The organism is Pseudomonas sessilinigenes (genome assembly GCF_003850565.1).
GTDB classification, from domain to species: domain Bacteria; phylum Pseudomonadota; class Gammaproteobacteria; order Pseudomonadales; family Pseudomonadaceae; genus Aquipseudomonas; species Aquipseudomonas sessilinigenes.
The window spans coordinates 5,470,312-5,581,716 of sequence record NZ_CP027706.1 but is presented as its reverse complement, the minus strand read 5'-3'; the positions used below and the strand labels follow the sequence as shown (position 1 = coordinate 5,581,716).

Annotated in this window: 111 protein-coding genes and 2 pseudogenes (2 of these 113 cut by a window edge); 50 read left to right on the top strand and 63 right to left on the bottom strand. The window is 61.5% G+C overall.

What is annotated here, in order from left to right; all coding sequences use genetic code 11:
• Positions 1 to 1,266 carry the 5' portion of a methyl-accepting chemotaxis protein gene (locus tag C4K39_RS25665; RefSeq protein ID WP_124347734.1) on the bottom strand. The gene continues 729 nt to the left of window position 1, outside the view, so only the first 1,266 of its 1,995 coding nucleotides appear in the window; its start codon is at positions 1,264 to 1,266; its stop codon lies off the left edge, out of view.
• A gap of 449 nt (positions 1,267 to 1,715) precedes the next feature.
• Between C4K39_RS25665 and C4K39_RS25660 the strand changes: the two genes are divergently transcribed.
• Entirely contained in the window at positions 1,716 to 2,249 is a 534-nt protein-coding gene (locus C4K39_RS25660; protein WP_068587025.1) for a hypothetical protein, read from the top strand.
• 52 nt (positions 2,250 to 2,301) lie between these two features.
• On the opposite strand, the gene C4K39_RS25655 is transcribed toward C4K39_RS25660, so the two are convergent.
• Positions 2,302 to 3,297, bottom strand: coding sequence for an aldo/keto reductase (locus tag C4K39_RS25655; protein WP_068587026.1), 996 nt, complete (start codon positions 3,295 to 3,297; stop codon positions 2,302 to 2,304).
• A 115-nt stretch (positions 3,298 to 3,412) separates the two neighbouring features.
• On the opposite strand from C4K39_RS25655, the gene C4K39_RS25650 reads away from it, so the two are divergent.
• Complete coding sequence (locus C4K39_RS25650) at positions 3,413 to 4,327, top strand: LysR family transcriptional regulator (RefSeq protein WP_124347733.1); 915 nt, start codon at positions 3,413 to 3,415, stop codon at positions 4,325 to 4,327.
• 83 nt (positions 4,328 to 4,410) lie between these two features.
• Here C4K39_RS25650 and C4K39_RS32025 read toward each other — a convergent pair whose 3' ends face one another.
• Complete coding sequence (locus C4K39_RS32025) at positions 4,411 to 4,539, bottom strand: hypothetical protein (protein ID WP_263986919.1); 129 nt, start codon at positions 4,537 to 4,539, stop codon at positions 4,411 to 4,413.
• 171 nt (positions 4,540 to 4,710) lie between these two features.
• On the opposite strand from C4K39_RS32025, the gene C4K39_RS25645 reads away from it, so the two are divergent.
• Positions 4,711 to 4,899, top strand: a complete 189-nt coding sequence (locus C4K39_RS25645) for a hypothetical protein (protein ID WP_068587029.1) — start codon at positions 4,711 to 4,713, stop codon at positions 4,897 to 4,899.
• A gap of 17 nt (positions 4,900 to 4,916) precedes the next feature.
• Here the strand turns inward: C4K39_RS25645 and C4K39_RS25640 are convergent, their stop codons facing one another.
• A complete protein-coding gene (locus tag C4K39_RS25640) occupies positions 4,917 to 5,297 on the bottom strand; it encodes a fe2+ zn2+ uptake regulation protein (RefSeq protein ID WP_068587031.1) in 381 nt (126 codons plus the stop codon).
• 299 nt (positions 5,298 to 5,596) lie between these two features.
• On the opposite strand from C4K39_RS25640, the gene pvdQ reads away from it, so the two are divergent.
• Positions 5,597 to 7,933 (top strand): bifunctional acylase PvdQ, encoded by a 2,337-nt coding sequence (gene pvdQ, locus C4K39_RS25635; RefSeq protein ID WP_124347732.1) that lies wholly within the window; start codon positions 5,597 to 5,599, stop codon positions 7,931 to 7,933.
• A 43-nt stretch (positions 7,934 to 7,976) separates the two neighbouring features.
• On the opposite strand, the gene C4K39_RS25630 is transcribed toward pvdQ, so the two are convergent.
• Positions 7,977 to 8,984: a FecR family protein gene (locus C4K39_RS25630; RefSeq protein WP_068587034.1), complete on the bottom strand. Its 1,008-nt coding sequence runs from the start codon at positions 8,982 to 8,984 to the stop codon at positions 7,977 to 7,979.
• Between the two features lie 150 nt (positions 8,985 to 9,134).
• On the opposite strand from C4K39_RS25630, the gene C4K39_RS25625 reads away from it, so the two are divergent.
• Both C4K39_RS25625 and C4K39_RS25620 read left to right on the top strand, forming a co-directional pair.
• Positions 9,135 to 9,404 (top strand): PepSY domain-containing protein, encoded by a 270-nt coding sequence (locus C4K39_RS25625; protein WP_068587036.1) that lies wholly within the window; start codon positions 9,135 to 9,137, stop codon positions 9,402 to 9,404.
• Between the two features lie 203 nt (positions 9,405 to 9,607).
• Positions 9,608 to 10,645: an Ldh family oxidoreductase gene (locus tag C4K39_RS25620; protein ID WP_068587038.1), complete on the top strand. Its 1,038-nt coding sequence runs from the start codon at positions 9,608 to 9,610 to the stop codon at positions 10,643 to 10,645.
• A gap of 55 nt (positions 10,646 to 10,700) precedes the next feature.
• Here the strand turns inward: C4K39_RS25620 and C4K39_RS25615 are convergent, their stop codons facing one another.
• Positions 10,701 to 11,021 (bottom strand): ElaB/YgaM/YqjD family protein, encoded by a 321-nt coding sequence (locus C4K39_RS25615; RefSeq protein WP_068587040.1) that lies wholly within the window; start codon positions 11,019 to 11,021, stop codon positions 10,701 to 10,703.
• Between the two features lie 237 nt (positions 11,022 to 11,258).
• Between C4K39_RS25615 and C4K39_RS25610 the strand changes: the two genes are divergently transcribed.
• On the top strand, positions 11,259 to 11,513 hold the full coding sequence (locus C4K39_RS25610; protein ID WP_068587042.1) for a hypothetical protein: 255 nt from the start codon (positions 11,259 to 11,261) through the stop codon (positions 11,511 to 11,513).
• On the opposite strand, the gene C4K39_RS25605 is transcribed toward C4K39_RS25610, so the two are convergent.
• Entirely contained in the window at positions 11,485 to 12,420 is a 936-nt protein-coding gene (locus tag C4K39_RS25605; RefSeq protein WP_124347731.1) for a LysR family transcriptional regulator, read from the bottom strand. The genes C4K39_RS25610 and C4K39_RS25605 overlap by 29 nt on opposite strands.
• Before the next feature lie 84 nt (positions 12,421 to 12,504).
• On the opposite strand from C4K39_RS25605, the gene C4K39_RS25600 reads away from it, so the two are divergent.
• Positions 12,505 to 13,425: a carbon-nitrogen hydrolase family protein gene (locus tag C4K39_RS25600; protein ID WP_068587044.1), complete on the top strand. Its 921-nt coding sequence runs from the start codon at positions 12,505 to 12,507 to the stop codon at positions 13,423 to 13,425.
• Here C4K39_RS25600 and C4K39_RS25595 read toward each other — a convergent pair.
• Positions 13,418 to 13,987, bottom strand: coding sequence for a GNAT family N-acetyltransferase (locus C4K39_RS25595; RefSeq protein ID WP_416220660.1), 570 nt, complete (start codon positions 13,985 to 13,987; stop codon positions 13,418 to 13,420). The genes C4K39_RS25600 and C4K39_RS25595 overlap by 8 nt on opposite strands.
• 2 nt (positions 13,988 to 13,989) lie before the next feature.
• Complete coding sequence (locus C4K39_RS25590) at positions 13,990 to 14,898, bottom strand: LysR family transcriptional regulator (protein ID WP_124347730.1); 909 nt, start codon at positions 14,896 to 14,898, stop codon at positions 13,990 to 13,992.
• A 123-nt stretch (positions 14,899 to 15,021) separates the two neighbouring features.
• On the opposite strand from C4K39_RS25590, the gene C4K39_RS25585 reads away from it, so the two are divergent.
• Positions 15,022 to 16,572 (top strand): MFS transporter, encoded by a 1,551-nt coding sequence (locus C4K39_RS25585; protein ID WP_124347729.1) that lies wholly within the window; start codon positions 15,022 to 15,024, stop codon positions 16,570 to 16,572.
• On the opposite strand, the gene C4K39_RS25580 is transcribed toward C4K39_RS25585, so the two are convergent.
• Positions 16,548 to 17,801: a ferredoxin reductase family protein gene (locus C4K39_RS25580; protein WP_124347728.1), complete on the bottom strand. Its 1,254-nt coding sequence runs from the start codon at positions 17,799 to 17,801 to the stop codon at positions 16,548 to 16,550. The two genes, C4K39_RS25585 and C4K39_RS25580, sit on opposite strands and share 25 nt — an antisense overlap.
• Before the next feature lie 333 nt (positions 17,802 to 18,134).
• Between C4K39_RS25580 and glsB the strand changes: the two genes are divergently transcribed.
• Positions 18,135 to 19,043, top strand: a complete 909-nt coding sequence (gene glsB / locus C4K39_RS25575) for a glutaminase B (RefSeq protein ID WP_068587047.1) — start codon at positions 18,135 to 18,137, stop codon at positions 19,041 to 19,043.
• A gap of 6 nt (positions 19,044 to 19,049) precedes the next feature.
• On the opposite strand, the gene C4K39_RS25570 is transcribed toward glsB, so the two are convergent.
• Both C4K39_RS25570 and C4K39_RS25565 read right to left on the bottom strand, forming a co-directional pair.
• Positions 19,050 to 19,514 (bottom strand): LEA/WHy family protein, encoded by a 465-nt coding sequence (locus C4K39_RS25570; RefSeq protein WP_022644294.1) that lies wholly within the window; start codon positions 19,512 to 19,514, stop codon positions 19,050 to 19,052.
• Between the two features lie 138 nt (positions 19,515 to 19,652).
• Positions 19,653 to 21,092 (bottom strand): nucleobase:cation symporter-2 family protein, encoded by a 1,440-nt coding sequence (locus tag C4K39_RS25565; RefSeq protein ID WP_022644295.1) that lies wholly within the window; start codon positions 21,090 to 21,092, stop codon positions 19,653 to 19,655.
• A gap of 258 nt (positions 21,093 to 21,350) precedes the next feature.
• Between C4K39_RS25565 and C4K39_RS25560 the strand changes: the two genes are divergently transcribed.
• From C4K39_RS25560 to chrA, 8 genes are all read left to right on the top strand, one after another.
• On the top strand, positions 21,351 to 21,863 hold the full coding sequence (locus C4K39_RS25560) for an RNA polymerase sigma factor (RefSeq protein ID WP_068587049.1): 513 nt from the start codon (positions 21,351 to 21,353) through the stop codon (positions 21,861 to 21,863).
• Positions 21,856 to 22,824, top strand: coding sequence for a FecR family protein (locus C4K39_RS25555; RefSeq protein WP_164487326.1), 969 nt, complete (start codon positions 21,856 to 21,858; stop codon positions 22,822 to 22,824). The genes C4K39_RS25560 and C4K39_RS25555 overlap by 8 nt, the downstream gene beginning before the upstream one ends.
• A gap of 117 nt (positions 22,825 to 22,941) precedes the next feature.
• Positions 22,942 to 25,383 carry a TonB-dependent receptor gene (locus C4K39_RS25550; protein WP_124348397.1) on the top strand — a complete coding sequence of 814 codons (2,442 nt, stop codon included), beginning with the start codon at positions 22,942 to 22,944 and terminating at the stop codon, positions 25,381 to 25,383.
• Positions 25,384 to 25,624: 241 nt separating this feature from the next.
• On the top strand, positions 25,625 to 26,341 hold the full coding sequence (locus tag C4K39_RS25545; protein WP_124347727.1) for a helix-turn-helix transcriptional regulator: 717 nt from the start codon (positions 25,625 to 25,627) through the stop codon (positions 26,339 to 26,341).
• Between the two features lie 51 nt (positions 26,342 to 26,392).
• The gene (locus C4K39_RS25540) at positions 26,393 to 26,767 is read left to right on the top strand and encodes a nuclear transport factor 2 family protein (RefSeq protein WP_068586658.1); all 375 of its coding nucleotides are present in this window, start codon (positions 26,393 to 26,395) and stop codon (positions 26,765 to 26,767) included.
• A gap of 43 nt (positions 26,768 to 26,810) precedes the next feature.
• The gene (gene zapE / locus C4K39_RS25535; RefSeq protein ID WP_124347726.1) at positions 26,811 to 27,977 is read left to right on the top strand and encodes a cell division protein ZapE; all 1,167 of its coding nucleotides are present in this window, start codon (positions 26,811 to 26,813) and stop codon (positions 27,975 to 27,977) included.
• Between the two features lie 116 nt (positions 27,978 to 28,093).
• Entirely contained in the window at positions 28,094 to 28,585 is a 492-nt protein-coding gene (locus tag C4K39_RS25530) for a GNAT family N-acetyltransferase (protein WP_068586652.1), read from the top strand.
• On the top strand, positions 28,585 to 29,769 hold the full coding sequence (chrA, locus tag C4K39_RS25525; RefSeq protein ID WP_124347725.1) for a chromate efflux transporter: 1,185 nt from the start codon (positions 28,585 to 28,587) through the stop codon (positions 29,767 to 29,769). The genes C4K39_RS25530 and chrA overlap by 1 nt, the downstream gene beginning before the upstream one ends.
• A 10-nt stretch (positions 29,770 to 29,779) precedes the next feature.
• On the opposite strand, the gene C4K39_RS25520 is transcribed toward chrA, so the two are convergent.
• The 5 genes from C4K39_RS25520 to C4K39_RS31590 form a co-directional block, all read right to left on the bottom strand.
• Complete coding sequence (locus tag C4K39_RS25520; protein ID WP_124347724.1) at positions 29,780 to 31,207, bottom strand: heavy metal sensor histidine kinase; 1,428 nt, start codon at positions 31,205 to 31,207, stop codon at positions 29,780 to 29,782.
• A complete protein-coding gene (locus tag C4K39_RS25515) occupies positions 31,204 to 31,878 on the bottom strand; it encodes a heavy metal response regulator transcription factor (protein WP_068586640.1) in 675 nt (224 codons plus the stop codon). Before C4K39_RS25515 ends, C4K39_RS25520 begins: the two co-directional genes overlap by 4 nt.
• A gap of 408 nt (positions 31,879 to 32,286) precedes the next feature.
• Positions 32,287 to 32,526, bottom strand: coding sequence for a DUF2790 domain-containing protein (locus C4K39_RS25510; RefSeq protein WP_124347723.1), 240 nt, complete (start codon positions 32,524 to 32,526; stop codon positions 32,287 to 32,289).
• A 226-nt stretch (positions 32,527 to 32,752) separates the two neighbouring features.
• A complete protein-coding gene (locus C4K39_RS25505) occupies positions 32,753 to 34,501 on the bottom strand; it encodes a phosphoethanolamine transferase CptA (RefSeq protein WP_124347722.1) in 1,749 nt (582 codons plus the stop codon).
• A 215-nt stretch (positions 34,502 to 34,716) separates the two neighbouring features.
• Positions 34,717 to 34,875, bottom strand: a complete 159-nt coding sequence (locus tag C4K39_RS31590) for a DUF6026 family protein (RefSeq protein WP_164487325.1) — start codon at positions 34,873 to 34,875, stop codon at positions 34,717 to 34,719.
• 442 nt (positions 34,876 to 35,317) lie between these two features.
• Between C4K39_RS31590 and gnd the strand changes: the two genes are divergently transcribed.
• From gnd to C4K39_RS25490, 3 genes are read left to right on the top strand one after another with little or no spacing between them, the layout of a single operon-like run.
• Positions 35,318 to 36,298, top strand: coding sequence for a phosphogluconate dehydrogenase (NAD(+)-dependent, decarboxylating) (gnd, locus tag C4K39_RS25500; RefSeq protein WP_124347721.1), 981 nt, complete (start codon positions 35,318 to 35,320; stop codon positions 36,296 to 36,298).
• Entirely contained in the window at positions 36,295 to 37,812 is a 1,518-nt protein-coding gene (zwf, locus tag C4K39_RS25495) for a glucose-6-phosphate dehydrogenase (RefSeq protein ID WP_068586625.1), read from the top strand. The genes gnd and zwf overlap by 4 nt, the downstream gene beginning before the upstream one ends.
• Positions 37,809 to 38,630 (top strand): Cof-type HAD-IIB family hydrolase, encoded by an 822-nt coding sequence (locus tag C4K39_RS25490; RefSeq protein WP_124347720.1) that lies wholly within the window; start codon positions 37,809 to 37,811, stop codon positions 38,628 to 38,630. Before zwf ends, C4K39_RS25490 begins: the two co-directional genes overlap by 4 nt.
• Before the next feature lie 60 nt (positions 38,631 to 38,690).
• On the opposite strand, the gene nhaB is transcribed toward C4K39_RS25490, so the two are convergent.
• Positions 38,691 to 40,193: a sodium/proton antiporter NhaB gene (nhaB, locus tag C4K39_RS25485; protein WP_124347719.1), complete on the bottom strand. Its 1,503-nt coding sequence runs from the start codon at positions 40,191 to 40,193 to the stop codon at positions 38,691 to 38,693.
• 339 nt (positions 40,194 to 40,532) lie between these two features.
• Here nhaB and C4K39_RS25480 point away from each other — a divergent pair, with 339 nt between their 5' ends.
• Positions 40,533 to 41,543 (top strand): poly(ethylene terephthalate) hydrolase family protein, encoded by a 1,011-nt coding sequence (locus tag C4K39_RS25480; protein WP_068586616.1) that lies wholly within the window; start codon positions 40,533 to 40,535, stop codon positions 41,541 to 41,543.
• A 315-nt stretch (positions 41,544 to 41,858) separates the two neighbouring features.
• Entirely contained in the window at positions 41,859 to 44,006 is a 2,148-nt protein-coding gene (locus C4K39_RS25475; protein WP_124347718.1) for a phosphocholine-specific phospholipase C, read from the top strand.
• A 272-nt stretch (positions 44,007 to 44,278) separates the two neighbouring features.
• On the opposite strand, the gene C4K39_RS25470 is transcribed toward C4K39_RS25475, so the two are convergent.
• The gene (locus C4K39_RS25470) at positions 44,279 to 44,545 is read right to left on the bottom strand and encodes a DUF1652 domain-containing protein (RefSeq protein ID WP_068586606.1); all 267 of its coding nucleotides are present in this window, start codon (positions 44,543 to 44,545) and stop codon (positions 44,279 to 44,281) included.
• A 355-nt stretch (positions 44,546 to 44,900) separates the two neighbouring features.
• Between C4K39_RS25470 and C4K39_RS25465 the strand changes: the two genes are divergently transcribed.
• Positions 44,901 to 46,226 (top strand): sigma-54 dependent transcriptional regulator, encoded by a 1,326-nt coding sequence (locus C4K39_RS25465; RefSeq protein WP_124347717.1) that lies wholly within the window; start codon positions 44,901 to 44,903, stop codon positions 46,224 to 46,226.
• Positions 46,227 to 46,292: 66 nt separating this feature from the next.
• Here the strand turns inward: C4K39_RS25465 and fapF are convergent, their stop codons facing one another.
• The 9 genes from fapF to C4K39_RS25420 form a co-directional block, all read right to left on the bottom strand.
• On the bottom strand, positions 46,293 to 47,591 hold the full coding sequence (gene fapF / locus C4K39_RS25460; protein WP_124347716.1) for a fibril amyloid transporter FapF: 1,299 nt from the start codon (positions 47,589 to 47,591) through the stop codon (positions 46,293 to 46,295).
• Between the two features lie 47 nt (positions 47,592 to 47,638).
• Positions 47,639 to 48,379 (bottom strand): fibril amyloid subunit FapE, encoded by a 741-nt coding sequence (gene fapE, locus C4K39_RS25455; RefSeq protein WP_068586597.1) that lies wholly within the window; start codon positions 48,377 to 48,379, stop codon positions 47,639 to 47,641.
• 45 nt (positions 48,380 to 48,424) lie between these two features.
• A complete protein-coding gene (gene fapD / locus C4K39_RS25450) occupies positions 48,425 to 49,105 on the bottom strand; it encodes a fibril amyloid maturation endopeptidase FapD (protein ID WP_068586595.1) in 681 nt (226 codons plus the stop codon).
• A 63-nt stretch (positions 49,106 to 49,168) separates the two neighbouring features.
• Positions 49,169 to 50,137, bottom strand: a complete 969-nt coding sequence (gene fapC, locus C4K39_RS25445) for an amyloid-like fimbrin subunit FapC (RefSeq protein ID WP_124347715.1) — start codon at positions 50,135 to 50,137, stop codon at positions 49,169 to 49,171.
• Between the two features lie 63 nt (positions 50,138 to 50,200).
• A complete protein-coding gene (gene fapB, locus C4K39_RS25440; RefSeq protein WP_124347714.1) occupies positions 50,201 to 50,779 on the bottom strand; it encodes a fibril amyloid subunit FapB in 579 nt (192 codons plus the stop codon).
• Between the two features lies 1 nt (position 50,780).
• The gene (gene fapA / locus C4K39_RS25435; protein WP_068586583.1) at positions 50,781 to 51,224 is read right to left on the bottom strand and encodes a functional amyloid chaperone FapA; all 444 of its coding nucleotides are present in this window, start codon (positions 51,222 to 51,224) and stop codon (positions 50,781 to 50,783) included.
• 330 nt (positions 51,225 to 51,554) lie between these two features.
• Positions 51,555 to 52,079, bottom strand: a complete 525-nt coding sequence (locus C4K39_RS25430) for an AAA family ATPase (RefSeq protein ID WP_124347713.1) — start codon at positions 52,077 to 52,079, stop codon at positions 51,555 to 51,557.
• Entirely contained in the window at positions 52,076 to 52,639 is a 564-nt protein-coding gene (gene pnuC, locus C4K39_RS25425) for a nicotinamide riboside transporter PnuC (RefSeq protein ID WP_068586579.1), read from the bottom strand. Before pnuC ends, C4K39_RS25430 begins: the two co-directional genes overlap by 4 nt.
• Before the next feature lie 121 nt (positions 52,640 to 52,760).
• Positions 52,761 to 54,395: a methyl-accepting chemotaxis protein gene (locus tag C4K39_RS25420; protein ID WP_124348396.1), complete on the bottom strand. Its 1,635-nt coding sequence runs from the start codon at positions 54,393 to 54,395 to the stop codon at positions 52,761 to 52,763.
• Between the two features lie 294 nt (positions 54,396 to 54,689).
• On the opposite strand from C4K39_RS25420, the gene C4K39_RS25415 reads away from it, so the two are divergent.
• Positions 54,690 to 55,520: an undecaprenyl-diphosphate phosphatase gene (locus C4K39_RS25415; RefSeq protein ID WP_068586575.1), complete on the top strand. Its 831-nt coding sequence runs from the start codon at positions 54,690 to 54,692 to the stop codon at positions 55,518 to 55,520.
• Positions 55,517 to 55,939: a DUF1294 domain-containing protein gene (locus C4K39_RS25410; RefSeq protein ID WP_124347712.1), complete on the top strand. Its 423-nt coding sequence runs from the start codon at positions 55,517 to 55,519 to the stop codon at positions 55,937 to 55,939. The genes C4K39_RS25415 and C4K39_RS25410 overlap by 4 nt, the downstream gene beginning before the upstream one ends.
• Here the strand turns inward: C4K39_RS25410 and C4K39_RS25405 are convergent.
• Positions 55,936 to 56,280, bottom strand: a complete 345-nt coding sequence (locus C4K39_RS25405) for an MmcQ/YjbR family DNA-binding protein (protein WP_068586681.1) — start codon at positions 56,278 to 56,280, stop codon at positions 55,936 to 55,938. The genes C4K39_RS25410 and C4K39_RS25405 overlap by 4 nt on opposite strands.
• A gap of 11 nt (positions 56,281 to 56,291) precedes the next feature.
• A complete protein-coding gene (locus C4K39_RS25400; RefSeq protein ID WP_068586572.1) occupies positions 56,292 to 57,200 on the bottom strand; it encodes a LysR substrate-binding domain-containing protein in 909 nt (302 codons plus the stop codon).
• Between the two features lie 130 nt (positions 57,201 to 57,330).
• Here C4K39_RS25400 and C4K39_RS25395 point away from each other — a divergent pair, with 130 nt between their 5' ends.
• The gene (locus C4K39_RS25395) at positions 57,331 to 57,942 is read left to right on the top strand and encodes an FMN-dependent NADH-azoreductase (RefSeq protein WP_124347711.1); all 612 of its coding nucleotides are present in this window, start codon (positions 57,331 to 57,333) and stop codon (positions 57,940 to 57,942) included.
• 254 nt (positions 57,943 to 58,196) lie between these two features.
• On the top strand, positions 58,197 to 59,234 hold the full coding sequence (locus C4K39_RS25390; protein WP_068586566.1) for an alpha/beta hydrolase family protein: 1,038 nt from the start codon (positions 58,197 to 58,199) through the stop codon (positions 59,232 to 59,234).
• A gap of 1 nt (position 59,235) precedes the next feature.
• Here the strand turns inward: C4K39_RS25390 and C4K39_RS25385 are convergent, their stop codons facing one another.
• The 3 genes and pseudogenes from C4K39_RS25385 to C4K39_RS25375 all read right to left on the bottom strand — a co-directional run.
• Positions 59,236 to 60,423, bottom strand: coding sequence for an MFS transporter (locus tag C4K39_RS25385; RefSeq protein WP_124347710.1), 1,188 nt, complete (start codon positions 60,421 to 60,423; stop codon positions 59,236 to 59,238).
• 163 nt (positions 60,424 to 60,586) lie between these two features.
• Entirely contained in the window at positions 60,587 to 62,173 is a 1,587-nt protein-coding gene (locus tag C4K39_RS25380) for an ABC-F family ATPase (protein WP_068586558.1), read from the bottom strand.
• A 20-nt stretch (positions 62,174 to 62,193) separates the two neighbouring features.
• A pseudogene (locus C4K39_RS25375) lies at positions 62,194 to 62,469 on the bottom strand (site-specific integrase); the annotation flags it as partial.
• Between the two features lie 192 nt (positions 62,470 to 62,661).
• Here C4K39_RS25375 and C4K39_RS25370 point away from each other — a divergent pair.
• Positions 62,662 to 63,066 (top strand): DUF3224 domain-containing protein, encoded by a 405-nt coding sequence (locus C4K39_RS25370; RefSeq protein ID WP_068586679.1) that lies wholly within the window; start codon positions 62,662 to 62,664, stop codon positions 63,064 to 63,066.
• A 139-nt stretch (positions 63,067 to 63,205) separates the two neighbouring features.
• On the opposite strand, the gene C4K39_RS25365 is transcribed toward C4K39_RS25370, so the two are convergent.
• Positions 63,206 to 63,475 carry a hypothetical protein gene (locus C4K39_RS25365; protein WP_068586552.1) on the bottom strand — a complete coding sequence of 90 codons (270 nt, stop codon included), beginning with the start codon at positions 63,473 to 63,475 and terminating at the stop codon, positions 63,206 to 63,208.
• A 483-nt stretch (positions 63,476 to 63,958) separates the two neighbouring features.
• On the opposite strand from C4K39_RS25365, the gene C4K39_RS25360 reads away from it, so the two are divergent.
• A complete protein-coding gene (locus C4K39_RS25360; protein ID WP_225926529.1) occupies positions 63,959 to 64,318 on the top strand; it encodes a DUF2388 domain-containing protein in 360 nt (119 codons plus the stop codon).
• Positions 64,319 to 64,482: 164 nt separating this feature from the next.
• Positions 64,483 to 64,923 carry a hypothetical protein gene (locus C4K39_RS25355; RefSeq protein ID WP_124347709.1) on the top strand — a complete coding sequence of 147 codons (441 nt, stop codon included), beginning with the start codon at positions 64,483 to 64,485 and terminating at the stop codon, positions 64,921 to 64,923.
• 198 nt (positions 64,924 to 65,121) lie between these two features.
• Here C4K39_RS25355 and C4K39_RS25345 read toward each other — a convergent pair whose 3' ends face one another.
• Complete coding sequence (locus C4K39_RS25345; RefSeq protein ID WP_124347708.1) at positions 65,122 to 65,604, bottom strand: hypothetical protein; 483 nt, start codon at positions 65,602 to 65,604, stop codon at positions 65,122 to 65,124.
• Between the two features lie 350 nt (positions 65,605 to 65,954).
• On the opposite strand from C4K39_RS25345, the gene C4K39_RS25340 reads away from it, so the two are divergent.
• On the top strand, positions 65,955 to 66,359 hold the full coding sequence (locus C4K39_RS25340) for a hypothetical protein (RefSeq protein ID WP_124347707.1): 405 nt from the start codon (positions 65,955 to 65,957) through the stop codon (positions 66,357 to 66,359).
• A gap of 193 nt (positions 66,360 to 66,552) precedes the next feature.
• Here C4K39_RS25340 and C4K39_RS25335 read toward each other — a convergent pair whose 3' ends face one another.
• Together C4K39_RS25335 and C4K39_RS25330 are read right to left on the bottom strand one after the other, a co-directional pair.
• Complete coding sequence (locus C4K39_RS25335; protein ID WP_068586532.1) at positions 66,553 to 66,984, bottom strand: DUF1281 family ferredoxin-like fold protein; 432 nt, start codon at positions 66,982 to 66,984, stop codon at positions 66,553 to 66,555.
• A 174-nt stretch (positions 66,985 to 67,158) separates the two neighbouring features.
• The gene (locus C4K39_RS25330; RefSeq protein ID WP_068586529.1) at positions 67,159 to 67,542 is read right to left on the bottom strand and encodes a hypothetical protein; all 384 of its coding nucleotides are present in this window, start codon (positions 67,540 to 67,542) and stop codon (positions 67,159 to 67,161) included.
• Between the two features lie 229 nt (positions 67,543 to 67,771).
• Here C4K39_RS25330 and C4K39_RS25325 point away from each other — a divergent pair, with 229 nt between their 5' ends.
• Positions 67,772 to 67,951, top strand: coding sequence for a hypothetical protein (locus tag C4K39_RS25325; RefSeq protein WP_068595629.1), 180 nt, complete (start codon positions 67,772 to 67,774; stop codon positions 67,949 to 67,951).
• 63 nt (positions 67,952 to 68,014) lie between these two features.
• On the opposite strand, the gene C4K39_RS25320 is transcribed toward C4K39_RS25325, so the two are convergent.
• Entirely contained in the window at positions 68,015 to 68,500 is a 486-nt protein-coding gene (locus C4K39_RS25320; protein WP_068586526.1) for a hypothetical protein, read from the bottom strand.
• Between the two features lie 41 nt (positions 68,501 to 68,541).
• Positions 68,542 to 69,093 carry a GNAT family N-acetyltransferase gene (locus C4K39_RS25315; protein ID WP_068586523.1) on the bottom strand — a complete coding sequence of 184 codons (552 nt, stop codon included), beginning with the start codon at positions 69,091 to 69,093 and terminating at the stop codon, positions 68,542 to 68,544.
• Between the two features lie 141 nt (positions 69,094 to 69,234).
• On the opposite strand from C4K39_RS25315, the gene C4K39_RS25310 reads away from it, so the two are divergent.
• Positions 69,235 to 70,059, top strand: a complete 825-nt coding sequence (locus C4K39_RS25310; RefSeq protein ID WP_124347706.1) for a helix-turn-helix domain-containing protein — start codon at positions 69,235 to 69,237, stop codon at positions 70,057 to 70,059.
• 201 nt (positions 70,060 to 70,260) lie between these two features.
• Complete coding sequence (locus tag C4K39_RS25305) at positions 70,261 to 70,539, top strand: hypothetical protein (protein WP_124347705.1); 279 nt, start codon at positions 70,261 to 70,263, stop codon at positions 70,537 to 70,539.
• A gap of 78 nt (positions 70,540 to 70,617) precedes the next feature.
• On the opposite strand, the gene C4K39_RS25300 is transcribed toward C4K39_RS25305, so the two are convergent.
• The gene (locus tag C4K39_RS25300) at positions 70,618 to 71,409 is read right to left on the bottom strand and encodes an AraC family transcriptional regulator (protein WP_164487324.1); all 792 of its coding nucleotides are present in this window, start codon (positions 71,407 to 71,409) and stop codon (positions 70,618 to 70,620) included.
• A 198-nt stretch (positions 71,410 to 71,607) separates the two neighbouring features.
• Between C4K39_RS25300 and C4K39_RS25295 the strand changes: the two genes are divergently transcribed.
• Positions 71,608 to 72,714: an MFS transporter gene (locus tag C4K39_RS25295; protein WP_083236036.1), complete on the top strand. Its 1,107-nt coding sequence runs from the start codon at positions 71,608 to 71,610 to the stop codon at positions 72,712 to 72,714.
• Here the strand turns inward: C4K39_RS25295 and C4K39_RS25290 are convergent.
• A complete protein-coding gene (locus C4K39_RS25290) occupies positions 72,662 to 73,399 on the bottom strand; it encodes an alpha/beta fold hydrolase (RefSeq protein WP_124347704.1) in 738 nt (245 codons plus the stop codon). The genes C4K39_RS25295 and C4K39_RS25290 overlap by 53 nt on opposite strands.
• Positions 73,400 to 73,741: 342 nt before the next feature.
• On the opposite strand from C4K39_RS25290, the gene lpxO reads away from it, so the two are divergent.
• The 3 genes from lpxO (at position 73,742) to C4K39_RS25275 (ending at position 76,428) form a co-directional block, all read left to right on the top strand.
• A complete protein-coding gene (gene lpxO, locus C4K39_RS25285; RefSeq protein ID WP_068586509.1) occupies positions 73,742 to 74,641 on the top strand; it encodes a lipid A hydroxylase LpxO in 900 nt (299 codons plus the stop codon).
• Positions 74,642 to 74,836: 195 nt separating this feature from the next.
• On the top strand, positions 74,837 to 75,208 hold the full coding sequence (locus C4K39_RS25280; RefSeq protein WP_124347703.1) for a hypothetical protein: 372 nt from the start codon (positions 74,837 to 74,839) through the stop codon (positions 75,206 to 75,208).
• Between the two features lie 71 nt (positions 75,209 to 75,279).
• On the top strand, positions 75,280 to 76,428 hold the full coding sequence (locus C4K39_RS25275) for a PQQ-dependent sugar dehydrogenase (RefSeq protein ID WP_124347702.1): 1,149 nt from the start codon (positions 75,280 to 75,282) through the stop codon (positions 76,426 to 76,428).
• A gap of 6 nt (positions 76,429 to 76,434) precedes the next feature.
• Here C4K39_RS25275 and rimI read toward each other — a convergent pair whose 3' ends face one another.
• Positions 76,435 to 77,538: a ribosomal protein S18-alanine N-acetyltransferase gene (gene rimI, locus C4K39_RS25270; protein ID WP_124347701.1), complete on the bottom strand. Its 1,104-nt coding sequence runs from the start codon at positions 77,536 to 77,538 to the stop codon at positions 76,435 to 76,437.
• 94 nt (positions 77,539 to 77,632) lie between these two features.
• Between rimI and C4K39_RS25265 the strand changes: the two genes are divergently transcribed.
• Both C4K39_RS25265 and C4K39_RS25260 read left to right on the top strand, forming a co-directional pair.
• On the top strand, positions 77,633 to 79,219 hold the full coding sequence (locus C4K39_RS25265) for a RimK family ATP-grasp domain-containing protein (RefSeq protein ID WP_124347700.1): 1,587 nt from the start codon (positions 77,633 to 77,635) through the stop codon (positions 79,217 to 79,219).
• Between the two features lie 4 nt (positions 79,220 to 79,223).
• Positions 79,224 to 80,165: a magnesium transporter CorA family protein gene (locus tag C4K39_RS25260; RefSeq protein WP_124347699.1), complete on the top strand. Its 942-nt coding sequence runs from the start codon at positions 79,224 to 79,226 to the stop codon at positions 80,163 to 80,165.
• 3 nt (positions 80,166 to 80,168) lie between these two features.
• Here the strand turns inward: C4K39_RS25260 and map are convergent, their stop codons facing one another.
• Positions 80,169 to 80,933 (bottom strand): type I methionyl aminopeptidase, encoded by a 765-nt coding sequence (gene map, locus C4K39_RS25255; protein ID WP_068586493.1) that lies wholly within the window; start codon positions 80,931 to 80,933, stop codon positions 80,169 to 80,171.
• Entirely contained in the window at positions 80,930 to 81,130 is a 201-nt protein-coding gene (locus C4K39_RS25250; RefSeq protein WP_068586491.1) for a ParD-like family protein, read from the bottom strand. Before C4K39_RS25250 ends, map begins: the two co-directional genes overlap by 4 nt.
• 321 nt (positions 81,131 to 81,451) lie before the next feature.
• Here C4K39_RS25250 and ilvA point away from each other — a divergent pair.
• Positions 81,452 to 82,426, top strand: a pseudogene (ilvA, locus tag C4K39_RS25245) (threonine ammonia-lyase, biosynthetic); the annotation flags it as partial.
• A gap of 37 nt (positions 82,427 to 82,463) precedes the next feature.
• Here ilvA and C4K39_RS25240 read toward each other — a convergent pair.
• Positions 82,464 to 82,769 carry an NIPSNAP family protein gene (locus tag C4K39_RS25240; RefSeq protein ID WP_068586488.1) on the bottom strand — a complete coding sequence of 102 codons (306 nt, stop codon included), beginning with the start codon at positions 82,767 to 82,769 and terminating at the stop codon, positions 82,464 to 82,466.
• Positions 82,770 to 82,984: 215 nt separating this feature from the next.
• Here C4K39_RS25240 and C4K39_RS25235 point away from each other — a divergent pair, with 215 nt between their 5' ends.
• A complete protein-coding gene (locus tag C4K39_RS25235; protein ID WP_068586485.1) occupies positions 82,985 to 83,251 on the top strand; it encodes a DUF1652 domain-containing protein in 267 nt (88 codons plus the stop codon).
• 119 nt (positions 83,252 to 83,370) lie between these two features.
• Here C4K39_RS25235 and C4K39_RS25230 read toward each other — a convergent pair whose 3' ends face one another.
• From C4K39_RS25230 to C4K39_RS25155, 16 genes are all read right to left on the bottom strand, one after another.
• On the bottom strand, positions 83,371 to 84,138 hold the full coding sequence (locus C4K39_RS25230) for a carbohydrate deacetylase (protein WP_124347698.1): 768 nt from the start codon (positions 84,136 to 84,138) through the stop codon (positions 83,371 to 83,373).
• Positions 84,135 to 85,262 carry a GNAT family N-acetyltransferase gene (locus tag C4K39_RS25225; protein ID WP_124347697.1) on the bottom strand — a complete coding sequence of 376 codons (1,128 nt, stop codon included), beginning with the start codon at positions 85,260 to 85,262 and terminating at the stop codon, positions 84,135 to 84,137. The genes C4K39_RS25230 and C4K39_RS25225 overlap by 4 nt, the downstream gene beginning before the upstream one ends.
• Positions 85,259 to 85,963, bottom strand: a complete 705-nt coding sequence (locus tag C4K39_RS25220; protein ID WP_068586477.1) for an N-acetyltransferase — start codon at positions 85,961 to 85,963, stop codon at positions 85,259 to 85,261. Before C4K39_RS25220 ends, C4K39_RS25225 begins: the two co-directional genes overlap by 4 nt.
• Positions 85,960 to 87,885: a hypothetical protein gene (locus C4K39_RS25215; RefSeq protein WP_124347696.1), complete on the bottom strand. Its 1,926-nt coding sequence runs from the start codon at positions 87,883 to 87,885 to the stop codon at positions 85,960 to 85,962. Before C4K39_RS25215 ends, C4K39_RS25220 begins: the two co-directional genes overlap by 4 nt.
• Positions 87,885 to 89,192 carry a lipopolysaccharide biosynthesis protein gene (locus C4K39_RS25210; protein WP_124347695.1) on the bottom strand — a complete coding sequence of 436 codons (1,308 nt, stop codon included), beginning with the start codon at positions 89,190 to 89,192 and terminating at the stop codon, positions 87,885 to 87,887. Before C4K39_RS25210 ends, C4K39_RS25215 begins: the two co-directional genes overlap by 1 nt.
• Entirely contained in the window at positions 89,189 to 90,187 is a 999-nt protein-coding gene (locus C4K39_RS25205; RefSeq protein ID WP_124347694.1) for a polysaccharide deacetylase family protein, read from the bottom strand. Before C4K39_RS25205 ends, C4K39_RS25210 begins: the two co-directional genes overlap by 4 nt.
• Position 90,188: 1 nt before the next feature.
• The gene (locus C4K39_RS25200; protein WP_068586465.1) at positions 90,189 to 91,325 is read right to left on the bottom strand and encodes a glycosyltransferase; all 1,137 of its coding nucleotides are present in this window, start codon (positions 91,323 to 91,325) and stop codon (positions 90,189 to 90,191) included.
• Positions 91,318 to 92,277, bottom strand: coding sequence for a glycosyltransferase (locus tag C4K39_RS25195; protein ID WP_124348395.1), 960 nt, complete (start codon positions 92,275 to 92,277; stop codon positions 91,318 to 91,320). The genes C4K39_RS25200 and C4K39_RS25195 overlap by 8 nt, the downstream gene beginning before the upstream one ends.
• Before the next feature lie 104 nt (positions 92,278 to 92,381).
• Positions 92,382 to 93,728: an O-antigen ligase family protein gene (locus tag C4K39_RS25190; protein ID WP_124347693.1), complete on the bottom strand. Its 1,347-nt coding sequence runs from the start codon at positions 93,726 to 93,728 to the stop codon at positions 92,382 to 92,384.
• On the bottom strand, positions 93,725 to 94,825 hold the full coding sequence (locus C4K39_RS25185) for a glycosyltransferase family 4 protein (protein WP_164487322.1): 1,101 nt from the start codon (positions 94,823 to 94,825) through the stop codon (positions 93,725 to 93,727). Before C4K39_RS25185 ends, C4K39_RS25190 begins: the two co-directional genes overlap by 4 nt.
• Before the next feature lie 11 nt (positions 94,826 to 94,836).
• Positions 94,837 to 96,429, bottom strand: a complete 1,593-nt coding sequence (locus tag C4K39_RS25180; RefSeq protein ID WP_068586458.1) for a GumC family protein — start codon at positions 96,427 to 96,429, stop codon at positions 94,837 to 94,839.
• A gap of 10 nt (positions 96,430 to 96,439) precedes the next feature.
• Positions 96,440 to 97,462, bottom strand: coding sequence for a polysaccharide biosynthesis/export family protein (locus tag C4K39_RS25175; protein ID WP_124347691.1), 1,023 nt, complete (start codon positions 97,460 to 97,462; stop codon positions 96,440 to 96,442).
• A 22-nt stretch (positions 97,463 to 97,484) separates the two neighbouring features.
• Positions 97,485 to 98,129: a CpsD/CapB family tyrosine-protein kinase gene (locus C4K39_RS25170; protein ID WP_068586451.1), complete on the bottom strand. Its 645-nt coding sequence runs from the start codon at positions 98,127 to 98,129 to the stop codon at positions 97,485 to 97,487.
• A 1-nt stretch (position 98,130) separates the two neighbouring features.
• Positions 98,131 to 98,877 (bottom strand): sugar transferase, encoded by a 747-nt coding sequence (locus tag C4K39_RS25165; RefSeq protein ID WP_068586448.1) that lies wholly within the window; start codon positions 98,875 to 98,877, stop codon positions 98,131 to 98,133.
• A 61-nt stretch (positions 98,878 to 98,938) separates the two neighbouring features.
• Positions 98,939 to 99,958 (bottom strand): NAD-dependent epimerase, encoded by a 1,020-nt coding sequence (locus tag C4K39_RS25160; protein ID WP_068586445.1) that lies wholly within the window; start codon positions 99,956 to 99,958, stop codon positions 98,939 to 98,941.
• Entirely contained in the window at positions 99,955 to 101,307 is a 1,353-nt protein-coding gene (locus C4K39_RS25155) for a UDP-glucose dehydrogenase family protein (RefSeq protein ID WP_068586670.1), read from the bottom strand. The genes C4K39_RS25160 and C4K39_RS25155 overlap by 4 nt, the downstream gene beginning before the upstream one ends.
• A 622-nt stretch (positions 101,308 to 101,929) precedes the next feature.
• On the opposite strand from C4K39_RS25155, the gene C4K39_RS25150 reads away from it, so the two are divergent.
• Positions 101,930 to 103,231 carry an OprD family porin gene (locus tag C4K39_RS25150; protein ID WP_124347690.1) on the top strand — a complete coding sequence of 434 codons (1,302 nt, stop codon included), beginning with the start codon at positions 101,930 to 101,932 and terminating at the stop codon, positions 103,229 to 103,231.
• A 120-nt stretch (positions 103,232 to 103,351) separates the two neighbouring features.
• Here C4K39_RS25150 and C4K39_RS25145 read toward each other — a convergent pair whose 3' ends face one another.
• Positions 103,352 to 104,290 carry a carbohydrate kinase family protein gene (locus C4K39_RS25145; protein ID WP_124348394.1) on the bottom strand — a complete coding sequence of 313 codons (939 nt, stop codon included), beginning with the start codon at positions 104,288 to 104,290 and terminating at the stop codon, positions 103,352 to 103,354.
• Positions 104,291 to 104,539: 249 nt separating this feature from the next.
• On the opposite strand from C4K39_RS25145, the gene C4K39_RS25140 reads away from it, so the two are divergent.
• From C4K39_RS25140 to C4K39_RS25115, 6 genes are all read left to right on the top strand, one after another.
• The gene (locus tag C4K39_RS25140) at positions 104,540 to 105,556 is read left to right on the top strand and encodes an AraC family transcriptional regulator (RefSeq protein ID WP_124347689.1); all 1,017 of its coding nucleotides are present in this window, start codon (positions 104,540 to 104,542) and stop codon (positions 105,554 to 105,556) included.
• 120 nt (positions 105,557 to 105,676) lie between these two features.
• Positions 105,677 to 107,341 (top strand): AMP-binding protein, encoded by a 1,665-nt coding sequence (locus C4K39_RS25135; protein WP_068575908.1) that lies wholly within the window; start codon positions 105,677 to 105,679, stop codon positions 107,339 to 107,341.
• Between the two features lie 14 nt (positions 107,342 to 107,355).
• Positions 107,356 to 108,117, top strand: a complete 762-nt coding sequence (locus C4K39_RS25130; RefSeq protein WP_068575906.1) for an SDR family NAD(P)-dependent oxidoreductase — start codon at positions 107,356 to 107,358, stop codon at positions 108,115 to 108,117.
• Between the two features lie 12 nt (positions 108,118 to 108,129).
• Positions 108,130 to 109,320 (top strand): acetyl-CoA C-acyltransferase, encoded by a 1,191-nt coding sequence (locus tag C4K39_RS25125; RefSeq protein ID WP_068575904.1) that lies wholly within the window; start codon positions 108,130 to 108,132, stop codon positions 109,318 to 109,320.
• Positions 109,321 to 109,332: 12 nt separating this feature from the next.
• Positions 109,333 to 110,460 (top strand): acyl-CoA dehydrogenase, encoded by a 1,128-nt coding sequence (locus tag C4K39_RS25120; protein WP_068575902.1) that lies wholly within the window; start codon positions 109,333 to 109,335, stop codon positions 110,458 to 110,460.
• 20 nt (positions 110,461 to 110,480) lie between these two features.
• Positions 110,481 to 111,254 carry an enoyl-CoA hydratase gene (locus C4K39_RS25115; RefSeq protein WP_068575900.1) on the top strand — a complete coding sequence of 258 codons (774 nt, stop codon included), beginning with the start codon at positions 110,481 to 110,483 and terminating at the stop codon, positions 111,252 to 111,254.
• A gap of 140 nt (positions 111,255 to 111,394) precedes the next feature.
• On the opposite strand, the gene C4K39_RS25110 is transcribed toward C4K39_RS25115, so the two are convergent.
• Positions 111,395 to 111,405: the 3' portion of an acyl-CoA dehydrogenase family protein gene (locus C4K39_RS25110; RefSeq protein WP_124347688.1), read on the bottom strand. The gene runs 1,141 nt beyond the window's last position; only the last 11 of its 1,152 coding nucleotides appear in the window; its start codon lies beyond the right edge, outside the window — the gene reads right to left on this strand; its stop codon occupies positions 111,395 to 111,397.

Genomic DNA, 111,405 nt, shown 5'->3' with positions numbered 1-111,405 from the left:
CTGGTCGGTTTCCGAGGCATGTCGGGCCAGGATCTGTCCGGTCTGCTGCGAGGTCCGCTGCAACTGATGCAGGCTGTCGGCCATGGCATCAGTGGCCTGGGTCACTTCGCCGATCATGTCTTGCAGGTAGCTGATGAAGCGGTTGATCGAGTGACCAATGGCTCCCAGTTCATCCTCGGCACGGATGGTGATGCGCCGGGTCAGGTCGGCATCGCCAGTGGCCAGGGCATCGATATTGGCCTTGAGGGCTTTCATTCGTTGCACCAGTTGGCGGATGGCATAGATCTGCAGCAGTACCAGCAGCAGCACCATGGGTAATTGCAACAGGCTCAGGGTGCTCAGCACATCGTCGCGCTGGGCGGTGATCAAGCGGGTTGGCAGGGCGCTGGCAAGGAACCAGGGAGTGCCTTCGATGGGACGCATGAAGAAGGTGCTGGCCACGCCGCCGTTGTCGAACTCCAGGCGTTGCAAGCCACTATCGTGCTTGCCCAGGGCTTGCTGCACCTGGGCCGCGAAGGGCGAGGCGGGGGCCAGTTCGCTGATGTTCTTCAGGACAATCGGGCTATTGATCCGCGAGCTGTTGCTGATGATCTTGCCATCGGCCTCGACGATCAGCATCTGGGCGCCCAGGGCCTGTTCCTGGCGAGCGACCAGCTCGTTGAAAAAGCCCAGGGTCACATCGATGGTCGCCACGCCATAGGCGGCGCCGTCGCGGCTGATCGCCATGGCGCAGTTGGTGCGCGGTTCGGCACTGGCGTCATCCTTGTAGGCCGCAGCCCAGGCACAATGGCCCGCTGGGCTCTGCAGGCCGCCCTTGTACCAGGCCTGGTCGTAATAGTTGGGCGCGGCGTCACTGTTCCAGAAGGTATTGACCTTGAGCTTGCCCGAGCCATCGCGGTGCCAGAAGGTGCTGTGCTTGGCGCGCCCCGGAGTGCGCTGGCCGGGCAAGGGCCAGATGCCGCCACCGAAGACCTTCTGCTCGCCGTATTGGTCCACCAGTTCTGGCAAGACGCGGTCGATGCTGTCGCTGTCGAGCAGGGGGATGGTCTGGGTGATGCTGCGTTGCTGGGCCTGGACCTTGTTCAACTCACCCTGGATGCGTTCTGCCACCTCGGCGATGCGATCGAGGGCGACTTGTTCTTCGGTGTGGCGCAGCTTGGGGGCTACCAACTGGCCGATGCCCAGCACGGTGAGTACCAGCATCAAGACAATGAACAGGACCAGGAACAGCGTGTAGCGGGTTTGAATCGTGCGCAAAGCGGGCATGGGACCTGTCCTTACCGAGCGTTTCTTATTCTTTGGGGGCTGCACCTTGCTAGGGGCATTCATAAGTTGTCGGCACGAATCCAGGGCTCTTTAGGACGTTTGTCCAAAAAGTTTGAATTTATTAGCAAAGAGTCTGCCGGAATGCTGAGCAGGTGCTGGATTTTTCAGGCTTGATACCTTTCAGATAGCCAAAATCGATCCAGGGAAGGTTTTTTGAAGTGCTGAGACCCTTTAAATACGGGCCTTTGGGAGATCGTGTCGAAAATGTACGAAAATTGTAAATTGTGGAAATAAATCATTGGCGATGATTGTTTCGGCGTTGATACTTGCGTCCATTCAGATGTTTCAATACAGCAGTTACCCTGTTTGAGTAGCTTATCCAGGACTTTTCGCAGAGTCCGAAGATAGCCCGCAGGGGAATTGGAAAGCCGGACTACAGGAGTATCAGTATGGCAATCGGATACGTTGGGGGCTGGAGCAGCAAGGCCGGTCTATTGAACCAGAGCGGTGGCGACGTGAAGAAAGTCCCGCAAAGCGCCAAGGTCCGGCAGATCCTGGGCCAGGTGGGGCAGAACCCTACGGTGCTCGATGTCCGCAAGATGGATCAGCTCAAGCTGCACAAGCAAATCAAGGGTTTCGATCCGACCAACGTCACTATCAAGTCCTTGGGGAGCATGAGTACCTTCCTCAAGAACAACGGTTTGATCTCGGACGTGACGGCGTTGAACCTGATCAATGCCGGTGACAAGTTCGACCGTTTTGGCATCCCGAAAAATCCTGAGGAGTCGTTCAACGCCCTGGAGTATTTCGCGATGAAGCTCGACGACATCCAGAACAACAACCTCAAGGGCAACAAGTACGCCAACTACCTGATCCCTGAGTACAAGAAGGCCATCTACGTCCTGCAGAGCTTGCAGAACTACGGCAAGGGCAACGGCACTACGGTGCCCAACAAAGACGGCTCCACCTCCGCCAAGGCCTGAGTCGGGCTAAAAAAGGCCGGGGCGCTTTACCAGCGACCCCGGCCTTGTCGTTTCAGCGATTGAGCAGGGCCATCACCTCTTCGCTGTAGCGAGTGCCGGCGGTGGCTTGCGGGCTGAAGATGCGGCCCAGCGACGCCAGGTCGTCGGCGCTCAGGCGCACGTCCAGGGCCGCTACGTTCTCCTCCAGATAGCGCCGCTGCTTGGTACCGGGGATGGGTATCAGGTATTCACCCTGGGCCAGGACCCAGGCCAGGGCCAGTTGCCCAGCGCTGACCTCCTTCTGTATCGCCAACTGCTGCACCTGTTCCACCAGGCGCAGGTTGCTCTGGAAGTTCTCTCCCTGGAACCGCGGGTTGAAACGCCGGTAATCATCGGCAGCGAAGTCGTCCGGGCTCTTCAGGGCGCCGGTGAGAAAACCCCGGCCCAGCGGGCTGTAGGGAACGAAAGCGATGCCCAGGCGCTGGCAGGTGGCAAGGCAGTCGTTTTCCTCGGGGTCGCGGCTCCACAATGAGTACTCGCTTTGCAGGGCGCTGATGGGGTGGACCTTGTGCGCTCGTTCCAGGGTGCTCGCCGAGGCTTCGCTCAGCCCCAGGTAACGTACCTTGCCGGCTTTCACCAGTTCGGCCATGGCACCGACGGTTTCCTCGATGGGGACCTCGGGATCGATGCGGTGCTGGTAATACAGGTCCAGGGTATCGACTCCCAGGCGTCGCAGGCTGCCATCGATGGCGGCGCGCACATATTCCGGGCGGCCATCGACCTCGCGGGCAGAGGGTTTGCTGGGGTCGCGGACAATGCCGAACTTGCTGGCCAGGAACACGTGCTCGCGTTTGCCGCGAATCGCCTGGCCGATCAGCTCTTCGTTGCTGTGGGGACCGTACATGTCGGCGGTGTCCAGCAGGGTGATGCCCAGCTCCATGGCTCGATGCAAGGTGGCGATGGACTCCCGGGGATCGCTGCCGGTGGTGTAGAAGTCGCTCATGCCCATGCAGCCCAGGCCTATGGCGGAAACCTGCGGGCCGTTACGGCCCAATTGTCGAGTGTGCATTGTCGGATACTCCGATGGTGGGGGATGGCGCTATTGTGCTGCTCGACAAAATTCGGATAAACAGGCAAAAATCACTATCACTATTATTATTTTCTAAACAATTATCGGAGGAGTGATGGACCGTTTCAACGCCATGCGTGTCTTCACCCGGATCGTCGAACTCGGTGGTTTTGCCCGGGCTGCCGACAGCCTCCAGTTGCCCAGGGCTTCGGTGACCATCCTGATCAAGCAGCTGGAGGCCTACCTGGGGGTGCAGTTGCTGCACCGCACCACTCGCCAGGTCAGTCCGACCCTGGATGGCGTCGCCTATTACCAGCGTTGCGTGCGCCTGCTGGCGGACCTGGAGGAAACCGAGGCCGTGTTTTCCCAGGATCGTCGTAATCCGCGGGGTACGTTGCGGGTCGATATGCCGGCCGGAGTTGGTCGCCTGATCCTGATGCCGGCGCTGCCGGAGTTCTCCGCTCGCTATCCGTTGATCGAGTTGGAGATCGGCCTCAACGATCGCCCGGTGGACCTGATTCGCGAGGGGGTCGATTGCGCTTTGCGCGGTGGCCCGGTCCTGGATGACCGCCTGGTGGCAAGACCCTTGGCGCAGATGCCCCAGGTCACCTGCGCCAGCCCTGGCTACTTGCGGCAGTACGGTATTCCGCGGTCTCTCGAGGATCTGCAAGGGCACCGGATGGTGGAGTATTTTTCCAGCGTCTCCGGCAAGCGCTATGGCCTGGAGTTTGTCCAGGATGGGTTGTTGCGGGAGGTCGAGCTGCCCAGGCAGGTCTCGGTCAACAGTGCCGACGGTTACCTGGCGGCTTGCGAGGCTGGCTATGGATTGGTGCAGGCGCCGTACTACCATGCTGCCCACTCGTTGCAGGCGGGGGCCTTGCAAGAGGTGCTCCAGGCTTATGCGCCGCCGCCCTTGCCCTTGACCGCGCTCTATCCGCCGCAGCGCCAGCTCTCTACCCGGGTACGGGCATTCGTCGATTGGCTGGTGGAGCTGTTCGCCCGCCAGGGCCATTGCCCCGCCAGGCCTTGAGCCTGGCGCAGGCAGCAAAACGCCCGCAGCAGGGCGGGCGTTGGTCAAGTGGGCGGGGATGGCCGATGGCTTGGCCGGATGACTTAGCGGTGGTAGTAGCCGGGGCCACCACCGTAGTAACGGTGATGCCAGCCATCGCGGGGCATGATGATGCAACCCGACAAGGTCAGTATGGCCAGCAGGGGAATCAGCAGTGTGATTCGACGAAGCATTTCTCGATCCTCAAAGGCACAGGGAACATGACAAGGCGGGGAGGAAGAAAAATCTCCAGCGCGCCTGTACCATGTGACCCCGATTTGCCCCGCACATCCCCGTATCCGGGTATGTGCTTGGCATTGGCCTTGATACACAGCGGATACAATTTCAGCTTCAGGATTCCGGCAATGACCCAGTCACAACGTTTGAAATATTCGATTCTGATTTCCCTGGCAGTCCTGGGAATCATGTTTGGCCTTTCCTACCTACAGAACAGCGGCGTCATCAGCGAGAAGACCTTCCAGTACATCGCCATCGCCGTGGCCGTTATCGTGGTGGTGATCAATGGCGTGATGCGGCGCAAGGTCAAGCCTTGAGCCCGTGCCGGGCGGCCTCAGGCAAGGCCGTCCAACACCGCTGCCGCCTGCTGGTGCAGGCTGTAGCTCTTGTCTGCGTTGAGGGTGATGACGCCCTCGCTGCAGAGTCGCTTCAATACTTCCCGCACGCTTAGAAACGACAATGGAATATCCAGTTCCAGCAGTTGGCTGTGGATGCCGCGTACTCCCAGGGAGCGTTCGCTCTGGGCCGCAGTGAGCAGGGCATCGATGACTTTCAGGCGAATCAGGCTGGTTCGCAGGCCGAAGCTCTTGAGCATGTGCTTGATTCGTTCGTTGCTGTGGCGCTCGACGTTTTTGCCGAAGACACCAGCGCCGGCGTTCAGGGAGGGCGTTCTGGTCACGGTATTGCCGTCCATTGGCAGTTGCGGGTTGTACATGCAAAAACTCCTTAATCAGAGCCTGATCAGGAAAAGAATGATGGGTGCTCTAGTAACTAGACGAACGAGCAGGGCAAATCATGAGGCCCTGGATGTAGAAAAATTGTCAGTATCAGGTCGCTGACATGTCATGACCGCCTTGATAAAGGCGCGGTGCGGTTAATTTTTTTCCATCGGCTTCGTCTGTATGGCAGGCAGGCGCCGGGTTATCCGTGCCCGGCCGGATGCCCAGGCTGGCGGCCCTGCCCATTCTTCCTGCACCCCAGCCCTGGTTCTGTATTTCTGTATCAGGAGTCGGTGTGATCATTTCCAGGCAGTTCCCGAATTTTTGCCTTGCAGCCCTGGTTCTGGGCTTCAGTTGCGGCGTCCAGGCGCTGGCCCAGCCGGAACAGACGCGAGCCGAGATCCGTCGCACCAGCTTCGGCGTGCCGCACATCCGTGCCAGCGATGAGCGTGGCCTGGGATACGGCATCGGTTATGCCTATGCCCAGGACAACCTGTGCCTGCTGGCCAATGAAGTGTTGACGGTGAATGCCCAGCGTTCACGGTATTTCGGCCCTGAGGCGCAGACTCTGGAGCAGCGAGACAATCTCAGCAGCGATGTGTTCTTCAGCTGGCTCAATACTCCCCAGGCCGTCGAAGCATTCTGGCAGGCGCAGACTCCGGCGATGCGCGAGCGCATGCAGGGTTATGTCGAAGGGTATAACCGTCAATTGGCTGAGCGCCGCAAGCAGGGACTGCCAGAACAGTGCCAGGGCGAGTGGGTGCGGGCATTGACCACGGCGGACTTGGTGAAGTTGACCCGGCGCTTGTTAGTGGAGGGCGGGGCCGGGCAGTTCGCCGAGGCCCTGGCTGGGGCCGCGCCGCCAGGCGTTGTAGCGCAGGCCGGATTGTCGGCACAGGCCTGGCAGCTGGCCTCCGCGCGCCAGCAGCGCTTTGCCCTGGATCGAGGCAGCAACGCGGTGGCCATCGGCAGCGAGCGCTCGTTCAATGGCCGCGGATTGCTGTTGGCCAACCCGCACTTTCCCTGGGTTGGCGCCATGCGCTTTTACCAAATGCACCTGACCATTCCTGGTCAGCTGGATGTCATGGGTGCGGCCTTGCCCGGACTACCGCTGATCAATATCGGCTTCAACCAGCACCTGGCCTGGACGCATACGGTGGACGCCTCCAAGCATTTCACCCTGTACCGCCTGCAACTCGACCCCAAGGACCCGACCCGGTATTTGCTGGATGGCCGTTCGGTGCCTCTGGTGCGCCAGGTCGTGACGGTGCAGGTCAAGGGGGTGGATGGCCAGTTGCAGAGCCAATCGCGCACACTCTACAGCTCGGAGTTCGGCCCCGTGGTGCAATGGCCTGGTGAGCTGGACTGGAACCGGCAATACGCTTACAGCCTGCGTGACGCGAACCTGGACAACACTCGGGTGCTGACCCAGTGGCAAGCCATGAATCAGGCCTCCAGCATTGCTGGCCTGCAGGACAGCGTACATCGCTTGCAGGGCATTCCCTGGGTCAACACGCTGGCCGTGGATGACCAGGGGCGAGCCTTGTATATGAACCAATCGGTGGTACCCAACGTCACCCAGGCCAAGCTGGCGCTTTGCAGCGACCCGCGGGCCGGAACCCAGGTCATCGTCCTTGATGGTTCGCGGCGTGCGTGTGCCTGGGACATCGACCCGGCAGCGGCCCAGCCGGGTATCTTTGCCGCCAGCCAGCTGCCACAACTGGCCCGTAACGACTATCTGCAGCATTCCAATGACTCGGCCTGGATGGTCAATCCCGTTGCTCCGCTGGAGGGCTTCTCGCCGGTGATCAGCCAGCAGGACGTGCCCTTGAAGATGCGCGCACGCTTCGCCCTGGAGCGCCTGGGTCGCCTGCATACGGCCCAGGTCAGTGACTTGCAGCACATGGTCAATGACGAGCAGGTCTATCTGGCCGGGCAGGTCATGCCGGACTTGCTGCAGTTCTGCGAGCAGGACCTGGGAGCGGATGCCGAGCGCCTCGGACCGTTGTGCGCCAGCCTCAAGTCCTGGGATCGCAGTGCTGGTTTGCAGGCCGGGCTGGGCTTCGTGTATTTCCAGGGGATCATGCAGGAGTTGTTGCAGCGCCCGGACGTCTGGCGCGTAGCCTTCGATCCCAAGGATCCGCTGCATACCCCCAGAGGCTTGGCCATCAGCCGTGCGCCCGTCGCTCAGGCCATGCGTGAGGCGATGCTGGCTTCCTTGCAACAGGTGAAGGAGGCCGGGTTGGCCGATGATGTTCGTTGGGGCGATATCCAGCAGGTCAGCCAGGGTGGCCAGCCCACTCCGGTACCCGGTGGCCCCGAGAGCCTGGGTATCTACAACGCCATGCAGAGCGTGCCGGGTAGTGCTGGAAAGCGTGAGGTGGTGAGTGGTACCAGCTACCTGAGCGTGGTCAGCTTCGATGGGCAGGGGCCGCGAGCCCTGGGATTATTGGCATTTTCCTTGTCCAGCGACCCGAGTTCGGCCCATTTTCGCGACCAGACCCAGGCCTTTGCCCGTAACCAATGGAGCGAGCTGCCTTTCAGCGAGGCACAGATCCAGGCGGACCGGGGCTATCGATTGCAGTCGATCGAAGAGCCGCGCAAGGAGGCGCTGCCAGTATCCGGGCATTGAGCCAGTGAGATCGCTGAAGGCCGCCCCCGCAATGGGGCGGCCTTCAGCTTTTTGGCGGGAACTGCGGCAGCGAGTTGATGACCGGGTTGCCGTCGCGGTTGCGGGTCAGGTACACCGGCAGCACCTTGGGCAGCGAGCTCAACAGGCTCTTGATGTCCCGGGTGTTGTAGATACCGCCGACGCGAATCTGGCCGGTATGGCTGTCAGCTACCTGTGCCGGCAGGTCCAGGTAGCGATTGATCAGTGGCAGGGCATCGCTGAGCGCCAGGTTGTCGAGCACCAGCTTGCCATTGCGCCAGGCCAGGGAGCTGTCGTTGCTGTAGGTCTGGTTGATCTGCGGTGCATAGTCGCCAGCCTTGTAGTTGGCCTGCATGCCCGGTTCCAGGCGAAAGCCCTCGCCAGGTTGGGCAGTATTGCTGGACACCAGCACCGAACCTTGCAGCAGGGTGACTCGCACCTGGTCCTGATACATCCACACGTTGAACTGGGTGCCAGTGACCTTGACCTGGCCACTGGCAGCCTTGACCACGAACGGATGCTCGCTGTCGTGGCTGACCTTGAAGAACGCCTCGCCTTTTTTCAGGGTGACCCGGCGTTGATCCTTGTAGTTGCTGTAGACCAGGGCGCTGCCCAGGTTCAGCTCCACCTGGCTGCCGTCGGCCAGGACTACCGTGCGCAGGCTGTCGCCGGCTTCGAAGCGTTCGTAGGAGGAGGGCAGCCAGCCCAGTTCCCACCCGCTGTAGGCCGCCAGGGGCAATGCACACAAGGTGATCGCCGCCGCTACTCCATAGCGTTGCCAGGTGCGGCGAGGTGCGGGCCTGGCCGGGGCGGGGGGCTGGGTCAGCGCCGAGGCCGGCAGATGATCGGCCACCTCCCAGATCTCGCACATCGCGGCATATTCGAAGGCGTGCACGGGGTCGGCATCATGCCATTGCTGGAAGGCGAGGCGCTCGGCATCGCTGCAGTCAGGCTCATGCAGGCGCATGCACCATTGGGCGGCAGCTTGAGTGATGGCGTCGTATTCGGCTTCTGAAAGGATCTGTTCGGTCATTGACTCTTCCTGATTTCGCGCATTCTACCCTCCAGGGCAAGCGTTGTAGAACAGTCATCATGCTATTGGCCATCAAAGTGAACTTATTTTCATTCGTCTCGCCCTAAAAACACGTTGTGTAGAGAAATTATCGACAAATGGAGATGGAACATGATGAAGCACACACTGGCCGCATTGTTTGCCTGCACCACCCTGTTGGGTAGCTCTGTCGCCCTGGCGGATCATCCGCAGGCGGGCTGGATCACCATCGAGAAAGCCATCGAGACCGCCAAGACCAAGGCCGGTTATGTGGACATCTACAAGATCGAGGCGGACAACGACGGTTACTGGGAGGGTGAGGGGCGTAAATCCGACGGTAGTGTCTATGAGTTCCGGATTGACGGGACATCGGGGAACATCCTGCGTGATCAGAAGGACTGACCGTACTTGCCCACAGGCAGGATCTGCCGTTGCCTAGCCTGGGGCCTACCGCCTGCACACGGCTCGTATCGGGCCGTGCACAGGCTGCCACAACCGTTGTAGGCCGTGGCCCGGACTGGTGGTTGACAGGCCCGGGCCACGGCGTTGTTTAATCGTCGAGTCATGCGCTGTAGCCCCCTCCAATAACTATTCTGGAGCTTCAGATGTCTGCCTCGTCCCCGCTTGTTGAAACCCCCTGCGAATACCTGTCCTTGCCCGCTTTGGTGCAGTTGCTGCAGGCGATTCTCCAGCGCCATGGCTGCAGTGCCGAAGTGGCACGCTGTTTGGCGCAGAACTGTGCCGTAGCCGAACGTGACGGCTCCCACAGTCACGGCATATTCCGTATCCCCGGTTATATCTCGACCCTGGACAGTGGCTGGGTCGATGGTCGGGCCCTGCCGGTGGTGGAGGACGTGGCCCCGGCGTTCGTCCGGGTCGATGCCGCCAACGGCTTTGCCCAGCCGGCCTTGGCTGTCGGTCGCGAACTGTTGGTCCGCAAGGCCCGCGCCGCCGGGATCGCGGTGCTGGCTATCCGCAACTCGCATCATTTCGCCGCACTCTGGCCGGACGTCGAACCTTTCGCCGAAGAAGGGCTGGTGGCCCTGAGCGTGGTCAATAGCATGACCTGCGTGGTGCCCCATGGCGCCGACCGTCCGTTGTTCGGTACCAATCCCATCGCCTTTGCCGCGCCCCAAGCCAAGGGCCAGCCCATTGTTTTCGACCTGGCCACCAGCACCATCGCCCACGGTGATGTGCAGATTGCCGCAAGCAAGGGAGAGCGCTTGCCCCCTGGTATCGGGGTGGACAGCCTGGGACAGCCGACCCAGGACCCCAGGGCGATCCTCGAGGGTGGCGCCTTGCTGCCCTTTGGCGGCCACAAGGGGTCGGCGCTGTCGATGATGGTGGAGTTGCTGTGTGCGGGACTGACCGGAGGCCATTTTTCATTCGAGTTCGACTGGTCCAATCATCCGGGAGCCAAGACGCCCTGGACCGGCCAGTTGCTGATCGTCATCGATCCGAGCAAGGGCGGTGGGCAGGATTTTGCCGAGCGCAGCCAGGAGCTGGTGCGACAGATGCATGCAGTAGGCCTCAAGCGCCTGCCGGGAGAGCGCCGGCATTGGCAGCGTGCGCGTTCGCAGGAGAGGGGGATCGCCATTGCCTGTGAGCGGTTGGAGCAGCTAAGGGCGTTGGCGCAAGGTTGAAGTCAGTCGAACCAGGGCCAGGCACTTGGCGCCTGGCCCTGATGATGGGCTCACGTTAGGAGCGACGGCCCAGTAGCAGGCCGACCACCAGGCCGACGCCGGCGGAAATGGCCACGGTCTGCCATGGATGGCCACCGATGTACTGTTCGGTGGCATCGACCACCGGCTTGCTGCGTTCACGGACGCTGCTGACCGAGTCCAGGGCTTGCTTGAGTTTGAGGCTGACCTGGCGGCGCAGGCTTTCACCTTCTTCGCCCACCAGGGCGGCACTGCCCTTGAGCAGCTTTTCGGACTCCTCGATCAGCGCCTGCAGCTCGCTGAATGCCTGGTCCTTGATTTGATCGTTTTCCGCTTGCGCGGCAGATTTACGAGCCATGAAGTAGTTCCTTGTCGATGTGGCCTTGATGCAGTGTACATGCGCACCGTCGAGGCGCGCCTGTGCTCCGGTGTCGCCCATTGCCAGCAGCGGTGCCGGATCGATGGGATAGCAAGCAATGGAGTCGTGTGCCGAGACAAAAGTTGCAGCTGTTTTGCTCTCCACCCGCCAGCCCGAGATAAAACCGCAGCGCCTACAGTGTAAGATGTCGCCTATTTTACGCAGTAGGAATTTCCCATGAGCTTCAATCTGGCTAACAAGACCCTGGCCGAGCGCGCCGCCATCGAGGATGAGAAATCCCGCCTGTTCGAGTTATGGCAGAGCAACCTGGGCAAGGCCAAGGGCGAGGCCGCGCGCTTGTTCGGCGAACGTAGCAAGCGCAAGGGCAAGTGGGCCGAGTGGGTCCGCGCGGAGCTCGACGGCATGTCGCCGCCGGAGTTTTCCAACATGGTGCGCAGTGAAGTCAATCGCCTGATGGCGGCGAGCAAGTAAGCGCGAAGCTCTCGACGATCGCTTCGCGTACCTTCAGCAACAACGGGTCGATCTGCGGGCTGGTACGCCAACCCAGCTCGATCGGATAACGCGGCAGTGCCAGCGGGCACGGCAGCAGCTGCAGACCGGTGAACTGGGCAATGCTCCTGGCCGCATGGGCCGGAATGGTGGCTACCGCCTGGCTGCCCTTGAGCAGGAACGGCAGGGCGGCAAAGTGCGTGGTCGAGGCGCACACCTGGCGACTGAGCCCCAGATCGGCCAAACCCTCGTCGGTGATCCCGATGAACCCCTGTGACGACACCAACAAATGTTCGCGTGCGACGAACTCTTCGATCTCCATCCGCTCCTGCCCCGGGGCGAGGCTGGCCGGGTCCGCCAGGCATAGGTAATGACCCTCTCCCAGGACCTGGCGGCTGAGCATGCGCTGGGCGAAGCCCCCGGAACTGATGGCCAGGTCGACACTACGCTGCAGCAATGCCTCGGCGACGATCTGGCTGTGGGTCTGGCGAAAGATCAGCCGCAACTTGGGCGCTCGTCGCGCCACGGCCTCGATCAGGCGCCGGCCATAGGCGATCTCGAAATCATCCGACAGGCCAACCGTCACCGACCGCCCTCGATAGTCGGCGCTGTCCGGGGCGACCATGGCCAGGCTCTGGCGACACTTGTTCAAGGCATCGCTCACCACCGGCTTGAGTTGATTGGCCTTGAGGGTCGGTGCCAGGCCGCGCCCGGTACGCACGAACAACTGGTCGTCATACAACTCCCGCAGCCGGCGCAATGCTGCGCTCATGGCCGATTGGGTGACGCCCAGGCGCAGCGCGGCACGGCTGGCGCTGGATTCATCATGCAATGCCTCGAAGGCCTTGAGCAGGTTGAGATCGACACTGGCGATATTCATCTGGTTCATATCATTAAGCATTGGCTTGGGGTTTATCGATGATCAGCGGCCGCTGGAGAATGCGCAATACCTGATCGCCGAAGGAGTCACCCCATGCCCAAGTCCATAGTCGCCGCCCTGCAAATCGGAGCCCTGCCAGGGGGCAAGGGCGAAACCCTGGAACAGATCCTGTCCTATGAAGGCGCCATCATCGAAGCCGGTGCCCAGCTCGTGGTGATGCCCGAGGCCTTGCTTGGGGGTTACCCCAAAGGCGAAGGCTTCGGCACCCAGCTGGGCTATCGCCTGCCAGAGGGGCGTGAGGCCTTCGCCCGCTATTTCGCCAACGCCATCGACGTACCCGGCGTGGAGACCGAGGCCCTGGCCGGGCTATCGGCCCGCACCGGAGCCAACCTGGTGTTGGGGGTGATCGAGCGCAGTGGCAGCAGTCTGTACTGCACCGCACTGTACTTCGATCCCCAGCAAGGCTTGGTGGGCAAGCACCGCAAGCTGATGCCCACCGGTACCGAGCGGCTGATCTGGGGCAAGGGCGATGGCTCCACCTTGCCAGTACTGGACACCCAGGTCGGCAGGGTCGGTGCAGTGATCTGCTGGGAAAACATGATGCCGTTGCTGCGTACGGCCATGTATGCCCAGGGGATCGAGGTCTGGTGCGCACCGACGGTGGATGAGCGCGAAATGTGGCAAGTGAGCATGCGACATGTGGCTCACGAGGGGCGTTGCTTCGTGGTCAGCGCCTGCCAGGTGCAGGACTCGCCCGAAGCGCTGGGCCTTGAGGTGGCCAACTGGCCTGCACAACGGCCGTTGATCGCGGGAGGAAGTGTCATCGTCGGGCCCATGGGCGATGTCCTGGCCGGGCCGTTGGTCGGTCGTGCGGGCTTGATCAGCGCGCAAATAGACACCGATGACCTGGTCAAGGCCCGCTATGACTACGACGTGGTCGGCCACTATGCCCGCCCGGATGTGTTCGAGCTGAGCGTGGACCAGCGACCCCGTCCAGGGGTGCGCTTTACCTGAGAACGCTCGTCGGCGAGTTCAGTTGCCGCCATTCCTCGCGGGTGATTTCCCAGATGTGCTGGGGGAACCGCCCGCTGACGAATTCACCATTCGCACTGTGCACCAGGCGCATCCCGCCGCGCTCGGATATCCGCCGTGAGCCCTGGTTAGGCGCGGCTTTGGGCACGCGCATCAGCGGTTGCTCCAGCACTTCGAACCAATAGTGATCCACCGCCTGGCAGGCCTCGCTCATGTAACCGTGGCCCTGCCATTGCGGAGCCAGCCAGAAACCACGGTTGTTATCGGGCTCGCGCATCAGGCTGATGCTGCCGATCATTTGCCCCGGTTCCTCGCGCAGGCGAATGGTCCAGTGCCATTCCTCGCCCCGAGCCGTGGCCGGCAAGGCCATGTCACGGACAAAGCTCAAGGCGCCATCGACCGGGTAGGGCCAGGGCACGTTGGCATTGAGGTAGCGCACCACTTCCCACTGTGGAAACAGGTTCTGGATGGCACCGGCGTCTGCCAGTTCCAGGGGCCGCAGCAGCAAGCGCGGGGTGGTGAGCGGCGGTACGGGGTCGGTCATGATCATGGCTCCTTGTGGGTTTTGCCGAGCACCAGGTGTTCGCTGAGGAAGTCGACGAAGACTCGCAATTTTGGCAGTAGCTGTCGACTACCAGGCCAGAGGATCGAGAACTTGCCGCGCTCGCCCTGGTAGTCGTCCAGTACCGAGACCAGGCTGCCGTCGGCCAGGGCGCCGGCGACCACGAACTCCGGCACGTAGGCGATGCCCAGGCCCTGGGTCGCGGCGTGGATCAGCGCTTCGAGGTTGTTGCTGGTCAAGGCCTTGCCCAGCACCAATGGCGGTGCGCCTTCGGGCAAGCGCAGGCGCCAGACCTGCATCTGGGTGCCGGCGGGGAACCTGTAGCGCAGGCAGGCATGCTGCTCCAGGTCCTGCGGGGCCTGCGGCATGCCGCGTTGGGCGAAGTAGCCCGGGGCGCCAACCAGCACGAAACCGAACGGTCCGAGGCTGCGCGAGCGCAATTGCGAATCCGCCAGCTCGCCGCTGCGGATCACTGCGTCGAGGCCTTCGGCGATCACGTCGACCATCCGGTCGTTGAAATCCAGGTCCAGTTCGATGTCCGGGAAGCGTGCGGAGAACTCCGGGAGGATCGGCAGCAGCATGCGGTAGCCGATGGCTGGCAGGCTGACCCGCAACCGCCCCCGGGGCTTGTCGCTGATCCGCGCGAGCTCGGCTTCGGCTTCCTGCACCTCGTCGACGATGCGTTGGCCACGTTCGTAGAACAGCGTGCCTTCGTCGGTCAGGCTGATCCGCCGGGTGCTGCGGTTCAGCAGGCGCACGCCGAGCCGTTGTTCCAGGCGGGCCAGGGCCTTGCCCACCGCCGAGGCGGAGAGTCCCAGGCGTTCGCCGGCAGCTACCAGGCTGCCGCTCTGCACCACGCAGACAAACACTTGCAAGCCGTTCAGGTTATCCATGGCGACCTCGATTAGAGCCTTTTTGTCCGTAAAGACCGGAATACTGCCCTGTTTTTCGCCTATTACGGCACACCTACCATGAATTTTTTAGCTGACCCTGGTTGCCAGGAGGTAGAGGTGCCCGTGAATCCTGAACTTGAATTGACCCTGGGCTCGCCGGCCCGCAGTGGCGAACGCGCAGCCCAAGGCGTGCTTGCCGCGGTGTGCCTGGCAGCCTTGATGCTGCCCTTGACCTTTGTCGGGGTGGCGGTGGCGACCCCGGCCATCGGCCGTGAACTGGGTGGCAGCCCGCTGGAACTGAGCTGGACCACCAACGCCTTCATGCTCAGCTTTGGCAGCGTGCTGATGGCTGCCGGCACCCTGGCCGACGAATTTGGCCGCAAACGCCTGTTCAGCCTTGGCGTGGCGTTGTTTGCCCTGACTTCCCTGGCCCTGGTGTTCGCTCCGTCGTTGTTGTGGCTCAACTTGCTGCGCGGCGTCCAGGGGTTGGCCGGCGCGGCTGCCCTGGCCGGCGGTTCGGCGGCCCTGGCCCAGGCGTTCGATGGCCCGGGCCGGACCCGTGCCTTCAGTTTGTTGGGCACCACCTTCGGGGTCGGCCTGGCCTTCGGGCCGATCCTGGCCGGGGTGTTGATCGAGCATGCCGGCTGGCGCGGGATCTTCGTTTCCGGCGCCTTGATCGGGGTCCTGTCCCTGGGTTTTGGCGTGCCGCGCATGGTCGAGTCTCGCGATCCCGAGGCCAGGGGCGTGGATTGGCCCGGCACCTTGAGCTTCACCCTGGCCCTGGTGCTGCTGACCTGGGGCATCCTGCAAGCCCCGCAAAGCGGTTGGGACAGCCCGCTGGTCCTGGCGTTGCTGGCGGGGTCGGGTCTGGCACTGTGGGTGTTCGTGGCCGTGGAGCGTCGGGCGGTGCGACCGATGCTCGATCTGTCGCTGTTTCGCTACCCGCGTTTCGTCGGGGTCCAGGTGCTGCCTATCGCCACTTGCTACTGCTACGTGGTGCTGCTGATCCTGCTGCCGATCCGCTTTATCGGCGTGGAAGGCTACAGCGAGATCGAGGCGGGGCTGCTGATGATCGCCTTGTCTGCACCGATGCTGGTGGTGCCCTTCGCCGCGGGTTGGCTGAACCGTTGGTTCAGCGCCGGCAAGCTGGCGAGCCTGGGTCTGGTGGTGGCTGCTGGCGGGCTGTTCTGGCTCAGTTGCGGCAGCGTAGGGCAGGCCCCCATGGAACGGGCCTGGCCGTTGCTGGTGATCGGTCTGGGCACCGGGCTGCCCTGGGGCTTGATGGATGGGTTGTCGGTGAGCGTGGTGCCCAAGGAGCGGGCGGGCATGGCCAGCGGCATCTTCAGCACCACGCGAGTGGCGGGCGAGGGTATTGCCCTGGCCCTGGTGGTGGCTTTGCTGGCCGGCCTGTTGCAGCACGCCCTGGGCCAGGTGCAGGTCCGGGGCGATACCGCGTTGCTGGCGGCCCGGCAACTGGCCGGAGGCGACCTGGCGGCCAGCGCGGCCGCCTTGCCGGAGGTTGCCCGCGAACGCTTGCTGGCCTTGTATACCGGGGCTTTCAGCCAGTTACTGCAGGTGCTGGTGGTGATCACCTTGCTGTCGGCCCTGGTGGTGCGAGTGGCGCTGCATGAGCCGCGCCGCACGCCGGGTCAGCGGAACTCGAAGAACTCGTAGTGCAGGTTGGCCTCGGGAATCCGGCATTCGTGCATCAGTTCCCGGACTCGCCCCAGCAGGCCCTTGGGCCCGCAGAAGCTGATCTGGATCTGTGCCGGATCGGTTTCCGCCGCCGCGCGCTTGAGGGTCTGGGCCAGGGGTTCGACGCCGCCGCTGTTGGCGACGAAACCGACACCGCGGGCCTGGGCCATGCCCTGCAAGGCATCGACGCTGGGGAAGGCCCGGGACGGGTTGTAGCAATACACCAGGGTCGCCCGGTCGAGCTGGCCGGCCGCCTGGTCCTGCAGCCAGGCAATGAACGGCGAGATGCCGACACCGCCACCGATCCAGATTTCCCGGGCGGCCTGTAGCGGGCGCTTGAAGCGACCATAAGGGGCGTAGATATCGGCCAGCATGCCGACCTTGACCTGCTTGTGCAGCCGCTGGGTGTAGTCGCCCAGGGCACGGATCACGAACTCGATGCGCCCGTCGTGGGCCTGGGCGCTGGCAATGGTGAAGGGGTGGGGTTCGCGCAAGCCCTTTTCCTGCATTGCCAGGAAGGCGAACTGTCCGGCCTTGAAAGGAAAGCCGCGGCCCTGGGGGATCAGCTCCAGATGCAACGAGTTGCGCTCGATGCGCACGGCAGTTACCTGGTATTCGCCAGCCTTGGCCAGGAATGGGTAGAGCAGCAGCTTGTACAGCGCTCCCAGGACGCCGAGCACACACAGCAGGCCGAGCCAGATGCCTGACGGGTTGTCCAGGGCGATGGGCGACTTGAAGCTCAGCCAGTGCAGGATCACCACCAGGAACAGCGGTCCGGACAGCTTGTGCCACCAGCGCCATTGGCTGTAGGGAATGTTGCGGTTCAGGGCCAGGAGGACGATCAGCCCCAGGGCCACGTAGCTCAACTGGCGCACCATGCGCGTCCAGTACTTGGACAGCTCGAGGATCGGCACGCTGTTCCATTCGTCCAGGTTGGCCTTGAACACCAGGTGATAGCTGGCGAAGGCCAGGGCCCAGATGCCTAGCCATTTGTGGGTCTCGTACACCCGATCCAGGCCGCCGAACAGCCGTTCGACCCAGCGCCAGCGGCTCGACAGCAGGCACGACAGGGCCATGTAGGCCAGGGCGGCGCTGCCCAATACCAGGCTCAGGGTGGCGGACGTCAGCCAGGTCTGGCTGGGAATTTCCATTAGCAGGGTGAAAGTGGTGATCAGCAGGACGCCGACGATCGTATGCCAGGTTCTCAAGGGTGCATGACTCCGGTGAGCAAATGCCGTCAGGGCAAAAGCATCGCCGCGACGGTACAGCGAATAACGACGATGCAAGGAACGATGTGCTGTGCTGCGACTAAAGTTGAATATGACAGGATTGGTCGCGCAACAGCGTTCAATTCTAGCCTGTAGCGCTGATTTCATGCTGATCTGTATCAGCGGCCTCATTGTTCTAGTTGTTGAAAATGATCGACTATCAATCGCATTTTCATTCATTCGCGCAACGGACTGTGCTGTGCAGGCCGCAACGTGCGTCTAGCAGACCTTGGCCCCGCAGCCGTATCGGGGCCCGTGACGATGAGCCAGACCATGCAAGCGCTGTTGAACCAGATTCTCGATGAAGTCCGCCCCCTGATCGGCCAAGGCCGGGTCGCCAGCTACATTCCGGCCCTGGCGGACGTGCCGTCCAACCAGCTGGGCATCGCCGTCTATGGCAACGATGGCCAGGTGTTCAGCGCCGGTGACGCCGACACGGCATTTTCGGTGCAGAGCATTTCCAAGGTCTTCAGCCTGGTACAGGCCATCGGTCATTCCGGCGAGGCGATCTGGGAGCGGTTGGGGCACGAGCCTTCCGGGCAGCCGTTCAATTCCCTGGTGCAACTGGAGTTCGAACGGGGGCGGCCGCGCAATCCGTTCATCAATGCCGGGGCCCTGGTGATCTGCGACATCAACCAGTCGCGCTTCGCGGCGCCGGCCTTGTCCATGCGTGATTTTGTCCGACGCTTGTCCGGCAACCCCCACGTGATGGTGGACGGTCGGGTGGCCGAGTCGGAGTACCAGCACCGTGCGCGCAACGCGGCCATGGCCTACCTGATGCAATCCTTCGGCAACTTCCACAACGATGTCGAGGCGGTACTGCGCAGCTACTTCAGCCATTGCGCCTTGCGCATGAACTGCGTCGACCTGGCCCGGGCCTTCTGTTTCCTGGCCAACGATGGCTTCTGCAAGCACAGCGGCGAGCAGATCCTGAGTCGCCGGCAGACCCAGCAGGTCAACTCGATCATGGCCACCAGCGGCTTGTACGACGAGGCCGGCAACTTTGCCTATCGGGTCGGCTTGCCGGGCAAGAGCGGGGTGGGCGGCGGGATTGTCGCGGTGGTGCCGGGGCAGTTCACGGTGTGCGTCTGGTCGCCGGAACTCAACACGGCCGGCAACTCGCTGGTGGGCATGGCCGCCCTGGAGTTGCTCAGCCAGCGTATTGGCTGGTCGGTGTTCTAACGGGGCCTACCAGCTGCCTGCGGGGCTCGCCAGGCTGATCTGTCCGCGCTCGATGAAACGCTGGGTACCGAACAGCCCACCGGCCAGTTTGCCGCGCAGCACGTAGGGCAGGTTGTCCAGGCTCTGGGTCTGGCTCAGGCCCAGGGTCTGGCGCAATACCGAGAAGGCCGAGACGCTCACCGGGATCACCAGGATATCCTCGGCGTAGCGGCCGATATGCCCTTGCTGGTCGCTGACCCCGGATGCCAGCGGCCGGCCGTTGACCTCCAGGTCCAGGGCCACGCCGTTATAGTCGATAGGGGTTTCGTTGGGGTTCTGCAAGCGCAGCTTGATGGCGAAGCGCATCTCCAGCTCCTGGCTCGGCAGCGGCTCGATGCCGACCACGTTGATCGCCAGCGGATCGCGCTGGGGCAACAGGGCACAGGCGCCGAGGCTGAGCAGGATCAGGGACAGGGCGATGAGTTTGCGCATGGGCTACCTACTGGCGATGGGAGTGAATAACCACGGCGTCGCTACAGGGCTTGCGCTCGACGTTCCGGCTATTGTCGAGCTTGCCACAAGGCCCCAGGGGGCCTTGCTTGACGCACGCAGGATAGACGCCGTTGCGCCTCAGGAGTTCGCCTTGGCGTCCCGGTCCGGGTCCTGCATGACCTTGAGGGTCGCAGCTTCTGGGTCGAATTCGTCTTCTTCCAGCTCCAGGAACTCTTCGGGCAGGAAGATATTGAGGAAGATCGCGCAGAAGGCACCGACAGTGATCGGCGATTCGAAGATGTTGTGCAAGGCCTTGGGCAGTTCGCGCAGCACCTCGGGCACCGCCGCCACACCCAGCCCCATGCCTAGGGAAATCGCCACGATCAGCACGTTGCGCCGGTGCAGGCCGGCCTCGGCGAGGATCTTGATCCCGGCCACCGCCACGGTGCCGAACATGATCAGGGTCGCGCCGCCCAGCACTGGCTTGGGCATCAATTGCAGCACCGCCCCGATCACCGGGAACAGCCCCAGCAGCACCAGCAGCCCGGCGATGAAGTAGGCCACGTAGCGACTGGCTACGCCGGTGAGTTGGATCACGCCGTTATTCTGGGCGAAGGTGACCATCGGCAGGCTGTTGAACACCGCCGCCACCGCCGAGTTGAAACCATCGGCCAGCAGGCCGGACTTGATGCGCTTGATGTACAGCGGGCCCTTGACCGGCTGCTGGGAAATCATCGAGTTGGCGGTGAGGTCGCCGGCGGCCTCCAGTGGCGAGATCAGGAAGATCACTGCCAGGGGGATGAAGGCAATCAGGTCGAAGGAGAAACCGTACTTGAACGGCACCGGAATACTCACCAGGGGCACTTCGGGCATGGCTGCCATGTCCACCCGGCCCAGCATCCAGGCCACCAGGAAGCCCAGGGTCAGGCCGATGACGATGGAGCCCAGGCGCAACATCGGATTGTTGAAGCGGTTCAACACCACGATAGTCAGCAGCACCAGTGCCGCCAGGCCCAGGTTGCTGGCGGCGCCCAGGTCGCTGGCGCCATAGCCGCCGGCCATGTCGGTGACTGCCACCTTGATCAGCGACAGGCCCATCAGGGTGATGATGGTGCCGGTGACCACCGGGGTGATCAGCTTGCGCAGCTTGCCGATGAACTGGCTGAGGAACATCTCGATGAAGGCGGCGACGAAGCAGATGCCGAAGATGGTCGAGAGGATCTCGTTGGTGTCGCCACCCCGGCCCTTGACCATGAAACCGGCGCTGAGCAGCACGCTGATGAACGAGAAGCTGGTGCCTTGCACGCACAGCAGGCCCGAACCGATGGGCCCCAGGCGCCGGGCCTGGACGAAGGTGCCCAGGCCAGAGACGAACAGCGCCATGCTGATCAGGTACGGCAATTCGCTCTCAAGGCCTAGCACGCCGCCGAAGATCAGGGTCGGGCTGATGATGCCGACGAAGCTGGCCAGCACGTGCTGCAGGGCAGCGAAGATCGCCGCGCTGAAGTGTGGCCGATCGTTGAGGCCATAGATCAGGTCTGACTTGTAGCGGGGAGGGGAGTGTTCGGATGCGCTCATGAAGGAAGGCCTGCCAATGGCACGTGGATACAACGGGGACACGCGCCGGAAAGTGGACGGGACTTGGGCCCAAGAGCTGCCATCAGCAGGCATCCAGGGACCCGGTCGGAAAAAATGGAGGCGCAGGATGCCAGAAAGGGGCGGCTCTCAGAAGGGTAACCGGGCATAAAAGCGCAACTTTGTTGCGATACGAAAGATACTGTTTCTCATTTGCCTTTATGGAATAATCCGCGTCCCCGATCTGCGGACCGCCCCTCGATGCTGCCGATACCCAGCCTGCTGCGCAGCTTTCAAGAGCACTACGACGACCTGCTGAAGTTTCTCACCCGGCGCATGAACGACCGCCAGCGGGCGGCGGACGTGGCCCAGGACACCTACCTTAAACTGCTCAAGGTCGAGCAGCAGGCGCTGGAGGTCCAGAACGATCGTCGCTTCATCTTTCGCGTGGCCGGCAACCTGGCCATCGACACCTTGCGTCGCGAACAGCGCCAGGGGGCCACTCTTGGCGATCCTCTGGAGCATGTCGAGGTCGTGGACCCGGCCCCGGCTCCAGAGGCGGTACTGCTGGCCAAGGAGCGCCTGGAGGTGCTCGACCAGGCTCTGCAACAGCTGTCCGACAATGCGCGCCAGGCCCTGCTGCTCAATCGCCTGGAGGGCCTGACCCAGGCCCAGATCGCTGTGCGGCTGGGCGTTTCCGAAAGCATGGTGGCAAAATACATCGGCCAGGCCCTGCGCCATTGCCGCGACTGGCTGCAACAGCACCATGAATGACTCCTTCCAGCGCGCTGCCGACACCACCATGACCGAAGACTCCGAGAACCTCGACGACGCCGCCATCGACTGGCTGGTGCTGCTGCACTCCGGCCAGGCCACCCCGGCCCAGCGCATGGCGTTCCAGCAATGGCGCCAGCGCAGCCCGGCCCACACCCGGGCGGCGGATGAGGCTCAACGGCTATGGGGTGACCTGGGCCAGACCCAGGCTGCACAGCAGCACCTGCAGGCTGCTCGCCCGGCAGCCACAGCCAGGTCCCATCACTGGTGGCCGGCGCTGGCCGCTTCGCTGCTGCTGGCCCTGGGCAGCGCCATCGGCTGGCAGCAATGGCCGGCCTGGACCTCGGACTACCACACCGGCGTGGGCCAGCAACAACACTTGACCCTGGCCGATGGCTCGCGGGTGATCCTCAACAGTGCCAGCGCCTTGTCGCTGGCTTATTCGGCGGGTGAGCGGCGGGTGATCCTGGAGCAGGGCGAGGCGCTGTTCGAGCCACAGGCCGATGGGCAGCGACCGTTTGTGGTTCAGGTTCGTGACCAGCGCCTGCTGGGGGCGGGCGGAGCGTTCAGCGTGCGCCGCGATGGCGACCGGCTGACGGTGGTGGTGCGCGAGGGCCAGGTGCAATTCACCGGCGATCATGCCCCGGTACTGCTGCAGGCCGACCAGTGCCTGCAGTACCAGGCCGGCCAGCCGCTGCTGGCCCAACAGCAGGTGGATGCCAGCAGCCTGACCGCCTGGCAGCGCGGCAAGTTGATTTTCAACGGCCGGCCCCTGGGTGAGGTGATCGGCGAACTGGAGCGCTACCAGCATGGGCGCATCCTGGTTTCCGACCGGCAATTGGCGGACCTGGCCATCAGCGGCGTGTTCGACCTCAACGATCCCCAGGGTTCGCTGCGCACCTTGCAGCAACGCTATCCCTTGCAGATCACCTACTTGCCCTGGCTGGCACTGCTGCACTGAATTTTTTTGCAGTGGGGACTGCAAGTTCCTTTCCGGCCAATCGTCGTAGTGAGACTGAGAAGGCAATCATTCTCATTGACGTCATTTCAACGGGCTGGGAAGGAACACGTGAAAGCTATGTTCAAGCTGTCGATACTCGGGCGCGGTCAACACCTGGTGCGCCGCACATTACTGGCCCAGGCCGTGCTTGCCGGGGCCCTGGGCCCATTGTTGGCCCAGGCGCAACCGCCATTGCCGGCCAGCCAGGCCGGTGCAGCCCAGGAACGCCGCGTGTCGTTGCAGTTGCCGGCCCAGCCCCTGGACCAGGCCCTGACCCGTTTCGCCGACCAGGCCGACCTGCGCTTGCTGTACACCACCAGTGATGTGGCGGGCTTGCAGGCACCGGCCCTCGCCGGTGAAGTCACCATCGCCCAGGCCCTGCAAGCCCTGCTGGCCGGCAGTGGCATGGGCTGGTCGTTCAGCGATGGGCGCACGGTCATCCTGCGTCGTGCCGAGCCTGCGGCGAGCAGCCTCAATCTCAAGCCGACCCAGGTCACCGTGGCGTCGCGTACCAGCACCGCCATCAGCGAGATCCCCGGCACCGTCTGGGTGGTGGAGCAGAGCCAGTTGCGCGAACAGCTGGAGACGGGCGTCAGCCTCAAGGAAGCCATCGGCAAGCTGGTGCCGGGCCTGGACCTGGCGCCGGAAGGCCGTACCAACTATGGCCAGAACATGCGCGGGCGCAACGTGCTGGTGATGATCGACGGGGTCAGCCAGAACAGCTCCCGGGGCTTGTCGCGCCAGTTCGACAGCATCTCGCCGTTCAACGTCGAACGTGTGGAAGTGCTGTCCGGGGCCAGCGCGATCTATGGCGGTGGCGCCACCGGCGGCATCATCAATATCGTCACCAAGAAAGGCGAGCCGGGTCCGGCGCGTTTCGAGACCCAGATCGGTGCCAGCAGCGGCTTCAACAACAGCGACGACTTGACCACCCGTATCGCCCAGTCGGTGAGCGGCGGCAACGAAGCCATCAGCGGCCGCCTGGCCGTGGCCGGTGAGCAGAACCAGGCGTTCTACGATGGTGCCGGCAAGCAGATCTTCATCGACAACACCCAGACCGACCTGCAGTACAACCGCACCATCGACCTGATGGGCAGCCTGGCCATGAACTTCAACGAGGAGCAGAGCCTGGACCTCTTGGCCCAGTACTACGACTCGGGCAACCACGGCAGCACCGGGATCTACTTTCCCAACCTCAAGAACCAGGCCCCCTCGAACCTGGAAGACGCTAAGTTGCGTGGCGGCTACTCCACCGACCTGGAACCGCGCACCCGGCGCCTGTTGCTTAATGCCAACTACCACCACGCCGATGTGCTGGGCCAGGATTTCTACCTGCAGGCCTCGTATCGCAAGGAAAACGACAACTTCTATCCGTTTCCCTACTACAACACCGGCAAGCCGACCGGTTCCAAGGGCGTGTACTTCGCCGCCTCGCAGCAGAACTTCGAGGTCAGCAGCCTCAAGGCGCTGTTCGCCAAGGAGTTCGAGACCGTCAAGCTGACCTATGGCGTGGACCTGGATCGCGAGCGTTTCAACGCCGAGCAGAGCACGTTCGACCAGCGTGTGTCTTCAGAGAGTGGTGGCCTGGACCTGGTGACCCAGGGCAAGGCGGCGCGCTATCCCAGCTACCGGGTCGATGGCCTGTCCGCCTATACCCAGCTGGATTGGCACGCCACGGACAACCTGACGGTGTCCGGTGGTTATCGGCGCCAGCAGATGGACGTGGATGTCGGGCGGTTCAAGAACGTGCCGGGGGGCAACAATGATTACCAGGTCAACCTGTTCAACCTGGGCACCATCTATGACTTCAAGAACGGCCACCAGGTCTGGGTCAACTACGGGGAGGGCTTCGATCTGCCGGACCCGGCCAAGTTCTACGGCAAGCCGGGGCTGAGCGTCGACGACAACCCCCTGGCCGGGATCAAGAGTCGCCAGGTGGAAACCGGCTGGCGCTTCTCCGATAGCGACTGGGATGCCCAGGCGGCGCTGTACTACATCTGGTCGGACAAGGTCATCACCACCGACAACGCGACCCTGACCATCGACGTCAAGGACCAGAAGAGCCGCGACTACGGTTTCGAAAGCGCCCTGACCCGGCATTTCGAGAGCGGCTGGGAGGCGGGTGGCACCCTGCACCTGGTGCGTTCCGAGGAGGAGGGCAAGAACGGCGGCTGGATCAAGCGCGATGCGCGCTACGCCTCGCTGTCCAAGTCCACGGCCTTCATCGGCTGGAAGGGCGATAGCCAAAGCGTGCGCCTGCAGGGCAACCATGCCTTCACCCTCAAGGACGATGCCGACCACACCATCGACGGCTACACCACCTTCGACCTGCTGGGCAGCCAGGACACCGGCTTCGGCACCTTCAGCGGTGGCATCCAGAACCTGCTGAACAAACAGTACAGCACGGTCTGGGGCCAGCGCGCGAAGCTGTTCTACTCGCCGACCTACGGGCCCGAGTACCTCTATGACTACCAGGGGCGTGGCCGCACCTACACCCTGAGCTGGTCCATGGCCTATTGATTTACCGCTGAGCCGGTAGCCGTTGCCGAGGTGGCGTCGCGATCGCCGCAACTCGATCTGCCTGCTTCATCGGTGCCCGCTGCGCGGGCATATGCAGCCTTCGGCAGCGGCTAGATGGAGCTGCTGTAGCCGCTGCCGAGTGTGCGAGGCCACGCAGCGGTCGCAGGGTCGTGCCTGCTGACAGTTTCTGTCAGGAGGCTCTGCTATCCTGCGGCGGTTTTTTCAAGGGAGTCCATCCAGCGTGTCGCGAGCCAGTCGATTACTCACCCTGTTGCAGATGTTGCGCGGCAAGAGCCGTCCGGTCACTGCCGCGACCCTGGCGGCGGAGCTGGAGGTGTCCGAGCGCACGCTGTATCGCGACATCGCCGAACTCACGGCCCTGGGCGCGCCGATCTATGGTGAGGCTGGAATCGGTTATGTCTTGCGTAGCGGACTATTCCTGCCGCCGCTGATGCTCAATCCCGACGAGACCGAGGCGGTGGTCCTGGGCCTGCGTTATGTCGATCAGCGTGGTGATGAAGAGTTGAGCAAGGCCGCCGCCGATGCCATGGCCAAGATCGCCGCCGTGCTGGCCCCGGCGGCCCAGGACGCGTTGCGCAACCCGACGCTGCTGGCGGGGCCGGCAGGTTATGGGTTTCCCGATAATCTTGTGTCGCTGAACGTATTCCGCCAGGCGATCCGGCACCAGGCCAAGCTGCTGATCGACTATGCCGATGTCAACCAGGTGCCCAGCCAGAGACTGGTCTGGCCCCTGGCCCTGGGGTTTCTCAACGAGGCTCGGGTGATCATCACCTGGTGCGAGTTGCGGGGCGACTATCGGACTTTTCGTACCGATCGCGTGGCTGCGGCATTGGAGCTGGACGAGACCTATCCGGGGCGTCGCAGCGATTGGTTGCGTGGCTGGCGCAAGCGTATGCAAAGCGAGGAAGCCAAGCGCTTCACTCCTGACAAGAAATGACGCGCCGGGCTCTTAACATGCCGCTCCCATTCACTAGCAGGAGCTCTTCTCATGTCAGCCATCAATCAATCCGGGCACAGTGAGCACCCTGTGGCGAAGGTCCTGTTGGCCCCGGCGATCGTTGCCTATATTGCCGCCACCAACAGTGGCGACAGCTCCCGGGCCGCGGCGATCTTCGCGCCCAAGGCCCAGGTGTTCGATGAGCGTGAGTACCGGGTCGGCCCGCAGGATATCGCGCGCTGGATGGATGACAGCCACCGCCACAGGCGCTGTCGGCTGGAAGTCGTCGCAGTGCAGCAGCGCCCCGACAAGGTGCTGCTGGACGGTCGGATCTGCGGCGATTTCCCCGGCAGCCCACAGTCGCTGCGCCAGGTATTTCGCCTGGATGAGCAAGGGCTGATCGCACGGTTGGATATATCCCGCTGAGGGTGATGGCATACTGTCGCTCTTTGCCAGGAAGCGTTGCCCGATGCCCTTCGATTCTCCCTTGAGTGCCTACCAGTATGCCCTGGAGCATGACGGCTTCGTTGCCGATCCGGCCCAGGCCCGGGCGGTGCAGGCCTTGCAGCGTTGCCATGAGGACTTGCACCACCAGCGCAAGGAGACACAGGGCGTCTATCTATGGGGCGCGGTAGGGCGGGGCAAGACCTGGTTGATGGACCAGTTCTACCAGGGCCTCAAGGTACCGGCGCGACGCCAGCACTTTCATCACTTCATGGGGTGGGTGCATCAACGGTCGTTCCAGTTGACCGGTACCGCCGATCCTTTGCAGGCCTTGGCCCGGGAGTTGGCCGAAGAGGTGCGGGTGCTGTGTTTTGACGAGCTGTTCGTCAATGACATCGGTGATGCGATCATCCTTGGGCGCCTATTCCAGGTGATGTTCGAGCAGGGCGTGGTGATGGTCTGCACGTCCAACCAACCTCCCGAGCAGCTTTATGCCGACGGTTTCAACCGTGGGCGTTTCATTCCGGCGATCGAGGCCATCACCCGATACATGCAGGTGGTGGCGGTGGATGGCGAGCAGGATCATCGCCTGCATCCTGGAACCGCTACGCAACGCTATTGGGTTGGCGCGCCAGGCCAGGCCAGTGCCCTGGAGCCGTGCTTCCAGGGCTTGAGCGCCGGACAGGCCGTTTCCCGCGAGCCGGTGCTGCTTGGCTATCGTGAGGTCGTGGTGATCAAGGCTGCCGAATCGGTGATCTGGTGCCGTTTTGCCGATCTGTGCGAGCAGCCGTTTTCTGCCATGGACTTCATGGCCCTGTGCGACCGCTACAGCGCGATCATGCTCAGTGAGGTGCCTTGCCTGAGCGCCCAGCAGCGCCCGGGGCGCATTGCCCGTGGCACCGAGGACGGCGCCGAACGGGTCGTAGCAGGGGACCGCGAATTGCCGCAGCTGTCGATTCATGACGATGCGGTGCGACGCTTCATCGCGCTGGTGGATGAATGCTACGACCGTAAGGTGCCCCTCTATCTGGAGGCTCACGTCGCGATGGAACAGCTGTATACCGAAGGCTACCTGGAGTTTGCGTTTCGCCGGACCTTGAGCCGACTGCAGGAAATGCAATTGCAGCGTTTTGGCTCACCCGAGGTTTCTCGCCGGGAAACCGTTCCGGCTACGGTTCATCCTGGCCATTGATTAGGATTTTTCCGTAGGGGGCAGGTGAAAATCTTCGTTTGCTCACATGCTCCGCCTACAATCCGAGCTGCCTGAGCCGCCAGTGCTCACTTTCAATGCATCGATCGAGGATGAACATGGACGTTGCCGATGTCGTGGTGTTGCAAGCCAGCTACAGCAATCCGGTGCATGCCGAAGCCATAGGCGTGCTACTGAGTCACTATGCCGAAGGCCCCATGGGCGGAGGCTGTTCCCTGGCAGTGGACCAGCTACAGCAACTGCCAGAGGAGCTGGCCAAGCGGCCGCAAGCATTCAGTGTGCTGGCTTTCGCGGGTGGGCAACCAGTGGGGTTGGTGAACTGTTTCGAGGGTTTTTCTACCTTCGCCTGCCGGCCCCTGGTGAATGTCCATGACGTGGTGGTGCTCGATGCCTTCCGCGGTCAGGGCCTGAGCAAGCGCATGCTGCAAAAGGTCGAGGACATCGCTCGCCAGCGTGGCTGCTGCAAGATCACCCTGGAGGTACTGGAAGGCAATGCAAGGGCCCAGGCGGCCTATAAGGCTTGCGGTTTTGCCAGCGCGATGCTCGATCCTGCCTATGGCCGCATGCTGTTCTGGAGCAAATCCTTGTAATGCCAGGCACCACGCCTTCGCCAGCCAGAGAGACGGAAACCGCCTGGGGCGTTTTCCTGGTTTTCCTGCGCTTGGGGCTGAGCTCGTTCGGTGGGCCGGTGGCGCACCTGGGTTACTTCCGCCAGGAGTTCGTCCAGCGTCGTCGTTGGCTGGGGGAGGCCGCCTACGCCGAGCTGGTTGCCCTGTGCCAGTTTCTTCCGGGGCCGGCCAGTAGCCAGGTGGGCATGGCCTTGGGCTTGTCCAGGGCCGGGGTGCCAGGCGCTGTGGCTGCATGGGCCGGGTTCACCTTGCCTTCGGCATTGCTCATGACCCTGTTGGCGTTGGGGGTGGGCGCGGGGATACCGGCGGGGGTGTTGCAGGGGCTGCAGCTAGTGGCCGTGGCGGTGGTGATCCAGGCCTTGTGGAGCATGGCGCGCAGCTTGTGTCGCGGGCCGTTGCGGATCGCCATTGCCGTATTGGCAGCACTGCTGGTGTTGCGTTGGCCGGGACTGCAGGTTCAGTTGCTGGTGATGTTACTGGCAGCACTGCTTGGCAGGGGGCTGATCAAGCCGCTGTTCGTCGCGGGGCTCGAGGTCCCATCCAAGCCTTCCAGTCGACGCCTGGGAGCTATGGCCCTGGGCCTGGCACTGGGGTTGCTGGTGCTGTTGCCGGTCCTGGCAGCGCTTTGGCCGAATCGACTCTTGAGCTTGTTCGATGGCTTCTATCGCGTTGGCGCGCTGGTCTTTGGTGGCGGCCATGTCGTGCTGCCACTGCTGCAGGCCCAGGTCGTTGAACCTGGGTGGCTTGGCAACTCACTGTTCCTGGCCGGTTACGCCAGCGCCCAGGCACTGCCGGGGCCGCTGTTCAGTGTCGCGGCGTTTCTCGGGGCCGCCATCGATGGCTGGAGCGCAGCCCTGGTTTGCCTGGTGGCGATCTTTTTGCCGGGGCTGCTCTTGGTGATAGGCGTGCTGCCATTCTGGCAAGCGCTACGCCACCGCCAGGGGCTCCAGGCGGCGCTGGCCGGAGTCAATGCCGCAGTGGTGGGGTTGTTGGCTGCTGCCCTTTACCAGCCGTTGTGGCGCCAGAGCGTCACCGGTCCAGTGGAACTGTTGCTGGTGTTGCTGGCCCTGGTGTTATGCAGTATCCGGATTCCGCCTTGGTTCCTGGTGCTTCTGGGGGCTGCAGCAGGGGCCTGGCTGCTCTAGCCGATCGCGGCTAGAGGTCGTGGTGCGCGGGGCCGAGCTTGGGAAACACCAGGCGGAACTCGGTCTGGCCGTCCTCTACGCTGCTGACCTCGGCTTGCCCCTCATGCAGGCTCATGATCGAGCGGACGATCGCCAACCCCAGGCCTGTACCACCTTCGGCGCGAGTGCGGCTGCTGTCGATCCGGTAGAAACGCTCGAACAGATGAGGCAGGTGGCAGGCGGCGATGCCCGCTCCCGGGTTGCTCACGGTCAGGTTGACGGTTTGTAGTCGTGGTTCGACTCCCAGCTCGATACGGCTTCCGGGCGGGCTATGACGGATGGCATTGGACAACAAGTTGGAAATCGCTCGCTGGATCATCAACCGATCGCCCAGGACCCAGGCATCGCCACTCAAATGCAGCTGAACGTGCTTGTCCTCGGCGCTCAGGGCGAACAGGTCCATGACCTTGCGGGCTTCCACCCGTAGCGACACCCGGGCGAAGCGCGCCTGGGAAGCGGGTTGGCTGACCTGGGCCAGGAGCAGCATGTCAGCGACGATCCGGGTCACGCGTTCCAGCTCCTCGATGCTGGCCTCCAGCACGGCCTTGTATTCCTGGGGCGGGCGTTCGCGAGATAGGGTCACCTGGGCCTTGCCCATCAGATTGCTGATGGGCGAGCGCAGCTCGTGGGCCAGATCGTCGGAGAACTGCGACAGGCGCTGCACTCCTCCGTCCAGGCGTTGCAGCATGACATTGATGCCCTGGCCCAGCTCCGCCAGCTCCCGTGGCAGGCGCTCCAGGTTCAGGCGATGGGTGAGGTCCTGGGTCGTGACCTTCGCCGCGACGCGGGTGAACTGCTGCAGCGGCAGCAAGCCGCGTTGCACCAGCCACCAGGCGCCGATACCGATCAACAGCAGGAGTAGCGGCAAGGCAATCACCGTTGAGCGCAGGTAGGCACTGAGCAAGGCCTGGTCATTGCTTCGATCGAGACTCAGGATCACCCGTACCTGTTCGCCATTGCGCAGTGGCATGGCTTGCGATGCGCTGAGTAGCTGCCTGCCACGGCTATCGTTCCATTCCAGATAAGCGCTGCCGGTGGCTTTCTTCAAGGTGTCGGGCAGGGGCTGTTGGCCGATGCCGCCGACGTCCAGCAAAGGTTCTGTCTGAGGGGCGCTGCCCAGCACCGAGAGTTGCAGGTTGTCGTGCCCCATCACCAGATCCAGCAGGGAGTGGGGGCGGGCGGCCAGGTCGCTGCTCTTGAGATCGCTGAGGAGGCTGTGCTGGATCTGTTCCAGCTTGCTGCGCAAGCTCTTGCGCGCCAGGTTGTCCAGTTCATGGTTCAAGGACAGGTAGGCCAAGGTGGCCAGCAGCAACACCAGCGCTGCCCCCATCAGACTGACGGTCAGCCCCAGGCGCATGGACAAGCTGCTGTTGGTGGGCGAGGGCGGGTGGGTGTTCATTGGCGTATTTCCAGTACATAGCCAACGCCGCGCAGGGTATGGATCAGCTTGAGCTCACTGGCATCGTCGATCTTCGCCCGCAGGCGACTGATGGACACTTCCACCACGTTGGTATCGCAGTCGAAGTTCATGTCCCAGACCAGGGAAATGATTTGTGTGCGAGTCAGGACTTCTCCCGAATGTCGCATCAGAACATGCAACAGGGTGAATTCCTTGGTCGTCAGGTCGATACGACGATCACCGCGATAAGCCCGGTGGCGCCTGGGATCAAGTTGCAAGTCGGCAACTTGCAATACTTCTGGTTGAGCCACAGGTTCACTACGACGCATCAGGGTTCGGACGCGAGCCAGTAACTCCGGGAATTGAAATGGTTTGACCAGATAATCGTCGGCCCCCATATCCAGGCCCCTGACTTTGTCTTCAAGGCGCCCTCGGGCCGTTAGCATCATGACTCTAGCGGTGTATTGACGATGCATGTTCGCCAGCACTTGCCAGCCATCCTTGCCCGGCAGATTTACATCAAGTATCACCAACTCGTAGGGTTGTTGTTCGATCAGGTGTAGTCCATCTACTCCGTTGTTGGCACGATCGACGATATAGCCACTTTCGGTGAGTCCCTGATGTAAGTAGTCAGCTGTTTTCGGTTCGTCTTCAATCACTAGAATGCGCATGGTCTTTATCCTCTTCAACTGCTTGGGCTTTATCCGATGGTTCGATGATGAAGCCTAAAGTAGCTACAGGGTCAATAAAGTAATCCAGATAATTCAATGGATTAGATCTGTTCTCGACGACTGGCATGCGTCCTGTCAGAACATTCATATTCGATTTTCAGGCGCAATAGAGGCTCAGGAAATACCCTGGGGCTTATTGTTTCCTTTCGTGTCTTGAGGAGAGGTCCTATCCAGTTGGCTTGGATGTTAAGTGAGTTAAATCGACAGGTGCGCCAGGTTACAAGGTTGTAATGTCGCGGTAATTGCCGTGAAAGAATTAACGCGATAAGAAAAGGCGCCTATGCAGGCGCCTGGAAGTCCGCTCCTCAAACCGATGGCGGTCCGGAGCAGAGAGTGGTTTGTACTGAGTCAGGCATCGGGCTGTTGGGTTCTTTGTTGTTCTTGTTTGGCATCCGATGTTGAGTATTGCGAGGTAGATTGCTGCTTTTCGGTCTTGGCAGTATTTGCGGCTTGGGTGCCGTGGATTTGCTGCTGATTGACACGGAAGTTCTGATAGAACTGTTGTACGCGCTCGGAACCACCCTCAGCGAAGGCTGCGCTGGAGCCGACCAGGATCAGGCCGCTGAGTACAATAGTCGAGAGTTTCATGCTGTATTTCCTGCTTAAGAGTATTCGGTACTTGCCCCATCCCTGAATAACAAGTGACGGGGGAAGTTAAACTCGATTCTATTAAGTCAGGGTTAACGTCAGCCTGATTCGATCATTACATTATTGACATGGTGTTTCCGCCAGGGCGCCTGCTGTCCGTTACGGTGGCTATGCAGGCGTGAGCGCAGCCCGGTATCGAGGGCCATTGCGGCCCTCTATTCGTGGCTTACTGCTGGACCACCGCGTTGTCGGTGGGGGCCTTGGGTTTCATCAGGCTGAAATCGATCAATGGCTTGTTCTGGCGGGTATAGGGATCGCCGATCAGCAAGGGGCGCGGCTTGAAGCTGTCGCTGACCAGGCTGCGGGTACGGTCCAGTTCATCGAAGCTCAGGCCGGCCAGATCGGCCCAGGTATGAATCAGTTGCGAGCTCATATAAGGGCGATTGAGATCGGAGGCGAAGCTCCAATCGTGGGTTTCCCGCCATTTGGGCGATGCCCAGGCCATGAACGGAATGGTGTACATCGGCGCGGTGGGCTTGCCTTCGTTGCGCCCAAGGGTGTCATGTCCAGCTGAGTCGAACACGTCCTCACCATGGTCCGAGAGGTACAGCAGGAAACCGTTGGGGTCGGTCTTGGCGTAGTCCTTGATCAGGCTGGACACCACGAAATCGTTATACAACACGGCATTGTCGTAGCTGTTGTAGGTTGGAACCTGGTCGTCGTGCAGAGTCGGCGGTACGCCCTGGCGATCGGTGAACTTGTCGAAGCTGGGCGGGTAGCGGTACTGGTAACTCATGTGCGTGCCCAGCAGATGGACCACGATGAACTTGCGCGGTGCGCTATCGGCCAGGGCCTTGGAAAACGGCTCCAGTACATCGCCATCGTATTGGCGGGCGTTCTGGTTGCGATTGTTGTTCAGGTACACCTGCTCGTCCGCCTGCTCGGAGAAAGTGGTGAGCATGGTGTTGCGCTTGGTCATGGTCTGCTGGTTGGTGATCCAGTAGGTCTTGTAGCCGGCCTGTTTCATCACGCTGACCAGGGACGGAGTCTTGAGGTACAGGTCGGGGTTTTCTTCGTTGGCGAAGGTCAGTACCTGCTGCAGGGCCTCAATGGTGTAGGGGCGCGGGGTGATGACGTTGTTGAAAACCGCCATCTGGTCCTTGAGCTTGTCCAGTTCAGGGGTGGTCTGGCGCGGATAGCCGTAGAGGCTCATGCGTTGGCGGTTGGTGGATTCGCCGATCACCAGCACCAGGGTGGCCGGCTGATTGGCCATGCTGTCCTTGAGGTTGGTCAGGGGCGGGATCTTGCTCACGCTATGGAGCATGCCCTGCATGTTGTCCAGTTGTTCGCGATAGCGGCGATAGGCGACCACCATCTGCCACGGTACCGCGGGCTCGATGCGGGTCTCGAATTTTTCCAGGCCCTCGGCCAGGGTGGCGGTGCGGGAAATCTGCTTGACCAGCGGGTAGCCGACAATGGCCACCAGGATCGCCACCGCTGCCGCCAAGGCTTGAAGCCGGGGCATATAGACCGGGCGCAGGCGAGTCCAGAGAAAGATGGCGAAAGCGGTGTGGGCCAGGAATGCCAGCAGCATCCACCAGGCAAAGTACTGGGTCAGGTATTCACCGGCTTCCGAGGGGTTGGACTCGAACATGATGAAGATGACGCTTTGCGAGAACTCCTGCTGGTAGACGAAGAAGTAGCCCAGGCTGGCCATGGAGCACGCCCAGAGCACAACGCCGATGATCGCGGCCATGAGCTTGGTGCGTGAAGGAAACAGCAGCAGCGGTGCCAGCCAGACGGCACTCATGATGAAGGCCTGGCGGAAACCGGTGAAGCCTGAGGTGCCGGTCAGCTGGATCAGCAGTTGGGTGATGCCGGAGAAGTACCAAAAGAACAGGAAGAGCCAGAGCAGGCCCATCCAGTCGAAACCTTTCGCAGGCGTGTCACCGCCACCGCGTTTGAACAATGCCATTCAGCGCTCCCCAGAAAACCATGATCATTGCGCGCCTGCTCAGCGCTGCAAATGAAGGCCGTCGTTTGTATCAAGACGGCCACAATGGCCGGGAGTATCGAGAGCCAAGTGTGAAAAGTTTGTCGGTAGAACGTTGGATTTTTGTGGCGCACGACCCGGCACCGGCTAGCTCCCTATGCTTGGGGCCAGGACCGGTCGTTATGGTTTGCGGGGCGTTAGTGCGAAGGCGTGCGCTGCTGATTCTGTAACTGCAGGCGCAATTGTGCGAGCTCCTGTTGCAGTTGCTCACGTTCTGCCTGGAGTTGACGCAGTTCGTCGCGTCGAATAGTGACGTACAGGGTCTGTGCAGGTCGTGCAGGTACTACGGTGCCCATCGCTTCACCTCGCAAATGGTGTCTCTGAACTATGCTCCGCTGTCTGCGTCCTTGCTCCAAGCGCCATGGCAGTCGGTGCAGCACCTGCTGGATCAAGGCGGCAGGCTGTCCGACGGGGGCAATTCTATTTATTTTCTGGCTCAAGTGAACTTTTTTATTTTTCATGGTCCTTGTGCCTTCGCGGTGAACAGGGGCGTTATTCACCCGAGAATTTGGAAACTTCAGCGTTGGTGGCGGGACTAATCTTCAAGCAACTCGTGCCAATCCGGGACGAACGGTCGGGATTGACCGCAGCTGGAAGCAAAAACTCGCCTGATGACGGAAGATTGCGCTGTCTTGAGGTCTCTTGCCTTGTATAGTTGCGCACCTTGAGGTTTTCACCTGGGCCCTTCGCTGGGCTATACATTTTTGATCTGGATTTTTGCAGTAGGAGCATCAGCACATGCAACTGGGGATTATTGGACTGGGCCGCATGGGCGGCAACATTGCACGGCGCCTGATGCTCAATGGGCACGAGACCGTGGTCTTCGACCGCAATACCGACTTCGTCGACACCCTGGCCGCCGAGGGCGCCAAGGGTGTCGCTGACCTGCCAGAGCTGGTGGCCGGCCTGCAACAGCCTCGCGCGGTGTGGGTCATGCTGCCAGCTGGCGCACCCACCGAGGAAACCATCGACACCCTGAGCCAGTTGCTGGAGCCGGGCGACGTGATCATCGATGGCGGCAACACCTATTACAAGGATGACATCCGTCGCGCTCGCGACCTGGCGCACAAAGGCCTGAAGTACATTGACGTGGGTACTTCCGGCGGAGTCTGGGGCCTGGAGCGCGGCTACTGCATGATGATCGGCGGTGATGCCGACGAAGTCCTGCGCCTGGACCCGCTGTTTGCCGCCCTGGCGCCTGGCATGGGTTCGATCCCTCGGACCAAGGACCGGGTCGCTACCGATGATCGCGCCGAGCGTGGCTATATCCATGCCGGTCCTGCCGGTTCCGGGCATTTCGTCAAGATGATCCACAACGGTATCGAGTACGGCATGATGCAGGCCTTCGCCGAGGGCTTCGACATCCTCAAGACCAAGGCCTCGGAGACGCTGCCGGAAGACCAGCGCTTCGATCTCAATGTCGCCGATATCGCCGAGGTCTGGCGTCGTGGCAGCGTGGTGTCCTCCTGGCTGCTGGACTTGACTGCCGACGCCCTGGCCAGCGATCCAAAGCTCGATGGGTTCTCCGGTTCGGTAGCCGATAGCGGTGAAGGACGCTGGACCATCGAGGCGGCCATGGAGCAAGCGGTGCCGGTACCGGTCCTGTCCAATTCGTTGTTCTCCCGCTACCGTTCCCGTGGCCAGGGCACCTATGGTGACAAGGTGTTGTCGGCCATGCGCTTCGGCTTCGGCGGCCATGTGGAGACTGGGAAGAAATGACCTCAGAGCGAAGGAAGTCCAAGGCGTTACCGGCGCCGGCGACCACGTTGTTTCTGTTCGGAGCCCGTGGTGACCTGGTCAAGCGCTTGCTGATGCCAGCGCTGTACAACCTCAGTCGCGATGGTTTGCTGGATGACGGGCTGCGGATTGTCGGTGTCGACCACAATGCGGTGAGCGACGCCGAGTTCGCCACCTTGCTGGAAAACTTCCTTCGCGATGAAGTGCTGAACAAGCAGGGCCAAGGCGCCTCCATCGACGTGGATGCCTGGGCCCGCTTGACCCGGGGTATCAGTTACGTCCAGGGCGATTTCCTGGACGATGCCACCTATGCCGAGCTGGCGGCCCGGATCGCCGCCAGCGGTACGGGCAATGCGGTGTTCTACCTGGCGACCGCGCCACGGTTCTTCAGTGAAGTGGTGCAGCGCCTGGGAGCGGCGGGGCTGCTCAAGGAGAGTCCCGAGGCCTTTCGCCGGGTGGTGATCGAGAAGCCCTTCGGCTCCGACCTGCCCACTGCCGAAGCGCTCAATGCCTGCCTGCTCAAGGTCATGGGCGAGAAACAGATCTATCGTATTGACCATTACCTGGGCAAGGAAACGGTCCAGAACATTCTGGTCAGTCGTTTTTCCAATAGCCTGTTCGAGGCGTTCTGGAACAACCATTACATCGACCACGTGCAGATCACGGCGGCGGAAACCGTCGGGGTGGAAACCCGTGGCAGCTTTTATGAACACACCGGTGCCCTTCGGGACATGGTGCCCAACCACTTGTTCCAGTTACTGGCGATGGTGGCCATGGAGCCGCCAGCGGCTTTTGGTGCCGACGCGGTGCGCGGCGAAAAGGCCAAGGTCGTCGGGGCCATTCGTCCCTGGTCGCCCGAGGAAGCCCGGGCCAATTCCGTGCGCGGCCAGTACAGCAGCGGCCTGGTGGCGGGCAAGGCGCTGGCCGGGTACCGCGATGAAAGCAACGTGGCTCCCGATAGCAATACCGAGACCTACGTTGCCCTGAAGGTCATGATCGATAACTGGCGCTGGGTCGGAGTGCCGTTCTATCTGCGTACCGGCAAGCGCATGAGCGTGCGCGACACCGAGATCGTCATCTGCTTCAAGCCTGCGCCCTATGCGCAGTTTCGCGATACCGAGGTCGAACGCTTGATGCCGACGTACCTGCGGATCCAGATTCAGCCCGATGAGGGCATGTGGTTCGACCTGCTGGCGAAGAAACCCGGGCCGACCCTGGACATGGCCAGCATCGAGTCGGGCTTCGCCTACAAGGATTTCTTCGAGATGCAGCCGTCCACCGGCTACGAGACGCTGATCTATGACTGCCTGATCGGCGATCAGACGCTGTTCCAGCGGGCAGACAATATCGAGAACGGCTGGCGTGCGGTGCAACCCTTCCTCGATGCCTGGAAGCAGGATGCAACGCTGCAGCAATATCCGGCCGGTAGTGACGGCCCAGCGGCTGGCGATCAACTGCTGGCCCGGGACGGACGCGTCTGGCGCCCTCTTGGATGAACAGTGCGGCCCACTATCCCATCGCTCTGGTGCTCAGCGATATGGACGGCACTTTGTTGCGCCCGGATCACAGCCTCAGCCCGCGGACCCTCGCCGCGGTGCAGGCCCTGCATGAGGCCGGCATCGGCTTCAGCCTGGCGAGCGGTCGCCCGCCACGAGCCATGAGGCAACAGATTGAAACCCTGGGTGTCGAGCTGCCTTGCGCCGGCTTCAATGGCGGCAGCATTGTCCATCCCGATGGTCGCTACCTGGCACGCCACCATGTACCGGTGGCGGCAGCCGTGACGGCCTTGCTGTTGTTCGCCCCCTATGCAGAGGTCGAGACCTGGGTCTTTGCTGACAACCAGTGGCTGGTGCGCGATCCGCACGGTCCGTTGCTACCCCTGGAGCAGCAGGCCCTGGGTTATGCGCCGCAAGTGGTGGACAGTTTCGAGGACTACCTGCACTGCATCGACAAGGTCGTGGCAGCCAGCAGTGACTGGCGCTTGCTGGTGGAGCTGGAGGCGCGCCTGCAACAACAGACGGCAGGGCAGGCCCAGGTCTCGCGTTCTCAACCACGGTTCCTGGACGTTACCGCGGTTCAGGCGGACAAGGGCCAGGCCCTGGAGACACTGGCCCAATACCTCGGGGTGCCGCTGGAGCGCACTGCGGCCCTGGGCGATGGCGGTAATGACCCGGCGATGTTCCAACGTGCCGGGCTGTCGATCGCCATGGGCCAGGCCGAAGAGCAGGTCAAGCGCCAGGCTGACGTGATCACCGGCAGTAACCTGGAAGATGGCGCTGCCGAGGCGATCGAGCGTTACATTCTGCTGCGTTGAGTCTTCAGGCCCGGGCGCGACCCCCTAGGTCGCACCGTGCCAGCGCCTGCCGAGCCTTTCCTAGAGCCAGTAGCTGACGGCATACCAGCCCAGTACGCCCATCACCAGGGTATAGGGCAGGGCCATCCACACCATCCGTCCATAGGACAGGCGCACCAGCGGCGCGATTGCCGAGGTCAGCAGGAACAGGAACGCCGCCTGGCCATTGGGAGTAGCCACGCTGGGCAGGTTGGTGCCGGTATTGATGGCGATGGCCAGGGTCTCGAAATGTTCGCGGCTCATCTGCCCGTTCAGGAAGGCTTGCTTGACCTCGGTGATATAGATAGTGGCGACGAACACGTTGTCGCTGATGGCCGAGAGCAGGCCATTGGCGATGAACAGCATGCCAGGCTGGCTATCGGCGGGCAGCGCCAGGACCCACTGGATCAATGGCGTGAACAGTTGCTGCTGGTGGATTACCGCGACCACCGCAAAGAACACCACCAGCAGTGCGGTGAAGGGCATGGCGTCCTTGAAGGCGTTGCCCAGGCGGTGTTCGTCGGTGATCCCGGTGAAGGCGGTGATCAGTACGATCACCAGCAGGCCGATCAGTCCGACCTCGGCCACATGCAGGGCCAGGCCAATGATCAGGATCAGTGCGGCCAGCCCCTGCACCAGCAAGGCTGCGCGCTGACGGGGCGTACGCTGGGCATCGTCTTCGGCGGCGTAGTTGGCCAGTACCTGGCGGACATTGTCCGGCAGCAGGGTGCCGTAGCCGAACCAGCGCAGTTTCTCCAACAGCACACAAGTCACCAGCCCGGCGGCCAGTACCGGCAGGGAGACGGGCGCCACCTTGCTGAAGAAATCGACAAAGTGCCAGCCCATTTCATGGCCGATCAGCAGGTTCTGGGGTTCGCCCACCAGGGTGCAGACGCCCCCCAGGGCAGTGCCCACGGCACCATGCATCAGCAGGCTGCGCAGGAAGGCACGGAATTGTTCCAGGTCACCGTGATGCAGCGCCGGCAAGTGCTGGTCGTCGCCGTAGGCGCTGTCCTGGCGTGGATCGTTGCCTGTTGCTACCCGGTGATAAACGGAATAGAAGCCGACCGCCGCGCTGATGATCACTGCGGTGACTGTCAGGGCGTCGAGAAACGCCGAGAGAAAGGCTGAGAGAAAACAGAACAGCAAACCCAGCAAGGCCTTGGAACGCACCCCCAGCAGCAACCGGGAGAACAGAAACAACAGCAACTCTTTCATGAAGTAGATGCCGGCGACCATGAACATCAGCAGCAGGATCACCGGGAAGTTGTGCACCAGTTCCTCGTACAACGCTTCAGGCGTGGCCATGCCCAACAGCATCGCTTGCACCAGCAACAATCCGCCAGGCATCAAGGGGTAGCACTTGAGAGCCATGGCCAGGGTGAAGATGAATTCGATCACCAGGCACCAGCCGGCAGCGGCGGGGCTGATGCAGAAGAACAGCAGGGGATTGAGCACCAGGAACGCGACAATGCTTGCCTTGTACCAGCGGGGTGAGTGGCCGAGAAAATTGTGGGTGAACGCCTGGGCCATTGAGCCGGACATTGGCTGCTCCTTGTAGTGAGAAGGGCGCAAGTTGCCGCAAGCAGGATTGAGAATCAAGAAACGATGAAATCTTTTGCCACAATCTCGCGTTTCGGCAGTCATCAAGGCTGGAGCAACGAGGCGGAGCAGGGTGAGTCGCGTCGACCAACAGTCATTGACCGCTGAATTTGCCTTGTCTAGGGTCGTGGGTGGTTGAGGAACAACCAAGGCCATGATGTTTCAGTGCTGTTGCGGTTCAACTACCACCTTTTGAGGTGGATCTATTCGAAACTAACGCAAGCATGGCCAGGCATCGGTATTCGGTCTTGCAGGAGTGGCAAGAACATAAAGGGACTTATCATGAAATCGATATCAAGGTATCTGCTGTCTTTGTGTCTGGGCACGATCATTCTTGGACATGGAGGCTTGGTCGGCGCCTCTCAGCTTGTTCCGGCATTCGGATTGGCAAACGAGCAGTTTGCCAAGACGGCAGGGCCCTACAATGTTTCCACCAATGCAGTACTTGGTGACTGTCGTGGGTTATTGGGGGTATTGGCCAGGATCCTGCTGCTGGATAACAGTGTTCAATGCAATCAGTCTTTTCCTTATGGTTTCTCCAATCCGATTTCCACCAGTGTTTATTACCCTTCCAATATAAAGACCCTGGACAAGTTGCCGGTGATCAATTTCGTCGGCGGTATTCTTTCCAACCAGGGACAATATACGAATCTGCTGCGGCTATGGGCGAGCTACGGTTTCATCGTGGTGGTGTCTTCCGACTTCATCAATACCGCGCCGAGCATGCATGTCCTGGGGGCTGTCGAGTTGAGCAAGCTCAATCAGGACCCGACCTCGCCGCTGTTTGGCAAGGTCGACCTGTCACGCACCATCGTGGCCGGGCATTCGGCGGGAGGAGGGGCTTCGATCCTGTCTTCGAGCCTTGCGCCAGAGACCTTGAGGGCCATCGACCCGCAGTTGAGTTTCATCGGCTCCCTGCCGATCGAGCCCGGGCCGATCGGCCTTGGCTCGACGGTGAGGACTCCAACACTGGTGCTCACCGGTGCGGCAGATGTGGTGGTACCGGCCTGGGCATGGCCCAGGTTGTGGCAAGGCGGCCTGATCAGGACGGTGCCGGGGTGGAGCGCCACGGCCCATAACGCTACGCATTTCAGCCCGGTGCGGGTTGTCAGGGAAAACGAATTCGCGGGTATCACTACCGCGTGGGTGTTGTACGTGGCTAAGAATGATCCGGCGGCCAGGGAATATTTTGTGGGCAAGGACTACAAGCTGGCGCAGGACCCGCAGTTCATTCGCTTGATCTTCAACCCACTTCGAGTGCAACGCAATGAAGTGGCCGATGAGCTGCAATAGAAGGTGTGGGCTGTATAGATGAGCTGGCCGGGAACAGGTCGATCCTGTTTCCCGGTAAATCCAAGACCAAGGCGTTAAATGGCCCGGATCATGTTTGGCTCAGGGAGCACTGAACTCGGGTGTTTTTTTCATTGAATATTCTTCCAATATCTAATCGATATGGGTTAGTAGCGCCGTTGCAATCAGGGACAGTGTCGAGTTCATGGGTACGGCATCAAGTTATTGCAATGCCAATGTCACTGCATTGTTATTTGCTGTGAATACTTTGCATGCAGCGTCCTATATCGCGCTGCAACCATAAGGATTCAATGACCCATGCCCAGTCTTACACGCAGGAAGCTCTTGCAGGCGGCCGCCATCGGCTCGTTCTTTTCATCCTTGCCGCTGTCCATTCGCCAAGCCCTGGCCATACCGGCGAACAACCGCACGGGGACAATCAAGGACGTCGAACATGTCGTCATCCTGATGCAGGAAAACCGCTCCTTCGATCATTACTTCGGCACCTTTCCCGGGGTTCGCGGCTTCAGTGATCGCTTCACCATTCCGTTGTCCGGCCAGCGCGATGTCTGGGAGCAGCAGGGCAAAGGCCGGATCGTCATGCCGTATCACCTGGACAGTTCCCGTGGCAATGCCCAGCGGGTCAGTGGCACGCCGCATACCTGGCCTGACGCCCATGCGGCCTGGAGTGATGGGCGCATGAATGCCTGGCCGACGCACAAGACCAGCACGTCCATGGGTTACTACCGCGAGCAGGAATTGCCTTTCCAGTTCGCCCTGGCCAATACCTTCACCCTGTGCGACGCCTATCACTGTTCGGTGCATGCGGGCACCAACCCCAATCGGCTGTTTCTCTGGACCGGCAGCAATGGTGCGTCCGCGGCCCAGGTGGCTGCGGTGGTCAATGAATGGGACGGTCCGGGGCCAACCAACGTTGGCTACAGCTGGAAAACCTACCCCGAGCGGTTGGAGGAGCAAGGGGTCAGCTGGAAGGTCTACCAGCATCTGCCGGATAACTTTGGCGACAACCCCTTGGCTGGCTTTCGCCAGTACCGTGCAGCCAGCGTACAGGTGGGCAATCCGGCCCAGCCCCCCAGTGGCTTCAATGCCTACGTGCCTTATAGCGATGCGCTCAATGCCGTGGCGCCCTTGTACAAGGGCAACGGCAATACCCTGCCAGCCAGCAGTGGCAGCAACCTGGAAGCGATCATCGCCGGGTTTCGCAACGACGTGCAGGCGGGCAAGCTGCCCCAGGTCAGCTGGATCGTGGCCCCGGCGGCCTACTCGGAGCATCCCGGGCCATCGAGCCCGGTACAGGGTGGCTGGTTCGCCCAGGAGATCCTGCAGGCCCTGACCAGCAATCCCGAGGTCTGGAGCAAGACCGTGCTGTTGCTGACCTACGATGAAAACGATGGCTTCTTCGACCACGTACCGTCGCCTTCGGCACCTTCCCAACGCCAGGACGGCAGCTTTGCCGGCAAATCGACGCTAGGTTTCGACAACGAGTTGTTCAAGCACCCGGCGCCACCGGGCTCGACCCAGCAACCACGCCCCGATGGCGGCGTGTATGGGCCCGGGCCACGGGTACCGATGCTGGTGCTTTCGCCCTGGAGTCGCGGCGGCTGGGTCAACTCGCAGGTGTTCGATCACACCTCGGTCCTGCAATTTTTGGAAAAACGCTTCGGTGTTCGTGAGCCGAACATCAGTGCCTGGCGTCGCGCGGTATGTGGCGACCTGATCTCGGCGTTCAACTTCGTCGACCCCAACCATGAACCACTGCCAGCGTTGCAGACCACCACGCGCCAGGCCGCCGACAGCCTGCGCCAGCGTCAGGAAAAGCTGTTGCCCGTGCCGGTGCCATCGGCCAGCAAGCAGTTGCCTCCGGTACAGAAACGCCTGGCCCGTCCTTCGCGAGCCCTGCCATACCGGCTGCATGTCGACAGCCAACTCGACCCCAAGACCCGGAGTTTGTCCCTGAGCCTGCAGAACACGGGCGAGCAAGGGGCGGTGTTCCATGTCTACGATTGCCTGCGCCTGAGCGATATTCCACGGCGTTACACCGTGGAGGCCGGCAAGGCGCTGCAGGACAGTTGGTCGGTGGTGGAGCGCTATCAGCTATGGGTATTGGGGCCGAACGGCTTTCACCGCAGTTTTCACGGCCAGTTGCAGTTGCGCCAGCCCGAACTGCTAGTGACTTCCAGCCACAATCAGTTGCAACTGACCCTGAGCAACCCTGGAGAGCATGCGGTATCGATCTCTATCGACCGTTGCCCCTATACCCAGCAGGGGCCGTGGACATTGTCGGTGCCTGCCGGGGCGCAGGTGCGCCAGGTGTTTGCCTGCGAGTCCAGCGGCGGTTGGTATGACCTGACATTGCACAGTGAGGGTGGCTGGCTGCGCCGCGTGGCCGGGCGTCTGGAAACCGGCGCCCATAGCATCAGTGATCCATTGATGGGGCAGGGGTGAGGGCTGGTCCCGGTGAACGGGTTTTGTACGCCGGCCATGCGCTTTTCGAGGGGGCGGCCTAAAGACAAACCGGTTCTTTACTGGGAAGGTCTTCGCACAGGTGCAGGCACGGGATAGTCACTGTGAGAATGAAACTACCGCCTGCTGCAGGAATGCCAAAAGCAACTAATGCTGCATGGCAGAAGTTGTGATGAATGGTGTGAATAGATAGCGTGCTTAGTTGTTTGCTTCAAATAGCGGATCCCCTGGAGGGGATCCGCTAACAGCAATGCTTACTTAGGCATGACCCAGGATTGTAGGGTATAGCCGCCCAGGCTCAGCTCGTCACGAGCCTGCTTGAGCAGGGTTTCCAGCTGGGCTGGATCGGAGTAGGCGCTGCAGGGAATCTGGGCACGGCCAATACGGGTGCTGGTGCGGTCGACAACGGTCAGGCTCAGCTCGCCGTTACCGTCCTGTGGGGCCCAGGCCACGCATTGGAAAGGCTGGAATGCGCGGTCGGCGATCAAGAGTGCTTCGTTGATACGGAGCGGGGCGTTCATGGGGTCTTCTCTCTATGTGCCCAATCAAATGATGTGCCGTCGGTTGGGCTTACCGTTCGGCTGGTTATTTGTACTGATGCACCGAGATAGGCATCGGGTCACACCGAAAAACAAGTTTTTACATCTTTCGTCGAAGAGGCTTGTGTCAGAGCCTTTAGTTGCGGGGTTTTTAAAAAACAACTGCGACAATCAGTCGCTCGGATGGACCCTCGATGCGCACCTTAGTTCCTTTGGTAATCAGCGCTATAAGCAATTGATACATTCCGGTGTCAAGTTCTTGCTAATGTTACAGCCAGGTTTTCCAAGCCGCTGTTTCTAGTAACTTTTCCGCTTTTTTGGGCACCGAGGAACAGTCATGCTCGAAGCTTGCGCGCAGCGTCGTTTGCTGGTGGTGGACCCCTGCGAGGACTGCCATCGGTTGTTACCCGGGTTGCGTACCATCGGTTGGGACGTCGATAGCTGTGACCTGGAGTCTGCGCGCGAGCGCTCGTGCGATGTTGGCCTGTTGCGCCTGCAACCTTTCCATCTGGAGCGCCCGGAAGCGGTCAAGGACCTGATCAGCCGCAGCGGCACCGAGTGGATAGCAGTGCTGAGCCAGGAAGTCCTGCGACTGCAAAAGGTCGGTGACTTCGTCTGCGAGTGGTTTTTCGACTTTCATACCTTGCCATTCGATGTGTCGCGGGTGCAGGTCACCCTGGGACGCGCTTTTGGGATGGCGCGCTTGCGGGGCCAGGGTTCGATCCATGTGGACCAGCCAGAACACGAGCTGCTGGGTGACAGCCGTTCGATCCGTGACCTGCGCAAGCTGCTCGGTAAGTTGGCACCCACCGAGTCGCCCGTGTTGATCCGTGGGGAGAGCGGTACCGGCAAGGAGCTGGTGGCGCGCACTCTGCACCGCCAATCCCTGCGCCATGACAAGCCCTTTGTCGCCATCAACTGCGGAGCGATTCCGGAGCACCTGATCCAGTCCGAGTTGTTCGGGCATGAAAAGGGGGCCTTCACCGGTGCTCACCAGCGCAAGGTGGGGCGCATCGAGGCGGCCAATGGCGGCACGCTGTTCCTGGATGAAATAGGTGACTTGCCTCTGGAGCTACAGGCCAACCTGTTGCGTTTTCTCCAGGAAAAACACATCGAGCGGGTAGGGGGTAGCCAGCCGATCCCAGTGGATGTCCGGGTACTGGCGGCGACCCACGTGGACTTGGAAGCGGCCATCATCAGCGGTCGTTTTCGCGAAGACTTGTACTACCGGCTCAATGTGCTGCAGGTGGTCACGGCGCCCTTGCGTGAGCGCCATGGCGACCTGGGCATGCTGGCCAGCCATTTTGCGCATTTCTACAGTCAGGAAACCGGGCGCCGGCCGCGCAGCTTCAGCGAGGATGCCCTGGTAGCCATGGGCAAGCACGACTGGCCGGGCAATGTCCGTGAGCTGGCCAATCGGGTGCGCCGTGGCCTGGTATTGGCCGAAGGACGGCAGATCCAGCCCAGCGATCTGGGCCTGCACAGCCTGCCTTCCCAAGATGTGCCCATGGGCACCCTGGAAGACTACAAGCATCGTGCCGAGCATCAGGCCTTGTGCGACGTGCTCAACCGCCATAGCGACAACCTCAGCGTCGCCGCCCGGGTCCTGGGTATTTCACGCCCGACCTTCTACCGTTTGCTGCACAAGCACCAGATCCGCTAGGGCGGGAGAAAGGCCAAGGCCCGCGGCGATTGGAGAATCGCTGCGGGCCTTGGTTTTTGCGGCGGCTTAGAAGTAGTAGGGGAATTTCAGGCTGAAGGTGAAGTCCGGGGCGTCCTGTGTCATGCCCAGGGCCAGGTTGGGCACGATGGTCAGGTGGTCGGTGGCTGCAATGGTCATGCCGACGTTGAAGTAGGCGGCGTTGGCATCGCTGGACTCCACGCTTTGCCAGTCCTGGCCGCTGTACTTGATCTTGCTCTTGCGCTGGATCTGGTCGGAAACCGAGAACGCCATGCTCATTTTCTCGTTCAGGGCGAAGGCTACACCGGCGCCGACCTGGAAGCTGTCTCCCATCTTCACCTTGCCCGGTGTCTTGGTGCCGACGGTAGAGCTGAGGTCTCCAAAGGACTCTTCCAGGCTGTGGGTGTAGGACACGCTACCGAAGAGCACCGCCGGGTCGAAGGTCTTGACCAGCGAGATACCTGGGGTGATGGACCAGACGCCGTTACCGGTTGGCAGGCTTTCCGGTACGAACAGGTTGCTGTTGCCTGGGTTTGCTTGAACAAACTTGATGCCGAACGGGTCCTTGCCGGTGGGGGCTTTTACCCGCAGGCTGACCACGGCATCAGGAAGGCTGTCGGATTCGTCGAGGAATTTGTAGGCAACCCCGAAGTTGACATCTCCCAGCGTAGGATCGCGAGTGACGGTTTTCTCTGAGATAGACTGCGCCGATCCACCATTAGCACCTCCTGCCGAGTAAACCGACTCGCGGTAGACGACCGGTGCGTTGATATCGAACTGCCAACGGTTATTGAGGTTGTAACGGGCGGTCAGGTCCATGGTCCAGGTATCCGACTTGATCCTGTCCAGGTTGATGTTACCCAGGAGAATCGAGTCCAGTGCCAGAAACCCATTGAGGACCAGCTGGCGAGTGTCGTAGCGGGCGTAGGTCAGGCCGGTTTCAAAGCTGAACTTGCCGCCGCCAAAGAAGCCACTGGCCTCGTCATACAGGTTGGTCACGCTCTGGGCGGGAGTCGAATCATCCTTGAGCGACTGCCCATAGCTGGCACCGCCGCCAGCACCTCCGGAGGCCGCTGCGGCCCCGGTACCGGCAACCTGGGGGTTGCCCTTGAGGTCCGAAGGCGACTTGGCCAGGCGCTTGGGCTGTGGGGCGGCAGGCTGGTCCTCGACCTGGCGGACCCGTTGCTCCAAGACTGCCAGTGCCTTCTGTTGCACGTCATAACGCTGCTTCAGCTCCAGAAGTTCCCGTTTCAGGGCCTCTACATCCGAGTCGGGCGCTGCTTGCAGCGCCATCGGAAAGAGGGTGCTCAAACATACAACCGCGCGCAGTGAAACCGATCGATACATGAAATAAACCGTCCCTTGTAAACCCCAATGGTCGAAAGCAGCGTAGTTCAGAATTTCAAATTGCGTAGTCCGTTCAGCGTAGTCAGATTGCAGTCCAGCGCGCCGGTGCTAGGGCCGTTGTTTTGTAGGACAACATTGAGTTGGGTGAGGTTGTTCACCAAGTTGCTGTTGCCCAATAGACGGGTGTTCTGCAACACATTGCCCTGGGCCACTTGCTGCAGGGTATTACCCTGGTTGGCATTGGCCTGGATGGCCATCTGGATGCCGCTATTGAGCGCCGAGACCGTGACGCTGCCGGCAGCGTTGCTACTGGTGATGGTCTGGCCGTTTACCAGTGCCTGGCCGGGGCTAATGCCCTGGGTCGGTGCCTGATTGGCCTCGCTGACGTTGATGCTGACGTTGTTGTAGGCGCTGTTGCCGTCGCCCGCAGCCCGGACCACCTGGGTCACGCCCTGGCCGGTGCCCAGGCCAGAGCCGCCGATCACATTGCCGGTGCCCTGGGCAGGGGTGCTGCCATTGCCGGTCTGGTTGATGGTGGTGACATAGAACTGGGGTTTGATCGTCGACTGCTGGATCTGCAGGGTGCTGCTGGCGCCGATCAGGTCGCCACTGGCGTTGCGCCAGGTCGTGCTCATGACGATGCCGAAACTGATGATGCGCCCGGGCATGACATAGCGGCCGCGCAGTTGCGAGAGTTCCTGGTCCTGCACTTCAATGGGCTTGAAACCCGCATGGGCCGGAAGAGCTGCTGCCAGGCAGGCCGCGGCCAGCCAGTATGAAGTCTTCATCTGCTGCTCCCGGAGCATCCTGCCCCTTTCTAGTTGTCTGGGCTTCTAGAAGAAGTCGCTCTGGATGAAACCAAAATCCATCAGCTCCGCATCTCGGACCGGGTAGAAGGTATCGAGCTTGTTTTTCGCGGTCAGCGGGGCAGGTGGGTCGAGCAACGCATTGGTCTTGTCATAGCCGGGGCCGATGATGGCAAAGACGATGCCATTCCAGCCCTTGACGAAATCTTCATGGGTATAGCGCTTGTGTCCCAGGACCGGGTCGCCGATGTACACCCAGTCTTTTTGCGCCCGTTGCAGTACCACGAAGTGCTTGTAGCCGCGGATTTCCATCAGCACGATCACCGGAATGCTCACGGATTCGAGCTTGTCGGCCGGGATCCGGTAGCCGCGGGCACGCATGCCGATGCTCTCGGCGTAGCGCTTCATGTCGAGCATGGAAAACCCCTGGGTCTGGACCAGTTTCTGATCCGACGTGGTCAGCATGCCCTTGATCACCTGTTCTTCATTGACATCCAGCCAGTAGGCGTGGCGCAGGATGGTGGCCAGGGAGGCGGCACCGCAGCTGAAATCGGTCTTCTGCTCGACGAGGTCGGCGAACTTGCGTTCGCGTACGCTCTGTACCTTTTTGAAGAGCAAGCCGCCATCGGGCAGGCCGGCAAAGGCCATCTGCGCTGCGTGTACCGGGCCACAAAGGCTCAGCGCCAGAATAAGGATTGCAGTACGCATGATCGTTACGCCTGGTAAGACTGTGGAAAAGCCCCGTTTCCGGGGCTTTCGTTACGATCGCGACTACATGCAGGCTTTGCAGCCGGCAGCGATGGACAGCGAGTTGCTTTGTTGGTTGCCCACGCCGGCCGAGACGTTGGCCCCACCGTTGCCCGAGAAGCCATTCATCGAGCCGGTCATGCTGGCGTTGTTGACCACTGGGTTTTTCCAGCCGTCTTTGGTCAGCACTTGCTGGGTCCAGTAGCCAGCCAGTTCGACAGTGCCTTGTTCCTTGAAGGTGAGTTTTTGATCGTCGTTGCCATGGCCTTTGTCGCCATAGCCATGGCCATGATCGTCGCCGCCTTCGATCTTGCCGCTGCCGGTACCTTTGTAGGTGCCGGAGGCTACGAAGCCGCCACTGAGGGTGGTGGTTTTGTAGGCCTGGACGCCTTTGTTATCCACGACCAGGTTGGTCGAGGACTGGTTGGCCGAAGCCGCTGCGGTGGCTACACGACCGCCGGACACGGCGATTGCCAGGTTGTTTTTCTGTTGGTTGAAGTCGCCGGAGGTGACGTTCATGCCAATGTTGCCGGAGCCGTTGTTGCCCGAGCTGTTGAGCACAGCATTGTTTTGGGTTGAAGAGTTTTTCACGTAGTTGTTGTTGTTCACCTGGGTGGCGCTGGAGACGGCGATGGCGCTACCGAAGATGAAGTTTTCGTCGGCGGTGGCCAGGGCGGCGGCATTGTCTTGTTGGTTGCCATCACCGGCTGCGGCGTTGGCGCCCATGTTGCCGTTGGACCAGTTCAACGAGCTGTCTATTTTGGAGTTGTTGTTGGTGCCTTGGTTTTTCACCACGTTGGTGTTGCTTTCTTGGACGTCAGTCACTGCAGCACCGGCCCCGGCGGTGATTTGCAGCAGCGTGTTGAGATCCGGGCCTTGGTTGCCATGGTGGCCGCCGTGACCGTGGTCGTTGTTTCCACCTGCCTGGGCAGCCATTGCCATGATGGCGGCCAGTGCGAAAACCAGTGGTTTGAGAGCCATTGTTGGTTTCATGGTGTTTCTCCGGTGCTTATTAGTTGGTTAAGTGTTGGTACTTTCTAATCGCACTACGAAGGGTCAGTCTGCGACCCGGATGCTCAGGGTGTTAGCCATCTGGTTCCCCACCCCGGCACTCTGGTTCACCTGGACGACTCCCCGGCTGCCGGTGAAGGCCTGGTCGCTGGTCGCGACCTGGCGGCTGCCTTGATGGGTATCAGGTGCTCCTGAGTTTGGTGACAGCGCAACGTTCTGCTGCGAAAGCGCGCTGTCGTCCATGCCTTGCGGATTGGCGCTGATGCTGATCCGCAAGGTATTGGCCATCTGGTTGTTGGCACCGGACGACTGGTTCACGCCCAGTGCGCCGCTACCGTTACTGAAAGAGTTGCCGCCAATGGTGCTGCTGGCATTGACCGAGCGGTCGGCTGGCGTAGTGATTTTCTGGCTCACGCTGGTGCTGGCACTGGCATTGGTGCCGATGGCGATCGCCCGGGTGTTGGTCTGTTGTTGCTGATCGCCGGCGGCCTGGTTGATGTTGAGGTTGCCGGTATAGCGGGCGCCGGAATTGCTCAGGGTTGCGGTGTCCTGGACCGGGGCACCGCTATCGGCCATGGCCGAGGTGCAGCCGAGCAGGGCCAGCAGGATCAATGCGCGTTTCATCTCAACGGCCTCCGATATTGTTCAGGGGCGCCATGCCGGCACTGATGGAGCGATTGATCGAGTTGGAAATGGTGCTTCCAGAGCCACCACCGTGGCCGGCGGCCATGCCGGGCAGGCCATCGGAGTTGGTGATGACGTTCATGCCGGCAACCCCAGTACCATTGGGCATCACCGCTCCCCGGACCAGGGAGCCGCTGCTGATACCGGCGAACTCGCTGTCGGTCATTTCATCATTGGCCATGCTGGTGACCAGGCCAGAAGGGTTGGCATTGACGGTGGTGGGGTTGTTGTCGAGGTTCAGCGGGCGACCAGCCATAGTCGGGTGCACCTGGCGTTCAAGCACGATCTCGCCATTGCCTGCCGCCAGAGCCGGAAGGCTGCACACTGCGCTGACGGCACAACTGATCAGCATCAGGCGGGTAAAACTTCTAGGTAGAGTCCCCACGGCGGTATTCCTTCTTCTCAGTGCTGGCCCTAGTCAGCGTTGAGAGGGAGAGAGCAGAAGCCGTGCCGGTTTTCATTTATTTCGAGTAATCAAGGACTTGCGAATTCTCAAGGCGAATACGCAAAGAAGCTGTTTCATGGATGAGACAGCATTGGCCAGCGGCCAATGGCCATAACCATGGCAATGCTCTGGAATGCGGGTTGCTGGGCTGTTGTATCGCAGGCTTAACAGTTTTGCCGATTAGCCGTGTTGGCCCAGGAAAATGGCGGGCGGGTCTGCGCAGGAGTGTTTCAGGAATGGACACTGGCAGCCTTGATTGGCCGCCAGCGATCAATCCAGCAGGTACTGCCGGACCAGTTCGAAGGCTTGCTGGCGACGAGCCGACCAGTCACCGCCGATGACCCGATAGGTTTGCCGGTGTTGTTCCAGCCACTGCTGCGTGGCGTCGAAGAACGCCTGGCGCTGGGCCAGTTGTGGCTGGCAGCGCAGGCCGTCGCCGCTCCAGGGCACGCCTTGGGGCGATAGCAGCAGGTGCAGGTCGTAATGCCGGGCCAGTAGCTGTTCTTCCAGCCACAGCGGGCAGTCGTGGAACAGGACCTGGCTCCAGAGCATATTGCTCAGCAGGTGAGTATCGAGAATCAGCAGTTCAGGTTGCTGTGCCCGAGCCTGATCCTCCCAGGCCAGTTGGCCTCGGGCGATTTCGGGAATATCGGCCAGGCAGGTGTCGCGGCGCTCCTGTTCCATGAAATGACGCACGTATTCAGCGACCTGAAGGCCACCGAAGTGAGCTCGCAGCTCGGCCGCCAACCAGCTCTTGCCGCTGGACTCGGGGCCGGTAAGGACCAGGATCTTCATGGTTGCAAGGCCGGATCGGCACGCCAGCTGCGCCAGCCCTGGATGGCCAGCAGGGTGAACAAGGCATATAGGGCCGCAGTGAGATACAGCGCCTTATAGATGAACAGGCCGACGAAGATCACATCTACCGCGACCCACAATGGCCAGCACTGCACACGCTTTTGTGCCATCCACCATTGCGCCACCAGGCTGAAAGCCGTCAGGGCGGCATCGAGCCAGGGTTGGGCGGCATCGGTCCAATGGGCCATGGCGGCCCCCAGCAGCAGACTGCCAAGAGCGCCCAGAGCCAGTCCCTGGAGCAGCGCCGGGTATTGCAGCTGGCTGACTGGACGCCCCTGGTGCTGCTCGCCGCCGCGGGTCCATTGCCACCAGCCATAGAGCTGCAGCGCGGCATAGACCACCTGCAGCAGCATGTCGGAATAGAGTTTGACCTCGTAGAAGATCCAGCTGTAGAGCAGCACCATGACCAGGCCGATGGGCCAGCACCAGGGGTTTTGCTTGACCGTCAGCCAGACGGCAATGACGCCGAGCGCAGCGGCAAACAGTTCAAGCCCGGACATGGCGGTTCCTTGGGGAAATGGCGAAAGGGGGCGGATTGTACCCAGAGTAGGGGCCGTGCGTCAGGCCTTGCCCGAATCCGCCTGTGCAACCAGCACCGGCGGATTCGCACGCACCGCGAAATCAGACGCGGAATTGCCGGAGCAGGCCATTGAGCTGTTCGGACAACTCCTTGAGGTGGCGGCTGGCAGTACTGGAGTGCTGGGCCGCCAGGGCCGTGCCCTGGGACAGCCCGGCGGCCTGGCCGACGTTGTGGTTGATGTCCTCCACGACATGGGCCTGCTGCAGGGTAGCGCTGGCAATCGAGGCATTGAGGTTGTTGAGGGTATGCAGCGCCTGGCCGATGGCGCTGAGGCTGGCCCCAGCCAGGCCGGCTTGCTCGATGGTCAGTTGCGAGGCCCGGCTGCTGTCGCCGATGACCTTGACGGCCGCTTCGGAGTGATTTTGCAGGCGCTCGATCATGCCCTGGATTTCCGCAGTGGATTGCTGGGTGCGCTGGGCCAGCAGGCGCACCTCGTCGGCGACTACGGCAAAACCCCGGCCCTGCTCGCCGGCGCGGGCGGCCTCGATAGCGGCATTCAGGGCCAGGAGGTTGGTTTGTTCGGCGATGGAGCGGATCACCTCCAGCACCGTACCGATCTGGGTGCTTTCGGTGGCCAGGGTACGGATCACCTCCACGGCCTGATCGATGGTGCCTGACAGTTGGTCGATCTGTTGCAGGCTGCTGTCGATATTGACCTGGCCTTGCTGGGCCTGGACCTCGGCCTCGCGCACTTCGTCGGCGGCCTGTTCGGCATTGCGCGCCACGTCCTGGACGCCGGTGGTGACCTGGCTGATGGCGGCTGCCACCTGTTCCATTTGCGAGGATTGCTGTTGGCTGCGCTCCTGGGCCTCGGAGGCATTGCTGCCCAGTTCGCTGGAGGATTGCTCCAGGGCGGCTGCGCTGGCCTGCAATTGGGTCACGACGCCACGCAATTTGGCGGTGAAGCCGTTGAAGTGGCGGGCCAGCTCGGTGACTTCATCCTGGCCGTGGGTATCCAGGGTACGGGTCAGGTCGCTTTCACCGCTGGCGATATTGGCCATGGCGTGCACGGCCTCACGCAGCGGGCTAACGATACTGCGCACGATCAGTACCACCAGGGCGCCCATCAGCAGGGCGATCACCAGGCCAACCGAGGACGCACGCAATACCTGGGCATAGAACTCTTCCTGCAGGTCATCGATGTACACCCCGGAGCCGATGATCCAGCCCCAAGGCTGGAACAGTTGGATATAGGAGGTCTTCTGCACCGGCTCCTGGGCTCCGGGCTTGGGCCAGCGGTAATCGACCATGCCGGCACCCTTGGCCTTGGCCACCGCCACCATTTCGTTGAATACCTGGAAACCGTCCGGGTCCTTGATAGCGCCCAGGTTCTGTCCATCAAGCTTGGGGTTGGCCGGGTGCATGATCATCACCGGCGTCAGGTCGTTGATCCAGAAATAGTCATTCTGGTTGTAGCGCAGGCCACGGACCGCCTGCAGTGCCTGCTGCTGCGCCTGTCCGCGGCTCAGGCTGCCGGAGGCTTCCAGGCCCTGGTAGTAGTTCAGTACGCCAGCGGCGGTCTGCACCACATGCTGGGTTTTCTGCGCCTTGGCCTGGTACAGGTCGTCATGAATCTGCTTGAGCATCATCACGCCCAGGGTTACCAGGGTCAGCACTGCCACGACCAGGATCAGCCACAGGCGCTGGCTGATGGACATCTTGCGTAGGCTATTCATCATCCGGTCACTCCAGATTCTTGTTCTTGTCATAAAAGCTCGTAAGCATCCAAGCATGCCTGCCTGCGAGCGCCAACCCTACGGAAGTCCAATAACATCGCGGCGCATTTTGCGCCTGTCTGCTAGGATTTCGGCGCCTTTACACAAAACCTGAAGTTTTCTGAGTTTTTCACAGATTTTTCATGGGCTTGTGTTGATCTTGCCAGCGCTGCGGTTTTGGCTGTGATCGACGCCGTGAAGGCTTTGAATATTTAAAAAGAGGCATGCCACGAGCAGGGCCTCATTGGGGGATTGATGGATCTTTGGACCGCCGTACAAGCATTGATACTCGGGATTGTCGAAGGGCTCACCGAGTTTTTACCCATCAGTAGCACCGGGCACCAGATCATTGTGGCCGACTTGCTGGATTTTGGTGGCGAACGGGCAATGGCCTTCAACATCATCATCCAGTTGGGCGCGATCCTGGCAGTTGTCTGGGAATTCCGCCGCAAGATCTTCGATGTGGTAGTGGGCCTGCCCACCCAGCCCAAGGCCCGGCGTTTTACGGTCAACCTGATGGTGGCGTTTTTCCCGGCAGTGGTGCTGGGGGTGATTTTCGCCGACCTGATCCACGCTTATCTGTTCAACCCGATCACCGTGGCCACGGCGCTGGTGATTGGCGGGATCATCATGTTGTGGGCCGAGCGTCGCCAGCATCAGGTCCATGCCGAGAGCGTCGATGAAATCACCTGGAAGGACGCCCTCAAGGTGGGGTTCATCCAGTGCCTGGCAATGATTCCAGGAACCTCGCGCTCCGGCTCGACCATCATCGGTGGCTTGCTCTTCGGCCTGTCGCGCAAGACCGCGACCGAGTTCTCGTTCTTCCTGGCCATGCCAACCATGGTCGGGGCGGCGGTGTACTCCGGCTACAAGTACCGCCATCTGTTCCAACCTGACGACTTGCCGGTGTTCGCCATCGGCTTTGTCACCGCGTTCATCTTCGCGATGATTGCGGTCAAGGGGTTGCTGAAATTCATTGCCAGCCACAGTTATGCGGCATTCGCCTGGTATCGCATCGCCTTTGGCCTGCTGATCCTGGCGACCTGGCAGTTCGGTTGGGTCGATTGGGCGGCGGCCAAGGCGTGAAGGGCAGCCGTCAAGAAGGGCGTCCGGGCAATGCTGGGCGGATTCAGCATGCCAGGAGCAAGCTGCTGGTGTTCGTCCTGTTGTGCGCCTTGCCATTGTTCGGCGCCCTGTCCCTGTGGTGGCGGGGCGTCTCGGCCATTCCTCTGCTGGCCTACGGCGCGGTCAGCCTACTGACGTTCCTGGTCTACTGGCACGACAAACGTCGGGCCCGGGACCAGGGGCAACGTACGCCCGAGAACGTCCTGCATGCCCTGGAGCTGGCGGGTGGCTGGCCCGGGGCCTTGCTGGCGCAACAACTAGTGCGACACAAGACCCGCAAGCTGTCCTATCAGACTGTGTTCTGGTTGATCGTGGCCTTGCACCAGGTGTTCTGGATCGATCGACTGTTTCTTGAGAGCGGCCTGTTGAGCTGGATCTAGATCTGCAATCCGACCTGCGCCCGTTTGGGTAGCTTGGCCACCACCAACTGATGCGAGCGCTGCAACAGTTGCTTCAACTCAGCCGCTTCCAGGGGGTAGGGCACGCGCAATATGACCCAGTGGGCGCGAGCCAGGTAGGGCGCAGGAGAAACACCGGGGCGGTCGACATGGCCGAGGAACAGCTCAGGGTCGACCTTGAAGGCCAGGGATTCGCCCCGCAGGTTCTGCAGGGCGAACATCTTGGTCCCGGCAATCGAGAACACCCGCACACCTCCCCATTTGTAGTCTTCCCGGGCACCGGGCAGTCCCAGGCAAAACTGTGCCACTTGTTCTTGATCCATCAGTGGGGCTTTCACAGCAATCTGTCTCCACAGGCTTCGAAGGATTCGCGCAGGTGATCGATCCAGGCCCGCACGGCTGGCATCACGCCACGGCGATGGGGGTATACCGCTTGCAGCCAACCACCGGGCAGAGACCATTGTGGCAGCAACTGGATCAGTTGGCCGCTGCTCAGTTCCTCTTCGCAATAGAGCATCGGCAGCACTGTGCACCCAAGGCCGGCGAGGGCGCAGGCCCTGCGTACAATGAAGTCGTCGATCCCAAGGCGTGCTTCCAGGGCCAGTTCATGGGCGTTGCCTTGCTCGTCCAGTAGGCGCAGATGCACCAGGCGGTCCGCTTCCAGGGCGCCAAGGATCGGCAGGTGGCGCAGGTCATCCGGATGTTCCACTGGATGGCGTTGCAGAAATGCCGGGCTGGCGACTATCGCGGTCTGCGCCTGGCGCAGGCGCCGAGTGACCAGCAGCGGGTCCTCATCGCCTTGCTCGCGTACCCGCAGCGCCACATCGACGCCTTCGTTGATCAGGTCGACACGACGATTGAGCAGCAGCATCTCCAACTGCACTTGCGGATACTTTTGCAGGAAGCTGCTCACTAGGGGGGTCAGTAGCTCATGGGCCAGGCCGACCGGGCTCGATACCCGGAGCCGACCGCGAGGCTCGCTGGCCATGCTGGCCACGGCTTCGTCGGCCATTGCCGCCTCCAGCAACATGGCCTGGCAGTGGCGCAAGTATCGCTCGCCCACGGCCGTCAGCTTCAGTTGTCGGGTGGTGCGCTGCAGCAGCCGGGCATTGAGTCGTTCCTCCAACTCGGCGATGCGCCGCGACAGGCGCGACTTGGGAATCCCCAGCAGCCGGCCGGCCGCAGTGAATCCGCCAGCCTCGACCACTTTGGCGAAATAGTAGAGGTCGTTGAGGTCTTGCATGAGATACGGCCCTATTGTTCTGCTGATGGGATTAACTATCGCATTTATACCGTCTAATAAGCTATTGGTTTCATGGGTAGGATTTACAACATTCGATCGCCAAGTGGCGGTCCTCACTTGGAGATCCCAGATGAAACTCTTGCATATCGATTCCAGCATTCTTGGTGACAACTCGGCCTCCCGTCAGCTGAGCCGCGACGTGGTTCAGGCCTGGAAGGCCGCCGAGCCACAGGCAGTGGTGACCTACCGCGACTTGGCTACTGATGCGATCAGTCATTTCTCCGCTGCTACCCTGGTTGCTGCGGGTACCGTTGCCGAATTGCGTGATGCGGCCCTGGAGCACGAAGCCCAGCTTAGCGCCCAGACCCTGAGCGAATTCCTCGCCGCCGATGCGGTGGTGGTGGCAGCCCCCATGTACAACTTCACCATTCCCAGCCAGCTCAAGGCCTGGTTCGATCGCATTGCGGTAGCCGGCCAGACCTTCCGCTATACCGAAGCCGGCCCTCAGGGCTTGTGCGGCGACAAGAAGGTGATCGTGGTGTCCACCTCTGGTGGCCTGCATGTCGGCCAACCTACCGGGGTAGGGCATGAGGATTACCTGCGGGTCATGTTCGGCTTCATGGGCATCACCGATATCGAGTTCGTCCGTGCTCATGGCCTGGCCTATGGCGACGACATGCGCAACAAGGCCATGACTGACGCCCAGGTACAGATCAACAAACAGCTCTTCGCTGCCGCGTAAGGCTTGTGTAAAGACGCTTCCCCCCTGCGTCAGCCCTACTAGACTCTGTATTCCGGTCACTGCTTTCAGTGATCGGGTACGGAGTTTTTTCATTGGCGTTTTTCACGTTTTCTGGCCCGAGTTATGCAGCACACGAAGCGAGGCTTGTTTCCCGTGTAGCTCCATTGCGACGCCAGATCCGTTCCAGGGCCTTGGCAGCAAGGGATGGCAGAGGGAAGAGGCGCTCTCGATCCAGCGGCAAAGGTGGGCGTGTCATGAAAGGTCAATGTGCGTTGTTACTGATCTTCCTGCTCAGTGGCCTGGTTTCGGTGCAGGCTGCTCCTGCGCATGGTCCGCGCTGGAGCGTCGGTTTCCATGAAATGACGTTCCTCGACCCGCTGGACTTGCAACCGATGCGGGCTATCGCCTTCTATCCGTCCACCGGGATCGAGCACTCCAGCCCGTTGGAGGGTTATCAGATTGCGGCCTCTCGCGATGCCAAGATCGCTATCGGTCGCTTCCCGATGCTGATGCTCTCCCATGGCAATACCGGCACGCCCCTGGCCTTGCATGACCTGGCTACATCGCTGGCGCGCAAGGGATTTGTCGTGGTGGCGGTGATTCATCCGGGTGACAACTCCAAGGACTACAGTCGGCTGGGAACCCTGAGCAACCTCTATGGACGGCCGATCCAGATATCCGAAGCCATCACTGCCACATTGAGCGATCCGATGCTGTCACCGTTCGTCAATGCCGACCAGGTCGGTGTCATCGGTTACTCCGCCGGTGGCGAAACGGCCTTGATTCTTTCTGGCGCGACTCCCGACCTGGATCGCCTGCGGCGTTATTGCCTGGAGCGGCCCGATGATCGGGATGCCTGCAATACCCATGGCGAGCTGATCGTCGATCGTGACGATCTGGCGCCAGTGGCCGATCCGCGCGTGCATGCATTGATGCTCATGGCGCCGTTGAGTCTCAAGTTCGGTCGCCAGACCCTGGCCGGAGTGCATGTGCCCGTACTGCTGTACAGCGGAGACGGTGACCAACTGGTCGCCCTGGACAAGAATGCCGCGGCCCTGGCGCGCAAGCTGCCGGTGGCCCCAGATTTCAAGTTACTGGCCGGGGCCGGGCACTTTATCTTCATGGCACCGTGCAGTGCCGAACAATTGGCCGCGATGCCGGCCTTGTGTACCGACGCTGATGGCGTCGATCGCGAGGACATTCATCGCAACCTGATTGCCGAGGCGGGCAAGTTCTTCGCCCAGACCCTGGGGAGACCGAACAGGGCAGGGATGCAGACCGCCGATCAGTGACTCAGGCGCCGCTGCGGCGCTTGAGCAGCAGGGTCAGTCCCAGGCCGCTGAGTGACAACAATGCGGCGCAGAAGAAGATCCACGAATAGCCCAGGTTCAGCGCAATCGCGCCCATCAGCGGCCCGGCTACGGCCAGTGCCAGGTCGAAGAACACGGCGTAGGCACTCAAGCCGGCACCCCGACTGCTATTGGGAACTTGCTTGATAGCCTCCACGCCCAAGGCCGGATAGACCAACGACAGGCCGAAACCGGTAAGGCCCGCACCCACCAATGCCCAGCTGGGGGATGGTGCCAGCCAGAGCAGGCTCAGCCCCAGGGTCTCGACACACATGCAAGCGATAGCCGAGCGAAAGCCGCCAAAACGGCTGATGCTGGAAATGAACAACAAGCGTGAACAGATGAAGCACACGCCAAATACCGTGAGGCAATAGGCTGCGCCGTTCCAGCCAAGGCTCAGGTAGAACAGGGTGATGAATGTGGTCAGCGTGCCATAGCCGATGGAGGCCAGGCTCAGGCTCACACCGAACGGTGCAATACGCCCGAAAACCGCCCAGAAAGGCAGGCGTTCGCCCCGTACCACGGGCACCGAAGGCTTGTTGCGTATCAACAGTAGCGCCGCCAGCGCCAGGGCCGACAGGGCGATACCCAGGCTGGCGAAGCCATATTGCTGGACCATCACCACCCCAAGGGGTGCACCTATGGCTATTGCGCCGTAGGAGGCAATGCCATTCCAGGAGATCGATCGGGCAGTGTGCTCGGTTCCTACCTGTCCCATGCACCAACTGATGGTGCCAACCCCGATCAAGCCTTGAGCGACCCCCAGTAGCAGGCGTCCCGCCAGCAGCACTGCCAGGCTCAGCCAGGGCAGGTTTTGCAGCAGCACCGATACCAGGGTCAGCAGGCCGCTCAGCACAATGCCCAGCAGGCCGTAGATGATTGCGTGCTTGGTGCCCACGGTGTCCGACAGACGCCCGGCCAGGGGGCGGCTGAGCAAGGTGGCCAAGTACTGCGAACCTATGGTCACCCCGGCGACTATCGCGCTGAACCCCAGTTCTTCGTGGACATATCCCGGCAGCACGGCGATTGGCAAACCAATGCAGAGGAAGGCGATAAAGGTATAGAAGACGATGGAAACGATCTGCAGGGTGATCGCCATGGAGCTTTGGGCGGGCGGTTGACGCTCGGGCATGGAGGCTCTTCGCGGGTGGCGGTTAGAGGAGCGCATCATCGCGTGCCGCGAAGGTAAAAGGAAGCTGGCTAACTATTTATCCAGGGGTGATGAATCGAGCCGATGCAAAAAGCCCCATCACGAGTGATGGGGCTTTAGTTTGACGCTTGCAGCTTGCGGTGGCTTAGAACAATACGCCCTGGCTACGCAGGTAGTCGTCGTAGGTGCCGCTGAAGTCAGTCACACCGTCGGGGCTCAGCTCGATGATACGAGTGGCCAGGGACGATACGAACTCACGGTCGTGGCTGACGAACAGCAGGGTGCCTGGGTAGTTCTCCAGGGCCAGGTTCAACGCTTCGATGGATTCCATGTCCAGGTGGTTGGTCGGTTCGTCCATCAGCAGCACGTTGGGCTTTTGCAGGATCAGCTTGCCGAACAGCATGCGACCCTGCTCACCACCGGAAATCACCTTGACCGACTTCTGGATCTCGTCGTTGGAGAACAACATGCGGCCGAGGGTGCCACGGATCATCTGTTCGCCCTGGGTCCACTGGCCCATCCACTCGAACAGGCTGACATCGTCTTCGAAATCATGGGCGTGGTCCTGGGCGTAGTAGCCGACTTCCGCGCTTTCGGTCCATTTCACTGCGCCGGCATCCGGAGTCAACTCGCCTACCAGGGTGCGCAGCAGGGTGGTCTTGCCAATGCCGTTGGGGCCGATGATTGCAACGCGTTCGCCCGCTTCGATGGTGAAACTGAAATCCTTGAACAGCTGCTTGCCCTCGAAACCCTTGGAGACCTTTTCCAGGGTGACGGCTTGGCGATGCAGTTTCTTGGTCTGCTCGAAGCGAATGAAGGGGCTGACCCGGCTCGATGGCTTGACTTCGGCCAGCTGGATTTTGTCGATCTGCTTGGCACGGGAGGTTGCCTGCTTGGCTTTCGAGGCGTTGGCCGAGAAGCGGCTGACGAAGGTCTGCAGTTCGGCGATCTGGGCTTTTTTCTTGGCGTTGTCGGCCAGCAGTTGCTCGCGAGATTGGGTCGCGGCGGTCATGTACTCGTCATAGTTGCCTGGGAACAGGCGCAGTTCGCCGTAGTCCAGGTCGGCCATGTGGGTGCAGACGCTATTAAGGAAGTGCCGGTCGTGGGAAATGATGATCATGGTGCTGTTACGCGCCGTGAGAATGTTTTCCAGCCAGCGAATGGTGTTGATGTCCAGGTGGTTGGTCGGCTCGTCCAGCAGCAGCACTTCCGGGTTGGAGAACAGCGCCTGGGCCAGCAGGACCCGGAGCTTCCAGCCTGGGGCTACTTCGGTCATGGAGCCGAAATGCTGCTCCAGGGGAATGCCCAGGCCCAGCAGCAGTTCACCGGCACGAGACTCGGCGGTATAGCCATCCATTTCGGCGAATTCTGTTTCCAGCTCGGCCACGGCCATGCCGTCTTCTTCGGTCATTTCCGGTAGCGAGTAGATCCGGTCGCGCTCGGCCTTGACCCGCCACAATTCCTCATGCCCCATGATCACGGTGTCGATCACCGTGAATTCTTCGTAGGCGAACTGGTCCTGACGCAATTTACCCAGGCGGACGTTCGGCTCGAGCATGACCTGGCCGCTGGAGGGTTCGAGGTCACCACCGAGAATTTTCATGAAGGTCGACTTGCCGCAACCGTTGGCGCCAATCAGGCCATAGCGGTTGCCGTTGTTGAATTTGACCGAAACGTTCTCGAACAGCGGCTTGGCGCCGAACTGCATGGTGATGTTGGCGGTGGAGATCAAAATGCTTACCTATCAGTAACTTACGAAGCCGGATTTTCAGCTGATACCGATTTGATACCAATCTTGAGCTTTTCCAGCTCGCTCCAGTCGGAGCTTGAGTTGAGCCAACGGGCATACGTCGACAGCAGCATTTGCATGCTGTGACCCAGCTGTTGGGCGATAAATGCGGGGTTAAGGCCGGACATTGAGCATATTGTCGCATAGGTGTGACGACAGTTGTATGGGGGCCTCCTTCTAATCCACGGCTCATTCAGCACCGGCACCCAATGCTTGTGCAGGCCTGGCGTCTGCTTTAGGTCGTAGCGGATATCTTTGGCCGCGCACTGCTGGATCGCGGTGAAGTACTTCGGGTTGACGCGGGCAAGGTATGCCATGGTCTTCTCCTGGGTATGCGCCGTCCTCCGGGCGGATGGCGGCATGATGGATATTTGGCGTGGGATGGGGTATGACGCATGGCCGGCATGGAGCCGGGCAAAAGAGGGTTTGACATGAATTACACAGCCAACGGGCCGTTTGAAGTATCGCTAAATCCGGAGTCCTTGAGTGTCACTGCCGAGGGGACGGGGCTTGGCCGGATGTCTCTAGACAAGCAATTCCATGGCGATCTGGACGCGATCAGCAAAGGCGAAATGCTGTCGTTTCGCAGTAGCGTTCAAGGTTCTGCAGGCTACGTTGCCATGGAAACCGTGCATGGAACATTGAACGGCCGCCGTGGCAGCTTCGTGCTTCAACATAGTTCGACCATGAGTCGTGGAGCCCCCGTTCAGTCCATCAACGTCGTACCAGATTCCGGTACTGAAGCGCTTTCCGGGCTGGTTGGCAGCATGATCATTACGATCACCGACGGGCAGCATTCATACAAATTTGAGTACGAACTACCAGGTCAGAACTGACCCTTGCTCACTGGCTGGTAGCGCCGGATGCTCAGGCCGCAGCGACGTCGTCGATCAGAAGGACAGGGGGTGGAAGAGGGCGCTGCGGGTAGTCTTCGGGTCTCGCAATTGCTGCGGACCCGAAGGGCTTCACAACAACTTAAATTCGGATAATTTGCGTGATGTACGGTTTGCCTTTAATGGGCGCATAGATTTCCACGATGGCATTCCAGGATCCTGATGAGCCCGGTAGGGTTGCTACTGTCAGATAGCGATAGTTTGTGCCATTTACGACCTGGCTCGAAACTTCTTTAGGGACGTACTTCACACCAATGACGCCAGCTATCGCTTCCTCGAATACCTTTTTTTCCTCGGTAGTCAGCGGGTGGTAAGGGGTCCATCCACCAACGGAATGCTCTTGAGCTGTCATGAATTAAATCTCCATATTTAAATTCCTACTCGTCTGGCTTTTCGGAGTTCGCCCCGTCTATTGAATGGTTTCCGGAATCCATTTCCTGAATGGTTTTCCGAGCATCCCTACTCCGATTTACTGTGAACCCGGGTGCTTGGGAAAACACCGATACGAGCCTACTGCCGGTCCGGGGGAGTGTAGATCAGGAGCCTGGGGGATCAAGGCAGGGACGCGCGGAGGCAATGAGCGCAAAGCTTCGGGCTCGATACCTTCGCTGCGGTTTCACTCTGAGGTGTGGGCCATGAGCCCTGAGGAGCTAGGTATGTCAGCGTAAATTGCGACGAAATACGATGGGTGCGAAGGGTCGCGAAGCACTCCTAGATGGTCGGAGGCGAAACGCTGCTACGGCTGCTACTGGCATTTCATCCGCACTGGATGCTCGGACAGGAAGACGATAGATTCAGCCTCTAAAGGATGACTTTCTCCCATGGAGTGGATTTTTTGCGCAAACTGGTTGTTGTACTTATGTTCGGTCTTCCGTGCAGCTCTCCTGTAATCGCAGGTGATGGCGGCGTGAAAGTGTCGGCCTTTGGTGCAGTTGTTTCATCGAGTCTTGCTGTGACTCTTTTCCCCGTTACCCTCACCGAAGACAGTCAAGCAAGTACCCAGAACAGCGCCAAGAAAGGCGATCCAAAAATACTTGCCGCTCGCAATGATGCGGCAGCCTTCGTCGCAAGTGATGGCGTTATTCGAAGCGCGAGCTTGGAGGCTGCATTTGAGGTGCTACGTACTCAGAGTAAAACGCGTACGGTCAGCGACATCAGGCTAGCTCAAGCGGTTTTGGTTTACGGATATCGCTAGCGAAATGCATATCGGCCACTCGTAACGAGCCCAGCACCACGTTGGGCTTATTGCATTTGGAACATACCTACTGCCTGCGAGCATCAACTTGGATTTCAGATACATAGAAGGAGCACATTATCTTAGAATGGGCCTTTCCCGCCCTTCAAAGGAATGATTACGTGGTGAGCAACAACGCCATCTGCTGTCCGCAATGCCAAGGCCAAAACGTACAGCTACTGTCCGTCATACATGCTGCTGGTACTACTCACATACAAGCAACCCATCACGCACAATCCGGATTCGGGCCAGGCGTGACCGTCGAAACTACAGGTCGGCATCAGACCTACTTGGCCGCTAGCGTCGGTCCACCTCCAGGTAAACGCTTGCTTGGCCCAGTGATCCTCACGGGGGTTGGCGCCATCATCTTGTACGACGGCCTCAAACTTATGAATACGTTCTGGGGTGTGGATTGGACGAGGTTCTTCATGGGCTCGATATTGATCACCGTCGGTGTGATTGGATTCGTTCGCCATTGGAAATTCAACGTCGCGCAGTACGACAAGTTGGAAGAGTGGCGCCGCACCTGGCTATGCCACGCTTGTGGCACGCGATTCCTGCCGTAAACGGCGCAAGAGGGCACCTTCGGGTGCCTTTTCTTTTTCGTCTTTAAGCTAACTTGTATCGTGGTGTCGAGGTTGACCGCATGAAGCTCTCCGGCAAGTGTCAGAGCAAGGATGGCTATAGCCGTGCCTACATTGGGAAGCCTGGTCTTACTGCGCAGCTATTGTCTGTACTTGAGGGAGTGGAGTTCACCCGGGGGATCATCTCTGTCTCGGCCTGCTCGCGTCGATATGTTTCTGCTCAGGATTAACGCCTGGCGCCGTAGGCGTATCAGGACACTCCTCTGTCCATCGCGTAACCGTCATCTCATTGAGTTGCTCGCCGATGGTGTCGATACGCAGGCAAGTGCCTTTCCTTGAGTAGAACAAGATGCAGCGCGAGCTATCGAAGGAGCAGGCATCGACTTCGAAAAACTTGTGCGCAGCCAGTTCTCGTTCCACGCCACTGTATCCATGACTATCAGCGGCATGCATCCGTATCGGCTGCCAACCTTGCCTGATTAATTTAGCCCTGGTCTTGATCAAAGACTCACCGACGGCGATGTTGGCCACCCCATGCTTGTTGTTTACTGCCTGCGAGTTATCGGCAAGCACTGAGTGGCTACCAATGCAATAAAGCACTACGAGCGTGAGGCTCGAAAGCTTAAGGTCAAGGGTATTAAGCGAGAAGTCGGCGAATTTCATCAGCCTGGTATGCTCAGGGCAAGTGGTCTTGTTGTATCGCTTGATTTACGCATAAAGGCTGTAAGTCGATGCGCCATGGGTACTGCAACGTCCGCTACGAAAACTGATTGTCGGCCACTTGGTCGACTGCTTGAACTCTTCGGTGTAGCGCGGGCTGCTTGGCCACATTTTCAGGTAAGGGAGTGTCTGTGAAATCCAGGGCAACTCACACTGCTGTTGGCCTCAGACCGACCTAGAAGGTCAAAGAGACCACCACAGTACTGGGCTTTTGGCATCTGGAACACCTTTTGGCACCACGCTACAGTACTAGACGATGGCCTGGATTCAAACCAAGAACAAGGAGGTGGCTGATGCTGGCAAAACTGTTGGTAACGGTCGGAATTGTCTTCTATGCCGTGGTCGTACCGATTCTTGAGATCAACGATACCCATGTATTCAACCCCGCGTGGGAGCCACATGCCAGGCTGCATGAGACTTGGCAGTTGTTTACCAATACTGCACTTGGAGTATTCAGTGTCTGGCTGGTTTGGGAGGCGGGTAACGTGAAGCTCGCGAGCCTTCTCACGACATTCGTAACGGGCGGATTCTTGTTGGCCTACTGGTTTCGGGATGGCTACGGCGGTTCGATGGTCCTTACCGATGGATCTGAGAGAATGATCATTGGACTCAATCTGGGATTGGTGGCCTACACACTGGCCATCCTGCTTGCCGGGCTTGGCGTGATCATTGACCAACGCAGCCGAAAGTCTGCCTAGACCTCATTGAAAGGCTTCAAATTGATGCTGACTGCCTGATTGTGACAGCGGGGGCTTTGATGTTTTTTCATCATGTAGAGGGGAAGGGCAGAGGGGCGCAAATTTAGGAGGATGCCAACCCTTGAGAACTGAATCTAAACCGGTTCTTTTTACTCCGGTGGGATGATCTCAGGTCGCCCTTGGCAGCAGGTTTTTACTCCTCGTCGGTCCAGCCTTTGATTTCCATGGCAAATGCCGACCACTTCTGCTGTTCGGACTCGCTATTTTCCCCACAGTAGCTCGGACCGTCGCGCTCAACTATCGACCCAGCCTTTAGCTTGATCGTCCCGCAGTTGTTGCCGATATCTTCGTCAGCGAACAGGACAATGATTTCTTCAGATGGGTGAAGCGCCGAGAGCGCCTTGAAAACAGGTTCGGGCGCTGACCAGGCTGTATCGAAAGTGAGTTGGCAGCCATCGGTGTCGACGGTCTGGTGGTAGGCGTTCCATTTGGTTCCCCAAATCGAGCTTACTGGTTCACCTTTGGACTTGATGAGCTTGTTGAAGTCAATCTCACCGTTTGCGTTTATCAGTGATGCGAGGACATGGGCAGGGGCGTTGATCTTGTTGGTTACATGGTTGGGCATGGTAAGCCTTCTTTACCTGCGATCGCCTGGCAGGCCGTCTGTTGGTTTATCTTGAACTACCCCAGCCTTGAAGCGTGCTTCTGTACTTATGGAGGAGGTCAATCAGAAGATGCCATGGAGGGCTCGCCTTAGTGTGTTGGCGCATAGCCTTAGGCCTTCATCCAACTCGCACTCTCATGGCTTCGGCGAGAAAACCACCTTGATCGGGTTGTTGGGCTTATACATTGCAATCGATGGGCCGTACTCGGGGTTGAAGCCTGGGAGCCATGCCCGAAGTTCGGTATCCGAGACCCATTCGAGTTGTAGCTGGCTTGCCGACTCGTTTGCGTCGAATTGCATCAATGCCTCCACCGCCGATTGGCATGCTGCCGATACACCCGATTCGAGTATGGAAACCTGAATCTTCTCGCTCCATGTAATGGACCCGCTTTGAGGGCACTGACGTACCTCTACATGATACTTCCCGCTGGGTGAAGGCAGGTCGGAAACGAGTTTGTTTGGGCCGCAGGCTGCCAACAAAGCGGAAAAGAAAAGCAGGGTAGGGATGCTCTTATTCATTGCTGCATTCCAATTGCTAGGGGCTGGCGGGCAGCCAATCCATGAGTCTTGCTATGCAGTGTGAACGAAACAGGACCCGTAGTTAAGAAGTAGCTGCTAAAACACGCCGCGGTGTGCCGCAGCCCGGTTCTTTCATAAGGAGTTCCTTGCGGCATGTGGCCCTACAGGCTTGGATATTGAGTAGGTGGCAAAATGCAATTACGATGCCGCGCTTCTACAATGGAGTCGCATGATGTTTCCTCGGTACTTTCGCTGGATCTCAGCATTTGGCGTGCTCGCCGCGTTGGTTGTGCTCGTCATCATGGCGCTGCCGGTGGTGTCTGGCATGGCGCCTGCTTCTGACCTGATACGGCCTGTCATCGCGGCTGTTGCGTTTGGCTGGGCGTTCACCCAGTCGACCAAGGCCTGACTTTCCTCGATACATCATCAGGGCAGATTGCGGTCCTATGGCTTAAGGATCGACTACTGCTGGCTATAGCGATGGGTGAGGGTGACTGATCAGCCTCTGTCGATAACCGCTCTCATCGACCTGCGCAGGGTACCTGCCGCTATCAAGCAATGTCCGCAACTGTTGCGAATGACTGGATTGCCGAAAGGCGACCTGGCATTCGGCAGCATCGAAGAAGCGCCTAAGGTGCGGCAAGACTCGATCGAGGATGGCTGGCTCCACTTGCAGCGACAGGCTGACAATGTCCAGCTGATCGCTCAGCTCTCGATACATATCGATCACCAGAACGCTTTGGTACTTCCCGCAGGGGTAGACATGTACATCACCGGTGCCCACGGATGTCTCGTTGAAATAGACGTCATGGAGCCCGGTGATGTCGAGCACAATGCCCATGGCCTGCAAGGCCGCCACCAAATCGGTATTGGGGGCGCTCTGGTCGTCGTTCCAGGTAACGAAATCGGGCATGGAGATACAGATATCGAATTCGTTGGCACAGATGATCGGTGTCACTGCAGGCCGCTCCCAGAAATGAAGGGCGCTGATCCTACCACCTAAGCTTGTTGTTCCAGCAAAGCCAGCCACTCTTTCTTGCTGATACGACTTATATGCTCGGTCCGATAGTCACTCATGAATTGATTGAATTTGTTCTCCTGCGTGTGGTGATGCTTGAAGCCACATTTTGCCTGGGCCTTGAATGACTGTTCGTTTTCCGCGAAGTAGCCGCACCATAGGGCACTGAGGCCCAAGTCCTCGAAGGCATGGTGCATCAGGGCCTTGACGGCTTCCGGTATCAGACCCAGGCCCCAGAACGGAACGCCGATCCAATAGGCGACCTCGGCTTCATCATTGGCAATCTCGAAGTTGCTGTCCTTGCCGATCAACAGCCCTACCAGGCCGATTGCGATGTCGTTTTCCCTTGATGTCACGGCATAGACCTCCGGGTGCGAGAAGACTGTCTGGATAATTTCCAAACTCTGCTCCACGCTGGTATGCACCGGCCAACCGGCAATGGGTCCAACCCGTGGGTCCTTTGCGTATTGGTAGAGGCTGGGCGCGTCGCTGGCTTTCCAGGCCCGTAATACAAGGCGTTCAGTGTTCAGCATCGGTTCTCTTCTGTATTGGGAGGGAGACAGTAAGAAGACAATTGTGGAAATGAGAGCGAGCGCCGGCAACGCATGGACTTGGGTAAAATAAGTAGTTTTGAAAACTAGTAGCCCGAATGGCTCGCTTGCCTGGAGTGTTGAATGCAAATGAATTCCCTGGGAGATCCCGGCACCGAAGACTATGTCATCGGTGAGAGCCAGTTCAGCGGGGAAGTAGGGCATCCACTGGCGTTGGCCTATGTGGTTGTGCTGGTTTGCCAAGACGGAAGTGCCGAACTGGAGGTCAATTTCCAGCCGTACAGGATGATGAAGGGGGATTTCCTGGTACTTGCTGAAGACTCCATTGCCTTGATAACCAGCAAGTCGGACGATTTTTCGTGTACTGGCTATCGACTCAACCGATCCGCTGCGGCAGAGGTGGCGGCTGTATTGCCTAGCAGCTTGTTCGTTTTTTTGAATCGTTTTCCGTTCTTTCGTCCAGACCAAGGGCTCAGTGCTTTCCTGCAAGCCTGGGAGAGCCAGCTGGCGATGATCCAGGGCCAATGTTCGAGCTACAAGCGGGTCATGTTCATCAATCATTTGCAGAACCTGTTCTTGTGGCTCTGCGCGGAAGTGGATCTGGAGGCGGGGACAAAAAACGACTACAGCAGGCCAGAGGCAATCTGCTGGAAGTTCTGGGAGTTGATTTCGGCACACTGCAAGCAACACCGCGAAGTGGCGTTTTATGCAGGCCTGCTACACATCACTCCCTTCTATCTGTCGCAACTTTCCAAGAAGTACTTCAATGACGCCCCCAAGACCCTGATCGATAGACAGGTGGTGCTGGAGATCAAGAAACAGCTTGGCCAACCTCGAAAGTCCGTCCAGCAGATCGCTGATGAGCTGCACTTTGCCGACGCTTCCTACTTGGGTAAGTACTTCAAGCGTCATACCGGCCTTGGCTTGAGCGAGTACCGCAAAAGCTAGGCAGCCCTGTGCGGTACGAGGAGGGGGGTAAAGACGCCCCTGTGGGTTTTTAGGTTGTCCCCGGTCCGGGTCTTTGGCATCATCTGGCCTTCATTCCTTACCCAATCCTCCACCCCTCTCAATTGGGGGTTGGGTATAGGAATGTCTTGAACCCGGCTGCTCGGCCGGGGTTTCTTCTTAGGGATGAGCCGAAAACTTGCGATGGATATGCAGCATGAACCCTCCGTTACTGACGCTCGTTTGCCCATCAAGCGAAGTAAATGGCGGTGGCGAATTCTGTTCTTCGGTACCTGGCTTATCGCCGCCTTCCTCTTCTTGATCCTCCTGGGATTGGGTGTCGCTGCGCTGATCAGCGGATTCGATGATGAGCTTGATTGGCAATGGCGTTGCCTGGCGTTTGGCACAGGGGGCGCAATTGTCGTGTTGTGCCTGGGGATGTTGAAGGCCGTATTTGTGGAGCGTTCATCCGCTGCCACCTAGAGCAGGTTCTCCAAGACGTTAAAAGCCCGATCAAGCATCGGGCTTTTTGTTGCCTGGATGACACTGCGCCGGCAAGGCTCAGGTGGCGGATTTGAAGTAGCGGGCCGGTGTGCTTCCGAACACAGCCTTGAACGCCGCGACAAAGCTGGAGGCCGATTCGTAGCCCACATTTAGCGCGACATTCGTCACGCTTTCGCCATAGGCCAGGTACTCCATGGCCGTCAGCAGTCGTTGGCGGTGGCGCCAGTTACCGAAAGACATGCCAGCCTCATGGCTGAACAGCCGCTCAATGGTCCGTGGACTGGCGCCCACCTGCTTGGCCAGAACCTCCAGCGGCAGTCGGTTTGCCGGATCGCTACGCAGGATTTTCGCCAGGCGCGTGGCACGAGGGTCCGTGGGGAAGGGCAGGTCCACCGGTGAGTGGTCCAGAGCGGTCACCTGGTCGATCAAGACCCGGGCCAAGCGAGACTGTGGCGTGTTTTCGGCATAGTCCCAGGGGAACCCGGCACAAGCAGTCATCACTTCGCGCATCAGTGGCGTCATGGCAACCACTAGGCAGTAGCCTTCCTTGGGCATGTCGTAGGCATCCGGGTCGATGTACAGCACACGGGTATGGGTTGGCCGCTTGACCTGGGTTGCATGTTCGGTGCCGGAGCTGACCCAGATCGCCCGGGTGGCGGGGAGGACCCACTCCCCCAAATCCGTGGTGACGTGAATGACACCATTGGCGGCGCACATCAGTTGGTGGCGCCTGTGCCGGTGAGGTGCCGCTTCTTCGGGCAACCATTGCTCCAGGCGGCCGACGACGGGGGCGTAGGCATTGTCTGGATCGGGGTCCCTGGGGGGATTATCGTGACGGGTTATCGACATAATTTGGCATAGTACAGATAAATAACGAATTTCACTCCTGTTAATGTAAATCAATCTCAATAAAGAGGTGGAATTTTGCATTCCCGAGGAGTGGTTGTGTCACACGTTCAAACAGATTTCCCCGCACCTTTACCGGGTCATGTGTCGAGCACCCCATCCCTGAAGGGTGCCAAGCGATCGACTCAACTGTCGTTTTTCATGGCGGGGTTCGCACTCTCATCCTGGGCCCCCCTGGTGCCTTTTGCCCAGGCGCGCCTGGCCGTGGACTCGGCCACCCTGGGAGCCCTGCTGTTGTGCCTGGGGCTTGGAGCCCTGATCGGTATGCCCGTTGCCGGAGCGCTGGCCAGTCGCCTGGGGTGTCGCCTATTGATCGTAGTGGGAGGCATTGGCTTGACAGCCACCTTGCCGCTTCTGGCCATTGTCTCGACACCCGCGGTACTGGGGCTCTGTCTGCTGCTGTTCGGTGCATCCATAGGTGCCATTGACGTGGTGGCGAACATCCATGGGACCCAAGTACAGAAAATTGCCAATACGCCGCTGATGTCGTTGTTTCATGGTTTCTACAGCGTCGGTGGCCTGATAGGCGCTGTTGCGGTGACGGCTGCGATCGCTGCCGGGGCAAGCCCGGTGCTGGCTGCAAGCGTTGCCGCACTGGTGGTCGCCTGTTGCTTGCTGATGGCGGCTCCAGGGTTCCTGGACATCGAGAGTAGCGAGAGGGCGCCGTTGTTCGTCATGCCCAAGGGCGTGGTACTGGTGGTTGGGCTCCTGGCCATGGTGATCTTCCTGGCCGAAGGCGCGATGCTCGACTGGAGTGCACTGCTGCTCACCCGGGAAAAACACCTGGACATCGCCGTGGCCGGTGCCGGGTACTCGCTCTTTGCCTGCGCAATGACCCTGGTCCGCCTGGTGGGTGATCGGATGGTCCAGCGCATCGGCGAGCGCACGATGCTCCTGGGGGGCTTCCTGGTGACTGCCATGGCCCTGGGGCTGGCTGCCTGGGCCAGCAGCCTGGTCCTGGTATTCATCTGCATAGCCGTTGCCGGACTGGCAGCGGGCAATGTCGTCCCAGTGTTGTTCTCGCTGGCAGGCCGGCAGCGAATCATGCCAGCGTCCCACGCTATCGCGGCAGCCAGCATGCTGGGCTATCTGGGTGTCCTGCTGGGGCCGGCCTTGGTGGGGTATGCGGCACACGCCATCGGACTCATTCACTCCTTCTATGCCGTGGCAGCGTTGGTCGCCCTGGCCGCGATGGTTATCCCGTGGATGATTGCCAGTCGTGCCCCGTCTGCTGGAGCATCTGCATGAACTGCTGCAGATGCGCCGCGGCCTTCATGGGCTCGGCTTGGAGCAGGCAATGAGGGGCATCGACCTCGATCAGATGCACATCTTGGCGAAGCAGCTGGATCAAGGCCGAAGCCTGGGGAGGTACCAGTCGATCCTCCCGGGCGCGCAGATACAGCAGCGGTACCTCCAAGGCAGCCAAGGCCTGGCACCTGTCGACACCGATCACCTCCCGCAAGCGCAGACGCAGCACTGCCGGCGCCACCCGGGCGACGGCGGTGATGAGCATGTTGCGCAGCGTTGGGGTGGAAAACCCGCCCAGTAGCAGGGCATCCATCGGCCAGGAAGGCAGGTATTGCAAGGGCATGAACTTGAGCAAGGGCGCCAGGGGCGCCAACGCTGGACGGGGATTGCGGACAAAGCTGCTGCACAGGACCAACCCGATCAATCCTGTGGGCCGCCTGGCGGCGATACCCACCGCTATCGGGCCGGAAAAGGACTCGCCCAGCAGCACGAACGGTCGCTCCCGTGGGATCTGCTGCCACACGCGCTCTTCCAGGGCCGGATAATCAAGGGCCCGGTCGCTCGGGTAATCCAGGACCTGCACCGGGGTGCTGGGGCCCAGTGCGTCAAGCAAGGGTTGGAACAGGGTGCCGGTGCCGTCCATTCCAGGCAGCAGGACCAGCATCGGGGGGAGGGTAGCAGTCATCGACCAGGCGATCCTTACCAGGCAGTTCGGTTAGTGGCGCAGGATACTCCGCTGCAATCGGCAGGCACAGCCAACAGCGCATCGAGCTTTATTGAGGTATATCAATCCCTTGAGTGGTAGATGGGGCCAAGCGCTGGAACAGAGCAGCTTTTCACAAATTTGAGTTAACCATTGATTACAAACTGTGGCTAAAATGCCAGCCGACGGCCAGATGCCGAGAGCCGGACGGGCAACGAAGCGTGTTGCCCGTCGCGCTTTTTCAATTCAGACGCTGCCATTTGCCTCTGGCCTTCCGGGCTTTTGGAGGCGCAGCATGTTCCCTTCTGACATGTGACGATTTCCGTGAAACTCATCATTGCCGCTGTATACGTCCTATCCATCGCATACGTACACCTGCGGGGGCGCGTGCGCCACAAACTGGGCCGCCAGCTCAGTGACCACTCCACCTTCCTGGCCCCCATCAACTGCTTCCTCTACCTGTTCTCCAAGCACCCGAACCGGCCTTACCTGGATCCGGCGGATTTTCCTGAAATGCAAAAGCTGCAGGAGCATTGGGAAGAGATTCGTGCCGAGGGCCAGAACCTGCTGCAGGCTGGCGAGATCAAGCGTTCGGAGCAGTACAACGACGTAGGTTTCAACTCGTTTTTCAAGACCGGTTGGAAGCGCTTCTACCTCAAGTGGTACGGCGATAGCCATCCATCGGCCATGAAGCTGTGCCCGCGCACCACCGAGCTGGTGCAAAGCATCGGTTCGATCAAGGCGGCGATGTTCGCCGAGTTGCCTCCGGGCTCCAAGCTGGTACGCCACCGCGACCCCTATGCCGGTTCCTACCGTTATCACCTGGGCTTGTCCACGCCTAACAGCGAAGGTTGCTACATCGACGTCGATGGCGAGCGCTATCACTGGCGTGACGGCGAAGCCGTGATGTTCGATGAGACCTATATCCACTACGCGGAAAACACCACCGACCAGAATCGCATCATCCTGTTCTGCGATGTCGAGCGGCCGATGAAATATCGCTGGGCCGCAGCGTTCAATGGCTGGTTCAGCCGCACCGTGATGTCGGCGGCCGGCTCGCCCAATGATGCCGGTGACAAGACTGGTGGCCTGAACCGTGCCTTCAACCGCCTGTACAAGATTCGCCTACGGGGCAAGGAACTGAAAAAGCGCAATCGCACGCGCTACTACCTGGAAAAGTGGGCGATCTTCGCCGCACTCTTGTTGCTGTTCATCTATATCTGATTTATCCCGCCTCCAGCAGCCCTTTCACCGAGCCGTTATTGCGCGGTGGTGAAGGGGCCTGCCGATCCGCCCCCGCATCTGCGTCCTGGATACTGGGCGCTGCATGTTCTTGAAGATAATTTGATTAACAAAGCCGAACCCTGGGCGTAGCGTGGAATCGTATTCGATACCTTGTCGCTCCCATGGAGGCTTGTCATGAACAGTCTGGTTCGCGGGCTCACCGCATTGTGTTTGCTTGGTTGTACCGCCAGCACCTGGGCCGCCAGTCCCGAAGCCCTTGTTTCCAGCCCGTTTCCCGAAACCCAGCAGTTGGCTCAGAACCTGCCGGGTAGCGGCAACAACGACCCTTACAGCAATCCCATCCGTCGGGCGAACCCCAACAGCATGCAGGGCACCCAGCCTGCCAACCCTCCGCTGCGTGGTCCTGGCACCGTGCCCAGTGGCCAACCGCCTAGTCTGGAGAACGGCGGCATTGGCAACGGCTATCCTCGTGGCAGGGCCCCGCAACCCAATCCCGACCCCCGGTTGCCGAGCCCCAGCTACGACGCCAATGGCAACCGGCGTTGAGGCAATCCGTTGTCGAGCAGGCGGCCGGCAGGCTGCCAGGGAATTCAATGATCCATAGAAGGAAGCAAGGCATGCGTAGAACCCTTTTTGCCGCGTTGTGCGCCAGCACCCTGTTGAGCAGCGCCGTATCGGTCCAGGCCGCGGATCCCCAGCAGTTTCCCAGCGAGCAGGGCACCTTGAGCCTGGTCCCTGTGGTGCAGGGGTTGAATCATCCCTGGGCCCTGGCCTTCCTGCCAGGACGCCAGGGTATTCTGGTGACCGAGCGCCCCGGCAACCTGCGACTGGTCAGCCCCGAGGGCAAGCTGTCGGCACCCCTGAGTGGCGTGCCAGAGGTGTGGGCCAAGGGGCAGGGCGGCTTGCTGGATGTGGCGCTGTCGCCGGATTTCCAGCAGGACCGCATGGTCTATCTGTCCTACGCAGAAGGCAGTGCCCAGGGCGATACGGCCGGTACGGCCGTGGGGCGCGGACGGCTGGCGGCCGATGGTCGTGGGCTCAAGGACTTCCAGGTGATCTTCCGCCAGGAGCCGAAACTGTCGGTGGGCAATCATTTCGGTTCACGGCTGGTGTTCGACCGCGACGGCTATCTGTTCATCACCCTGGGGGAAAACAATGACCGCATCACCGCCCAGGACCTGGACAAGCTCCAGGGCAAGATCGTGCGCCTGTATGCCGACGGCCGAGTACCGCAAGACAATCCCTTCGTCGGCCGCGCCGGGGTGCGGCCGGAGATATGGAGCTATGGCCATCGCAACCCCCAGGGCGCGGCGCTCAATCCCTGGAGCGGCACGGTATGGGCGAACGAGCACGGGCCCAAGGGAGGCGACGAGGTCAACATCATCGAGCGTGGCAGGAACTACGGTTGGCCCCTGGCAACCCATGGCATCGACTATTCCGGCCAGCCGATTCCCGAGGCCAAGGGCCAGGACGCTCCTGGTACCCAGGTGCCCCATCATGTCTGGGAGAAGTCCCCGGGCATCAGCGGCATGGCCTTTTATGATGACGAGCGCTTCAAGCCCTGGCAGCACAACGCCTTTATCGGTGCCCTGGTCAGTGGCGAACTGATCCGGCTGCAGTTCGACGGTGATCGGGTGGTGCACGAGGAGCGCCTGCTGGGCGAATTCAAGTCGCGTATCCGCGATGTGCGCCAGGGACCCGATGGGTATCTTTATGTCGTTACCGACGAGGACCAGGGTGGGCTCTACAAGATAGGCCTGCAGTAGCACCACCTACGTGGGCCGTCGTGACGAAAGCACCACGGCGGCCCGCAACTTATTACTGCCGAAGCTGCACATCTTGTCGAACTCATCGCGGCTCACGGGTAAGTGCTGGCAATCCATGGGCTGGCGGTGCTGGCTGTGGTCGACATCCGGGTCGTGCAGGTAGACGAAATCCTCGTCGCAGTCGGTCACGATCACCCAATGGGGGGCCTTGGAGCGGGTCAGGCGATAGCTGCTGATCAGCACCAGGGGGCGGCCGCCAGCATCCAGCAGCCGCGCCAGGTCCAGCGGGCCGCCGAGCACCTGCTGCACATCGCTACGGTCCAGCTCTTTGCAGAACTCATCGTGGACCAGGCGCATGACGTCTTTTTTATGCTCGTCGCGCACACCGTTGAGAAACAACGGCCCGGCACTGTTGACCTGCAGGCGCACGGCAAATCCCCGGCGCCAGGCCGCCAGTGCCAGTCCCTGGGGGCTGCAGCCGCCATGTCCGGCAGTCATGAATACCGTGGTGGCCTCGCGCCAGATCTGCAACTCCTCGGTACGCATCAAGGGGCGTGATGGTTGCAGCGCGGCCATGGCCATCAGCAAGCAGGCCGGACCACAGGTGAAATCGGTGGTCTGCTGGTAGTAAGGCACTCGAATGCTACGGGTCTGGCGGTGTTCGCGAATGCGTTTTTCCAGGCGCAGCGCGTCGGCATGGTCTTCGTAGTAGTCGTGGATACGGGCGAAGCGCCGATAGCCATGGCGCTCGTACAGGGCGATGGCTGTCGGGTTATCGCTGCGCACCTCCAGGCGCAGGTAGGCGCAGTCATGCTCCAGGGCGCAGGTTTCGATCCGTTGCAACAGGCGTTTGCCCAGGCCCAGCCCACGGGCGTCGGTAGCGATGGCGATGGAGTAGAGGCGCGCCAGGGATGTGCCGCGATGAAACAACACCAGGGCATATCCGAGTACCCGATCTTGATGCTGGGCCACCCAGAGTTGCCCATGGGCGCGGCTGATCATCCATTGAAAGCTGCGCGGGGTCAGGCGGTCGCTGGTGAAACATTGCTGTTCCAGAGCCACCAGTGCCGGCAGGTCGTCAGGGGTTGCAGTGCGAAAGACAAGATCCATATAACCGCCGTAAAAGTTGCGTAATGAAACGAGACTTCAAAGAAAGTTCGTGCTTAATAGAAAGGGTCAGGTTTCTTCAGCGAGATCGAACTTTATGTCAGCGGTACAAAATCATTGGCCAGAAGTATCCGGGCAAAGTTTGCCGGCGGCAATCACTTCGACAAGTTATTTGTCGGCTGTCGATAAAGCCTCCAGTCAGGTCATCATCATTGTCGAACGCAAGGAAGACTGGGCTTCTTATTTTCCAAGTGAAGATATTCTCAGCGCCCAGGAGTATCTGGAACACAGTTGTGAAAGTGAACCGGGCAAGCGCGTCCAGGTCATCAACTTGTGCCGCAACTACAAGTACCTGGGTCATGGCTATTACTGCTCGTTGCTGGCTGAGGCCCGCGGCCACCGGGTGATTCCTTCGGTACGGACGATCAGCGAGCTGACCCGCAAGGCCCTCTACGGGCTGGCGCTGGACGATCTGGACAAGACCCTGGAAAAGGCCCTCAGCCATCACCTCTACCGTGAAACCGAGGGCTTTACGCTAACCCTCTATTTTGGTCGAACCCATATAGAACCCTTGCAAGAGTTGGCCAGGCAGTTATTCGAGTTGTTTCCATGTCCGATTCTATTGGTTGAGTTCAAAAGAACGGATAGTTGGCATATCGAAGGGGTCAAGAGTGGGGCACTACATAAGTTGCGAGAAGATCAGGAAGATCAATTTGCCAACTCACTGGACAGTTTCAGTCGCAAGGTCTGGCGTGTTCCGCGTTCCCGGCGCCTGGCCCGTTATGACCTGGCGATCCTGCATGACCCACAGGAAACGCTACCGCCTTCCAATGCCCGGGCGCTGGAAAACTTCATCCGGGTCGGCAAGGGCCTGGGGATCGATGTGGAACTGATCGAGAAGAAGGATTACTCGCGCCTGGCCGAATACGATGCCCTGCTGATTCGCGAGACCACCAGCATCGATAACCACACCTATCGTTTTGCCAAGAAGGCCGAGAGCGAAGGGCTGGTGGTGATGGACGACCCGACCTCGATCCTGCGCTGCACCAACAAGGTCTATCTCAGCGACCTGCTCAAGCGCCACCGGCTGGGCATGCCCGCCACCGAGATCCTGTACAAGGAGCGACCGCAGGACTTCGAGCGGGTTGGCGAGCGCTTGGGCTTTCCCCTGGTGCTGAAGATTCCCGATGGCTGTTTCTCCCGAGGCGTGATCAAGGTCGAGAACCAGCAGGCGCTGCTTGAGGCGACGGCCGAACTGTTCGAGCACTCGGTACTGCTGCTGGCCCAGGAGTTTTTCTACACCGAGTACGACTGGCGCATCGGCATTCTCAATCGCAAGCCGATCTTCGCCTGCCAGTACTTCATGTCCAAGGGGCATTGGCAGATCTACAACCACAAGGCCAAGGGCCAGGACATCAACGGTGAATGCCGTACCCTGGCGGTCCACGAGGCCCCGCGGGCCGTGGTGGAGCTGGCGGTGAAAACCGCCAACCTGATCGGCGATGGGCTGTATGGGGTCGATCTCAAGCAGTCCGGCGACAAGGTGGTGGTGATCGAGGTGAACGACAACCCCAACCTCGACTGCGGAATCGAGGACGCTTATCTGCAGGACGACCTGTACTCCCTGGTGCTGGAGGAGTTCGTCCGCCGCCTGGAGCTCAAGCGTCGCGGCCAGGCCTGGTGAGACGATGATCCACAGCTATCGATTGGCCCATGGCCGCTTGCAGGCGGTACCGGGGTGGGATGCCGAGGTGATGCTGTTCAGCAATCCGGACCCGGCCGAGCGCGACCTGCTGCGCAGCGCCTTCAAGCTCGATGAACATGCCCTGGCCTCGGCCCTGGACCCGGATGAGGTTTCGCGCATCGAGTTCCACCCCGACTACCTGTTCCTGATCTGGAAGCGTCCGAAAAACTACTCCGCAGGCCCTAGCCAGTCCTTCGAAGTGTCGTCCTGCGGCCTGCTGTTCGCTGCGGACCGGTTGCTGGTGATCGCCGCCGACGACACGTCCCTGGACGGGCTCGGGAGCCGCCACAACCTGCATGCGCCCCTGGATGTGCTGCTGGACTTGCTGCTCCACAACATCCATCACTACCTGGGCCACCTGAAGGTGATCAAGCTGGTGGCTCGGGAGCTGCAACACAAGTTCAACCAGACCCTGGAAAACCGCCACCTGCTACAGATGTTCAATCTCAGCGAGAGCCTGATCCATTACCTCAACGCCCTGCACAGCAACGGCACGCTGCTGGCCCGGCTGCGCAACCATGCACACATGGAGCATTTCCAGGGCTCGGCCATTGCCCTGATCGACGATCTGATCATCGAGAACAACCAGTGCTACAAGCAGGCGGAGATCTACTCCACGGTATTTGCCGGCTTGATGGACGCCCGCGGCAACCTGATGAACAACAGCAGCAACCAGCTGTTGCGCAAGCTGACCCTGATCAACGTGGTGTTCCTGCCCCTGAACCTGATCGCCAGCATCGGCGGCATGTCCGAATTCAGCATGATGACGGCGGGCACGCCCTGGTGGCTGGCCTATTCGCTGCTACTGCTGGCGATGCTGCTGGCTGCCGTTGCCATGACCGTAGGGCTGCGACGGCTTGGCAGCCGTCGCGTACAGGAGCCGTGAGGCTCATTGCGGTTGCAGGGTCAGCACCTCGAAGCCGTCGCGGGTCACGGCCACGGTGTGTTCCCATTGGGCGGAAAGGCCGTTGTCGCGAGTGACCACGGTCCAGCCGTCCTTGAGTCCACGGACCCGGGCGCTGCCCTGGTTGAGCATCGGCTCGATGGTGAAGGTCATGCCTTCGCGCAGCTCCAGGCCGGTGCCGGCGCGGCCGAAATGCAGGACCTGGGGCTCTTCGTGCATCTGCCGACCGATGCCGTGGCCGCAGTACTCGCGGACCACGCTGTAGCCGTTGGCCTGGGCACGGGACTGGATGGCGTGCCCGATATCGCCGAGCCGGGCGCCGGGGCGCACCAGCCGGATGGCATCCCACATGGCCTGGAACGTGGTGTCCACCAGGTGCTGGGCCTTGGGGGCGACATGGCCGATCAGGTACATCTTGCTGGAGTCGGCGATATAGCCGTTCTTTTCCAGGGTGATGTCGATATTGACGATGTCGCCATCCTTGAGCACGGCCTCGGGGTGGGGCATGCCGTGGCACACCACCTCGTTGATCGAGGTATTGATGCAGTAGGGATAGTTGTACTGGCCCTTGCTCGCCGGGCGCGCCTTGAGCTCATGGCGAATGAAGTGCTCCACTGCGGCGTCCAGCTCCATGGTCGACAGGCCAGGGCCGACCAGCTCATCGAGAAAGGTGAAGACTCGGGCCAGCAGTCGTCCGGATTCACGCATCAACGCCAGTTGATCGGCGGTCTTGATCAGGCTCTGGGTCATGCACGACCCCTGAGCAGGTCGGGTTTGTTCAACAACAGCTTGTTGATCAGGTCGTTATAGGCCAGATGCGGATTGAGCTCGGCCAGCAGGCCAATCTTCATCCAGAACTCGGCCTGGGCATTGATCGAACGATCCATGGTGGCACTGGCCACGCGGATCTGCTCATGCAACTCATCGGAGATCTTGACGATACCCATGTCGCGGGAGGTCCTCTTTGGGTGGGGTGAATATACGAATCATATACGTTTCATATATAAGGTCTCAAGGCAAAATAGGCCGATCCGGGGCTTGCGAGAGCGGATTTAATTCGCTAGTTTTCCTCCATGACTTTTTCTGCCGTACGTTCCCAGCCAAGCATTATTACCGCCATTCCTTATTGGCGGGCTTGCTGACGACTGCACCCAACCCGCCCTGGAGGCGGGTTTTTTCTCTCTGTCTCCCGGGCTTCGAACACAGCCAGGAGATCCATCATGAGTCACCCCAGCCGTCTTGCCAGTACCCCCGCGCCCAGCACCGACATGGCCTTGCTGGAACACTATGTGAAGATGATCCTGGCCGCCCCGGTCTACGACCTGGCCATCTGCACGCCGCTGCAAGTGGCGCCGGCATTGTCCCTGCGCCTGGGCAACCAGGTGCTGCTCAAGCGCGAGGACCTGCAGCCGACCTTCTCCTTCAAGATCCGCGGTGCGTACAACCGGCTGGCGCAACTGAGCGCTGAGCAGAAACAGCGTGGGGTGATCACCGCATCTGCCGGCAACCATGCCCAGGGCGTGGCCCTGGCGGCCCGGGAGCTGGGGATCAAGGCCACCATCGTCATGCCTGAAACCACCCCGGAGCTCAAGGTCCTGGGGGTACGTAGTCGTGGCGGCGAGGCCCTGTTGCATGGGCCGAGCTTTCCGTTCGCCCTGGCCCACGCCCTGGCGCTGGCCGAGCGCACCGGTTGTACCTTCGTGCCGCCTTTCGACGACCCCCATGTGATCGCCGGGCAGGGTACGGTGGCCATGGAGATCCTGCGCCAGCACCAGGGCCCCCTGGATGCGATCTTCGTGCCGGTGGGCGGCGGCGGGTTGATCGCCGGGATCGCGGCCTATGTGAAATACCTGCAGCCGCAGATCCGTATCGTCGGTGTCGAGTCCGAACACTCCAATTGCCTGCAGCAGGCGTTGCTGGCGGGGGAGCGGGTGATCCTGCCGACGGTGGGCACTTTCGCCGACGGTGTCGCGGTGGCGCAGATCGGCGAGTACGGCTTCCAGATCTGCCGCCAGCATGTGGACCAGGTCATCAGCGTCAGCAACGACGAACTGTGTGCCGCGATCAAGGACATCTACGACGATACCCGCTCGATCACCGAACCTTCCGGGGCCCTGGCGGTAGCGGGCATCAAGCGCTACGTCGCCGACAGCGGTGCCCGTGGCCAGACCCTGGTGGCCATCGACTCGGGAGCCAATATCAACTTCGACAGCCTGCGCCACGTGGCCGAGCGGGCGGCGCTGTGCACTGCCGTGGCGCAAGCCTGAAGTGCAGGGACGGTCAGGACAGCAGTGGCCGCATGAAGCTGCGTTCGTAGCTGAGGATGAATTTCTTCTCTACCACCGAATCCACCAGGGCCACGCTTTGCGGATCGCCAAGGGCCGCCTGGCGATAGGCCTCGTAGTCGGCCAGGGACGGGAAACTGAACAGGCAGTGGGCGATGTTGCTGGCCCCTTCACTGGGCAGGAAGTAGCCATGGTGGGTACCGCCCAGGCGCTGCACCACGGCAATCCAGGCCTTGGCGTAGGCCTCGAACTCGGCCAGTTGGTAGGGGTCGATCACATAGCGGACATGGCAGGTAATCAAGGACGGTACTCCAGTGAGGAACGGACGGGTTCGCGTCAAAAAAACTGCGGCTCAGAGCCAAATCGAATTTAACAGACTCGCCAAAGCCGCATAGTCTGAACCCTGGCCCCGTGTATGCAGATCCCGCAGGCCGGGCCACGACATCGAACACGGACGTCGCCACTGGCAGGCGCTTGGCCTGTCGATTGGTCGCCTCGAAGAAGGAGAGAGTCGCCATGTTTCTATCTGCCCTGGAGTTGCGCAACATCATCGAAAGCAGTTTCCTGCCCAAGCGATGCCAATGCACCCTGAGCCCCGACCTGTCGATGACGGTGAAGGTCTTCGGCGACCGTGAGCCCGATCGCGTCGACCTGCTGGTGACCGGCATCGATGCCGCGCAGCTCAACGGCTGCCGGGAAATCAACGAACTGGTGGCCGAATTGCGCTATGACCTGGCCCACAACGCCAGTCATATCGGGGAGCTCAAGCGCGCCCATCATTGAAGCATCGCCCAGCGTTTCGTGCCCAAGTCCGGTAGGCAGCCGCTGTTACCCATCGACCAGGTGGTTGCAGGCTCCGGTCTCGCAGCCGTTCAAGGCTGCAGCGCGCCTTATGGCCGACCCTACAGATCGCTGTAGGCGATGCGCTGGTAGCCGGGTAGCGCTTGGTCGAGCAAGTGGTCCAGGGATTGCCGGGGTGGCAGGTAGTCGTCGCCGAAATCACCGTTGTCCAACTGGGTCGGATGGGCGACCACCTCGATCAGGCCGTGCGGGCGCAAGCCGTCGAGCAGGTCCCTGGGGGTGCAGACCCTGTCGGCCGAGGCCCCCGATAGCCAACGCATCCGACGATTCAACGAGCTTTTGAACAGCCACTTGAGCGGGCCGATGTTGCCGCCGACATTGCGCGCCAGCCGTACGGGCACCCTCTGCTGGGCGGCGAAGCGCGCGACGATCATCGCGATCGGCCAGATGTTGTGCACATGCTGGTGCGAATCGATATGGCTGGGCCTCACCCCGTGGTCCAGGCAACGCTCCCACTGGGCTTGCAGCTCTTGCCACACGGCGGTCCTGGCCGCGGCCGGCAAATGCAGGGCCGAGCGCCGCAGGTGCAGATCGAACTGGCCCTGGGCATCGCAGAATAGCGGTTGGCCAGCGATTGCCTGGCTCAAGGGGGCACCATAGGTCAGGTTGAAGTGCAGGCCGATACGCCCCAGCAGGGCGTGCTGATTGGCCAGGCGGCAGGCGTCTTCGAAGGCCGGCATGTTGGCCATCAGAGTGGCCGAGCTGATGACCCCGCGCTGGAACGCGCGCAGGGTCAGTTGGTTGTATTCGGGGTCGAGGCCGAAGTCGTCGGCATTGACGATGACCTGCTGCAGCCGGGAGTGCTTCATGGACGAACCTTCTTGGCAGTAGCGGCCAGGCGACGTTCGCGCCAGGCCTTGAAATGAGGCTTGAGTCGTTGCCAGAGGCGCTCGCCGAGCCCCGCCAGCAAGCCGCGCGGACGCCAACTGTAGAAACTCCAGCGCTGGTGCTCCACCAGGCCACTGAGGCGTTCATGCAACTGGTGGCTGGAGCGGCTGAGGCTCACTCGGGAAGCGTCGACCCACTGCCAGCCGTCCTCCAGGCCCCAGCGAATCCACTCGTCCAGCAACAGCCGGCCGCTGCCCAGGTTGGCGTAGTCGGCGAGAAAGGCGATGTTGTAGTCATACAGGCGCCCGCGCTCCAGGAGTCCCAGGCGATAGCTGATGCAGCGCCCCTGGTGTTCCAGCATCGCCACTCGCACCCGATCTTCGGCTGCCAGGGCGTGCAAGGCGCTGAACATCCATTGCTGGCGCCGCGCTCCAGAGAAGATCCCCAGGCCATCGGTGCCTTTCCAGCTGGACTGTTCCACTTCGCAAAGCCTCTGCAGGACCTGGTCGATGTCTTGCGCGCTGGGGGACAGGCGAACGACCCGCGCATCGATTTCGGCGCAGCGTTTCTTTGCCCGACGCAGTTCATAGCGCAGGGTCCCGCTGGCTTCTTCGCGATCGCTGGGAAGAATCTGGTGCTCCGGTACGCGGCATCCCAGCGACTGTTCGCCATAGCTGCTGGCCCGGCGCCAAGGCTCCAGCACGCCGGCGGCATCGACCAGCTCGTGCAGTTGCAGCAAATCGTGGGGCAGGCGCCGGCGAATCTGGCCCAGGGCTTCGGCCATGGCCGACCTTGCAGCGGGCGCCACCAACAGCGCCAGGCGATCGCTCAGTGGGTGCCCCAAGTGCCGCAAGACCCGCAATGGCAGGCCGCCACGGGACTCTCGCCCGGCGATCAATGGCAGGCACAGCAGCAACTCCGCGTCCTGCCAGCCCATCAGGATGTGCAATGCCTGGTGCTCGGTCAGGGCCTGTTCGGCGCCGCGCAGCCAGCCCAGGCGATTGAACGGGGTAGCCTGTTCGGTCGCTTCGCACAGTCGTTCATAGGCTTGTGCGGGGAAGTTTTCGGTGCACAGGCTGGTGCACCATTGCCAACGCAGGGTCACGTGCGCTCCTTGTCGATCTGGCTGGCCGCGGCCTGCTGCTCGGCCAGGCGACCGCGCCTGAGGTGATGCAGGCGCGTCTGGTGATAGGGCCGGCGGCGATGCAAGTGCAGGCAGCGCAACAGGCAATAGACATGCAAGGATTCGCCGACCTCCTGGAAGCCCAGGCGCATGTGCATCTTCAACGCGGCCTCATTGCGTACGTTAACCAGTGCCCGGGTGGCCTTGAAGCCGCGCTCGCGGTACTCCTCCCAGAGCATCTTCTGCGCCAGGATCACCACCCCCGAGCCACGGTAGGGCAACGCGCATTCCCCGGCGAACTGGTACAGGCAGCCAGGCGGCATGCGCATCCAGCAGCGATACAACTGATCGTCGTAGTAATCACGCTCGCTGATCCACACCATCATCATCACGTTGCCTTCGTGATCCAGGTGGGCGCTGCCGCGACTGCCCTTGTCCAGCAGGCCGCGAATGGCCGGTAGCTGCGCCTTGAAGTACTTGTCGAAGGCCGGCAGCAGCTCCCGGGTGATGCGCACTTGGGGCCAGCGCTCGGGGCTGATGGGGCAGGGCACCGGCAGCGCCAGGGGGCGCTCCAGGGTCAACAGCTCCCAGTGGTAGTAGAAGAAACGTTCGCGCAGCAGGCGCAGGCTGCCGCGCAGGCCCTTGCGGCGAATCTTGGCCAGCAGGCCGGTCAAGCGATTCATAGGGTTTTCCAGGTCAAGGCGAACAGGGTCTCGCCGGGCAGTTGGAACACTGCACGGCCGGCATGGCACTGCACCGGTGCGTCATGGCTGTAGCCGTCGGGCCCCAGCAACTCCAGACGAGGGCCGGACTGGCAGAGATCGGTCGTCGCCGCCAGCTCGATGGTGTGTGGCCGTAGGGTCTTGGCCACTCCCAGCAAGCTGTGACGGGCGCCATCGCGCAGGGCCAGGGCGTCCACCTCGAAGGCCGGGTTGTCCAGCGCCTGGACCTCGCCCAGCCAGTGCTGCTGGATGAATTGCTGGGCCTTGGCCACCGGCTTGAGGGCAAAGCGCTGGGCGTCGCGCAGGGCCAGCATGCCCTTGGGATACTCGGGTTCGTCGGCGGCCTGGAACCAGTTGAGCATGTCCAGCAGGCCGTCCTGCGAAGCGTTGACCACTACCGACATCCACCACAGCGCCGCATAGTGGGTGTCTTGCTGGTAGGGGCTGAGGTCCGGGCCGCTGGAAATATTGGTCTGGCTCAACAGCAGCGCCTTGCGTGGCCGGCCGTGCTCGTCCAGCCCCACCAATTGCGCAGCGGCGCGCACGCTGTCGCGGTAGCGCCGGGTGGCCAGCAGATCGCGCACCATCCATTCGTGCCAGGCCAGGGCATCGATATCCTCGCCATGTTCTTGCAGCAGCCGCTGCGCCCAGTCGATGCCCCGGCGTTGCCCGGCACCGACCCGGAATGGCCCGTCCAATAGCCTGGAGCTGGCTGGCATGGCAATACGTACCCCGGCTGCGCGGGTATCGGGATTGGCCCGGGTGTGCTCCAGCATCTGCCCGAAATAGGCGGCGAACGCGGCATAGCTTGGGTAGTTCAGGTTGGGTTCGTCGGCAAAGGCCAGGTAGTGCGTGCCTCGGTTGCCCAACTGCGCGCTGTCGGCCAGCCAGGCATCGAGCCCCGCAAGGGTCTGGCGATCGGCCTCCAGTACCGGACGGCGCCCGGTACCTGCCAGGAGGGTGATGTCGTGATCGATGGCGAACATTTCGCGATACAGGCGACGAAAGCCGATTTCCCGCAGCGGTTCGCTCTTGATCACATCGACGAAGCTGTAGAAGTTGGCCGATCGGGCGCCCAGGGCCCGTAGCAGTTCGAAGGTCGACTGCGGCGGCTGGGCGTAGGGCAGGGCGATACCCAAGTACGGGCTGGGACCCCGAGCCTGCGGCTTGAGCGTCAGCTCCACCTGTCCCGGGGTCCACTGCAATGGATGCAATTGGTGCAGGTCCTGGGCGAACAGGTTGGCGGTGCCATCGAGCCAGAACCCGACCTTGCCGGAGCCGCCCATTGACAGGCGCCAGACTTCATCCTGGCTGGCCGGTGGCAACGGGACCTGGTCGAATTGCGGGTACTGTTCGTGGCGCTCCAGCTTCAATCGCACTTGCAAGCCATCGCTCAGGCGCACGGCCTGCAACACGCTGACACCACCGTGATACTTGCCAGCCAGCACCGCTCGCTCCCCTGCGGCCACCTGAAAATACAGCTCGGCCCCTTCGGCGACATCGGCGCTGAAATGCACTTTGGCCGGCTCGAACTGGGCTTGAGTGGCGCTGTCATGGCCGATCTTGAAATTGCGAAAGCTGTAGCCCGGGACTTGCAGGCGATAGTCGCCCTGGGCCGCAGGCAGGTGGATATCCTGCTGGCCATAGGCTTGGCTGGCGGGGATATCCAGCGCTTGCAGCAACTGGCCGTCAGGCGCCAGCAAATACAACTGCTCGTGGTTGGCGTCGCTTTGCCACGCGGGGCTCCAGCGCAGATGCAGGGTGTCGGCGGCAGCGGCCTGCAGGTACAGGCTGCCATCGCGGATATCGCCCCACTGCATGGGGGCCGCGTACAGCGACGGCGCCACGAATAGCATCAGGGCGAACAGGGAACGGGGTTTCATCAGGCCTTTTCCTTGGGGCGCAACAAGTGGCGCAGGTAGACGATGTCTGCCGGTAGCAGAAACAGGGTGCGGTACCAGGCAATACCGCTGAGCCGACAGTACAGTGCGAGCATTGCCAGGCTTACCGCCAGGTAGGCGATGGACGAAGCCAGGCCCGCACCGACGATGCCCAGCCGCGGGATCAGCAGCGCGTTCAGGGCCAGGTTCAGCAGCGCGCCGGCCCCCAGCATCAACGACAGGGTGCCGGGCCGCTGCTTGCCCAGCAGGTCCAGGCGCAGGATGCTGGCGTAGCACAGGCCCAACAGCCCGGGCAGCAGGGCCAACAGTGCTTGGTAGGCCGGGGCATAGGCCGCACCGAACAGGGTCACGATCAACCACTGGCCGATCAGCGCCATGGCAAGGCAAGCGCCGAGCATGACCGTGGCGGTCAGGCGCAGGGCCAGGGCGGTAAGCTGCTCGATGCCATTGCCTTGCTGTAACAGGCGCTTCATCAGGGGCGTGGTCACGGCCTCGGGAATGATCAGCAACAGCTCGGCGGCGGCGCTGGCCATGGCATACCAGCCAAGGGCCGTGGGGTCGAGCAAGGCGCCGATGAACAGATAGTCCGAGCGCAGCATCAACTGCTGGGCCAGGACACCGGGATGGCTCTGGGCGCTATAGCGCAGGAGCCGGCCTTGTTCGCCGGACTGCCAGCGCAAGCGCAGGTCGTGAAAGCGCGCCAGCCAGCACCAGCCCACCACGACCACCAGCAGGGTGCCCCCCAACCAACTGACCAGCGCCGCGGACAACGGCTGGTCGCGCCAGATCCACCACAGGCCGACGAACAACACCAAGGGCACCAGGGACTCCAGCAACCGCAGGGCATTGAAGGCTTCGACCCGGCCATCGGCGTTGTGCAGGGTCAGCAGGCCGCTCTTGAGCACCGTGATCGGCACCGCCAGCAGCAGTAGCCAGGCCAGGCTCCCCAGTTGCAGGCTCAGCTCCCACTGGCTGCCCAGGGTGTTGATCAGGGCCAGTGCGGCAAGGGTCAGCAGGCTGGCCAGCAGGCAGCCGTAGACCAGGACCTGGGTCAGCAGCAGCGCCATGGGGCGCTGGCGCGCAGCGTCATACCCCACTGCCGTATTGAGACCGCCGCTGGTGAGCGCGGCGATCAGGTCCGGCAGGGTACTGAGCAGGGCGAACAGGCCGCGATCCGCCGGGCCCAGTAGCCGCGCCAGGAGTATGTTGCGCAGCAGGCGCAGGCCGATCATCGCCAGGCGCGTGCCCATGCTCAGGGCCAGGTGCCAGAGGTAGCCTCCACGCCTCATGCCCGCGCCCCCTTCAGCAAGCGCCAGGCCAGGAGCCCCGGATGGGCGGCGCTGGCATGGCTGACATCGATTCGTGGCAGGGCCAGCCATGGGTTGTCACCTGCCTCGATCAGGCCGGGTTGGGTGCCCAGGGCATAGCGATAGCCCAGCTCGGCGACGGCGCTGCGCACCTGCAGGTTGTGATCGCCATTGGGATAGCAGTAGATCTCCAGGGGGGCCTGGCAATGCTTGCGTAGCGCGTCATGGGAGCGCTTCAGATCACTGCGCAGGGCGAGCGGATCGAGACGCGTGAGAATGCCATGGCTGGCCCCGTGGGGGCCGAAAGACACCAGCCCGGAACGTTCCAGCTGCTTGACCTGGCTCCAGTCCATGGCATGGGGCGCGGCGCCGGCCGGACAACTGTCGGCCAGGGCTTGCAGGGTGACCGGGTCCAGTTGCTTGAGGCGTTGCAGGTAGCCACCCAGGACACGACTGCGAGCCACGCTGGCGGCCGTTTGCAGCAAGGCTGCGGGCGGGGGCAGTTGCAACATTCGCAGGTAGTCCAGCAGTGGCTGGCTTGCGCTGGCGTTGGGTTGCTGCCACAGGGTCTCGCCAATGGACTCCCACCAGAAGCCCTGGCTGCGACCGATGAAATCGGTGGACAGGAAGATGCTTGCCGGCACTTCGTAGCGCTCCAGCAGCGGGTGGGCCACTTCTGCGTTGTCGCGCCAGCCATCGTCGAAGGTCAGGGCTATCCGGGGGCGGTCGCCACCGGGCAGCTCCAGCAGTTGCTGCAGCGGCACACAGTCGAAATGCCGGCGCAACCAGCGCAGCAAATGCTCGAATTGCGCCTGGCCGACACATAATGGCGCACGGTGGGGCAGGCTCGCCGCGGTGGAATCGGCGAGCACCCGGTGCAGCATCAGTATCACCGAGCAATCGCTCAGGCGGCGGCGCCCGACACTGTGCAGGTAGGCACTGCCCAGCAGGCGCTTGAAAATCAGTTTCACCTTCACCTCAGCGATTCTGCTGTGGGTTCCACAGGGCATAGCGCTGCCCGCGGAGGAACTGCCAGAGGCCCATGCTCATGCCCGCCAGGGTCACCAGGATGAATCCGGCCAGGCGAAACACCTTGGGCAGGCGTCCGCGCGAGTCCAGCAAGCCCAGGAGGCCCGCGCCATAACCCGCCAGTTGGGCAACCAGCAACGCGCTATAGAAGGGGCCGGCGTCCCACAGCAACAGGTTGCTCAGCAACAGTGGCAACAACAACACCGGTGCCAGGCGCCGGATCAGCTTGTGGCTGATCAGGGCAATGGCATAGGCGCCGTGGCGCCATGGATTCATCAGCTCCCGGCGCTGGGCCAGGCTCTGCAAGCCGCCCACGGTGACCCGCAGGCGTCGGCGGTATTGTTTGTCGGCTTCATCCACGCCCTGGTCCAGCACCTGGGCTTGCTCCACATAGACGATGCGCTTGCCCGCCACCGGGGCGCAGGTGCTGATGAAAAAGTCATCGTTGACCTCGGCCGGAATCCGCTGGAACAGTTCCCGGCGCAGGGCCAGCAACGCGCCGTCGGCTGAAACCATGCAGCCGGTACGATTCTCGGCCTGGCGCAACCAGGCTTCGTAATGCCGGTACAAGCTATCTCCCAGGCTCAGGTTGTGCCCGGGCCGGGGGATGATCATATGCCCACCGCAGGCGCCTACCTGCGGATCGGCCAGGGGCTCCAGGAGCTTGCCCAGGGTGTCGGTGGACCACTGGTTGTCGGCATCGGTGAACACCAGGATGTCATTGCGTGCCAACTCTACCGCGGCGTTGAGGGCCCCGGCCTTGCCCACCCGCGGCAGATCCAGCACCAGGACCCGTGAGTCGCGCAGGCCCAGGGCAATGGCCACGGTCTCGTCGCTGGAGCCATCGCTGGCCAGGATGATCTGCAGGTCGGTGGCCGGGTAATCCTGTTGCAGCAGGGTCTGGAGCTTGTGCTGGATATGCGGTCCTTCGTTATGAGCGGCGATGATCACGCTGACCGATAGCGGCTGGCCCTGCATCGCAGGGCGTGGGCGCACGAACAGGCTGAGCAGGCCCAGCAGCAGCGGATAACCCACCCAGGCATAGAAGGGCAACAGCAGGCAAAGCCAGAAAAGAATCTTAGCCACGGTCGGGCCTCCTGACAGAACGGTTGAACAGACCCTGGATCAGGGCCGAGGCCCCCAGGTACAGGCGCACCCAGTGCAGCAGCCAGAGTTGCAGGACAAACAGCGGGTCGCGCTGGCGCCACCCCTGGCGCAGGGCCAGGAGCAGGGGCGCGAGCGCGGCCAAGGCCAGGTACAGCAAGGCGCCGCCCCCCTGGCCCAACAGCAGCGCCAGCACGGCCATCAGGCTGAACAAGGCACACGCCAGGCACAGCAGTGGGAAGCGCAGCAGGCGCAGGCTCGGCCCGGCGCTCTTGAGCAATTGCACATGGCTGCCCTGGCGCCAGCGTTCCTTGGCGGCCCATTCGCTCCAGCTGGCTTCGAACCCCCAGTGCAGCACCTGGGGCTGGGCCAGGCTCAACTGCCGTGCTCCGGCGGCGTTCAGGCGCAGGCCGAAGTCCTTGTCCTCGCCGGTACGCAGTTGTTCGTCGAAACCGCCGACACGCTCGAACCATTCGCGCTTCAGGCAAAGGTTGGGCGTAGGCATCCACTGCAACAGGCGAGCCTTGCCCCCGGCCGCCAGGCTGCGTCGCTGCCAGGCCCGGGCGAACCAGGGAGCGCTGGCAGGGGCGGCACAATCCAGGGCGAAAACCTCGGCCTGCGCCTGGTTGCGTTGCCAGAGTTGCAGCCAGTTGCCGGGTACTTCGATGTCGGCATCGAGAAAGGCCAGGCAGTCGCCAGTGGCGACGGCGGCGCCGCGATTGCGCAAGGCCCCGATGCTCAGCCCGGGGCATGGCAGGACCTGGGCACCCAGTTCCCTGGCCCGTTGTGGTCCCTGGTCGGTGGAGCCGTTGTCGACCACGATCAGCTCGCAGTCCATGTCGGCCGCCCGGGCGGCGCGCAACACGCTGCCCAGGGTTCGCTCGATGTGTCGCGCCTCGTTGTACATGGGCACGATCACGCTGATCCGTTGCATTGCAGCCTCCCTTGGCAGGATCTCGCTGATGACATGCTCGCCTTGGCGTCGCGACGCCAGGACGACTTTCTTGCGGCGCTCGCGCCCCGAGTAACGGTGCCTCATCACGCTTGCTCGGCCTCACGCCGCAGCACGCTGGACAAGGCCAGGAAGATCCACAGGTACTTGTGGTTCGGTGCGCTGAGGAACAGCAGGAACACCGCCAGTGCCAACAGGCTCAGCCCCAGGTGCGTGACAAGGTCGGCCTGCTCCCGGGCGCCCCGGGCGAGGAACGCCTGGCGCGAGCGCTCGAAATTGCGCAGCCCCATGAGCAGCAGCGCCACGAAGCTCAGGCCGCCGGGAATGCCCAGCTCGCTGAACAGTTCCAGATAGGTGTTGTGGGCCCGGCGATACAGGTCCGGCTCGTTGAGGTTTTCCGAGAAACTGCTGGCGAAGCCGGTTTGCGCGTAATGGATCGGGAAGGTACCCAGGCCTGAGCCCAGCAGTGGGTTCTCGCGGATCATCTGGCTACCGACCACCAGGTAGGAGGTCCGACGACCCAGGGAGGTGTCCGCCGAGTGCGAACCGGACTTGAGCATGCCCAGGGACTTGATCCGCGCCACATAGTCGGCCGGCAGCGCGGCGATACCCAGGGGCACGACGATCGCCACGGCGAACATGGCGAAGCCCAGGTGCTTGGGCCGCAGGCGCTTGAGGCGGTCGCGGTAATGCCAGGCCCCGATGGCGATGGTGAACAGCACCACCAGCAGGCCGGAGCGCGAGTCGGTCTTGGTCATCCCAGCCATCAGGGTCAGGCTGATGGCCACCCAGAACAGGCGCTCCAGCCAGTGGGGCGAACGCAAGGCGAGCAGGATCGCCGGTGGCACGGCCATGGCGATCAGCAGGGCAAAGTAGTTGGCGTCCTGCAGCAGGCCGATGGCCCGGCCGCCCACCTGGTACTTGGCGGAAACCAGCGCGATCACGCAGGTAATGGCCACGCTGACCGCCAACAGGCGGCAGAGCATCAGCAGGTTGATCTCACGGGCAATCAGCAAGGTCACGAAGAACAGCACCAGGCCCACGGCCAGCTCTCGCAGGCTGTCCAGGGAGACGGCCAGGTTCTCGCTGTACATCAGGCTCAAGAGCAGGCACAGCAGGAACGGCCCCAGGGCGCGCCACAGGTTGCTGCCCAGGCGGGTCTCGGGGATCTGCCGCAACAACAGCTTGAACAGCATGATCAGGATCAGCGAGGCGCCCAGCAGCTTGGCCCCGGAAAAAGCACTGTCCTTGAACAGCCCCTCGAAAGGCACCAGTGCGCAGATCCCCAGCAGGCCCCAGGCCGGACGACGATAGAGCAGGGCCAGGCCGAACATCCCGACCACCACCAGTGGTGCCAGGAATGGCCACGGGCTGGCAAGCAAGGCCAGGCCGGCCAGGCCCAGGAGCAAACCGAGAAAAGGTGCGGCGATCATACCGGGGTAGTCTCTCTGGCAACGCGGTACAGCTCATCCCAGCGCTTGGCCAGGGTGGGCAGGTGATGGTGCTGGCGCTGGGTGACACGAGCCGCCTCGGCCAGGCTCCGGGCCTGGATTGGATCGTCCAGCAACTCGCCGATGCAGCGGGCCAGTTCCTCGCTGTCCAGGGGCGTGGCCAGCAGGCCGTTGTGCCGATGCTGCAGGACATCGGGAATGCCGCCGACGGCAAAGGCCGCTACCGGAGTCCCGACCTGCATGGCTTCGAGCAGGATCATCGGCGTGCCTTCGGTGCGTGAGCTGATCACCAGCACGTTGAGGCGCTTGAGCCAGGGCTGCATATTGCTCTGGTAGCCCGGTAGCAGGATACGCAGGGACAAGCCGGCGGCCTCGATGCGCTGGCGCAGGATCGCGTTCTGCTCGCCATCGCCCAGGAGCACCGCCTTGAGGGAGGGGCGTTGCTGGCACAGGCCGATCAAGGCATCGAGAAACAGATCCGGGCCTTTTTCCCCGCTCAGGCGCCCAACGAAACCCACCAGGGGTTCCTGCTCGTCGCGCCGCACCGGAGCGTCATGCAGGGGCGGAGCCTGGTTGCCCGTGGCGATGGCCGGGGCCGGTTCCGGCAGGCCGTTGGGAATCACCAGCAGCTTGGCTTCGGCGACGCCTGCCTGCAGATGCAGGCGGGCGATACTCTGGGCGACGCACACCACCCGGCGTACGTGGCTGCTGCGACACAGGCGCAGGCTGGTCCAGGTATAGAGCTTCTGCTTCAGGCTGCGCGGGGTGAAACCGTGCTGGGTCATTACCAGCGGCAGTTGCAGGCGCCTGGCACAGGCCCAGGCGAACACCTGGGCCTTGAAGTTGTGGGCATTGAGCAGCCCGGGCTGCTGGCGCAGATGGGCCAGCAGCTCCTTCAGGCTCCGGCAATTGTGGCTGGGCACGCCGGCCTCGGCAAAACGCTGCAGCAACGCCAGCGGAGCATCGATGAACACCACCCGATGCTCGCCCGGGGTGATCAGGCAGTGATCCAGCAACATGCGCTCGGCGCCATAGAAGCCACCGCTGTGGATCAGATGCACGATAGGCTGCGCGGCCATGCTCAAGTCGTTCACTGTTTGGCCCAATGCCAGGCCCAGCGCCAGGTCCAGCGTGGGTAGGGGTTGAGCTGCGGGGTTTCGACCGCGTTGAGCACCATCAGCACGGGCAGGCCGAGATGGTCGCTGACCTGGGCCGGATGCTTGAAGCGATGGTCGAAGAACTCATAGACATAACCCAGGGCGATGGCCAGGAGCAGCCCGGTCAAAAGACCCAGGGGGATGATCAGCATCGGTTTGGGGAAAGCCGCTTCGCTGGGTTCGTAGGGCTGGCTCAGGACTCGCGCATTGGACAGCTCGCCGCTGATCAGGCGCTCGCCGCGGCTCTCTTCATAGCGCTGGGTGTAGGTGAAGAAGGCCTTGTGCAGGGCATCGATCTCGGTGTCCAGCTGGCGCAGCTTGCTCAGCACTTCCTGCAGGTCGCGCACACGGGTCTTGTAGTCGTTGATCCGCGTGGTTTTCTGGGCGATCACCGACTGGGTGATCTGCAATTCGCTGCTGCGTTCGCGGACGCGGTTCTCCACGACCTTGAGGAACTGCGCCCGGGCCCGGACGATCTGCTCGCGCTGTTGCTGCATTGGCACGCTGTCGGCGCGGTAGGTATCGGCGGTGGTGCCGTACTGGCTCACCAGGTTGGTCAACTGCTCGCCCAGGTGCTTGATCTCGCGGTCTTCGTAGGCAACGTTGTCCACGGTGTTGGCGAAGGCGAAGGGAAAGGTGTAGTCGGTCAGGCCGGCCTTGCGTGCAGCGTCCAGGCTTTTCTGCAGGTAGTCCAGGCGGCGCTGGCTTTCCAGGGCCTGGTCACGGTAGCCGTTGAGCGACTGCTCCTCGGTGTTGATGGCATTGAGGCGGAAGGTGATCTCCTCCTTGGGATCGGAGGCATGGGCTGCTTCCAGCAATGCCTGGCGCTTGCCCTCCAGATCGTCGAGGCGTGACTGGTACTGGGCCTTCTTCTGTTCGTAGAAGGCCTCGGGCAGTTCATTGGATTGCAGGTCCTGGCGGCTCTTGAGGTAGTTGGCCAGCAGGCGCTCGACAAAGCGCGTGCCCTCGGCGGCGGACGGGCTGCTATAGACGATGGAGATCACGTTGGAGCCGGGCAGGGTGCCGATCTTCAGATCCTTGACCGCCTGGTCGGTGAAGGCGTCCAGGCTGGTATCGCGTACCGGGTCCACTGCCAGGCCGAAGAAACCGCGGGCCGGATTGATCACATAGTTGCGCAGCGGGTCCACCAGGATGCTGCGGATCGGCTTGAGCACCAGCTTGCTCAACAGGCCTTCGCTGCCACTGAACTGGCCCTCGCGACGCAGTTGGTCGATGGTGTCGCGGATCAGGGTCGGCGAGCGCAGGATATTGCTCTCGGTCTCCATATCCGCCAGCGAAGGCGGGATGAACTTGTCGGCATCCGGGGCGAGCACGGTGTTGGCGTCGGTCTGCGACAGCTTCTTGGACTGCACGATGACTTCGGCAGTGATCTCGAAGCTCTGCTTGAGCACCAGCGGCAGCAACAGAGCGAGCAGGGCGAAGCCCAGGAATACCCGCTTGATCAGGCGCCGATTGACGAAGAACACGAGGAGGAACTCGTGCAGGTAGTTTTCGATCTTGGTCATCGAGGCGAACTCAGTTGTTATTCGATTCTTTGTTGTCGACGCGGTAGCCGAAGCTGAAGCCGACACCCTGGAACATGATCACGTCCGCCAACTGCTTGCTCAGTGCACCGGCCTTGGCCAGGCGGGTCTTGGGCACGTAGAGCATGTCGTCCGGCTGCAGGTAGGCGAACTGCAGGGCCTTGCCATCCAGCGCCGCGTCGGCGTCGTAGACCCGGGCCTCGACTTCGCTGCCCTTGCGCCGCAGGATCACTACCGAGTCCAGGCGCGCGGTGGGGCCGGCGCCCTTGGCCAGGGTCAGGGCCTCGAGCACCGAAATCGGCCGGCGTACCGGGTAAGCGCCCGGCTGGCCGACTTCACCCATGACGAAGACCTCGTTGGCGGCGGTGGTCTTGAGCAGTACGTCGACGCTCACCGCACCGACTTCCTTGGCGTAGCGCTGGTTGATCAGGGTTTGCAGCTCGCTCAGGCTCTTGCCCTGCAAGGACAGGCTGCCCAGCAGCGGGAAGCTGGCGCGGCCATCGGAGCCCACCACGATTTCGCGACTCAAGCCAGTGGCCGGGTTGGTCAGGCTCGTACGCAGGTTGTCCAGCTGGGCCATGGCGTGGGAGATCGAGAAAGTGATCTGGGGCTTCTTCAACACCTTGGCGTACTGCGCTTGCAGGGCCTGGCGCGCCTGTTCGGCGGAGAGCCCGGCGACCTGGATATTGCCGATATAGGGCATGTCGATGCTGCCATCGGGCAGTACCAGCTTGTTGCCCCCAAGCTCCGGCGCGCTGATGAAGGTCACATCGACCTGGTCGCCCGGTTGCACCAGGTAGCGGGTCTGGCTGGTGGTGCCGATATGGAAGATCACGTCCAGCACGTCCTGGGGACGCAACACCTGTTCGATGGGCATGACTTCGGTGAGCTGGGCCTGATCGGCCGGGGCGCTGAGGATCTGTACCGGCATGTGCTGCGGCTCGCGATCGGCGCAACCACCCAGGGCCGCCAGCAGCAGTGACAGGCTCAGCAGGGAGAGTCTTGGCTTGTTCATGGTTACACGGTCCTTGTACCGGTCAGAGGCGGTCGTAAACCCACTTGGGCATGTAGTACTTGCGGGCGTTGAACACGCTGCCGATCAGCTTCGCTTCGGCCTGGATCAACCGTTGCGCCGCGGCCTGGGCCACTTCCCAGCGGGTTTCCTCGCTGCGCACCACCAGCACCACGCCATCGACCTGGGTACTCAGGGTGAGGATGTCGCCACTGCTGTACACCGGGTCGCCATCGATGATCACGAAGCGGTATTGCCCGGCCAGGAGTTGCAGCAGGTCGCGCAACTGCTCGGGCGTCAGGCGTTCGGCGTACTGCTGGCGCCGACCCAGGGGCAGGAAGTCGAAGTCCTGCTCCTGGCTGTCATGAATGCAGCTACTCAACTGCGGTGGGGTACTGGCCAGGGCCAGGTCGAGAAAACCCGGTTGCTGGTCCAGGCCCAGGCGCCGGGTCAGGCTTTGCTCGCCCAGGCTGGTATCCACCAGCAGTACTCGGCCCCGGCTGGTGCGTGCCAGCTCACTGGCCATGCTCAGGCTGCTGCTGGTGACGCCACTGTTGCGGTTGGCCGCGGTCAACAGGATCACGCGCAGTTCCTGGTCGAGCACGGTCACTGCCAGGTTGCTTTCACTGGGGGGCTGGATTTTCAGACTGGCAAAGGTTGCTGCCGCCATTTCAACTTGCTCCGTGGCCATTGAGGACCTTGAAAGGGGTTTTGATCAGGATCTTCAGGTCGAGCCAGGGGCTCTGCTGGAAGATGTAGGTCATGTCGAGGGTCACCCGGCCGTCGAAATCCACGTCGCTGCGCCCGGAGACCTGCCACAGGCCGGTGATGCCCGGGTAGATGCTCAGGCGACCCAGGTGGTGTTCCTTGTAGGTCTGGGCGTGGAACGAGGTTGGGCGTGGGCCGACGATGCGCATCTGGCCAAGCACCACATTGATCAGGTTCGGTAGTTCATCGAGGCTGGTACGACGCAGGAAGCCGCCGATCCCGGTAATCCGCGGATCGCGATCGATCTTGAAGTCCACCGAGTCCGGGCCGTGCTTGTTCAGGTGGCGTACCGAATCCTTGAGGGCCTCGGCGTTGACCACCATGGTGCGGAACTTGTACATGCCGAAGCGTCGGCCACGAAAGCCCGTACGCAACTGGACGAAGAACACCGGCCCTGGGCTGGTGAGCTTGATTGTCAGGGCAACCACCAAAAGCACCGGCGACAGTGCCACCAGCAGCAGCGCTGCCAGTACTGCCGAGGTCAGTCGCTTGCTGCGTGACAAGGTCCAGGGCCGGCCGCCATCGCGGCCAGTGATCCAGCCATGGTGTTGCAGGTCGATGGCAGCCTGGACCTTGCGTCGGAACGGGTCGTTGCGCCGATCGATGCGCGTGGGCGCATCGCTTGCGGGCGATGAGAGGGGTCTGTCCATATCCACCGGAAGTATTTCCATTGCAAAAGAGTTGGGGGAACGCTCAGGGCACGCAGGCCGCTCAGGACGTCCGGCCTTGGTAGTAGCGCAGGTACCACTGCACGAAATCCCTGAGCCCGTCTTCCAGGGGAACCTGGGGCCCGAAGCCGGTGAGGTTCTCCAGGGCGCTGACATCGGCGCAGGTGTTGAGCACATCTCCCGGTTGCAGTGGCAGGTACTCGACCTGGGCCTGGCGGCCAAGGAGTTTCTCCAGGGCGGCCACATAGTCCTTAAGGTGCACGGGGCGCTGGCCGCCGATGTTGAACAGGCGCCAGGGGGCCATGCTGGTGGAGGGGTCCGGTTGCTCGCGGTCCCACAGCGGGTCGCGGGCTGGTGGTTTGCCCAGTAGGCGCACCAGGGATTCGACGATGTCGTCGATATAGGTGAAGTCGCGCTGGTGCATGCCGTAATTGAACAGTTTCAGCGGATGCCCCTGGCTGATCGCGTCGGCGAACAGAATCGGCGACATGTCCGGTCGACCCCAGGGGCCATAGACGGTGAAGAAGCGCAGGCCGGTGGCCGGCACGCCGAACAGGTGGGCGTAGCTGTGGGCCATCAGCTCGTTGGCTTTCTTGCTGGCCGCGTACAGCGAGAGCGGGTGATCGACGTTGTCGCTGACCCGATATGGGGTTTGCTGGTTGGCCCCATACACCGAACTGGAGGAGGCATAGACCAGGTGCTGCACGGGGTAGCGCCGGCACATCTCCAGCAGGTTGAGAAAACCGCCCAGATTGCTGTCCAGGTAGGCCTTGGGATTCTCCAGGGAATAACGCACCCCGGCCTGGGCGGCGAGGTTGATCACCACCTGTGGGCGGACCTCGGCGAACAGCCGATCCAGGCCCTCGCTGTCGGCCAGGTCCAGGCGTTGCAGCGGGAAATGCCCCACTTGCTGTTCCACCCAGCGCACCCGATCGTGCTTGAGCTGGGGGTCGTAGTAATCGTTGAAATTATCCAGTCCGGTGACCTGATGCCCATCCTTGAGCAAACGCAGTGCGGTATGGGCGCCGATGAACCCGGCGGCCCCGGTAATCAGGATATTCATGCGCAAAGTGCCCCAGGTACGCGGTAAGGCAGGCCGATGCTCAGGTAGTGCAGACCAGCGTCCGCTGCCTGTTGCGGGTTGTAGAGATTGCGGCCATCGACGATCAGGCGATCGTTGAGCTTCTCGCGCAGCAGCTTGAAGTCCACCACGCGAAAGGCTTTCCACTCGGTGCAGATCACCAGCGCGTCGGCGCCTTGCAAAGTGTCGTCGCGGGTCGCGCACAGTTGCAGGTCATCGCGGTAGCCATACAGGCGCCGGCACTCGGTCATGGCCTCGGGGTCATAGGCATGGACCTTGGCCCCGGCTTCCCACAGCGCTTCCATCAGGTAGCGGCTGGTGGCTTCGCGCATGTCGTCGGTGTTGGGCTTGAATGCCAGGCCCCACAGGGCGATGACCTTGCCCTGGAGGTTGTCCCCCAGGTGCGCCTTGAGCTTGCGAAACAGCACATGCCGCTGCTGCTCATTGACGTCGCGCACGGTCTTGAGCATCTGCGGTTCCAGGCCATGGCTTTGTGCGGTGTGGATCAGTGCCCGCAGATCCTTGGGGAAGCACGAGCCGCCAAAACCGGCGCCCGGGTAGATGAAGTGATAGCCGATACGTGGGTCGGCGCCGATGCCTTTGCGTACCGCGTTGATATCCACTCCCAGCCGCTCGGCCAGGTTGGCCATCTCGTTCATGAAGCTGATGCGGGTGGCGAGCATGGCATTGGCCGCGTACTTGACCAGCTCGGCACTGCGGTTATCCATGAACATCAGTCGGTCGTGGTTGTGATTGAACGGAGCGTAGAGCTCGCTCAATTGCTGGCGAGGCAGTTCATGGGCGCAACCGATGATGATCCGGTCCGGACGCATGCAATCGGCGACCGCCGAGCCTTCCTTGAGGAACTCCGGGTTGGAGACCACGTGGACCCGCAGCTCGGACTTGCCCAGGTCCGCCAGTTGCTCGGCCACGGTCTCGACCACCAGGTCCGCGGTGCCCACAGGCACTGTGGACTTGATGACCAGGGTCTTGTCGCTGTACATGAGGCAGGCGATGTTTCGTGCAACGGCCAGGACATGATCGAGGTCCGCCGAGCCATCTTCATTGGAGGGGGTACCCACGGCGATGAAGATCACCTGGCCATGGCCTACGGCATCGCTGGGCTGAGTGGTGAAATGCAGGCGGCCGGCCTTCTGATTCTCTTCGATCAGGGCCGCCAGGCCCGGTTCGTGAATCGGTGGAATGGCGCGCTGCAGTTGGGCGATCTTGTGGCTGTCGATATCGACACACACCACGTTATGCCCAACATCGGCCAATGCAACCGCTTGCACCAGGCCAACATAGCCAGTACCAAAAACGCTGACTTCCAAGGGAACGACCTCGTCCATGATGAGTGTTGGGTGAGGGCGTGGCTCACCTCCTGAAAAAACGCATATGGCACATGGCCTTCATTGCGCTCTTTTTTTGACACTACCACAAGGTAAAGACGTTTAATTGACGTTTTTTGGCGTTACATAAATGACACAGCCTCTCTATTTATTTTTTAGATACAAATAAAACCCTTTTAAAACATAGCTTTACAGTTATTAATGATGGCCATAATGAAAAGCGTCAAATACTTGTATTTGTTTGTTGGGTTCGCTAAAAATCCGACGAACGGTAGATATTTTCGACAAAAGTTTGATGCTTCTTTGCTACCAACCTACAAAAAAGAACGATCTAGAGAGTGTTTCTGAGCGATGAGACAGTTTTTCGAGGCGCTTTCCAGGGCAGTGAAAAAGTCTCGGAATTGATCAGCTCGATGCTGGCTGGAGGTGTCGAACGTGAGCGCTGGAGTCAGACTAAAGTCGGGTAGGGCAAAGGCGGGCGATCTGCCATCATTTCCGGTCTTCATTGATTCAATCAATTCAACCGGTGATGTTTAATTTGCCGGATGGATTTCTCCTGGGTCTTTTCTGCCTCGCGTCACTGATTTTCTGCTGGAGCTTGTTCATGCGTCCCCCTTTTCCTTTACTCAATCCGTGCCCGCTCCTGGGCCTCGGAGCCGCTGTCCTGTGCGCGGGTTTTACACCGTTGGCCACTGGCGCCGGCTTTATCGAGGACAGCAGCGCCAAGCTCGAATCGCGCACGGTCTATTTCAATCGGGACTTTCGTGACGGCCATACCAGCAATGCCCAGGGTGCCTCCAAGCGTGAAGAATCCGCCCAGGGCTTCATTCTCAATCTGCAGTCGGGCTATACCGAAGGCACCGTAGGTTTTGGCCTGGATGCCTTGGGCATGCTCGGGCTCAAGCTCGACTCCAGCCCGGACCGCAGCAACAGCGGCCTGCTGCCATCCAGCGGGCATGACCCGCGGGGCTCGGCCGACCAGTACGCCAAGCTGGGCTTGACCGCCAAGGTGCGGGTATCGCAGACCGTATTCAAATACGGTGCGCAACTGCCGGACCTGCCGCTGCTCAAGTACAACGATGGCCGCCTGCTGCCCACCATGTTCAACGGTGCGGTGCTGACCTCCAAGGAGGTCAAGGACCTGACCCTGACGGCGGCGCGCCTGAATCGCTACACCGCCCGGGATTCCACGGACTCCCAGGACATCCGCGTGCACTGCAAGAACAAGCGCTATGCCTGCAACACCACGGCGGATCATTTCGATAACTATGGCGTGGACTACAAGTTCAGCGACCGCCTTAGTGGCCAATACCATTACGCCGAGCTGGAGGACATCTACCGCCAGCACTTCATCGGCTTGCTGGCCAACCAGCCCTTGGGGCCTGGCGTGCTCAAGGGTGACCTGCGCCTGATCAAGAGCGACGACAGCGGCAGTGCCCGTGCCGGTAGCATCGACCACCGGGCCCTGAGCACCATGCTCAGCTACGGCCTGGGTGGGCACGTGTTCAGCGCCGGTTGGCAGCGCATGTACGGCGAGAACTCGATGCCGTACCTGGATGGCAGCAACCCGTACCTGGTGAACTATGTACAGGTCAACGACTTCGCGGCGATCCAGGAGCGTTCCTGGCAACTGCGCTATGACTACGACTTCAAGGCCGTGGGCATCAACGGCCTGAGCTTCCTGACCCGCTACGTCAGTGGTGACAACATCAAGGTCCCGGGCAGCCTGCGCGAAGGTCGGGAATGGGAGCGTGACAGCGAACTCAAGTACGTGGTGCAGAGCGGCGCCTTCAAGGACGTCAGCCTGCGCCTGCGTAACGCCACCTACCGTAGCAACTACCAGAAGATCGCCCGCGACATGGACGAAACCCGCCTGATCGTCAGCTACAACTTCTCGATCTTCTGACGCAGCGCTGCCCTGTAGCCGCTGTCGAGCCTGTGGCGAGGCTGCGCGAAGGCCCGCAGGGCCTTGTCTTGACCCGCTTGCGCGGTCGCAAGCAGCCCGCGGCAGCGGCTACACGGCGCATTACACCAGTTGATGCCGGTAGGGCAGGTCCGGCCCGGTGCGGGTGCAGGTCAGCGCTGCGGCGTTGACGGCGAAGCGCAGCAGGGCGTCGATCTGTTCGCGCCCCAGCTGCGCAAGACTCAGGGGCGAGTCCAGCCCCTGCTCGGTCAACCAGGCGATCAGCGCCGCCTGAAAGGTATCGCCGGCGCCCACGGTGTCGGCTACCTGCACTTGGGGTGTCGCGACCGACCAGTGGCCGTGGTGCTGGCTGAACACCGTCGCGCCCTGGCTGCCGCGGGTCAGGAACACCAGCTTGGCACTGCCTTGCAACCAGCCCTGGATCAGTGTCTCGGGCGCCTGCCCGGGATACAGCTGCTCCAGGTCCTCATCGCTGACCTTGATCAGGTCGGCGTGCCCGGCCAGTTCATCGATGCGTTGGCGCCACAATTGGATATCCGGCTGCGGGCCGAGTCGCACATTGGGGTCGAGGCTGATCAGACGCCGCCCCCGTTCGCGACGCACCAGGGCCAGCAGGGTATCGGCGATCGGTTGCACCACCAGGGCAAACGAGCCCACGTGCAGCCCGCGTACCAGGTCGTCCAGTTCCGGCAGATGTTCTGTCAGCAATTGTCGGTCGGCACAGCCTTCGCCACGAAAGCTGTAGTGTGGCGAGCCATCGCTGCCCACCGCCACCATGGCCAGGGTGGTAGGGGCCGTGAATTCGCGCAGGTGGCGGGTGTCCACGCCTTCCTCCTCCAGCACCCGCCGCAAGCGCCGGCCCAGGTAGTCCCGGGACAGTCCGGCGAGCAGGGCCACATCGATGCCCAGGCGGCGCAGGCCTACCGCCACATTGAACGGCGAGCCACCGGCAATCGCCTGGAACGCCACTTTATTGGCCGGAGCACCGGCTTCGTCCACGCTAAAAACATCGAACAGCGCTTCACCGCATACCAGATACATAGTCATTCGCTCTTCAAGGGGCCAGATGCTGTCGATGGCGCTCACGCAGCGGTTGGCAGGGGCCGGGCTCGGGGCGCCGGGTCATGCATGATATCGGTGATGGCAGGCGATCGCCGCGATGTTTTCGATCCGCCATTGCCGTCCATGCAATGGCCAGGTACATCAGCCCAAGGTCCACTGGCTTTTTCCCGGTCACTGCCTAAGATGGCCGTCGTAGCTCCTCCTTTGTCCCGGAAACCGTTGGTAACGATGTCGGAAAAAGACACCATCTCCCTGCAACTGGTGCGCGAAGCCTTGTTGCAAAGCTGCGCGCCTGGCGTGGCCACCGAAGAAGTGCTGCACAAGGTCGGCATCGATCCGCTCGACGTGCAGTTAGGTACGGGGAGGGTTCCGGCCAACGCCTATGCGCGACTCTGGCGCTTGCTGGCACGGCGCCTGGACGATGAGTTCTTCGGCATGGACCCGCGCAAGCTCAAGTCCGGCAGCCTGGCGTTTCTCTGTCGTTCGGCCATGGCCCAGCCGACCCTGGCTCAAGGCCTGGATTCGGTGCTGGAGTTTCTTTCACTGATGCTCGAACACCTGGGCGCGCAACTGGTACGCCAGCAAAGCCTGGCGGAAATCGTCCTGGCCGAGGACGAGCAGCATCCGCGCCGGGCGTTTACCTATTTCACCTACTGGATGATCGTTCACGGCGTGGCGTGCTGGCTGGCAGGGCGGCGGATTCCGATCCTGGCCATCGAATTGCGTTGCCCGCAGCCGGAGTTCTGCGATGACTACCGGGTGATGTTCTCCGACAACCTGCGCTTTGACCGACCCCGCACGCGGATGATCATTGCCGCCGACTGCCTGGACCTGCCCATCAAGCGCAGCAAGGAGGAGCTCAAGCGGTTCCTGGCCCAGGCCCCGGCCAACATCCTGGTCAAGTACCGCGATCCGCAGAGCCTGGCCAGCCGGATCAAGCAGCAGTTGCGCCAGCTACCGGCAGAGCAGTGGCCGGAAAGCGAAAGCCTGGCCCAGAGCCTGTGCATTTCGGCCTCGACCCTGCGCCGCCGCCTGGCCGAGGAGGGCCAGAGCTACCAGGCGCTCAAGGACAGCGTGCGCAAGGAACTGGCCATCGTCTGGCTGGCGGAACCGCAGATCAGCTTCGCGCAGATCGCCGAGCGCCTGGGCTTTGCCGATACCAGTTCGTTCTACAAGGCGTTTCGCAAGTGGTCCGGCTTCAATCCCGGGCACTATCGCAGCCTGATTCTCAACGACCCGGCCTGATCTTGGCCAAACCGGTCACGCAGGTTGACAGCTTTGACCATTGTCCGGCCAAGGCTCTGGCGCCAGTATTTCACTGATTTTCATGAGGTTCCCCAATAAAAACAACGAGGGCTTCTGGCAATGCGCGATTACCTGTCCGCCACTGAAAACTTCAACTACCAGCACACTGTCGATGCCACCCTGGCCGGCTCGCTGTCGGCGCTCAACGCTTGTGTCGAGTGCTGTGACCGGCATGCTCTGCCTGGGCGCATCGCGTTGTTCTGGGAGGGGCGAGACGGCAACAGCGCCAGCTACACCTTCACCGATCTGCAAGACAAGGCCGGGCGCCTGGCCAACTTCCTCCTGGCCCAGGGCGTGGGCAAGGGCGACAAGGTCGCAGGCCTCTTGCCACGCAACGTCGAGTTATTGATCACGGTCCTGGCCACCTGGCGCATCGGCGCGGTGTACCAGCCCCTGTTCACGGCCTTCGGCCCCAAGGCCATCGAGCACCGGGTCAACAGTTCCGCTGCCAAGGTGGTGGTCACCGACGCCATCAACCGGCCCAAGCTCGCCGAGGTTGCCGGGTGCCCAACGGTAGTCACCGTGGCGGGTGCCAAGGGGCAGGGCATCGTACGGGGCGATTTCAGCTTCTGGGCCGAACTGGAGCAGTATCCGGCCCGTTGCGAACCTGTGCTGCTCAGTGGCGAAGATCCCTTCCTGCTGATGTTCACCTCGGGCACTACCGGCCCGTCCAAGGCGCTGCAAGTGCCGCTCAAGGCCATGGTCGCCTTCCAGAGCTATACCCGCGATGCCGTGGACCTGCGGCCCGAGGACGCGTTCTGGAACGTCGCCGATCCGGGCTGGGCCTACGGTATCTACTTCGGTGTCACCGGGCCGTTGGGCCTGGGTCACCCGATCACGTTCTACGATGGCCCCTTCACCCTGGAAAGCACTTGCCGGGTGATCAACAAATACGGCATCACCAACCTCACCGGGTCGCCAACCGCCTACCGCTTGCTGATTGCCGGCGGCGATCAGTTCGCCCGCTCGATCAAGGGCCGCCTGCGCATCGTCAGTAGCGCCGGCGAGCCGCTCAACCCCGAGGTCATCCGCTGGTTTGCCGAGCAGTTGGAGGTGGTGATCCACGATCACTACGGCCAGACCGAACTGGGCATGGTGCTGTGCAACCACCATGGCCTTGAGCACCCGGTGCATGTCGGCACCGCCGGTTTCGCCTCGCCGGGCCATCGCATCGTGGTGCTCGACGAGGAATATCGCGAGCTGGGTGTCGGCCAGCCGGGAATCCTGGCTATCGACCGTCGGCAATCGCCGATGTGCTGGTTCGCCGGTTACGCCGGGGCACCGACCAAGGCCTTCGTTGGTGATTACTACCTGAGCGGCGATACCGTGGAGTTGAACCAGGACGGCAGCATCAGCTTCGTCGGGCGCAGCGACGACGTGATTACCACCTCCGGCTACCGGGTCGGTCCGTTCGACGTGGAAAGTGCCCTGGTGGAGCACCCGGCGGTGATCGAGGCGGCGGTGGTGGGCAAGCCCGATCCGGAGCGTACCGAGCTGGTCAAGGCCTTCGTGGTGCTCAGCGAGCAGTACCGCGCTACTCCGGAATTGGCCGAGGAGCTGCGCCAGCATGTGCGCAAGCGCCTGGCGGCCCATTCCTACCCGAGGGAAATCGAGTTTGTCAGCGACTTGCCCAAGACCCCCAGTGGCAAATTGCAGCGCTTTATCTTGCGCAACCAGGAAATCGCCAAGGCTCAAGAGGCCGCGGCGGCAACAGTCAACGCGTGAACAGGGTTTGAACGATGCAGATTCAGAACAAGGTTTTTCTCGTCAGTGGCGGTGCGTCGGGCCTTGGTGCCGCCAGCGCTGAAATGCTGGTAGCCGCCGGCGCCAAGGTAATGCTGGTGGATCTCAACGCCGAGGCCGTGGCGGCCAAGGCGCAACAGTTGGGTTGCCAGAGCGTGGTCGCCGATATCAGCCAGGAGGCGGCTGCCGAAGCGGCAGTCCAGGCGGCGGTGAAGGCCTTTGGCGGGCTCGATGGCCTGGTCAACTGCGCGGGCATCGTGCGCGGCGAGAAGATCCTCGGCAAGAACGGTCCCCATGCCCTGGCCACCTTCGCCCAGGTGATCAACGTCAACCTGATCGGCAGCTTCAACCTCATGCGCCTGGCGGCCGCGGCCATCGCCGAAGGCCAGGCCGACGCCGATGGCGAGCGTGGGGTCATCATCAACACCGCCTCCATCGCGGCCTTCGACGGGCAGATCGGCCAGGCCGCCTATGCCGCCTCCAAGGGCGCGGTGGCCAGCCTGACCCTGCCGGTGGCCCGCGAGCTGGCACGTTTCGGCATCCGCGTGATGACCATTGCCCCAGGCATCTTCGAGACGCCGATGATGGCTGGCATGAGCGATGAGGTCCGGGCCTCCCTGGCCGCCGGCGTACCGTTCCCGCCACGCCTGGGCAAACCCGTCGAGTACGCCGCGCTGGTGCGGCATATCATTGAAAACAGCATGCTCAATGGTGAGGTGATCCGTCTCGACGGCGCCTTGCGCATGGCCGCCAAGTAAGGAGTCAGCATCATGTCCATTAACCAAGATCCGATTGTCATTGTCAGTGCCGCCCGCACCCCGATGGGTGGTTTCCAGGGCGAGTTGAAAGGGCTCAGCGCCCCGCAACTGGGAGCGCAAGCCATTCGTGCCGCAGTGCAGCGCGCCGGGATTGCCAGCGATGCGGTGCAAGAAGTGCTGTTCGGCTGCGTGCTGCCGGCCGGCCTCGGCCAGGCGCCTGCACGCCAGGCGGCCCTGGGAGCCGGCCTGGACAAGGGCACCCGTTGCACCACCCTGAACAAAATGTGCGGTTCGGGCATGGAGGCGGCCATCCTGGCCCATGACACGCTGCTGGCCGGCAGCGCCGAAGTGGTCGTCGCCGGTGGCATGGAAAGCATGTCCAACGCGCCCTATCTCCTGGATCGCGCCCGTGCCGGCTACCGCATGGGCCATGGCAAGGTGCTGGACCACATGTTCCTCGACGGCCTGGAAGATGCCTACGACAAGGGGCGCTTGATGGGGACTTTCGCCGAGGACTGCGCCGAGACCAACGGCCTGACCCGTGAAGCCCAGGATGCCTTTGCCGTGGCCTCGCTGACCCGAGCCCAGCAGGCGATCAAGGATGGCCTGTTCAAGGATGAGATCGTTCCCGTACAAGTGACGATCGGCAAGGAAACCCGGCTGATCAGCGACGACGAGCAACCCCCCAAGGCCAAGCTGGACAAGATCGCCGGTCTCAAGCCGGCCTTCCGTGAAGGCGGCACTGTGACGGCCGCCAACTCCAGTTCGATTTCCGACGGTGCCGCGGCGCTGGTCCTGATGCGCCGTTCCGAAGCCACCAAGCGCGGGCTCAAGCCACTGGCCGTGATTCATGGCCATGCGGCCTTCGCCGATACGCCGAGCCTGTTTCCCGTGGCTCCGGTCGGTGCTATCGAGCGCCTGATGAAGAAAACCGGCTGGTCCCTGGATGACGTGGACCTGTTCGAGATCAACGAGGCCTTCGCCGTGGTCAGCCTGGTGACCATGAACAAGCTGGAAATCCCCCATGACAAGGTCAACGTCCATGGCGGCGCCTGCGCCCTGGGCCATCCGATCGGCGCCTCGGGGGCGCGGATCCTGGTGACCCTGCTGTCGGCCCTGCGCCAGAAAGGCCTCAAGCGTGGCGTGGCTGCGATCTGCATCGGTGGTGGCGAAGCCACGGCCATGGCTGTTGAATGCCTGTAACGAGGAATCGCGATGTTGCCCAATGACGAACAACTGCAGATCAGCGACGCGGCCCGGCAATTTGCCCAGGAGCGCCTAAAGCCTTTTGCCGCCGACTGGGATCGCGAGCATCGCTTTCCCAAGGAAGCCATTGCCGAGATGGCCGAACTGGGCTTCTTCGGCATGCTGGTGCCCGAGCAGTGGGGCGGTTGCGACACCGGTTACCAGGCCTATGCCATGGCCCTGGAGGAAATCGCCGCCGGTGATGGCGCCTGTTCCACCATCATGAGCGTGCACAATTCGGTGGGTTGCGTGCCGATCCTCAAGTTTGGCAACGATGAGCAAAAGGAACGTTTCCTCAAGCCCCTGGCCAGCGGCAGCATGCTCGGGGCCTTCGCCCTGACCGAGCCCCAGGCCGGCTCCGATGCCAGTAGCCTGAAGACCCGGGCCCGCCGCGATGGCGACCACTATGTGCTCAATGGCTGCAAGCAGTTCATCACCTCGGGGCAGAACGCCGGGGTGGTGATCGTTTTCGCGGTCACCGATCCGGCGGCGGGCAAGCGCGGTATCAGCGCGTTCATCGTGCCCACCGACGCCCCGGGCTATAAGGTCGCGCGGATCGAGGACAAGCTCGGCCAGCATGCTTCCGATACCTGCCAGATCCTCTTCGAGGACGTGAAGGTGCCCGTGGCCAACCGCCTGGGCGAGGAGGGCGAGGGCTACAAGATCGCCCTGGCCAACCTCGAAGGTGGCCGCGTGGGCATTGCCTCGCAATCGGTGGGCATGGCCCGGGCCGCATTCGAAGCGGCGCGCGACTATGCCCGTGAGCGCGAGACTTTCGGCAAGCCGATCATCGAGCACCAGGCCGTGGCTTTCCGCCTGGCGGACATGGCCACCCAGATCGCCGTGGCGCGGCAGATGGTGCAATACGCCGCAGCACTGCGCGACAGCGGCAAGCCGGCCCTGGTCGAGGCCTCGATGGCCAAGCTGTTCGCCTCGGAGATGGCCGAGAAGGTCTGTTCCGCGGCCTTGCAAACCCTGGGCGGCTATGGCTACTTGAGCGACTTCCCGCTGGAGCGGATCTACCGTGACGTACGGATCTGCCAGATCTATGAAGGCACCAGCGACATTCAGCGCATGGTCATTTCGCGCAATCTCTGACTTTTAGCAGGAGCTGATTCATGAGCTACGAAACCATTCTGTTGGATATCAAGGACCGGGTCGGCCTGATCACCCTTAACCGCCCCCAAGCCTTGAACGCGCTCAACGCGCAGATCGTCGGTGAGATCAACCAGGCCCTGGATCGCCTGGAAGCCGACCCGCAAATCGGCTGCATCGTCATCACCGGCTCGAAGAAAGCCTTCGCTGCCGGCGCCGACATCAAGGAAATGGCTGAGCTGAGCTATCCGCAGATCTATCTCGACGACCTGTTCAGCGACAGCGACCGAGTGGCCAACCGGCGCAAGCCGATCATCGCCGCGGTCAACGGCTTTGCCTTGGGGGGCGGTTGCGAACTGGCGCTGATGTGCGACTTCATCCTGGCCGGTGACAATGCCAAGTTCGGTCAGCCGGAAATCAACCTCGGCGTGCTGCCGGGCATGGGCGGCACCCAGCGCCTGACCCGCGCCGTGGGCAAGGCCAAGGCCATGGAAATGTGCCTGACCGGGCGTTTCATCGATGCGGTGGAGGCCGAGCGTTGCGGCATCGTCGCGCGTATCGTGCCGGCCGACGAGTTGGTGGACGAAGCCCTGAAGGTCGCCGCACTGATTGCCGGCAAGTCGGTACCGGTGAGCATGATGATCAAGGAAAGCGTGAACCGCGCCTTCGAGGTCAGCCTGTCCGAAGGCGTGCGCTTCGAGCGCCGGGTGTTCCATGCCGCTTTCGCTACCCAGGACCAAAAGGAAGGCATGGCGGCCTTTATCGCCAAGCGCGAGCCGCAGTTCAAGGATCGCTGAGGCGGTTTGCGGCTATAAAAAAATCGCAGCCTGGGCTGCGATTTTTTTGTGTCTTCAAGAAGGCTATTGCGGGCAAGCCCCGCTCCTACATGAAAATGACGTTCCTGTAGGACGCGGCTGCCCGCGATGCTTTTACTCGATCAAACCAGGT

Bases quoted from the DNA above. Each gene is read 5' to 3' on its own strand.
- rimI (WP_124347701.1), bottom strand. From the start codon at position 77,538: ATGGATCTTGTCTTTCGCACTGCAACCCCTGACGACCTGCCGGCACTG.
- C4K39_RS25470 (WP_068586606.1), bottom strand. From the start codon at position 44,545: ATGAACGCCCCGCTCCGTATCAACGAAGCACTCTTGATCGCCGACCGC.
- fapC (WP_124347715.1), bottom strand. From the start codon at position 50,137: ATGAAACCAACAATGGCTCTCAAACCACTGGTTTTCGCACTGGCCGCC.
- C4K39_RS25365 (WP_068586552.1), bottom strand. From the start codon at position 63,475: ATGACAGCTCAAGAGCATTCCGTTGGTGGATGGACCCCTTACCACCCG.
- C4K39_RS25395 (WP_124347711.1), top strand. From the start codon at position 57,331: ATGAAACTCTTGCATATCGATTCCAGCATTCTTGGTGACAACTCGGCC.
- C4K39_RS25310 (WP_124347706.1), top strand. From the start codon at position 69,235: ATGCAAATGAATTCCCTGGGAGATCCCGGCACCGAAGACTATGTCATC.
- C4K39_RS25415 (WP_068586575.1), top strand. From the start codon at position 54,690: ATGGATCTTTGGACCGCCGTACAAGCATTGATACTCGGGATTGTCGAA.
- C4K39_RS25340 (WP_124347707.1), top strand. From the start codon at position 65,955: ATGCTGGCAAAACTGTTGGTAACGGTCGGAATTGTCTTCTATGCCGTG.
- fapE (WP_068586597.1), bottom strand. From the start codon at position 48,379: ATGAAGACTTCATACTGGCTGGCCGCGGCCTGCCTGGCAGCAGCTCTT.
- C4K39_RS25235 (WP_068586485.1), top strand. From the start codon at position 82,985: ATGTTTCTATCTGCCCTGGAGTTGCGCAACATCATCGAAAGCAGTTTC.
- C4K39_RS25345 (WP_124347708.1), bottom strand. From the start codon at position 65,604: ATGAAATTCGCCGACTTCTCGCTTAATACCCTTGACCTTAAGCTTTCG.
- C4K39_RS25115 (WP_068575900.1), top strand. From the start codon at position 110,481: ATGAGCTACGAAACCATTCTGTTGGATATCAAGGACCGGGTCGGCCTG.
- C4K39_RS25480 (WP_068586616.1), top strand. From the start codon at position 40,533: ATGAAATCGATATCAAGGTATCTGCTGTCTTTGTGTCTGGGCACGATC.
- C4K39_RS25130 (WP_068575906.1), top strand. From the start codon at position 107,356: ATGCAGATTCAGAACAAGGTTTTTCTCGTCAGTGGCGGTGCGTCGGGC.
- C4K39_RS25560 (WP_068587049.1), top strand. From the start codon at position 21,351: ATGCTGCCGATACCCAGCCTGCTGCGCAGCTTTCAAGAGCACTACGAC.
- C4K39_RS25520 (WP_124347724.1), bottom strand. From the start codon at position 31,207: ATGAACACCCACCCGCCCTCGCCCACCAACAGCAGCTTGTCCATGCGC.
- chrA (WP_124347725.1), top strand. From the start codon at position 28,585: ATGCCAGGCACCACGCCTTCGCCAGCCAGAGAGACGGAAACCGCCTGG.
- zwf (WP_068586625.1), top strand. From the start codon at position 36,295: ATGACCTCAGAGCGAAGGAAGTCCAAGGCGTTACCGGCGCCGGCGACC.
- C4K39_RS25170 (WP_068586451.1), bottom strand. From the start codon at position 98,129: ATGGCGGCAGCAACCTTTGCCAGTCTGAAAATCCAGCCCCCCAGTGAA.
- C4K39_RS25405 (WP_068586681.1), bottom strand. From the start codon at position 56,280: ATGGATCAAGAACAAGTGGCACAGTTTTGCCTGGGACTGCCCGGTGCC.
- C4K39_RS25265 (WP_124347700.1), top strand. From the start codon at position 77,633: ATGTCAGCGGTACAAAATCATTGGCCAGAAGTATCCGGGCAAAGTTTG.
- C4K39_RS25645 (WP_068587029.1), top strand. From the start codon at position 4,711: ATGACCCAGTCACAACGTTTGAAATATTCGATTCTGATTTCCCTGGCA.
- pnuC (WP_068586579.1), bottom strand. From the start codon at position 52,639: ATGTCCGGGCTTGAACTGTTTGCCGCTGCGCTCGGCGTCATTGCCGTC.
- C4K39_RS25390 (WP_068586566.1), top strand. From the start codon at position 58,197: ATGAAAGGTCAATGTGCGTTGTTACTGATCTTCCTGCTCAGTGGCCTG.
- C4K39_RS25180 (WP_068586458.1), bottom strand. From the start codon at position 96,429: ATGACCAAGATCGAAAACTACCTGCACGAGTTCCTCCTCGTGTTCTTC.
- C4K39_RS25595 (WP_416220660.1), bottom strand. From the start codon at position 13,987: ATGACCGACCCCGTACCGCCGCTCACCACCCCGCGCTTGCTGCTGCGG.
- C4K39_RS25590 (WP_124347730.1), bottom strand. From the start codon at position 14,898: ATGGATAACCTGAACGGCTTGCAAGTGTTTGTCTGCGTGGTGCAGAGC.
- C4K39_RS25370 (WP_068586679.1), top strand. From the start codon at position 62,662: ATGAATTACACAGCCAACGGGCCGTTTGAAGTATCGCTAAATCCGGAG.
- C4K39_RS25420 (WP_124348396.1), bottom strand. From the start codon at position 54,395: ATGAATAGCCTACGCAAGATGTCCATCAGCCAGCGCCTGTGGCTGATC.
- C4K39_RS25650 (WP_124347733.1), top strand. From the start codon at position 3,413: ATGGACCGTTTCAACGCCATGCGTGTCTTCACCCGGATCGTCGAACTC.
- C4K39_RS25610 (WP_068587042.1), top strand. From the start codon at position 11,259: ATGAGCTTCAATCTGGCTAACAAGACCCTGGCCGAGCGCGCCGCCATC.
- C4K39_RS25400 (WP_068586572.1), bottom strand. From the start codon at position 57,200: ATGCAAGACCTCAACGACCTCTACTATTTCGCCAAAGTGGTCGAGGCT.
- C4K39_RS25195 (WP_124348395.1), bottom strand. From the start codon at position 92,277: ATGCAACGGATCAGCGTGATCGTGCCCATGTACAACGAGGCGCGACAC.
- fapF (WP_124347716.1), bottom strand. From the start codon at position 47,591: ATGTATCGATCGGTTTCACTGCGCGCGGTTGTATGTTTGAGCACCCTC.
- C4K39_RS25655 (WP_068587026.1), bottom strand. From the start codon at position 3,297: ATGCACACTCGACAATTGGGCCGTAACGGCCCGCAGGTTTCCGCCATA.
- C4K39_RS25315 (WP_068586523.1), bottom strand. From the start codon at position 69,093: ATGCTGAACACTGAACGCCTTGTATTACGGGCCTGGAAAGCCAGCGAC.
- C4K39_RS25555 (WP_164487326.1), top strand. From the start codon at position 21,856: ATGAATGACTCCTTCCAGCGCGCTGCCGACACCACCATGACCGAAGAC.
- C4K39_RS25660 (WP_068587025.1), top strand. From the start codon at position 1,716: ATGGCAATCGGATACGTTGGGGGCTGGAGCAGCAAGGCCGGTCTATTG.
- C4K39_RS25140 (WP_124347689.1), top strand. From the start codon at position 104,540: ATGTCGGAAAAAGACACCATCTCCCTGCAACTGGTGCGCGAAGCCTTG.
- glsB (WP_068587047.1), top strand. From the start codon at position 18,135: ATGCAAGCGCTGTTGAACCAGATTCTCGATGAAGTCCGCCCCCTGATC.
- C4K39_RS25145 (WP_124348394.1), bottom strand. From the start codon at position 104,290: ATGTATCTGGTATGCGGTGAAGCGCTGTTCGATGTTTTTAGCGTGGAC.
- C4K39_RS25120 (WP_068575902.1), top strand. From the start codon at position 109,333: ATGTTGCCCAATGACGAACAACTGCAGATCAGCGACGCGGCCCGGCAA.
- C4K39_RS25430 (WP_124347713.1), bottom strand. From the start codon at position 52,079: ATGAAGATCCTGGTCCTTACCGGCCCCGAGTCCAGCGGCAAGAGCTGG.
- C4K39_RS25600 (WP_068587044.1), top strand. From the start codon at position 12,505: ATGCCCAAGTCCATAGTCGCCGCCCTGCAAATCGGAGCCCTGCCAGGG.
- C4K39_RS25570 (WP_022644294.1), bottom strand. From the start codon at position 19,514: ATGCGCAAACTCATCGCCCTGTCCCTGATCCTGCTCAGCCTCGGCGCC.
- C4K39_RS25275 (WP_124347702.1), top strand. From the start codon at position 75,280: ATGCGTAGAACCCTTTTTGCCGCGTTGTGCGCCAGCACCCTGTTGAGC.
- C4K39_RS25325 (WP_068595629.1), top strand. From the start codon at position 67,772: ATGATGTTTCCTCGGTACTTTCGCTGGATCTCAGCATTTGGCGTGCTC.
- gnd (WP_124347721.1), top strand. From the start codon at position 35,318: ATGCAACTGGGGATTATTGGACTGGGCCGCATGGGCGGCAACATTGCA.
- nhaB (WP_124347719.1), bottom strand. From the start codon at position 40,193: ATGTCCGGCTCAATGGCCCAGGCGTTCACCCACAATTTTCTCGGCCAC.
- C4K39_RS25300 (WP_164487324.1), bottom strand. From the start codon at position 71,409: ATGTCGATAACCCGTCACGATAATCCCCCCAGGGACCCCGATCCAGAC.
- C4K39_RS25510 (WP_124347723.1), bottom strand. From the start codon at position 32,526: ATGAAACTCTCGACTATTGTACTCAGCGGCCTGATCCTGGTCGGCTCC.
- C4K39_RS25210 (WP_124347695.1), bottom strand. From the start codon at position 89,192: ATGAGGCGTGGAGGCTACCTCTGGCACCTGGCCCTGAGCATGGGCACG.
- C4K39_RS25630 (WP_068587034.1), bottom strand. From the start codon at position 8,984: ATGACCGAACAGATCCTTTCAGAAGCCGAATACGACGCCATCACTCAA.
- C4K39_RS25220 (WP_068586477.1), bottom strand. From the start codon at position 85,963: ATGAATCGCTTGACCGGCCTGCTGGCCAAGATTCGCCGCAAGGGCCTG.
- C4K39_RS25305 (WP_124347705.1), top strand. From the start codon at position 70,261: ATGGATATGCAGCATGAACCCTCCGTTACTGACGCTCGTTTGCCCATC.
- C4K39_RS25625 (WP_068587036.1), top strand. From the start codon at position 9,135: ATGATGAAGCACACACTGGCCGCATTGTTTGCCTGCACCACCCTGTTG.
- C4K39_RS32025 (WP_263986919.1), bottom strand. From the start codon at position 4,539: ATGCTTCGTCGAATCACACTGCTGATTCCCCTGCTGGCCATACTGACC.
- C4K39_RS25215 (WP_124347696.1), bottom strand. From the start codon at position 87,885: ATGAAACCCCGTTCCCTGTTCGCCCTGATGCTATTCGTGGCGCCGTCG.
- C4K39_RS25125 (WP_068575904.1), top strand. From the start codon at position 108,130: ATGTCCATTAACCAAGATCCGATTGTCATTGTCAGTGCCGCCCGCACC.
- C4K39_RS25250 (WP_068586491.1), bottom strand. From the start codon at position 81,130: ATGGGTATCGTCAAGATCTCCGATGAGTTGCATGAGCAGATCCGCGTG.
- C4K39_RS25565 (WP_022644295.1), bottom strand. From the start codon at position 21,092: ATGAGCGCATCCGAACACTCCCCTCCCCGCTACAAGTCAGACCTGATC.
- C4K39_RS25175 (WP_124347691.1), bottom strand. From the start codon at position 97,462: ATGAACAAGCCAAGACTCTCCCTGCTGAGCCTGTCACTGCTGCTGGCG.
- C4K39_RS25335 (WP_068586532.1), bottom strand. From the start codon at position 66,984: ATGCCCAACCATGTAACCAACAAGATCAACGCCCCTGCCCATGTCCTC.
- C4K39_RS25185 (WP_164487322.1), bottom strand. From the start codon at position 94,825: ATGGCCGCGCAGCCTATCGTGCATCTGATCCACAGCGGTGGCTTCTAT.
- C4K39_RS25640 (WP_068587031.1), bottom strand. From the start codon at position 5,297: ATGTACAACCCGCAACTGCCAATGGACGGCAATACCGTGACCAGAACG.
- fapD (WP_068586595.1), bottom strand. From the start codon at position 49,105: ATGCGTACTGCAATCCTTATTCTGGCGCTGAGCCTTTGTGGCCCGGTA.
- C4K39_RS25475 (WP_124347718.1), top strand. From the start codon at position 41,859: ATGCCCAGTCTTACACGCAGGAAGCTCTTGCAGGCGGCCGCCATCGGC.
- C4K39_RS25290 (WP_124347704.1), bottom strand. From the start codon at position 73,399: ATGACTGCTACCCTCCCCCCGATGCTGGTCCTGCTGCCTGGAATGGAC.
- C4K39_RS25260 (WP_124347699.1), top strand. From the start codon at position 79,224: ATGATCCACAGCTATCGATTGGCCCATGGCCGCTTGCAGGCGGTACCG.
- C4K39_RS25230 (WP_124347698.1), bottom strand. From the start codon at position 84,138: ATGAAGCACTCCCGGCTGCAGCAGGTCATCGTCAATGCCGACGACTTC.
- C4K39_RS25515 (WP_068586640.1), bottom strand. From the start codon at position 31,878: ATGCGCATTCTAGTGATTGAAGACGAACCGAAAACAGCTGACTACTTA.
- C4K39_RS25540 (WP_068586658.1), top strand. From the start codon at position 26,393: ATGTCAGCCATCAATCAATCCGGGCACAGTGAGCACCCTGTGGCGAAG.
- C4K39_RS25550 (WP_124348397.1), top strand. From the start codon at position 22,942: ATGTTCAAGCTGTCGATACTCGGGCGCGGTCAACACCTGGTGCGCCGC.
- C4K39_RS25490 (WP_124347720.1), top strand. From the start codon at position 37,809: ATGAACAGTGCGGCCCACTATCCCATCGCTCTGGTGCTCAGCGATATG.
- C4K39_RS25295 (WP_083236036.1), top strand. From the start codon at position 71,608: ATGGCGGGGTTCGCACTCTCATCCTGGGCCCCCCTGGTGCCTTTTGCC.
- C4K39_RS25135 (WP_068575908.1), top strand. From the start codon at position 105,677: ATGCGCGATTACCTGTCCGCCACTGAAAACTTCAACTACCAGCACACT.
- C4K39_RS25615 (WP_068587040.1), bottom strand. From the start codon at position 11,021: ATGGCTCGTAAATCTGCCGCGCAAGCGGAAAACGATCAAATCAAGGAC.
- C4K39_RS25605 (WP_124347731.1), bottom strand. From the start codon at position 12,420: ATGAACCAGATGAATATCGCCAGTGTCGATCTCAACCTGCTCAAGGCC.
- C4K39_RS25330 (WP_068586529.1), bottom strand. From the start codon at position 67,542: ATGAATAAGAGCATCCCTACCCTGCTTTTCTTTTCCGCTTTGTTGGCA.
- C4K39_RS25505 (WP_124347722.1), bottom strand. From the start codon at position 34,501: ATGGCATTGTTCAAACGCGGTGGCGGTGACACGCCTGCGAAAGGTTTC.
- fapB (WP_124347714.1), bottom strand. From the start codon at position 50,779: ATGAAACGCGCATTGATCCTGCTGGCCCTGCTCGGCTGCACCTCGGCC.
- C4K39_RS25385 (WP_124347710.1), bottom strand. From the start codon at position 60,423: ATGCCCGAGCGTCAACCGCCCGCCCAAAGCTCCATGGCGATCACCCTG.
- C4K39_RS25160 (WP_068586445.1), bottom strand. From the start codon at position 99,958: ATGAATATCCTGATTACCGGGGCCGCCGGGTTCATCGGCGCCCATACC.
- C4K39_RS25165 (WP_068586448.1), bottom strand. From the start codon at position 98,877: ATGGACAGACCCCTCTCATCGCCCGCAAGCGATGCGCCCACGCGCATC.
- C4K39_RS25530 (WP_068586652.1), top strand. From the start codon at position 28,094: ATGGACGTTGCCGATGTCGTGGTGTTGCAAGCCAGCTACAGCAATCCG.
- C4K39_RS31590 (WP_164487325.1), bottom strand. From the start codon at position 34,875: ATGGGCACCGTAGTACCTGCACGACCTGCACAGACCCTGTACGTCACT.
- C4K39_RS25190 (WP_124347693.1), bottom strand. From the start codon at position 93,728: ATGATCGCCGCACCTTTTCTCGGTTTGCTCCTGGGCCTGGCCGGCCTG.
- C4K39_RS25465 (WP_124347717.1), top strand. From the start codon at position 44,901: ATGCTCGAAGCTTGCGCGCAGCGTCGTTTGCTGGTGGTGGACCCCTGC.
- C4K39_RS25620 (WP_068587038.1), top strand. From the start codon at position 9,608: ATGTCTGCCTCGTCCCCGCTTGTTGAAACCCCCTGCGAATACCTGTCC.
- zapE (WP_124347726.1), top strand. From the start codon at position 26,811: ATGCCCTTCGATTCTCCCTTGAGTGCCTACCAGTATGCCCTGGAGCAT.
- map (WP_068586493.1), bottom strand. From the start codon at position 80,933: ATGACCCAGAGCCTGATCAAGACCGCCGATCAACTGGCGTTGATGCGT.
- C4K39_RS25280 (WP_124347703.1), top strand. From the start codon at position 74,837: ATGAACAGTCTGGTTCGCGGGCTCACCGCATTGTGTTTGCTTGGTTGT.
- C4K39_RS25150 (WP_124347690.1), top strand. From the start codon at position 101,930: ATGCGTCCCCCTTTTCCTTTACTCAATCCGTGCCCGCTCCTGGGCCTC.